General features: G+C 65.0%; 105 protein-coding genes and 4 tRNA genes (2 of these 109 only partly in view). 69 read left to right on the top strand and 40 right to left on the bottom strand.

Annotated features, from left to right (window positions below; translation table 11 throughout):
* The 4 genes from DSD28_RS23105 to DSD28_RS23090 all read right to left on the bottom strand — a co-directional run.
* Positions 1-164: the 5' portion of an AbrB/MazE/SpoVT family DNA-binding domain-containing protein gene (locus DSD28_RS23105; RefSeq protein ID WP_119258777.1), read on the bottom strand. It extends 58 nt beyond the left edge of the window; only the first 164 of its 222 coding nucleotides appear in the window; its start codon is at positions 162-164; its stop codon lies off the left edge, out of view.
* 53 nt (positions 165-217) lie between these two features.
* Positions 218-1135: a DMT family transporter gene (locus DSD28_RS23100; protein WP_119258776.1), complete on the bottom strand. Its 918-nt coding sequence runs from the start codon at positions 1133-1135 to the stop codon at positions 218-220.
* Between the two features lie 111 nt (positions 1136-1246).
* Positions 1247-2011, bottom strand: coding sequence for an arginyltransferase (locus tag DSD28_RS23095; RefSeq protein ID WP_119258775.1), 765 nt, complete (start codon positions 2009-2011; stop codon positions 1247-1249).
* Positions 2012-2171: 160 nt separating this feature from the next.
* A complete protein-coding gene (locus DSD28_RS23090; protein WP_119258774.1) occupies positions 2172-2636 on the bottom strand; it encodes an RDD family protein in 465 nt (154 codons plus the stop codon).
* 153 nt (positions 2637-2789) lie between these two features.
* On the opposite strand from DSD28_RS23090, the gene DSD28_RS23085 reads away from it, so the two are divergent.
* Positions 2790-3311: a hypothetical protein gene (locus tag DSD28_RS23085; RefSeq protein WP_119258773.1), complete on the top strand. Its 522-nt coding sequence runs from the start codon at positions 2790-2792 to the stop codon at positions 3309-3311.
* A gap of 12 nt (positions 3312-3323) precedes the next feature.
* On the opposite strand, the gene hemB is transcribed toward DSD28_RS23085, so the two are convergent.
* Positions 3324-4340, bottom strand: coding sequence for a porphobilinogen synthase (gene hemB, locus DSD28_RS23080; protein WP_119258772.1), 1017 nt, complete (start codon positions 4338-4340; stop codon positions 3324-3326).
* Positions 4341-4493: 153 nt separating this feature from the next.
* Between hemB and DSD28_RS23075 the strand changes: the two genes are divergently transcribed.
* From DSD28_RS23075 to DSD28_RS23020, 12 genes are all read left to right on the top strand, one after another.
* Positions 4494-4931 (top strand): DUF6163 family protein, encoded by a 438-nt coding sequence (locus tag DSD28_RS23075; RefSeq protein WP_119258801.1) that lies wholly within the window; start codon positions 4494-4496, stop codon positions 4929-4931.
* A gap of 131 nt (positions 4932-5062) precedes the next feature.
* A complete protein-coding gene (ldtR, locus tag DSD28_RS23070) occupies positions 5063-5575 on the top strand; it encodes a transcriptional regulator LdtR (RefSeq protein ID WP_119258771.1) in 513 nt (170 codons plus the stop codon).
* A gap of 279 nt (positions 5576-5854) precedes the next feature.
* Positions 5855-7180, top strand: a complete 1326-nt coding sequence (locus DSD28_RS23065) for a L,D-transpeptidase family protein (RefSeq protein WP_119258770.1) — start codon at positions 5855-5857, stop codon at positions 7178-7180.
* 191 nt (positions 7181-7371) lie between these two features.
* Positions 7372-8670, top strand: a complete 1299-nt coding sequence (gene glyA, locus DSD28_RS23060) for a serine hydroxymethyltransferase (RefSeq protein ID WP_119258769.1) — start codon at positions 7372-7374, stop codon at positions 8668-8670.
* A 13-nt stretch (positions 8671-8683) separates the two neighbouring features.
* Entirely contained in the window at positions 8684-9163 is a 480-nt protein-coding gene (nrdR, locus tag DSD28_RS23055; RefSeq protein WP_119258768.1) for a transcriptional regulator NrdR, read from the top strand.
* Positions 9164-10261, top strand: coding sequence for a bifunctional diaminohydroxyphosphoribosylaminopyrimidine deaminase/5-amino-6-(5-phosphoribosylamino)uracil reductase RibD (gene ribD, locus DSD28_RS23050; RefSeq protein ID WP_119258767.1), 1098 nt, complete (start codon positions 9164-9166; stop codon positions 10259-10261). It begins immediately after the preceding gene.
* Positions 10261-10878: a riboflavin synthase gene (locus DSD28_RS23045; protein ID WP_119258766.1), complete on the top strand. Its 618-nt coding sequence runs from the start codon at positions 10261-10263 to the stop codon at positions 10876-10878. Before ribD ends, DSD28_RS23045 begins: the two co-directional genes overlap by 1 nt.
* 225 nt (positions 10879-11103) lie before the next feature.
* Positions 11104-12240, top strand: a complete 1137-nt coding sequence (locus tag DSD28_RS23040; RefSeq protein ID WP_119258765.1) for a GGDEF domain-containing protein — start codon at positions 11104-11106, stop codon at positions 12238-12240.
* Between the two features lie 181 nt (positions 12241-12421).
* Positions 12422-12883 (top strand): 6,7-dimethyl-8-ribityllumazine synthase, encoded by a 462-nt coding sequence (gene ribH / locus DSD28_RS23035; protein WP_119258764.1) that lies wholly within the window; start codon positions 12422-12424, stop codon positions 12881-12883.
* A complete protein-coding gene (gene nusB / locus DSD28_RS23030) occupies positions 12880-13362 on the top strand; it encodes a transcription antitermination factor NusB (RefSeq protein ID WP_119258763.1) in 483 nt (160 codons plus the stop codon). The genes ribH and nusB overlap by 4 nt, the downstream gene beginning before the upstream one ends.
* A 12-nt stretch (positions 13363-13374) precedes the next feature.
* On the top strand, positions 13375-14601 hold the full coding sequence (locus tag DSD28_RS23025) for an MFS transporter (protein WP_119258762.1): 1227 nt from the start codon (positions 13375-13377) through the stop codon (positions 14599-14601).
* Between the two features lie 189 nt (positions 14602-14790).
* Positions 14791-16926 (top strand): sodium-translocating pyrophosphatase, encoded by a 2136-nt coding sequence (locus DSD28_RS23020; RefSeq protein ID WP_119258761.1) that lies wholly within the window; start codon positions 14791-14793, stop codon positions 16924-16926.
* Positions 16927-17001: 75 nt separating this feature from the next.
* On the opposite strand, the gene DSD28_RS23015 is transcribed toward DSD28_RS23020, so the two are convergent.
* Positions 17002-17472: an outer membrane protein assembly factor BamE gene (locus DSD28_RS23015; protein ID WP_119258760.1), complete on the bottom strand. Its 471-nt coding sequence runs from the start codon at positions 17470-17472 to the stop codon at positions 17002-17004.
* 152 nt (positions 17473-17624) lie between these two features.
* On the opposite strand from DSD28_RS23015, the gene DSD28_RS23010 reads away from it, so the two are divergent.
* The 8 genes from DSD28_RS23010 (at position 17625) to DSD28_RS22975 (ending at position 22809) form a co-directional block, all read left to right on the top strand.
* Positions 17625-18179 (top strand): ubiquinol-cytochrome C chaperone family protein, encoded by a 555-nt coding sequence (locus DSD28_RS23010; protein ID WP_119258800.1) that lies wholly within the window; start codon positions 17625-17627, stop codon positions 18177-18179.
* A gap of 18 nt (positions 18180-18197) precedes the next feature.
* Positions 18198-18752, top strand: a complete 555-nt coding sequence (locus DSD28_RS23005; protein ID WP_119258759.1) for a YceD family protein — start codon at positions 18198-18200, stop codon at positions 18750-18752.
* 125 nt (positions 18753-18877) lie between these two features.
* Entirely contained in the window at positions 18878-19933 is a 1056-nt protein-coding gene (gene plsX / locus DSD28_RS23000) for a phosphate acyltransferase PlsX (protein ID WP_119258758.1), read from the top strand.
* A gap of 1 nt (position 19934) precedes the next feature.
* Positions 19935-20906 carry a beta-ketoacyl-ACP synthase III gene (locus DSD28_RS22995; RefSeq protein WP_119258757.1) on the top strand — a complete coding sequence of 324 codons (972 nt, stop codon included), beginning with the start codon at positions 19935-19937 and terminating at the stop codon, positions 20904-20906.
* 99 nt (positions 20907-21005) lie between these two features.
* The gene (locus tag DSD28_RS22990; RefSeq protein ID WP_064329714.1) at positions 21006-21344 is read left to right on the top strand and encodes an integration host factor subunit alpha; all 339 of its coding nucleotides are present in this window, start codon (positions 21006-21008) and stop codon (positions 21342-21344) included.
* A 128-nt stretch (positions 21345-21472) separates the two neighbouring features.
* Positions 21473-22003 carry a MerR family transcriptional regulator gene (locus tag DSD28_RS22985; protein WP_119258756.1) on the top strand — a complete coding sequence of 177 codons (531 nt, stop codon included), beginning with the start codon at positions 21473-21475 and terminating at the stop codon, positions 22001-22003.
* Between the two features lie 361 nt (positions 22004-22364).
* Positions 22365-22441: transfer RNA gene (locus tag DSD28_RS22980), tRNA-Pro, on the top strand.
* Between the two features lie 116 nt (positions 22442-22557).
* Complete coding sequence (locus tag DSD28_RS22975) at positions 22558-22809, top strand: GlsB/YeaQ/YmgE family stress response membrane protein (protein ID WP_119258755.1); 252 nt, start codon at positions 22558-22560, stop codon at positions 22807-22809.
* Here the strand turns inward: DSD28_RS22975 and DSD28_RS22970 are convergent.
* From DSD28_RS22970 to DSD28_RS22955, 4 genes are read right to left on the bottom strand one after another with little or no spacing between them, the layout of a single operon-like run.
* Positions 22799-24094: an O-antigen ligase family protein gene (locus DSD28_RS22970; RefSeq protein ID WP_119258754.1), complete on the bottom strand. Its 1296-nt coding sequence runs from the start codon at positions 24092-24094 to the stop codon at positions 22799-22801. The genes DSD28_RS22975 and DSD28_RS22970 overlap by 11 nt on opposite strands.
* Positions 24091-25653 carry an undecaprenyl-phosphate glucose phosphotransferase gene (locus tag DSD28_RS22965; protein ID WP_119258753.1) on the bottom strand — a complete coding sequence of 521 codons (1563 nt, stop codon included), beginning with the start codon at positions 25651-25653 and terminating at the stop codon, positions 24091-24093. Before DSD28_RS22965 ends, DSD28_RS22970 begins: the two co-directional genes overlap by 4 nt.
* Positions 25654-25708: 55 nt before the next feature.
* On the bottom strand, positions 25709-26896 hold the full coding sequence (locus tag DSD28_RS22960; RefSeq protein WP_119258752.1) for a glycosyltransferase family 4 protein: 1188 nt from the start codon (positions 26894-26896) through the stop codon (positions 25709-25711).
* A gap of 5 nt (positions 26897-26901) precedes the next feature.
* Positions 26902-27477, bottom strand: a complete 576-nt coding sequence (locus DSD28_RS22955; protein ID WP_119258751.1) for a polysaccharide biosynthesis/export family protein — start codon at positions 27475-27477, stop codon at positions 26902-26904.
* A 207-nt stretch (positions 27478-27684) separates the two neighbouring features.
* Here DSD28_RS22955 and DSD28_RS22950 point away from each other — a divergent pair, with 207 nt between their 5' ends.
* Complete coding sequence (locus tag DSD28_RS22950) at positions 27685-29910, top strand: GumC family protein (protein ID WP_119258750.1); 2226 nt, start codon at positions 27685-27687, stop codon at positions 29908-29910.
* Here the strand turns inward: DSD28_RS22950 and DSD28_RS22945 are convergent.
* Positions 29907-31151 (bottom strand): GNAT family N-acetyltransferase, encoded by a 1245-nt coding sequence (locus DSD28_RS22945; RefSeq protein WP_119258749.1) that lies wholly within the window; start codon positions 31149-31151, stop codon positions 29907-29909. The genes DSD28_RS22950 and DSD28_RS22945 overlap by 4 nt on opposite strands.
* A 147-nt stretch (positions 31152-31298) precedes the next feature.
* Positions 31299-31517, bottom strand: a complete 219-nt coding sequence (locus DSD28_RS22940; protein ID WP_119258748.1) for a DUF2842 domain-containing protein — start codon at positions 31515-31517, stop codon at positions 31299-31301.
* A gap of 194 nt (positions 31518-31711) precedes the next feature.
* On the opposite strand from DSD28_RS22940, the gene DSD28_RS22935 reads away from it, so the two are divergent.
* A complete protein-coding gene (locus DSD28_RS22935) occupies positions 31712-32803 on the top strand; it encodes a COX15/CtaA family protein (protein ID WP_119258747.1) in 1092 nt (363 codons plus the stop codon).
* 6 nt (positions 32804-32809) lie between these two features.
* Here DSD28_RS22935 and DSD28_RS22930 read toward each other — a convergent pair whose 3' ends face one another.
* The 6 genes from DSD28_RS22930 to DSD28_RS22905 all read right to left on the bottom strand — a co-directional run bounded on the left by DSD28_RS22930 (position 32810) and on the right by DSD28_RS22905 (position 37397).
* Complete coding sequence (locus DSD28_RS22930; RefSeq protein ID WP_119258746.1) at positions 32810-33652, bottom strand: aminoglycoside phosphotransferase family protein; 843 nt, start codon at positions 33650-33652, stop codon at positions 32810-32812.
* On the bottom strand, positions 33649-34581 hold the full coding sequence (gene argC, locus DSD28_RS22925; protein WP_119258745.1) for an N-acetyl-gamma-glutamyl-phosphate reductase: 933 nt from the start codon (positions 34579-34581) through the stop codon (positions 33649-33651). Before argC ends, DSD28_RS22930 begins: the two co-directional genes overlap by 4 nt.
* Positions 34582-34699: 118 nt before the next feature.
* Positions 34700-35653 (bottom strand): agmatinase, encoded by a 954-nt coding sequence (gene speB, locus DSD28_RS22920; RefSeq protein WP_119258744.1) that lies wholly within the window; start codon positions 35651-35653, stop codon positions 34700-34702.
* A gap of 139 nt (positions 35654-35792) precedes the next feature.
* Positions 35793-36269: a 30S ribosomal protein S9 gene (gene rpsI, locus DSD28_RS22915; protein WP_119258743.1), complete on the bottom strand. Its 477-nt coding sequence runs from the start codon at positions 36267-36269 to the stop codon at positions 35793-35795.
* A 2-nt stretch (positions 36270-36271) separates the two neighbouring features.
* Positions 36272-36736 carry a 50S ribosomal protein L13 gene (gene rplM, locus DSD28_RS22910; protein ID WP_119258742.1) on the bottom strand — a complete coding sequence of 155 codons (465 nt, stop codon included), beginning with the start codon at positions 36734-36736 and terminating at the stop codon, positions 36272-36274.
* Positions 36737-36965: 229 nt separating this feature from the next.
* Positions 36966-37397: a PaaI family thioesterase gene (locus DSD28_RS22905; protein WP_119258741.1), complete on the bottom strand. Its 432-nt coding sequence runs from the start codon at positions 37395-37397 to the stop codon at positions 36966-36968.
* Positions 37398-37532: 135 nt separating this feature from the next.
* Between DSD28_RS22905 and DSD28_RS22900 the strand changes: the two genes are divergently transcribed.
* Complete coding sequence (locus DSD28_RS22900; protein ID WP_119258799.1) at positions 37533-38354, top strand: enoyl-CoA hydratase; 822 nt, start codon at positions 37533-37535, stop codon at positions 38352-38354.
* On the opposite strand, the gene DSD28_RS22895 is transcribed toward DSD28_RS22900, so the two are convergent.
* Complete coding sequence (locus DSD28_RS22895) at positions 38355-39191, bottom strand: EamA family transporter (RefSeq protein ID WP_119258740.1); 837 nt, start codon at positions 39189-39191, stop codon at positions 38355-38357. It lies immediately after the preceding gene.
* Between the two features lie 240 nt (positions 39192-39431).
* Here DSD28_RS22895 and DSD28_RS22890 point away from each other — a divergent pair, with 240 nt between their 5' ends.
* From DSD28_RS22890 to DSD28_RS22875, 4 genes are all read left to right on the top strand, one after another.
* Positions 39432-39869: a CoA-binding protein gene (locus DSD28_RS22890; protein WP_119258739.1), complete on the top strand. Its 438-nt coding sequence runs from the start codon at positions 39432-39434 to the stop codon at positions 39867-39869.
* Positions 39870-39931: 62 nt separating this feature from the next.
* A complete protein-coding gene (locus DSD28_RS22885) occupies positions 39932-40360 on the top strand; it encodes a CoA-binding protein (protein WP_119258738.1) in 429 nt (142 codons plus the stop codon).
* Between the two features lie 95 nt (positions 40361-40455).
* Positions 40456-41739, top strand: coding sequence for an O-acetylhomoserine aminocarboxypropyltransferase (locus DSD28_RS22880; RefSeq protein WP_119258737.1), 1284 nt, complete (start codon positions 40456-40458; stop codon positions 41737-41739).
* A gap of 67 nt (positions 41740-41806) precedes the next feature.
* Positions 41807-42151 (top strand): cupin domain-containing protein, encoded by a 345-nt coding sequence (locus DSD28_RS22875; protein ID WP_119258736.1) that lies wholly within the window; start codon positions 41807-41809, stop codon positions 42149-42151.
* Between the two features lie 32 nt (positions 42152-42183).
* Here DSD28_RS22875 and ggt read toward each other — a convergent pair whose 3' ends face one another.
* Positions 42184-43938: a gamma-glutamyltransferase gene (gene ggt, locus DSD28_RS22870; RefSeq protein WP_119258735.1), complete on the bottom strand. Its 1755-nt coding sequence runs from the start codon at positions 43936-43938 to the stop codon at positions 42184-42186.
* A gap of 262 nt (positions 43939-44200) precedes the next feature.
* Here ggt and clpP point away from each other — a divergent pair, with 262 nt between their 5' ends.
* The 5 genes from clpP (at position 44201) to DSD28_RS22845 (ending at position 52197) form a co-directional block, all read left to right on the top strand.
* Entirely contained in the window at positions 44201-44833 is a 633-nt protein-coding gene (gene clpP, locus DSD28_RS22865) for an ATP-dependent Clp endopeptidase proteolytic subunit ClpP (protein WP_119258734.1), read from the top strand.
* A 287-nt stretch (positions 44834-45120) separates the two neighbouring features.
* A complete protein-coding gene (gene clpX / locus DSD28_RS22860) occupies positions 45121-46398 on the top strand; it encodes an ATP-dependent Clp protease ATP-binding subunit ClpX (RefSeq protein WP_119258733.1) in 1278 nt (425 codons plus the stop codon).
* A gap of 423 nt (positions 46399-46821) precedes the next feature.
* The gene (gene lon / locus DSD28_RS22855; RefSeq protein WP_119258732.1) at positions 46822-49245 is read left to right on the top strand and encodes an endopeptidase La; all 2424 of its coding nucleotides are present in this window, start codon (positions 46822-46824) and stop codon (positions 49243-49245) included.
* A gap of 205 nt (positions 49246-49450) precedes the next feature.
* On the top strand, positions 49451-49726 hold the full coding sequence (hupB, locus tag DSD28_RS22850; protein WP_023516583.1) for a DNA-binding protein HupB: 276 nt from the start codon (positions 49451-49453) through the stop codon (positions 49724-49726).
* Positions 49727-50004: 278 nt separating this feature from the next.
* Entirely contained in the window at positions 50005-52197 is a 2193-nt protein-coding gene (locus tag DSD28_RS22845) for an esterase-like activity of phytase family protein (RefSeq protein ID WP_119258731.1), read from the top strand.
* 112 nt (positions 52198-52309) lie between these two features.
* On the opposite strand, the gene DSD28_RS22840 is transcribed toward DSD28_RS22845, so the two are convergent.
* Positions 52310-52876, bottom strand: coding sequence for a MarR family winged helix-turn-helix transcriptional regulator (locus DSD28_RS22840; RefSeq protein ID WP_245424916.1), 567 nt, complete (start codon positions 52874-52876; stop codon positions 52310-52312).
* A gap of 172 nt (positions 52877-53048) precedes the next feature.
* Between DSD28_RS22840 and DSD28_RS22835 the strand changes: the two genes are divergently transcribed.
* The 4 genes from DSD28_RS22835 to secD all read left to right on the top strand — a co-directional run bounded on the left by DSD28_RS22835 (position 53049) and on the right by secD (position 61035).
* A complete protein-coding gene (locus DSD28_RS22835; RefSeq protein WP_119258729.1) occupies positions 53049-54317 on the top strand; it encodes a metallophosphoesterase family protein in 1269 nt (422 codons plus the stop codon).
* 3 nt (positions 54318-54320) lie between these two features.
* Positions 54321-57803, top strand: coding sequence for an ATP-binding protein (locus tag DSD28_RS22830; protein WP_119258728.1), 3483 nt, complete (start codon positions 54321-54323; stop codon positions 57801-57803).
* A 165-nt stretch (positions 57804-57968) separates the two neighbouring features.
* Complete coding sequence (locus DSD28_RS22825) at positions 57969-58391, top strand: hypothetical protein (RefSeq protein WP_119258727.1); 423 nt, start codon at positions 57969-57971, stop codon at positions 58389-58391.
* Between the two features lie 106 nt (positions 58392-58497).
* Positions 58498-61035, top strand: coding sequence for a protein translocase subunit SecD (gene secD / locus DSD28_RS22820; protein WP_119258726.1), 2538 nt, complete (start codon positions 58498-58500; stop codon positions 61033-61035).
* 35 nt (positions 61036-61070) lie between these two features.
* Here the strand turns inward: secD and DSD28_RS22815 are convergent, their stop codons facing one another.
* The 9 genes from DSD28_RS22815 to hutI form a co-directional block, all read right to left on the bottom strand.
* The gene (locus DSD28_RS22815; RefSeq protein ID WP_119258725.1) at positions 61071-62195 is read right to left on the bottom strand and encodes an NAD(P)/FAD-dependent oxidoreductase; all 1125 of its coding nucleotides are present in this window, start codon (positions 62193-62195) and stop codon (positions 61071-61073) included.
* An 82-nt stretch (positions 62196-62277) separates the two neighbouring features.
* Positions 62278-63231 (bottom strand): LysR family transcriptional regulator, encoded by a 954-nt coding sequence (locus tag DSD28_RS22810; RefSeq protein WP_119258724.1) that lies wholly within the window; start codon positions 63229-63231, stop codon positions 62278-62280.
* 242 nt (positions 63232-63473) lie between these two features.
* Positions 63474-64250: an ABC transporter substrate-binding protein gene (locus DSD28_RS22805; protein WP_119258723.1), complete on the bottom strand. Its 777-nt coding sequence runs from the start codon at positions 64248-64250 to the stop codon at positions 63474-63476.
* A gap of 115 nt (positions 64251-64365) precedes the next feature.
* Positions 64366-65352: an aldo/keto reductase gene (locus tag DSD28_RS22800; RefSeq protein WP_119258722.1), complete on the bottom strand. Its 987-nt coding sequence runs from the start codon at positions 65350-65352 to the stop codon at positions 64366-64368.
* A 71-nt stretch (positions 65353-65423) separates the two neighbouring features.
* On the bottom strand, positions 65424-66002 hold the full coding sequence (locus DSD28_RS22795; protein WP_119258721.1) for a HutD/Ves family protein: 579 nt from the start codon (positions 66000-66002) through the stop codon (positions 65424-65426).
* The gene (gene hutU / locus DSD28_RS22790; protein WP_119258720.1) at positions 66002-67678 is read right to left on the bottom strand and encodes a urocanate hydratase; all 1677 of its coding nucleotides are present in this window, start codon (positions 67676-67678) and stop codon (positions 66002-66004) included. The genes DSD28_RS22795 and hutU overlap by 1 nt, the downstream gene beginning before the upstream one ends.
* Before the next feature lie 16 nt (positions 67679-67694).
* Entirely contained in the window at positions 67695-68495 is an 801-nt protein-coding gene (hutG, locus tag DSD28_RS22785) for an N-formylglutamate deformylase (protein ID WP_119258719.1), read from the bottom strand.
* Between the two features lies 1 nt (position 68496).
* Positions 68497-70032 (bottom strand): histidine ammonia-lyase, encoded by a 1536-nt coding sequence (gene hutH, locus DSD28_RS22780; RefSeq protein WP_119258718.1) that lies wholly within the window; start codon positions 70030-70032, stop codon positions 68497-68499.
* Between the two features lie 42 nt (positions 70033-70074).
* Positions 70075-71298, bottom strand: coding sequence for an imidazolonepropionase (gene hutI, locus DSD28_RS22775; protein ID WP_119258717.1), 1224 nt, complete (start codon positions 71296-71298; stop codon positions 70075-70077).
* Positions 71299-71410: 112 nt separating this feature from the next.
* On the opposite strand from hutI, the gene DSD28_RS22770 reads away from it, so the two are divergent.
* The 3 genes from DSD28_RS22770 (at position 71411) to DSD28_RS22760 (ending at position 74059) form a co-directional block, all read left to right on the top strand.
* A complete protein-coding gene (locus DSD28_RS22770) occupies positions 71411-72754 on the top strand; it encodes a formimidoylglutamate deiminase (protein ID WP_119258716.1) in 1344 nt (447 codons plus the stop codon).
* A gap of 31 nt (positions 72755-72785) precedes the next feature.
* The gene (hutC, locus tag DSD28_RS22765; protein WP_119258715.1) at positions 72786-73592 is read left to right on the top strand and encodes a histidine utilization repressor; all 807 of its coding nucleotides are present in this window, start codon (positions 72786-72788) and stop codon (positions 73590-73592) included.
* 194 nt (positions 73593-73786) lie between these two features.
* Entirely contained in the window at positions 73787-74059 is a 273-nt protein-coding gene (locus DSD28_RS22760; protein ID WP_119258714.1) for a hypothetical protein, read from the top strand.
* 114 nt (positions 74060-74173) lie between these two features.
* On the opposite strand, the gene DSD28_RS22755 is transcribed toward DSD28_RS22760, so the two are convergent.
* Positions 74174-74249: transfer RNA gene (locus DSD28_RS22755), tRNA-Val, on the bottom strand.
* A 245-nt stretch (positions 74250-74494) separates the two neighbouring features.
* Between DSD28_RS22755 and DSD28_RS22750 the strand changes: the two genes are divergently transcribed.
* From DSD28_RS22750 to DSD28_RS22625, 25 genes are all read left to right on the top strand, one after another.
* A tRNA-Asp gene (locus DSD28_RS22750) sits at positions 74495-74571 on the top strand.
* Positions 74572-74618: 47 nt separating this feature from the next.
* A tRNA-Asp gene (locus DSD28_RS22745) sits at positions 74619-74695 on the top strand.
* Between the two features lie 143 nt (positions 74696-74838).
* The gene (locus DSD28_RS22740; protein ID WP_119258713.1) at positions 74839-75726 is read left to right on the top strand and encodes a prohibitin family protein; all 888 of its coding nucleotides are present in this window, start codon (positions 74839-74841) and stop codon (positions 75724-75726) included.
* Between the two features lie 276 nt (positions 75727-76002).
* Positions 76003-76368: an NADH-quinone oxidoreductase subunit A gene (locus DSD28_RS22735; protein ID WP_119258712.1), complete on the top strand. Its 366-nt coding sequence runs from the start codon at positions 76003-76005 to the stop codon at positions 76366-76368.
* Positions 76359-76940: a NuoB/complex I 20 kDa subunit family protein gene (locus DSD28_RS22730; RefSeq protein ID WP_119258711.1), complete on the top strand. Its 582-nt coding sequence runs from the start codon at positions 76359-76361 to the stop codon at positions 76938-76940. Before DSD28_RS22735 ends, DSD28_RS22730 begins: the two co-directional genes overlap by 10 nt.
* An 18-nt stretch (positions 76941-76958) precedes the next feature.
* Entirely contained in the window at positions 76959-77564 is a 606-nt protein-coding gene (locus tag DSD28_RS22725; protein WP_119258710.1) for an NADH-quinone oxidoreductase subunit C, read from the top strand.
* Between the two features lie 48 nt (positions 77565-77612).
* Complete coding sequence (locus DSD28_RS22720) at positions 77613-78803, top strand: NADH-quinone oxidoreductase subunit D (RefSeq protein WP_064329775.1); 1191 nt, start codon at positions 77613-77615, stop codon at positions 78801-78803.
* Positions 78804-78998: 195 nt separating this feature from the next.
* On the top strand, positions 78999-80132 hold the full coding sequence (locus tag DSD28_RS22710; RefSeq protein WP_119258708.1) for an NADH-quinone oxidoreductase subunit E: 1134 nt from the start codon (positions 78999-79001) through the stop codon (positions 80130-80132).
* An 11-nt stretch (positions 80133-80143) separates the two neighbouring features.
* Positions 80144-81448 (top strand): NADH-quinone oxidoreductase subunit NuoF, encoded by a 1305-nt coding sequence (gene nuoF / locus DSD28_RS22705; protein ID WP_119258707.1) that lies wholly within the window; start codon positions 80144-80146, stop codon positions 81446-81448.
* Positions 81449-81452: 4 nt separating this feature from the next.
* Complete coding sequence (locus DSD28_RS22700; RefSeq protein ID WP_205536230.1) at positions 81453-82097, top strand: NADH:ubiquinone oxidoreductase; 645 nt, start codon at positions 81453-81455, stop codon at positions 82095-82097.
* Positions 82098-82216: 119 nt separating this feature from the next.
* On the top strand, positions 82217-84295 hold the full coding sequence (gene nuoG, locus DSD28_RS22695; RefSeq protein WP_119258706.1) for an NADH-quinone oxidoreductase subunit NuoG: 2079 nt from the start codon (positions 82217-82219) through the stop codon (positions 84293-84295).
* 20 nt (positions 84296-84315) lie between these two features.
* Entirely contained in the window at positions 84316-85362 is a 1047-nt protein-coding gene (gene nuoH / locus DSD28_RS22690; protein WP_119258705.1) for an NADH-quinone oxidoreductase subunit NuoH, read from the top strand.
* A 34-nt stretch (positions 85363-85396) separates the two neighbouring features.
* On the top strand, positions 85397-85888 hold the full coding sequence (nuoI, locus tag DSD28_RS22685) for an NADH-quinone oxidoreductase subunit NuoI (protein WP_119258704.1): 492 nt from the start codon (positions 85397-85399) through the stop codon (positions 85886-85888).
* Between the two features lie 103 nt (positions 85889-85991).
* Positions 85992-86606 (top strand): NADH-quinone oxidoreductase subunit J, encoded by a 615-nt coding sequence (locus DSD28_RS22680; RefSeq protein WP_119258703.1) that lies wholly within the window; start codon positions 85992-85994, stop codon positions 86604-86606.
* A gap of 25 nt (positions 86607-86631) precedes the next feature.
* On the top strand, positions 86632-86940 hold the full coding sequence (gene nuoK, locus DSD28_RS22675) for an NADH-quinone oxidoreductase subunit NuoK (RefSeq protein ID WP_119258702.1): 309 nt from the start codon (positions 86632-86634) through the stop codon (positions 86938-86940).
* Between the two features lie 7 nt (positions 86941-86947).
* Positions 86948-88945 carry an NADH-quinone oxidoreductase subunit L gene (nuoL, locus tag DSD28_RS22670; RefSeq protein WP_119258701.1) on the top strand — a complete coding sequence of 666 codons (1998 nt, stop codon included), beginning with the start codon at positions 86948-86950 and terminating at the stop codon, positions 88943-88945.
* Positions 88945-90459 carry an NADH-quinone oxidoreductase subunit M gene (locus DSD28_RS22665; RefSeq protein ID WP_119258700.1) on the top strand — a complete coding sequence of 505 codons (1515 nt, stop codon included), beginning with the start codon at positions 88945-88947 and terminating at the stop codon, positions 90457-90459. Before nuoL ends, DSD28_RS22665 begins: the two co-directional genes overlap by 1 nt.
* 16 nt (positions 90460-90475) lie before the next feature.
* Complete coding sequence (gene nuoN / locus DSD28_RS22660; protein ID WP_119258699.1) at positions 90476-91918, top strand: NADH-quinone oxidoreductase subunit NuoN; 1443 nt, start codon at positions 90476-90478, stop codon at positions 91916-91918.
* Positions 91915-92682 (top strand): biotin--[acetyl-CoA-carboxylase] ligase, encoded by a 768-nt coding sequence (locus tag DSD28_RS22655; protein WP_119258698.1) that lies wholly within the window; start codon positions 91915-91917, stop codon positions 92680-92682. Before nuoN ends, DSD28_RS22655 begins: the two co-directional genes overlap by 4 nt.
* A 15-nt stretch (positions 92683-92697) precedes the next feature.
* Entirely contained in the window at positions 92698-94365 is a 1668-nt protein-coding gene (locus DSD28_RS22650; RefSeq protein ID WP_119258697.1) for a ribonuclease J, read from the top strand.
* A gap of 194 nt (positions 94366-94559) precedes the next feature.
* Positions 94560-94964 (top strand): methylmalonyl-CoA epimerase, encoded by a 405-nt coding sequence (gene mce, locus DSD28_RS22645; protein ID WP_119258696.1) that lies wholly within the window; start codon positions 94560-94562, stop codon positions 94962-94964.
* A gap of 77 nt (positions 94965-95041) precedes the next feature.
* Positions 95042-95311 (top strand): DUF1467 family protein, encoded by a 270-nt coding sequence (locus DSD28_RS22640; protein ID WP_119258695.1) that lies wholly within the window; start codon positions 95042-95044, stop codon positions 95309-95311.
* A gap of 719 nt (positions 95312-96030) precedes the next feature.
* Entirely contained in the window at positions 96031-97359 is a 1329-nt protein-coding gene (gene proS, locus DSD28_RS22635) for a proline--tRNA ligase (RefSeq protein WP_119258694.1), read from the top strand.
* A gap of 27 nt (positions 97360-97386) precedes the next feature.
* Positions 97387-98694 (top strand): lipoprotein-releasing ABC transporter permease subunit, encoded by a 1308-nt coding sequence (locus DSD28_RS22630; protein WP_119258693.1) that lies wholly within the window; start codon positions 97387-97389, stop codon positions 98692-98694.
* An 11-nt stretch (positions 98695-98705) separates the two neighbouring features.
* Positions 98706-99392 carry an ABC transporter ATP-binding protein gene (locus tag DSD28_RS22625; protein WP_119258692.1) on the top strand — a complete coding sequence of 229 codons (687 nt, stop codon included), beginning with the start codon at positions 98706-98708 and terminating at the stop codon, positions 99390-99392.
* A gap of 6 nt (positions 99393-99398) precedes the next feature.
* Here the strand turns inward: DSD28_RS22625 and DSD28_RS22620 are convergent, their stop codons facing one another.
* On the bottom strand, positions 99399-99989 hold the full coding sequence (locus tag DSD28_RS22620) for a hypothetical protein (protein WP_245424915.1): 591 nt from the start codon (positions 99987-99989) through the stop codon (positions 99399-99401).
* Positions 99990-100464: 475 nt separating this feature from the next.
* On the opposite strand from DSD28_RS22620, the gene dnaE reads away from it, so the two are divergent.
* Positions 100465-103959: a DNA polymerase III subunit alpha gene (gene dnaE / locus DSD28_RS22615; RefSeq protein ID WP_119258691.1), complete on the top strand. Its 3495-nt coding sequence runs from the start codon at positions 100465-100467 to the stop codon at positions 103957-103959.
* Positions 103960-103996: 37 nt separating this feature from the next.
* On the opposite strand, the gene DSD28_RS22610 is transcribed toward dnaE, so the two are convergent.
* Positions 103997-104845 (bottom strand): LysR substrate-binding domain-containing protein, encoded by an 849-nt coding sequence (locus DSD28_RS22610; protein ID WP_119258690.1) that lies wholly within the window; start codon positions 104843-104845, stop codon positions 103997-103999.
* Between the two features lie 150 nt (positions 104846-104995).
* On the opposite strand from DSD28_RS22610, the gene DSD28_RS22605 reads away from it, so the two are divergent.
* Positions 104996-105841 (top strand): DMT family transporter, encoded by an 846-nt coding sequence (locus DSD28_RS22605; protein WP_245424914.1) that lies wholly within the window; start codon positions 104996-104998, stop codon positions 105839-105841.
* Positions 105842-105853: 12 nt separating this feature from the next.
* Here DSD28_RS22605 and DSD28_RS22600 read toward each other — a convergent pair whose 3' ends face one another.
* From DSD28_RS22600 to DSD28_RS22590, 3 genes are all read right to left on the bottom strand, one after another.
* Positions 105854-107161, bottom strand: a complete 1308-nt coding sequence (locus DSD28_RS22600; protein ID WP_119258688.1) for a L,D-transpeptidase family protein — start codon at positions 107159-107161, stop codon at positions 105854-105856.
* A gap of 132 nt (positions 107162-107293) precedes the next feature.
* Complete coding sequence (locus DSD28_RS22595; RefSeq protein ID WP_119258797.1) at positions 107294-108640, bottom strand: DNA polymerase IV; 1347 nt, start codon at positions 108638-108640, stop codon at positions 107294-107296.
* 123 nt (positions 108641-108763) lie between these two features.
* Positions 108764-109063: a DUF3572 domain-containing protein gene (locus tag DSD28_RS22590; protein ID WP_119258687.1), complete on the bottom strand. Its 300-nt coding sequence runs from the start codon at positions 109061-109063 to the stop codon at positions 108764-108766.
* A 141-nt stretch (positions 109064-109204) separates the two neighbouring features.
* On the opposite strand from DSD28_RS22590, the gene DSD28_RS22585 reads away from it, so the two are divergent.
* Positions 109205-109576 (top strand): response regulator, encoded by a 372-nt coding sequence (locus tag DSD28_RS22585; protein ID WP_119258686.1) that lies wholly within the window; start codon positions 109205-109207, stop codon positions 109574-109576.
* Positions 109577-109583: 7 nt separating this feature from the next.
* Positions 109584-110951 (top strand): PleD family two-component system response regulator, encoded by a 1368-nt coding sequence (locus DSD28_RS22580; protein ID WP_119258685.1) that lies wholly within the window; start codon positions 109584-109586, stop codon positions 110949-110951.
* 649 nt (positions 110952-111600) lie between these two features.
* On the opposite strand, the gene rpmG is transcribed toward DSD28_RS22580, so the two are convergent.
* From rpmG to DSD28_RS22560, 4 genes are all read right to left on the bottom strand, one after another.
* Positions 111601-111768 (bottom strand): 50S ribosomal protein L33, encoded by a 168-nt coding sequence (gene rpmG / locus DSD28_RS22575; RefSeq protein WP_003547442.1) that lies wholly within the window; start codon positions 111766-111768, stop codon positions 111601-111603.
* Between the two features lie 94 nt (positions 111769-111862).
* Positions 111863-113047, bottom strand: a complete 1185-nt coding sequence (locus tag DSD28_RS22570) for an MFS transporter (RefSeq protein WP_119258684.1) — start codon at positions 113045-113047, stop codon at positions 111863-111865.
* Positions 113048-113060: 13 nt separating this feature from the next.
* Complete coding sequence (locus DSD28_RS22565) at positions 113061-113723, bottom strand: hydrolase (RefSeq protein WP_119258683.1); 663 nt, start codon at positions 113721-113723, stop codon at positions 113061-113063.
* Positions 113720-113765, bottom strand: the final stretch of a protein-coding gene (locus DSD28_RS22560) for a DUF983 domain-containing protein (protein WP_119258682.1). It continues 425 nt past the right edge of the window; 46 of the gene's 471 nt are visible here — the last part of the coding sequence; its start codon lies beyond the right edge, outside the window; its stop codon occupies positions 113720-113722. The genes DSD28_RS22565 and DSD28_RS22560 overlap by 4 nt, the downstream gene beginning before the upstream one ends.

Here is a 113765-nt window from a genome sequence, read left to right as displayed (position 1 = left end):
TTGAGCTGCCGGTCGAAGTCGCCGTCGGAAGCGGTGAGAATGAGTTTGCCGCCCTCGCTGGTCAGTGTGACCTCATCGCCCGCCTTGACGCCCATGCGGTCCAGCACGTCCTTCGGAATGATGATGCCTTCGGAATTGCCGATCTTGCGGATGGTGATGTTCATGGCCTTGCTCCGTTATAACCAAGTTATAACGTGCGACTGAGCAGATCGCAATCTCATCCGGTGAACGGAAGCCCGGTAGCCGAGTCCGCTGCCTTCGCGGCCCGCACCTTCGACCGCATCTGCCAGAGCGAGTGGGCGAGGAGGGCGAGGATGAGGATGGAGCCGCCGACGAGGGTCTGGGTGGTGGGCGTTTCGGCGAAGACGATCCAGACCCAGATGGGCGCGAGCACCGTTTCCACGAGGTAGAACATGCCGACTTCCGGCGCGGAGAGGTAGCGGGGTCCCGTTGCGAGGCACCAGAAGGCGAGGGGAAGCAGGACGAGGCCGTTGAGGAGAATATAGACGGGGTCCGCGACGACGAGGCCGCCTTCGGGCAGCAGGAACAGGCCGACAATGCCCGACGTGGCGGAGGCGATCAGCGGCACGAAGCCCATGTCGGCGCCGCTGCTGCGGCTGAGCGTCAGGGCGCATGCCAGCATCAGCGCGGAACAGGCAGCCATCGCATCGCCGAAGAGATTGCCGCTGGCAAGGCCCTCGTGCACGATGAGAATGACGCCGAAGACCATGGTCGCCATGGTCAGCAGCGTCGCGTTGGCCGGCCGCTCCCCGAGGAAGATCCAGGAGAGAATGGCGGCGAACATCGACGTGAAGGCGAGGATGAATACGACATTGGCCGTCGTCGTGTTGAAGACGGCGAGCATGAAGGTCAGCGAGTTGACGCCGTAAAAGAGGGTGATCAGCAGACCCTTGCGGCCGGGCACGAGCACGGTCTTCCGGCGAAGCACGAAGTTCAGCCCCGCCCACAGGACGAGGGCCATCAGGAAGACGGAGAGGTTCCGCAGCACCAGCATCGACCAGAACTCGCCATGGGCCGAGCGGATCAGCGGGATGTCGAAGGAAAGCGCGAGACCGCCGATGGCGGTGATGAGAAGGCCCTTGCGGTGAAGGGCGGGATCGTTGGCTGAGGACACGGCGGGACCGAAAGTGAACTGGAGCGTTTCCAGCCGGAGCGGCGTCGCTTCGGCGTCGGATAATGCGGTTAAAACAAGAATCTAGAATATTTCCGGCGAGCCGGAAATGCACTAGGGAGCGGTATCGTCTCCTTCATAGCGCTCCCAGCCGCGCGGCATCAGGTGCTCCTGCGGCAAAAACTTTGTTTTATAGTCCATCTTCCGCGATCCCTTCACCCAGTAGCCGAGATAGACATGCGGCAGGCCGAGCGCCCTGGCGCGGCGGATATGGTCGAGGATCATGAAGGTGCCGAGCGAGCGGTGGGTCAGTTCCGGATTGTAGAAGGAATAGACCATGGAAAGGCCGTCGCCCATGCGGTCGGTCAGCGCCACGGCGAGGAGCTCGCCCTGCGGCCGTTCCTTGAGGCCCGCGCCTTCCTCGCGCAGGCGATATTCGATGACCTTGGTGTGGACATGCGTGTCCTCCACCATCATCGCATAGTCGAGCACGGACATGTCCGACATGCCGCCTTTCTGGTGTCGGGCGTCGAGATAGTGGCGGAAGAGCGAATATTGCTCGCTGGAGGGCTCGGCCGGATATTCGCGCGAGACGATGTCGCCATTGGCGGCCAGCACCCGCCGCATGGTGCGTCGCGGCTCGAACTCGTTGACGAGGATGCGCACGGAAATGCAGGCGCGGCAGGATTCGCAGGCCGGACGATAGGCGATGTTCTGCGAACGGCGGAAGCCGCCCTGGGTGAGGAGATCGTTCAGCTCCGGCGCGCGCTCGCCCACGAGGTGGGTGAACACCTTTCTCTCCATCTCCTGCGGCAGATAGGGGCAAGCCGCCGGCGCGGTGAGATAGAATTGCGGAGAGGATGTTGCCTGCGTGTTCATTTGCCGTGAAGCGACTCCGTCGCCATGTGACACTTCTATGCCAATACCATGGCGCAGTTCGGAAAAAGGTCAACTACCGCAAGGCCCTTCCCCCTGCAATCGCCATGGGGAGGGCCGTTGCGGAGCGATGGGGCCGGCGGCTTGAGGGCGATCCGGCCGGTCAGTAGCGGTCGCGGCGGACCATAACGGTGCCGAGCAGCAGGTCGTGCAGCAGGCGGCCGCGATCGGTGAAGAGGCCGACGAGCACGATGAACGGCGTCAGCAGCGCATTGCCGATCCAGAACAGCACGAGATGGACGATCGCCGTCAGGAAATCGACCGGGCGGCCGTCGACGCGCGCGAGCGCGAGGCCCATGACGTTCATGCCGGCGCTCGCCTGGCTCGGGCCGCCCATCGTCAGGCCGAAATAGAGCATGGCGACGATAACGAAGAGCGAAGGGTAAAGGAAGAAGCCGAGGCCGAAGGTCAGGATGCCGAGGAAGAAGACCACCACGGCGGCCGGAATCCAGAGGAGCGCGATGATCGCATAGTCGATCAGGAACGCGAACACCCGGCGCGACAGCACGCCACGATAGGCCTGCCAGTCCGTCGTCGGAACCCGCGTCTCGTTGAAATCAGCGCTCATCTGCCTGTCTCCCGAATGGAACATGCCCTCCATATGGGATGTCGGTGGCGGAAAACAACAGATCGGGACCAATAGGCGATTCCCGAGCGTGGCGGTGATAGGACGAACGGGAAAGCATTTAACGCGCCGATCCGTATTCGAAAGGAAACGATCATGAAACCGTCGGAGAATACTCCGTGGCTCCTCGTCAGTGGCGACCTGCGCAAGGATGTCCCATTCTTTTCCTCGCTGGGCTTTCTGGCGGCGATTCTTCAGTTTGTCGCCTATGACTATTTCGACAAGGCGGACTGGGGCGGTATCCTGCTGCTGGAGCATGTCGCCTTCCATTCCATCGCATTCTCGATCCTGTTTCTGTGGACTGGAAGGCTGATTTTGGAGTGGCAGGGCAACCGGCGCGCAATGGCCTATCTACGGGATATGGTGCACAATGTGGCAACGAGAGCCGTCGGCTTCGCTTCGGTGGCGGCCGCGGTTCTTTTCGGTTTTGCGATCATGCCTGCGATCACCGGCGCCTTCTGGCATGCCGGCATGTTCATGCTTTGCGGCCTTTACTTCGTCTGCCTTGCCGAGGTTGCGGCAAACCCGCTGCCCGGAAAGGGAGACTCGAGGAGCCACCCCTTTGCGATCGGCGTGGTTATCGGGATGCCATTCGCTCTGTCACGGATTGCGTTGTAGCTTGAGGGGCACTCAGCCCTTTTTAGCCAGATGCCGCGCCACGTCCATCGCGAAATAGGTGAGGATGCCGTCGCAGCCGGCGCGCTTGAAGGCGAGCAGGGTCTCGAGCATGACGCGCTCGCCGTCGATCCAGCCGTTCAGCGCCGCGGCCTTGATCTGGCTGTACTCGCCCGAGACCTGATAGGCGAAGACCGGCAGGCCGAACGCCTCCTTCATGCGCCAACAGATGTCGAGATAGGGAAGGCCCGGCTTGACCATCATCATATCCGCGCCTTCCTCGACGTCAAGCGCGGCGTCGCGCATCGCCTCGGTGCCGTTGGCGGGGTCGATGTAATAGGTCTTCTTGTCACCCTTCAGCAGGCCGCCGGTGCCGATGGCGTCGCGGTAGGGGCCGTAGAAGGCCGAGGCGAACTTCGTCGCATAGGCCATGATGCCGACATCCTGGTGGCCCGCCGCATCGAGCGCCCGGCGGATCGCGCCGACGCGCCCGTCCATCATCTCGGACGGCGCGATGATGTCGGAGCCGGCATCTGCCTGGATCACGGCGGCCCGGGCGACCAGCTCGACCGTCTCGTCGTTGACGATCACGTCGCCGCGCAGCACGCCGTCATGGCCGTGGCTGGTGAAGGGATCGAGCGCGACGTCGGTAATGACGCCGATATTCGGCACGGCCTTCTTGATGGCCCGCGTCGCCTCGTTGATGAGGTTGTCGGCCGCAAGGCTGTGCGAGCCCGTCTCGTCGCGCAGGTTCATATCGATGTTGGGGAAGGTGGCGATGGCGGGGATGCCGAGGTCGGCCGCTTCCCTGGCGGCTTCCACCAGCCTGTCGACGCTCATGCGGTTGACGCCGGGCATCGCCGCGACGGGATCGACGACATTCGTGCCCGGCACCACGAAGACCGGCCAGATGAGATCGTCCACCGTCAGGCGATTCTCCTGCACGAGCCGGCGGGTCCAGTCGGCCTTCCGGTTCCGCCGCATGCGGCGGTGGCCGGTGATTTCGTCGACGATGTTCCTGCTGCCGGTCATGATGTCATTTCCTTGCTGGTCCGTTTGGCGCGTCTTATCACGCCGTCCGCGTCAATCAAATCGCGAGCGGGGAGGGGAGTGTGCGGCATATGGCCGTGCATGACGCGTTTTGCAGGCTTTATGCCGGCGGTGCTTGCCCTTACTGTCCCCACCATGGTTGCTGATTCTGCCAAGGGCCCAAGACCGAGCCTGACCGAGACGCTGTTCGCGCTGTTCCTGCGGCTGGTGGCGGTGGCCTCGTTGTGGTTCGCGCTGCAGTACTGGGCCATGCTGACGGGCTTCTCCCTTGACGGGAGAGGGCGGTTCGATCTGCTGCCGCCGGCCTGGAAGGCCGCCTCGACGGCGCTTGCCGTGCTCTTCCCCGTTTCGGCCGTCGGCCTCTGGCTGCTCGTCTCCTGGGGGCCGGTGATCTGGCTGATCGCAGCGGCGACGGAAATCACCATGCACGAGGTCTATCCGTCCATCTTCGGCATCAACCGGCTGCTGGTCATCATGCATGTCGCGGTGGCCGTGATGTTCCTGCTTTTCCGCGTCGCGCTCTTCATCCAGCGCCGCCGTCAGGCCCGCACGGTAAGAACTGATTCACCCTGAGACAGGGTCGCTCTCCGGTAAGGCGCTGTTAAGGCTGCGGTTTAAGTAGAATTTTAGATGCATTCGCTAGGTTCTCACTCAAGGCGGGAAAACAAACCACACCGCCAAACAAAACAGTGAGGCAGAGAACCATGAACACCAAGATGAAGCCGCAGCAGGCCCCGGTCGTCGATCCGCAGGAAGATGCGATCCGCAACCTCTATCTGGAATCCCTTCACCTCGTCGAGCGTCTGCACCGTCGCCTGCTCGATGTCATCAAGGACGAATTCGACCGCGCCGGTCGCTCCGACGTCAACGCCGTCCAGGCGCTGCTCCTCTTCAACATCGGCAATTCCGAGCTGACCGCCGGCGAGCTGCGCTCGCGTGGCTACTACCTCGGCTCGAACGTCTCCTATAACGTCAAGAAGCTGGTCGACCTCGGCTTCATCAACCACCAGCGCTCGCGCATCGACCGCCGCTCGGTCCGTATCAGCCTGACGGAAACCGGCCAGGAAGTCGCCGAGACCGTCGCCAAGCTCTACGAGCGCCATATCGGCTCGATCCAGAAGGTCGGCGGCATCGGCGAAGGCGAATTCAACCAGATGAACAAGCTGCTTCAGCGCCTCGACCGCTTCTGGAACGACTCGATCCTCTATCGCCTGTAATCCCCGGGCGTTCTTTTCGACCTCCTCCGAAAGCCGGCCGCGTTCCCTGCGCGTCCGGCTTTTCACGTTTTCGTTTGCGGCCGGCCCGCAGCCTCCGAGACACGAATTGGCCATATTGCTGTGACACCCGGACGATGGGCTCAGGTATGCGCGGGCGGCAGGGCCGGTTTGCGTTTGTTAACCCTGTTCGTGATAGCTGCATCGGGTATGGACCCTTCGGTCCCCCGTGCCGCGTGCACCTCGCCGCTCGATGTGGCGTCTCAGGAGATGGTAGGATAGATGTCTCGCAAAACCGGATTTGATGTGTTCTCGCGCCGTGCATTCCTGCGTTCGGCCGCAACCTTCGGCGCCGCTGCCCTTGCAGCGCCCGCGTTTGCCCAGTCGGCGATGGACGACATTCTGGATGCATCGCGCCGCGGCAACTGGGACGACCAGTTCGACGCCAAGGCCTCGCGCAGCGCCGACGCCGTCGCCTCGAACAATCCGATCCTCGGCCCCGGCGCCGTGCCGAACATCCAGCAGGCGATCGCCGACTACCAGCAGATCGTATCCGCCGGCGGCTGGCCGGAAGTCTCCTCGGCCCAGAAGCTGCAGATCGGCGTGGTCGATCCCGGCGTCCAGACCCTGCGCCAGCGCTTGATGATCTCCGGAGACCTGTCGCGCGAAGCGGGCATCTCCAACGCCTTCGATTCTTATGTCGACGGCGCGGTGAAGCGCTTCCAGGCCCGCCACGGCCTGCCGCAGGACGGCGTGCTCGGCGAATTCTCGCTGAAGGCCATGAACGTGCCGGCGACGACGCGCCTCAACCAGCTCAACACCAATCTCGTGCGCCTGCAGACCATGTCCGGCGATCTCGGCCAGCGCTACGTGATGGTCAATATCCCGGCTGCCTCCGTCGAGGCGGTGGAGGACGGGCGCGTCGTGCTGCGCCATGTCGCCGTCGTCGGCCGCAGCAGCCGCCCGACACATATCCTCAATTCGAAGATCTACGACGTCACCCTCAATCCCTACTGGACCGCGCCGCGCTCGATCGTCGAGAAGGACATCGTGCCGCTGATGCGCAAGGACCCGACTTACCTCAAGCGCAACAACATCCGCCTGATCGACGGCAGCGGCCGTGAGGTCGCGCCGGAGACCGTGGACTGGTTCGCCGACAAGGCGCCGAACCTGATGTTCCGTCAGGACCCGGGCAAGATCAACGCCATGGCGTCGACCAAGATCAACTTCCACAACACGAACAACGAATACATGCACGACACGCCCCAGCAGGGCCTGTTCAACAAGCTGATGCGCTTCGAATCGTCCGGCTGCGTGCGCGTGCAGAACGTCCGCGACCTCATCACCTGGCTGCTGCGCGACACGCCCGGCTGGTCGCGCCAGCAGATCGAGAAGGTCATCAACGACCGCGTCAACACGCCGATCAAGCTGGCCGTCGAGGTTCCGGTCTATTTCGTCTACATCAGCGCCTGGTCGGCCCGCGACCGCGTCGTGCAGTTCCGCGACGACATCTACCAGATGGACGGCGCCACCGAACTCGCCCTCCAGACCGGCTACGGCATGGAAAAGCCGGCCGGCTCCCCGGACGACGACCTGCTGCCGCAATAAGGCTATTTGTCTGACTTTTCGAAGGCCCCGCTTCCCTCTGGAACGCGGGGCCTTTTTCCTTCCGGCTTTCTGCCGTCTGTCGTTTTTATCCCATAAGACGCGCCGAAATGGCGCAAACCGTGGAGCGGATATTGCCCTTGCCATGCGAGGACGTTAAACACCGTGCCACCCACCCTTAAGGAGCCTCGAGGATGAGCCAGTCTTCCGCCACCGACGTTTTCTTCACGCGTTCCCTTGCCGACACCGATCCGGAGATTTTCGGCTCCATCCAGAAGGAACTCGGTCGCCAGCGCCATGAGATCGAGCTGATCGCCTCGGAGAACATCGTCTCGCGCGCCGTGCTCGAAGCCCAGGGCTCGATCATGACGAACAAATATGCCGAAGGCTATCCGGGCAAGCGCTACTACGGCGGCTGCCAGTTCGTCGACATCGCGGAAGAGCTCGCCATCGAGCGCGCCAAGAAGCTGTTCGGCGTCAACTTCGCCAACGTCCAGCCGAATTCCGGCTCGCAGATGAACCAGGCCGTCTTCCTCGCGCTGCTCCAGCCGGGCGACACCTTCATGGGCCTCGACCTCAATTCGGGCGGTCACCTGACGCACGGCTCGCCGGTCAACATGTCCGGCAAGTGGTTCAACGTCGTGTCCTACGGCGTGCGTGAGGGCGACAATCTGCTCGACATGGACGACGTCGCCGAGAAGGCCCGCAAGAACAAGCCGAAGCTCATCATCGCCGGCGGCACCGCCTATTCCCGCATCTGGGACTGGAAGCGCTTCCGCGAGATCGCCGATGAAGTCGGCGCCTATCTGATGGTCGACATGGCGCATATCGCCGGCCTCGTCGCCGGTGGCCAGCATCCGTCGCCGTTCCCGCATTGCCACGTCGCGACCACCACCACGCACAAGTCGCTCCGCGGCCCGCGCGGCGGCGTCGTGCTGACGAACGACGAGGACATCGCCAAGAAGATCAACTCGGCCGTCTTCCCGGGCCTGCAGGGCGGCCCGCTCATGCACATCATCGCCGCCAAGGCCGTTGCCTTCGGCGAGGCGCTGCAGCCGGAATTCAAGGAATACGCCGCGCAGGTCGTCAAGAACGCCAAGACGCTCGCCGAGACGCTGAAGGCCGGAGGCCTCGACATCGTCTCGGGCGGCACGGACAACCACCTGATGCTCGTCGACCTTCGCAAGAAGAACGCGACCGGCAAGCGGGCGGAAGCCGCTCTCGGCCGCGCCTATGTCACCTGCAACAAGAACGGCATCCCGTTCGACCCCGAAAAGCCCTTCGTCACCTCGGGCGTCCGCCTCGGCACGCCGGCCGGCACGACCCGCGGCTTCAAGGAAGCCGAGTTCAAGGAGATCGGCAGCCTGATCGTCGAGGTTCTCGACGGTCTCAAGGTCGCCAATTCCGACGAGGGCAATGCGGCTGTCGAAGCTGCCGTCCGGGAGAAGGTCGTCGCACTGACGGGCCGATTCCCGATGTATCCCTACATGTAAGCAGGATCAGAGAATGCGCTGCCCCTATTGCGGTTCGGAAGATACGCAGGTGAAGGACTCCCGTCCCGCAGAGGACGGGGCCGCCATTCGCCGCCGGCGCATCTGCCCGGATTGCGGCGGTCGGTTCACGACCTTCGAACGGGTGCAGCTGCGGGATCTGATGGTCGTCAAGAAGACGGGCCGCAAGGCCCCCTTCGACCGCGACAAGCTGCTGAAATCCTTCGAGATCGCGCTTCGCAAGCGGCCCGTCGACCGGGATCGCATCGAACGCGCGGTCTCGGGCATCGTCCGCCGGCTCGAAAGCTCCGGCGAGACGGAAATCGCCTCCGAGGAGATCGGCCTCCAGGTGCTGGAGGCGCTGAAGGCGCTCGATGACGTGGGCTTCGTGCGCTACGCCTCGGTCTACCGCGACTTCTCTCATGTCGACGACTTCGAGAAGATCCTCGCCGAAGTCGCCGCCAAGATCGCCCGGGATCCGGGCGCCGACGGCTAGATGTCTTCCCAGGCGGAAGATAAGCGCTTCATGGCGGCGGCGATCCGCCTCAGCCGCCGCAACCTTGGCCTGACCTCTACCAATCCCTCCGTCGCCTGCCTGATCGTCAGGGATGGCGTGGTCGTCGGCTCGGCCGTCACCGCGCCGGGCGGCAGGCCGCATGCGGAAACGCAGGCGCTCGCCGAGGCGGGCGCGGCGGCGCGCGGTGCGACAGCCTATGTCACCCTTGAACCCTGCTCCCACCACGGCAAGACGCCGCCATGCTCCGAGGCGCTGATCGCCGCCGGCATCGCCCGCGTCGTCGTGTCGGTGACGGACCCGGACGAGCGCGTCGCGGGCAGGGGCCTTGCCATGCTGCGCGATGCCGGCATCGCGGTGGAGACCGGCGTTCTGGAGGAAGCGGGCCGGGAGGCCCTTGCCGCCTACCTGAATCGACAGACGAAGAAGCAGCCCTATGTGACTCTGAAACTTGCCGTTTCCGCTGACGGCATGCTCGGCCGGCTGGGGGAGGGACAGGTGGCGATCACCGGCCCCGTCTCGCGCGGCCAGGTGCATGTGCTGCGCGCCGAGACGGACGCGATCCTTATTGGCATCGGCACGGCGCTCGCCGACGATCCGGAACTCACCTGCCGCCTGCCGGGCCTCGAGGCCCGCTCGCCGGTGCGCATCGTGCTCGATCCGCGGCTGGAACTGCCGCCGGCCTCGAAGCTGGCGCAGACGGCGCAAACGGTGCCGGTCATCGCCGTGACGGAAAGAGACCGCAGGGACGATCCCGGCTTCCTCGCGCGCCAGGCGGCGCTGGAGGCGCTCGGCGTCGAGGTGCTGATCTGCGATCCGCGCAAGCTCGATGCCCTGTTGACGGCGCTGGCGACGCGCGGCATCTCCTCGCTGCTGGTGGAGGGCGGCGCGCGCACGGCCATGTCCTTCCTCGAAGCTGGCCTCGTCGGCCGCATCCTGCTCTTTACCGGCCCCGAGGCCATTGGCAAGGACGGGGTCGCATCCCCATTTGTGTCCGGGCGGACGCCGGACGGCTTCTCGCTTCGCCACACGGCGCGCTACGGCGCGGATGTCCTGCAAGAATACGAAAGAGACGATTGATGTTTACCGGCATTGTCACGGATATCGGAACGGTCGAGAAGATCGAGCCCATGAACGAGGGCGTCCGCCTGCGCGTGCGCACCAACTACGATCCCGCCACCATCGACATGGGCGCCTCCATTGCCCATTCGGGCACCTGCCTCACCGTGACCGCGCTGCCGGAGGAAGGCGCGAATGCTCGCTGGTTCGAGGTCGAGGCCTGGGAAGAGGCGCTGCGGCTGACGACAATCGGCTCCTGGACGGCTGGAACGCGCATCAATCTCGAACGGTCCCTGAAGATCGGCGACGAACTCGGCGGCCACATTGTCTCCGGCCATGTGGACGGCAAGGCCGAAATCCTCTCCGTCGAGGCGGAAGGGGACGCCACGCGCTTCCGCATCCGCGCGCCGGAAGGGCTGGAGCGCTTCGTCGCCCCGAAGGGCTCCGTCGCGCTCGACGGCACCTCGCTCACCGTCAATGCGGTGGATGGCGCGGTCTTCGACGTGCTCCTCATCCGCCACACGCTGGAGGTCACCACCTGGGGCGAGCGCAAGGCCGGCGATTTCGTCAATTTCGAGGTCGACACCATGGCGCGCTACGCCGCCCGGCTGGCGGAATTCCCTGCGCCGAAGGCGTAGGAGAGAACCTTCCGAAGCAGGCGCATTGGCTCGTCCCCGCCGGTAAAAGGCCGGCGGACGGGCAACAAGGTTGCGTCCGGTTGCATCCGGGCGTGACCGCGGCGTGACAATCTCGAGGTTCGTTGCGAAACGGCACAGGAAATCGGCGGCAAGCCATCTCCGAGGTAACGATATCGATACTTCTGCGCTCCTAGGGTGCGGCATCGGACCTGGGGACGCTCGTGCATGATGCCGGACTATAACACTCTTCTCCTGGCTATCGGGCTGGCGGGCTTTTGCCTTTCCGCCACCCTGTTCGCCACATGGATGTCCGCCCGGGTCGAGCGCTTCCTGCTCTCTTGGTCCCTCGGCATCGGCTGCATCGTTCCGGCCGTCGTGGTCTACAGCATCTATTTCGACAACCCCGACTTCCGGATCGGATGCCTTGCCTTCGCGCTGCAGTTCCTCGGCTTCGCCTTCATCTATGGCGCGGCCTATCGTTTCCGCACGGGCCGGCGCGGCCGCGGCCGCATCCTCGCCGCCTTCCTCGCGAGTTCGGCCATTGCGCTCCCCTGGCTGGTGGCCGGCTATGACGGCGCGGGCTTCGTCGCGCTCAACCTGTTGATCGCCGCTGCGCTCGTCGCCACGGCCGGCGAATACTGGCGCGGCCGGGACGAGGCGCCGCTGCCGCTCACCGGCATGGTCATCCTCTACCTGCTGACGGCGCTGTCCTTCGTCCTGTGCGCCGGCGTGCTCATTCACGATGGCCGCATGGTGCTCGGCCATGCGCCGGACAACTGGGCGGAAAACCTCAATCTCGTCGTGGCGATCATGGGCATAAGCGGCATCGGCGCCATGTCGCTGGCGCTCAACCAGTGGCGTGTCGCCCGCAACCACCAGCGCGCCGCCAATACGGATGCGCTGACGGGCCTTCTCAACCGCCGGGCGCTCTTCGACCGCTACGGCGAGGAGACGGTCGGCGCGCACCGGGCGGCCATCGCCTTCGACCTCGACAGCTTCAAGTCGGTCAACGACCGCCACGGCCATGCGGCCGGCGATGCGGTGCTGAAGGCCTTTGCCGCGGTGCTGTGCGATGCCTGCGGCGCGGCGGCCTGCGTCGCCCGCCTGGGCGGAGAGGAATTCGTCGTGGTACTGGACCGCACGCTGCCGCACCGGGCGCAGCACATTGCCGAATGCATCCGCGCCGATTTCGCCGCCAAGCTGATCCCTATCGGCGGGCGCTCGATAAGCTGCACCGTGAGCGCCGGCATCGCCTTCGGCAACGAGGCCTGCGCGAGCTTCGATTCCCTCCTCAGCAACGCCGACAAGGCGCTCTACGAGGCCAAGCGCGGCGGCCGCAACCGCGTGTCGCTCGCCGCCTGATCTCAGGCGCTGGGCTCGTCTTCCCGGTAGTCGACGGTTCCGTCCCCCGAAGGGCCGGCCATGCGGGGAGGGCGGAAAACGCCGCAGGGGGCGGAAAACGCTTGCCAAGCCCCGTCCGTCGTGGTTTGACCGCCGCTTCCGCCCGCAATTGCGTGGCCTGCTTCCAATTTTCAGGTGATTCATGGCCAACACCGATAATCCCCATCTCCTCATCGTCGAGGCCCGTTTCTACGACGACATGGCCGATGCGATGCTCGACGGCGCCAAGCACGCGCTCGACGCGGCCGGCGCGACCTACGACATCGTGACCGTCATGGGCGCGCTCGAAATCCCGGCCGCCATCTCCATGGCGCTCGACGGCATGGAAAATGCCGGCACTTGGTATGACGGCTTCGTCGCGCTCGGCATGGTCATCCGCGGCGAGACCTACCATTTCGACATCGTCGCCAACGAATCCTGCCGCGCGCTGATGGACCTCTCCGTCAGCGAGGCCCTCCCCATCGGCAACGGCATCCTGACGGTCGAGAACGACGAGCAGGGCTGGGCGCGCGCGCGCCGCTCGGAAGGCGACAAGGGCGGTTTTGCGGCCCGCGCGGCGCTGACCATGATCGAGCTGAAGAAGAAACTGGGCGGCGAACAGTGACCACCGAGAAGAACCAGCAGCCGGTGAAACCGGCCAACCAGCGCGGCGCGGCGCGCCTTGCCGCCGTGCAGGCGCTCTACCAGATGGATATCGGCGGCACCGGCGTGCTGGAGATCGTCGCCGAATACGAGGCGCACCGCCTCGGCCAGGAACTGGACGGCGACACCTATCTGAAGGCGGATCCCTCCTGGTTCCGCTCCATCGTCTCGGGCGTCGTGCGCGACCAGCGCCAGCTCGATCCGCTGATCGGCGCGGCGCTGCAGGACGACTGGGCGCTGTCCCGCCTCGATTCGACGGTCCGCGCCATCCTGCGCGCCGGCACCTTCGAGCTGCGCGAGCGCAAGGACGTGCCGGTCGCCGTGATCGTCACGGAATATGTCGAGATCGCCAAGGCGTTCTTCGAGGACGAGGAGCCGAAGCTGGTGAACGCGGTTCTCGACCGCATCGCCAGGCAGGTTCGGACGGATACACGCAAGTAAACGGTAGGCACGATGAGCGTCGGCACGGTCGAAGGTCTTGAACGGGAACTGTCGGCCGCGCGCCGCAACGTCTTCCTGCTGATGTTCGCGCAGGCGCTGCTTGCCTCGTCCGGTCCTATCGTCTTCTCCGTCGGCGGCCTTGCCGGCTACAATCTGCTCGGCGCGGACAAGTCGCTGGCGACCGCCCCGCTGACCGGCTTCAATGTCGGCGTGGCGCTCGGCGCCGTGCTCGTCGCCATCGCCGCGCGCCTGCTCGGACGCGCCTATGGCTTCGTCGTCGGCGCGCTGGTTGGGGCGAGCGGCGGGCTGATCGCGGCCATCGCGCTCTTCCGCGGCGATTTCTGGCTCTTCGCCCTCGGCTTCATGCTCGTCGGCATTTCCAGCGGTTTCGCGCAGAAGATCCGCTTCGCCGCGGCCGATGCCTCGCCCTCGTTCTACAAGCCGCGCGCCATCTCCTGGATCCTCGCCGGCGGCGTCATCTCGGCAATCCTCGGCCCGCAGGTCGTCATCCTCACCAAGGACCTCTTCGAGCCCGTGCTCTTCGCCGGCGCCTTCGTGGCGCTCGCGCCGCTCTGCGGCCTCGCCATCGTCCTGTTCTTCCTGCTGCGCCTGCCCGACCACAAGGCGGCCGGCGCCGCCAGCGGCGCGCCCGTGCGGCCGCTGCGCGAGATCGTGCTGACCCAGCGCTTCCTGACCGGCATGGTCTGCGGCATTTCCTCCTATGCGCTGATGACCTTCATGATGACCGGCGCGCCGCTCGCCATGGTCATCGGCTGCGGTTTCTCGCCGGAAATGGCGACGCTCGGCATCCAGTGGCACGTGCTTGCCATGTTCGCCCCGAGCTTCTTCACGGGCATGCTGATCCAGCGCTTCGGCACGGAGAAGGTGGTGGCCGCCGGCCTCATCATCCTCATGGGTTGCGCCGGGGTCGCGCATATGGGCATCGCGCTGTGGAATTTCTGGGGTGCGCTCATCCTGCTCGGCATCGGCTGGAACTTCGGCTTCATCGGCGCCACGGCCATCGTCGCCTCCAGCTATCGCCCGCACGAGGCCGACAAGGTGCAGGGCTTCCACGACATCATCCTCTTCGGGGCGGTGGCGCTCGCCTCCTTCTCCTCCGGCAAGGTGTTCAACACCTATGGCTGGCAGGCGATCAACCTGATGTTCTGGCCCATCACCGGCGTCAGCCTCGTTCTGGTGCTGCTCCTGCTTTTGCGTACGCGCCGCGCTGCCGTCTAATCGGTTCGCACCGAGCCGCCTCGAAAAATCCGTTTTTTAGAAGCGCTTGCCGCGGTGCAGCGGCTTGACGCAACCGATTCGCAAACGCACTCTGGCCGCGCCGGTTTCCACTTGTGAGGAGGCAAGGGGAGCAGGCGCTTTTCGGCTGCGGGGAGAGGACCCCGGAGCCTCCAAGGAGGACAGAGCGAAATGACCATATTGTTTGGCGTTATCGCATGCGGGTTGCTCTCGGTGGTCTATGCCATCTGGGCGACACAGTCGGTGCTGGCCGCCGACCAGGGGAATGCCCGCATGCAGGAAATTGCAGGTTATATCCGGGAAGGGGCGCAGGCCTATCTCACCCGGCAGTACAAGACCATTGCCATCGTCGGGGTCGTCGTCTTCATCGGCACCTGGCTACTGCTTTCCGCAACGGCCGCCATCGGTTTCCTGATCGGCGCCGTGCTTTCGGGCGTTGCCGGTTTCATCGGCATGCATGTTTCCGTCCGCGCCAATGTGCGCACGGCGCAGGCCGCGTCCGTCAGCCTGTCCTCCGGCCTGGACATCGCCTTCAAGTCGGGCGCGATCACCGGCATGCTGGTGGCGGGTCTCGCGCTTCTCGGCGTCTCCATCTACTACTGGATCCTGACCGGCGTCCTCGGCCAGGAACCGGCCTCGCGCGAGGTCATCGACGCGCTCGTCGCGCTCGGCTTCGGCGCATCGCTGATCTCGATCTTCGCCCGTCTCGGCGGCGGCATCTTCACCAAGGGTGCGGATGTCGGCGGCGACCTCGTCGGCAAGGTCGAGGCCGGCATTCCCGAGGACGACCCGCGCAACCCGGCCACCATCGCCGACAATGTGGGCGACAATGTCGGCGACTGCGCCGGCATGGCCGCCGACCTCTTCGAGACCTATGCGGTGACGGTCGTCGCCACCATGGTCCTCGCGGCGATCTTCTTCGCGGCCACGCCGATCCTCGCGAGCGCGATGATCTATCCGCTCGCCATCTGCGGCGCCTGCATCATCACCTCGATCATCGGTTCCTTCTTCGTCAAGCTCGGCTCGAACGGCTCGATCATGGGCGCCCTCTACAAGGGCCTCATCGTGACGGGCGTGCTTTCGGTCCTCGGCCTTGGGGCCGCGACGTCGCTCACGGTCGGCTGGGGCAGTCTCGGCACCGTGGCGGGCAAGGAGATCACCGGCACGAACCTCTTCATCTGCGGCCTGCTCGGGCTTCTGGTGACGGCCCTCATCGTGGTGATCACCGAATACTATACCGGCACCAACAAGCGCCCGGTGAACTCCATCGCCCAGGCGTCCGTCACCGGTCACGGCACGAACGTCATCCAGGGCCTCGCCGTCTCGCTGGAATCGACGGCGCTGCCGGCGATCGTCATCGTCGGCGGCATCATTGCCACCTACCAGCTCGCCGGCCTCTTCGGCACCGGCATCGCCGTCACCGGCATGCTCGGCATTGCCGGCATGATCGTGGCGCTCGATGCCTTCGGCCCGGTTACGGACAATGCCGGCGGCATCGCCGAAATGTCCCACCTGCCGCCGGAGGTGCGCAAGTCCACCGACGCGCTCGACGCCGTCGGCAACACGACCAAGGCCGTCACCAAGGGCTACGCGATCGGCTCGGCCGGCCTCGGCGCGCTGGTGCTTTTCGCCGCCTATTCGAACGACCTCGCCTATTTCGCGGCGAACGGCGACAAATATCCGTATTTCGCGGATATCGGCACGATCTCCTTCGACCTCTCCAATCCCTATGTGGTGGCCGGTCTCATCTTCGGTGGCCTCATCCCCTACCTCTTCGGCGGTATCGCGATGACCGCCGTCGGCCGGGCGGCGGGTTCCATCGTGGAGGAAGTGCGTCGACAGTTCCGCGAGAAGGCCGGCATCATGGCCGGCACCGAACGGCCGGATTACGGCCGCGCGGTGGATATCCTGACCAAGGCGGCGATCCGCGAGATGATCATTCCCTCGCTGCTGCCGGTGCTGGCGCCGCTCGTCGTCTATTTCGGCGTGCTGCTCATCTCCGGCTCGAAGGCCTCGGCCTTCGCGGCGCTCGGCGCCTCGCTGCTCGGCGTCATCGTCAACGGCCTCTTCGTGGCGATCTCCATGACCTCCGGCGGCGGCGCGTGGGACAATGCCAAGAAGAGCTTCGAGGACGGTTTCGTCGACAAGGACGGCAACCGCCACCTCAAGGGCTCGGAAGCCCACAAGGCCTCCGTCACCGGCGACACGGTCGGCGATCCCTACAAGGACACGGCCGGCCCGGCTGTGAACCCGGCGATCAAGATCACCAATATCGTGGCCTTGCTGCTGCTCGCCGTTCTCGCCTGATCCGGACGGCGATCAAACAAAAACCCGCGGGGAGCGATCCCCGCGGGTTTCTTGTTTCATCCTTCCGGATGGGCGTCAGTTGTTGCCGCCCAGCATGCTCTTCATGACGCTGCCGGGGTTCGCGCCGCCGCGCAGAAGCTGGCCGAGGAAGGTCGTTTCGGCGCCGCCCGTCGGTGTGACGCGGGCGATCATGTCGAAGACCTTGCCGTCCTGCAGAGTGTAGTTCGCGAGGCGCTCCACATTGCCGTCCTTGTCGAAATAGACGGCGAGCACGCTCTGCTCGATGACCTTCGGCTTCATGAAGGCGGCCGCGCGCCTGCGCTTCTGCGAGATGTAGTAGAAGACTTCGTTGTCGAAGGTCGCGGTCGAGGACGGCGTGCCGAGCGAAAGCAGAACCTGCTCGCGCGAGGAGCCGACGGGTGCGAGCGCCAGCGTTTCCTGGTCGACGACATAGCCCTGATAGAGGACTTCGCTGGGGCCTTGGCAGGCCGTCAGAACGGATGCGGAGAGGGTGACGGCAATGGCGGCGTTACGCAACAGCTTCATATTCGCAGAATCTCTCTTCACAACATCCCCGGGACGATGATGGCCGCGCAGCCATTGCAATTCATGCCTGCTTCGGTAAACCAGCTTCGACCGTCATGCAACATGACTTGCGACGGCACCATGGTTTGAATCGGGCAAAACTAGGCTTTATGATGATTTTCGGCCTGTTCGGCAAAAAAAACGGCAACCGGCGCATCGTCGAGAAGCAGTATGCGACCCTGACAAAGGCGGCGCGTCATCCCTATCTCTATGAGAGACTTGACGTTCCTGACACGGTCATGGGGCGTTTCGAGATGCTCTCGGCCATGCTGATCCTTTACTTCCGGCGCACGCGTGTAAGCGCCACGTCGGGCCAGGAGATCGCTCAGGAGATCGTCGACGCCTTCTTCGAGGACGTCGACCATTCGATTCGCGAGCTTGGCGTGGGCGATGTCGGCGTGCCGAAGCGCATGAAGAAATTCGCCGGCATGTTCTACGGCCGGCTGGAATCCTATGCCGCCGCACTCGATGCCGGCGACCGCGCCGCGCTTGCCGAGGCGCTTCGCCGGAACATCCATCCGGCGGCGGGTCTTGAGGCTCCCTCAATGGAGGGACTGGCGGAGTATCTCGTCGCCGTCGAGAGGGCGATGGGGGAGGCCGGTGAAGATGCGATCCGGGCCGGCCTGCTCGAGGTGATCGAGCCCGGCACCGAAGAAAACGCCGCCTGAAGCGGCGAGGGACATGTGATGAAGAAAGACGACGACGCGCCATTCTCCTACTCCGTGAAGGTGGGCCATATCTCGGCCAATCCGGTCGAGGTGACGATCAGCGCCGATGCCGAGGAAAGGGCCGGCCTCGCCGGGCTCTGGTCGGTGCTCGAGGTGAAGGCGCTGTCGGCGACCTTCCAGGTCATGCGCTGGAAGCGCGACGGCGTGCGCCTCAAGGGGCGCGTGACCGCCGATATCGTGCAGGCCTGCGTCGTGACGCTCGACCCGGTCGAATCCCATATCGACGAGCCGGTGGAAGTGGTCTTCGTGCCGGAGGGATCCAAGCTGGCGCGCCTGCCGGTCTCGTCCGAAACCGGCGAGATGCTGCTCGATCCCGATGGTCCCGATGCGCCGGAAGTCTTCACCGGCGACACCATCGATGCCGGCGTGGTGGCCGCCGAACATGCGGCGCTCGCCATCGATCCCTATCCCCGCAGGGCCGATGTCGCCTTCGGCGACCATATCGAAAGCACGGACAAGGACGATCGCAAACCGTCGCCCTTCGCCGTTCTGAAGGATTGGAAAAAAGACTGAACGGCCCGGCAAGCGCCCGATAATTCAGTTGTGCACCCGGCGAAAAGCGGTATTTTGGCCGAATTCCGCTGTAGTGACCCCTCTGCCGTTGGAACAAGAATCAAGGCTAGTAAGGCAAGACTCGCGTGGTCAGAATATCCGTCGATGTCATGGGTGGCGATTTCGGTCCGAAGGTCGCCATCCCGGGCGCAGCCAAGGCTCTCGAACGACATCCCGAGATCCGCTTCGTACTTTATGGCAATGCCGCCGAATGCGAGCCGCTTCTGGCGCAGCATCCCAAGCTGAAGGCTGCAAGCACTTTCCATCATTGCGACGTCTCCGTCGCCATGGACGAGAAGCCGAGCCAGGCGCTGCGCCGCGGCCGCGGCAAGTCCTCCATGTGGCAGGCGATCGATGCCGTGGCGAAAAACGAGGCCGATGTCGCCGTCTCCGCCGGCAATACCGGCGCGCTGATGGCCATGTCGAAGTTCTGCCTTCGCATGATGGCCAATATCGAGCGCCCGGCCATCGCCGGCATCTGGCCGACCCTGAAGGGCGAGAGCATCGTGCTCGACATCGGCGCGACGATCGGCGCCGATGCAAGCCAGCTCTTCGACTTCGCGCTGATGGGCGGAGCCATGGCGCGCGCGCTGTTCGAGATCGACCGGCCGACGCTCGGCCTCCTCAATGTCGGCGTCGAGGAGATCAAGGGCCAGGAAGAGGTCAAGGCCGCCGGCCAGCTCATCCGCGAGGCCAATTTCGACACGATTGAATATTACGGCTTCGTGGAAGGCGACGATATCGGTCGCGGCACGGTGGACGTGGTGGTCACGGAAGGGTTTTCAGGAAACATCGCCCTGAAGGCGGCGGAAGGCACGGCGCGGCAGATCGCCGAATACCTGCGCGCGGCCATGTCGCGCACTTGGCTTGCCAAGCTCGGCTACATTCTCGCCAAGAGCGCCTTCGACCGCGTGCGCGAGAAGATGGACCCGCGCAAGACGAACGGCGGCGTGTTCCTCGGCCTCAACGGCATCGTCATCAAGAGCCATGGCGGCACGGATGCCGAGGGCTTCGCCGCGGCGGTGGATGTCGGCTACGACATGGTCCGCAACGGCCTCAGGGACAAGATCGAACGGGATTTGCAGAAGTATCACGCGGGCCGGCCTGTCGAAGGCGCCCCGGGCGTGACCGACGAGGTATAGGATGATTCGTTCAGTGGTTCGCGGTTTCGGAACGGCGCTTCCGAAACGGGTGCTCACCAATGCCGAACTGGAAAGCATGGTCGACACGTCCGACGAATGGATCGTGCAGCGCACCGGCATCCGCCAGCGCTACATCGCCGGCGAGGGCGAGACGACAGCTTCGCTCGGCGAGGGCGCTGCCCGCGCCGCGCTGGACAATGCCGGCCTCACCGCCGCCGACATCGACCTGATCATCGTCGCCACCTCCACGCCGGACAACACCTTCCCGGCGACGGCCGTGAACATCCAGAACCGCCTCGGCATGTCCCATGGCTTCGCCTTCGACGTGCAGGCGGTCTGTTCGGGCTTCGTCTATGCCGTGACGACGGCGGACGCCTATATCCGCGGCGGGCTTGCGAAACGCGTCCTCGTCATCGGCGCGGAGACCTTCTCGCGCATCCTCGACTGGACCGACCGCACGACCTGCGTGCTCTTCGGCGACGGCGCCGGCGCCATCGTGCTGGAAGCGCAGGAAGGGGCGGGGACCAATGCGGACCGCGGCGTGCTGTCGACGCAGCTTCGCTCCGACGGCGCGCACCGCGACAAGCTCTTCGTCGACGGCGGCCCGTCCACCACCGGCACGGTCGGCCATCTGCGCATGGAGGGCCGCGAGGTCTTCAAGCATGCGGTCGGCATGATCACGGACGTCATCGTCTCGGCCTTCGACGCCACCGGCTTCACCGCCGACGACGTCGACTGGCTGGTGCCGCACCAGGCCAACAAGCGCATCATCGACGGTTCGGCCAGGAAGCTCGGCATCCCGCTGGAGAAGGTCGTCATCACCGTGGACCAGCATGGCAACACCTCGGCGGCATCGATCCCGCTGGCCCTTGCGGCGGCGGCCGCAGACGGCCGTATCAAGCAGGGCGACCTCGTCCTTCTGGAGGCGATGGGCGGCGGTTTCACCTGGGGTGCGGTGCTGCTTCGCTGGTAAGGTGAGACTGCGCAGCAGGCCCGCTTGACCCGAGGGGGCAAGGACAATACTCTTCCGCCACTTAACCATAGGCTTTCAATAGGAAATCGGTGAGGAGCGATGAGCGGTAAGACGGTGACACGCGCAGATTTGGCCGAATCGGTTTTCCGGAAGGTTGGCCTTTCCAGAACAGAATCCGCGGAGCTTGTCGAAACCGTGATCGACGAGATTTGCAACGCCATCGTTCGGGGCGAGAGCGTGAAGCTCTCCTCCTTCGCGACATTCCAGGTTCGTGACAAGAACGAGCGCATCGGGCGAAACCCGAAGACCGGCGAGGAAGTGCCGATCTCGCCGCGCCGCGTCATGACCTTCAAGGCGTCCAACGTTCTCAAGCAGCGGGTGCTGAAGGCCCATCTCGCGCGCAAGGCGAAGCAGAAGCCCGCTTCTCCCGCGTCCTGAGCGATTTTCCCGCCTGTTGCCGGGCATTAGCAATTTGAAACTTGAATATCGCCCGGCAACCCGCTGAAATGAATACGATTCGGCGGCACGCTTCCCGTGCGCCGGCGTGAGCTTTCATCGAGGGTAGAATGGACAAGAGTCCGGACGCTTTCCGCACCATCAGCGAGGTCGCCGACGATCTCGACCTGCCGCAGCATGTGCTGCGTTTCTGGGAAACGCGCTTCACGCAGATCAAGCCGATGAAGCGCGGCGGCGGGCGGCGCTACTATCGCCCGGAAGACGTCGATCTCCTCAAGGGCATCCGCCATCTGCTCTACGACCACGGCTATACGATCAAGGGCGTGCAGAAGCTGCTCAAGGTCAATGGCAACAAGTTCGTCGCGGCGATTGCCAGCGGCGACCTTGCGACCGTCGAGGCGCTGGCGGCCGCCAGCCACGAGGAGCCGCCCCCGCCGAAGGCCGGCAGCGACGAGGACCAGATCGTCGGCCGCGCCAAGGCGCCGGCCAGCCGCCGCTTCTTCTCCTTCGTCGGCGGCGGCGAGGAGACACCGGAAATCTCGCTCGGCAAGACCAGCGTCGGCAAGGAGGACCGCGCCCTCCTGCAGGAGGCGCTCTACGATCTCCTGGAATGCAAGCGCCTGCTCGATCAGGTCCGCTGAACCGCGGAAATCCCCGAAAAGAAAAAGCCCCGCACTATGGCGGGGCAAAACAAGCGTCACGCTTGGCTCTGTGACGCGGGGGAGTTGCTCGCAAAATGACAAGCGAGCAGGAACAGTCTTAGACTTTGGTCTAATGGCCGGGAAGGTCTGATTTGACGAATCCGGTACGCTTGCGAAAAGAATCCTGTCTTGGAAGCGTCATGCGCTTGCCAAGCTCCGCCGTGAGGACGAAGGCCGCGTACCCGATGCAGGGACGCCGCCGTCCTCCGCAGGAAATTCGAATTGCCGATGACGAAACATCCCGAATTGGCAATTTTGGGCTTGCATCCAAATGCCCGAGACTATAGGGGTTTGCGCGGTCCGGAATGTAGCGCAGCCCGGTAGCGCACTTGACTGGGGGTCAAGGGGTCGTGGGTTCGAATCCCGCCATTCCGACCATTCTCTCCCCTCATAGATTGCATTTGAAGTTCCGCATGGAACTTTACGCGTCTCTTCGCGTTTTCTCGCCGCCGGCTTGTCGTGCCGGGGCTATCTGACGCTTGAGGAGATTACGCATGGAAAATGCAGGCATCGGCTGGATCGCAGCCATCATCATCGGCGGCATTGCCGGCTGGCTCGCCGAAATGTTCATGAAGAGCAATATGGGCGTGCTGATGAACATCGTTCTCGGCATCGTCGGCGCGGCGGTCGCAAACATCCTGCTGGGGCTGATCGGCGTTTCGCTCGGCGGCTGGCTGGGCTATCTCGTCGCCGGCTTCATCGGCGCCTGCATCCTGATAGCGCTGGCAAGGGCCATCAGGCGATAGATTTGCCCGATGGGTTATCGAAAGCCGTCTCTCCGGGAGGAGGGGCGGCTTTTCCTTTGAGCGCCTGCCGGGTGTAACGGCGCTCCAGCGCAAGGCAGCCCCATGTGACGCCGAGCAGCAGGTAGAAATGGCGCCAGTGGTCGGTGTCGATGACGAAGCCGATCCCGCTGTGGCCGAGCAGCGTGATGAAGGCGATCATCAGGTAGGGCTGCCATGGCCTGTCGCGCAGCAGCGCCTTGAAGGCGGCCGAGAGCGTCCATCCGACCAATGTCAGGTAGGTGATGAAGCCGAGCCAGCCATAGGTGGTGAGCGATTTCAGGTAGATGTTGTGCTCGTCTTCGGAGAACATCTTGCCGAAGCGCATCGGTCCGATGCCGAGCGGCTTTTCCATCGCCATCAGGAAGCCGATGCGGTGGCGCTCGAAGCGCCCGAGATGGCCGCCGTCATATTCCTGGACGAGCTGCGTGCGGCTGGAGAAGAGGTTCGAGACCTTGTCGAACTGCAGGGCGACGACCAGCGCGAGGATCATCAGGCCGGCCGCCGAGATGCTGAGGATGAGAATCTTCAGCCGGAATGCCCCGGTGCGCTCCTTCAGCAGCATGATGAAGACGAGCGCCGCGACGGCGAAGAGGTAGAGCCCCCAGGCCGCGCGCGAGAAGGACAGGAAGATGCCGAGCGCCAGGATGAGGACGCCGATCACCTTCAGCGGCGCGCCGAGGATGCGGCCGGCGAGAAGGCCGTGCATCAGGTAGAGCGAGGGGGCGACGAGGAAGGGGCCGAAGACGTTCGGGTCCTGGAAGGCGCCCTTGGCGCGGTCGTAGAGCGTGAACGCCTCCGAGCCCGGGAAGGCATGGAAATAGCCAAGGATGCCGAGCATCGAGGTGATGAGGGCGCTTGCCACCCAGGCGCGGAAGATGAGCTGCAGCCGTGCCGGCTTCGCCTCGACGATCGCGGCGAAGAAGACACTGGAAATGGCGAGGAACAGCGAGACGGCCATGTACATCGGCCCCTCGGAAAGATCGTCCATCACCGTCAGCGAAAGCATGCCGCCGATATTGAAGACCACGAGAAGGGCGAGAAGCGATCCGACGGTGCGCGAGATGCGCAGCCCCACGAGCGCCCAGAGGCCGATGAGCGCCGCCATGAAGACCTCATAGGGCGCCGGCTCGCTGATGACGAAGCCCGACAGGAACACGCCCAGCGTCACCAGCCCCGAGCCGATAATGCCGACGGCCGCAAGCTGCGGCCGGAAGGAGGGGGCGTGGGGGAGGGTCGCGTCGCTCAATAGGCGTTTTCCGTGTTGAGCAGGCGGAAGGGCGTCAGGAACAGGATCTTCAGGTCGAGCCAGAGCGACCAGTTCTCGATGTAATAGAGGTCGAATTCGGTGCGGAAGCGGATCTTGTCGTCATGGTCGATCTCGCCGCGCCAGCCGTTGATCTGCGCCCAGCCGGTCACGCCCGGCTTCACGCGGTGGCGGGCGAAATAGCTGTCGACGACATCGACATATTTGCGGTCGTGCGTCTGCGCCTCGACGGCATGCGGACGGGGCCCGACGAGCGAGAGCTCGCCCTTCAGCACGTTGAAGAGCTGCGGCAGCTCGTCGATGGAGGACTTGCGCAGGAAGCGGCCGACGCGGGTCACGCGCGGATCGCCCTTGGTGACGGCGGCGCGGGCGGACGGGTCCGAAAGATGCGTGTACATCGAGCGGAACTTGTAGACTTCGATGACCTCGTTGTTGAAGCCGTGGCGCTTCTGCTTGAAGAGGATCGGGCCGGGCGAGGAGAGCTTCACCGCGATGGCCGCGCCGATCAGCACCGGCCAGAGCAGGACGAGCGCGACGACGGAGAAGAAGATGTCGAAGATGCGCTTGGCGACATTGTCCCAGTCGGCGATCGGCTTGTCGAAGATGTCGAGCATCGGCACGGCGCCGATCTGCGAATAGCTGCGCGGGCGGAAGCGAAGGCCCCTCGCATGGGCGGCAAGGCGAATGTCCACCGGCAGCACCCACAGCTTCTTGAGCAGCGACAGGATGCGCGTCTCGGCCGAGAGCGGCAGCGAGATGATCAGCATGTCGATGCGCGCGAGGCGGGCGAATTCGACGAGTTCGGCGACATTGCCGAGCTTGGGATAGCCGGCGATGATCGAGGGCGAGCGGCGCTCGTCGCGGTCGTCGAAGATGCCGCAGATGCGGATGTCGTTCTCCGGCTGGTATTCCAGCGAGCGGATGAGTTCCTTGGCCGGTTCGCCGCCGCCGACGATGACGGCGCGCCGCTCCATCGTGCCGTTGCGGGCCCAGCGGCGGATCGCATAGGCGATCACCTGCCGCTCGAACAGGAGATAGACGGCGCCCGTCGCGAACCAGGCGGCAAACCAGACGCGGGAATACTGGTCGCCCGTCTTGAAGAAGAAGAGGACGAGCGAAATGGAGGCGAAGGCCGCCGCCCAGGCGGCGAGGATGCGCGGCGTCATGCGCAAGGGCGAGCGGAGCGCCGGCACCTGATAGGCATCGGCGAGTTGCAGGAGGAGGACCCCGATGGCCGCGCCGCCCACGAGCACGGCGGCATAGAGCACCGTGATCTCGAAGCCGTCATAGAGCGCATGGATGAAGTAGCCGAGGGCAAGCAGTGCGCCGAATTCGCAAAGGCGCAGCAGCCCGGTGATCATGGCGGGCGAATAGCTGTCGTCGCGGAACTGTTCGGCGATCTGGCGGGCAAGCTGATTGAGCTCGACGCCCTTTTCCTCCGCGCCGCCGGCAGCCGGGCCGGACGCATTTCCCCGGCTTTCGGAGAGCCTGCGTCTCAAACCTTCCGGATCGAAGGATTCGGGCTTCTCGACATGGTTCATGGCATGCACCTTTGGGGCTTTGTGCCGGAAATAGCACGAAGCCCCTAAGAAACGTTTACGGCAGGGCTTCCGCCGAGGTTTCCGCAAGCCGCCGGCCGCCGGCCTGGCGGGCGAGAATGTCCCGGTAAAGGGCAAGGATCGAGCCGGACATGGCCGAGGCCGAGAAGGTTTCCTTGAAGGCGGCGGGCTCCGGCATGACCTTGCGCAGCCAGCCGGGATCGCCGATCGCCTGGGCCATGGCCGCCGCCAGGGACTGGGCGTCGCCCGGCTCGGTGAGCGCGATGCTGTCGCGGCCGAGCACTTCCGGTATGCCGCCGACACGGCTTGCGATGACCGGCTTCTGGGCGGCGAGCGCTTCCAGTACGATATAGGGCATCGCCTCGGCGCGCGACGGCACGACCACGTTGCGGGTGAGGGCGAAGGCCTCGCGTGCCTTCATGGCGGGCATCATGACGATGCGCCGGCCGAGGCCGAGCTGCAGCATCATCTGCTTGTATTTTTCCCTGTCCGGCCCGTCGCCGATCATCAGCGCGGAGAGCGGCCGGCCGGCGATGCGCTCGGCGCGGGCGAAAGCGTCGACGAAGACGTCCGGCCCCTTCAGGTCGCGCAGCATGCCGATATAGAGGAAATCGACCGCATCCTCGCGGGGATAGACCCGCTCGAAATCCCGGTCGTGGATGCCGTTGTAGATGCGCGCCGTCTGGATGCGCGGGCGGCCGACGCGGGCGGTATAGGCGTCCTTCTCGTAGTCGCAGACGAAGGCGATGGCATCGCCGAAGGGTTCGAGAAGCCGCTCGGCGGTGAGGACCGCGAGCCCCGTCGCCGAGCGCCGGGTGTAGTGCAGGCTGCCGCCATGCGGCGTATAGAGGCGGGCTACGCGATACCTGTTGACCCGCAGGATCGAGCCGATGAGCCGGGCGATGGCGCCACCCTTGGCGCCATGCCCATGCAGGACATCCGGCTGCAAACCTTTTATTTCACGATAACTGTCCCGAATGGCGCCGAGGTCGCGCAGATTGACCGACCGGCTGATCGGCATGCGGACGAGGCCGAGCGAGAGATGGGGGCGGATCTCGTCGAAGAGCTTGTCCTCGAAAGAGCCGCCGGTAAGGCTGTCGCAGATGATGCCGACCTCATGGCCTGCCCGCGTGTGGTATTCGGCAAGGTCGCGCACATGGCGGAAGATTCCGCCGACGGGGGACCTGAAACAATGAATGATGCGCAGGGGCCCATCGTCCGCCATGAGGATCAGAACAGTCGTTCGCGCACATAGATCGTATCGCCGGCCAGCACCGGATCGGAAATGGAGACCCTTCCGGTGACGATCTTGCCGTTGATCTTGCGGGTCACGTCGACGTCGCGCTGGTTGGCGCGCGGCGAGAAGCCGCCGGCGACCGCGATGGCGTTCTGGATCGTCATGCCGGCGACGTAGCTGTACTGCCCCGCCTGACCGACCTCGCCCATGAGATAGATGGAGCGGTAGCGGTCGACCTCGATGGAGACGTCCGGATCGCGCAGGTAGCCCTGGCGGAGCTTCGCCGCGATGATGCTTTCCAGTTCCTGGATGGTCTGGCCGCGCGCCGGCACGGCGCCGATGAGCGGGAAGGCGACATAGCCGGCCTGGTCGACCGTATAGGTATTGCTGAGGCCGGTCTGCTCGAAGACGGTGATGCGCAGCCGGTCGCCGCTGTCGAGGCGATAGGGCTGGATCGTCGCCTCGTGGAAGGCCTTGGGGGCGGGGCGATAGCTGCTGCAGCCCGAAACGGCCGGCACGATGAGCGCCAGCGCGAGCAGGATGCCCTTGTTGATCGTAGCGACACGCATTTCGCAGTTCCGTCCCAAATCAGATGTGAGGCCCCGTTATCGTTCCGTTAGGGTTAACGGCTGGTAAAGGCCGCGCGCCTGTCGGAAGCAAAGGCCGTTTTTTCCGGAGAAACGAACAACGCGGGGTAGGGGAAGCGCCGGAAGATTAACTCTTGCGTTACCATGTTTGTTTACCGTGCAGCCAAATCGTCGGGTTTGGAGTTTGTTATGTCGGGCGTTCACGAGAGCCAGCAGGATGTCGATATCGACCTTGGCGGTCTGTTCGGTGCGATCTGGCGCAACCGTATGCGCGTGCTGCTGGCGACCGTCGCCTGCGCGGGCATCGCCTTTGCCGGTGCGAGCCTGATCACGCCCAAATACAAGAGCGAGGCGCGCCTCCTCATCGAAACGCGCGAGCCCGCCTTCACGACGGGGCAGGATCGTGCGCAGGGCGGCGAGCAGCCGGCCTTCGACGAGGCGGGCATCGCCAGCCAGGTGCAGCTCCTCCAGTCGGCCGACCTCATCAAACAGGTCGCGCGTAACATGAAGCTCTATGAGCTGGAGGAGTTCGACACGACGGCGAAGCCCTCGGCCGTTTCCGACGTTCTGGTGCTTCTTGGCCTTCGCAAGAACCCGCTCGACCTGCCGCCGGAAGAGCGCGTCCTCAAGGAATTCACCGAGAAGCTGACCGTCTACCAGGTGGAGCGCTCGCGCGTCATCGCCATCGAGTTCGCCTCGAAGGACCCACGCCTTGCCGCCGAGATCCCCAACGAGATGGCCAAGGTCTATCTCTCCCTGCAGAGTGGCGCCAAGCTCGACACCAATTCCGAGGCGACGCGCTGGCTGGAGCCGGAGATCGCCAACCTGCGCGAAAAGGTGCGCGAGGCCGAGCAGAAGGTCGCCGAATACCGCTCGCAGTCCGATCTCCTGCCGACGGGCGACAATTCGACCTTCGCGGTGCGCCAGTTGAACGACATCTCCACCGAGCTTGCCCGTGTGCGCGGCGAGCGCGCCAATGCCGAGGCACGGGCCGAAAGCGTGCGTGCCGTTCTGAAGAGCGGCGGGTCGCCGGATACGCTTTCCGACGTCGTCGGCTCGCAGATGATCCAGCGGCTCAAGGAGAGCGAGGCGCAGATCCAGGGGCAGATCTCCGACCTTTCGACTTCGCTGCTGGAGGGGCATCCCCGGTTGAAGGGCCTGCGCTCGCAGCTTTCCGGTATCCGCACGCAGATCAAGGCGGAAACGCAGAAGATCCTGTCGAGCCTCGAAAACGAGGCGAAGACGGCGGAGCTGCGCGAAACCCAGCTCACGCAGCAGCTCAACAAGCTGAAGGCTGACACCGCCCGCGCCGGCGAGGACGAGGTTGGCCTCAAGGCGCTGGAGCGCGAGGCTGCCGCCCAGCGCCAGCTTCTCGAGACCTATCTTGCGCGCTACCGCGAGGCGACCTCGCGCACGAGCAACAACGCGACCCCGGCGGATGCCCGCGTCATCTCGGCGGCTGTCGAGCCGACGGAGGTTTCCTTCCCGAAGGTGGTTCCGATCACCGTCGTGGGCGGTGTGGCCGGCTTCGCGCTGAGTTCCATCATCATCCTGCTTGCCGAACTCTTCAGCGGCCGCGCCCTGAAGCCGACCGCCGCCGCTGCTGCCGCGACGTCCCGGCGCCGCGAGGAGGAAGAAGTGGTTGTGGAGACGCCGGAGCCCGTCGAAACCCTGGAAGAGCCGGTCGTCCATGCGGACCGTGAGGCCTTCCGGGAGCCCGTCGTGCCGGCCCGTTCGCTGCTCTCGGACATGGAACCGGAAGACGAGGACGAGGAGGAGCCGGAGGTTGCGGAAATCGCCGCCGTGGAAGCGGAGGATGACGAGGATTATTCCATCGCCGCCGTTGCCGACTATCTGGTCGAGAACGAAATCCCGGTCGCCATCTCCGTCTCGCCGTCCGGCGACCGCGGCTCGGCGGCCACCGTCATGCTCGCCCGCCGCATCGCGCAGGAAAACCGCAAGACGCTGATCATCGACCTGACGGGATCGGCCTGCCCGACCCGGCTGATGGCGCAGTCGCAGTTCCTGCCCGGCATCACCGATCTTCTCGTCGGCGATGCCGCCTTCGGCGACATCATCCACGGCGACCGGCTTTCCGACGCCCATATCATCCCGCGCGGCAATGCCAATATCAGGCGCGCCATGCGCGGCATCGACCGTCTCGCGATGGTGGTCGATTCGCTGTCCGACGCCTATGACACGGTGATCGTGGAATGCGGGGCGGCCGAGGTGGAGGGCGTGCGCCGCCTGACGCGTGACCAGCAGATGGATATCATCCTCTCCCTTCCCGGCGCCGACGAGGACGAGGTCGTCGACCTGCTCACCGCCTTCGGCGATGCGGGCTACAGCGAGATCGTGCTGATGACGGGCGAGGCGAAGGAGCCCCCCGGTCACCCGGGCCGCCGGGCCGCCTAATCGGCGGCGGTAGCGGATCCGGCAGGCTCCGCCTTGCCGAAGCGAAGGCGCTGCACGAAGGAATAGACCTGCGGGTTCTGCTTGATGAGCCGCTTGGTGGCGGCCTTGGCGCGGTGCAGGGTCGCCGCGGCCCTGCCGGCCAGCGTTACCGGCCAGAGAAGATCGTGCTGCGCCGTCTCGATCGGGCACCAGGAGCGTTTGTAGAGCTGGTCGCCGATGCCGAAATCGAAAAGCCGCACGCCTTCGCCGCACAGTTTCTCGATGGCGATATGGAACAGGAAGTCGCCGGGGCTGGCATCCGCCGCCACGCTGTCGTCGATCGAGCCGAACTGGCAGATCACATGATCGCCCTTGCGCGAAAGGCCCGTTATGGCCGCGACATGTCCCTCGTGCTCGCCCTTGAGGCGAAGGGCGTGGAGCTGGAGGAGATGATTGCCGCCAGCCGCGGGGGCCGAGGCGAGGGCGCGGAAGAAGCTGCGCGTACGCTCCTCGCGGAAGACATCCGGCAGGCCCATCGCCTCGAATCGCGCCGCCTTCTGGCGGAAGAACAGGTCGAGCAGCGCGAGCGCGTCCTCGCCCGGCCCGGCGATGACATGGTTGTAGCCGCCTGTCGCGGCGAGGCGCCGCTCGGAGTTGCGCGCCCGCTTGCGGCGGCGCTTGGCGTTGATCTGCTCCAGTGTCCGTTCGAAGCTGTCGAACACCGCGAGCTGGAACGCCGCGTTCTGGTTGATCACCGAGGGAAGGGCGGCGAAGGGGCTGGCGCGGCCGCGCCATTCCAGCGGCATCTTCTCGAGAAGCAGCAGGTCGCAGGTGCGGGCAAGCTGGCCGCGCATGTCCTCGAGGGCGCGCAGGAGCTGCCGGGGCGAGGAGGTCTCGCGGAATGCCTCGCCGTAAAGGCCGGTATTGATATTGCTGAAATCGGTGGCGATCATCCGGGCGGTGCGCAGCGGCCCCTGGCGCACGACCTCCAGCGGCAGGATGAATTGCGTGCTTCCGCCGCGAAGGCCCTCGATGATCATGAGATCGTGGCCGTGGGTCTCCGCCCAGGCCCGGCACCAGTCGTAGCTCTGGTGGAGGGAGAGGCCGTCTTCCGCTTCGAGCGCGCGCCACGCCGCCTCCAGCGGCTCCATGCGGTCGTGCAGGCGAAGCGTGAGCGGCAGGCCCGCATGCAGCACGTCGCCGGCTCCCTCCGTAAGGAGGGCCGCGGGTTCATGCCCGGACGCCTTGATCTGCAGTTGCATCGCCCTCGACCCTTGCCTTGGCCACGCGGCCGCATTGCCGCGCCTTGAGGCTACGCGCAAGGCGTGCGAAAAAGGTTTAAGCCCGCTCCGTGCCGGCGAAATCGGCGGGTGCGGTTATCGATTCCCTAATTCGGCGGGCCCTGCGGCCTATTCGTCGCGCGGCTTTGCCGGCTTTTCCATCCACTTGATGATGAGCATGGCGGGCAGGATCCACAAAAGCCCGGTTACGGCGAAATAGAGAAGGTGGATGTACCACGGCGACTGACCGAGCGTCGCCGAGGCGACGGTCGTCGCGACCAGGGCATAGAAGAGCACGAGGATGATGATCAGGATCGTGCCGATCAGTTTTCTGAGGCGAGGGGGCATTTTCGGTCTTTCAAAAACGGGGGCGGCGGGGCGCGACGGCATGCCGCAAAGGTTCGGGCCTTGTTTTGCACGGGCTGGTCGGGCAAATCAACGCTGGAACCAGTCCAGCCAATGCGCCCGCGCGGTTTTGCGCCGGCGCTTGCTTGAAAAATCCTAAGCGGCAGCCATGCTGCCGTTCAACAGGAGCCGACAGAATGAACGCCACGACCGTCAACGCCTATCGAAGCGGCCATGACAGCGACCGGATCGACCGCAACCGCCGCCAGGTGCGCCGCTGGCTCGCCGTCGTGCTGGTCGCGCTCGCCGTCCTCGTCCTCGTCGGTGGCGCGACGCGGCTGACCGGCTCGGGCCTTTCCATTACCGAATGGAAGCCGATCCACGGCGCCATCCCCCCACTCACCGCTGCCGAGTGGCAGGAGGAGTTCGAGCTCTACAAGCGCATCCCGCAATATGAGCAGATCAACAAGGGCATGACGGTCGACGAGTTCAAGTCGATCTTCTGGTGGGAATGGGCACACCGGCTGATCGCGCGCTCCATCGGCTTCATCTTCGCCGTGCCGCTCGTCTTCTTCTGGTTCACGGGACGCATCGAGAAGCGGCTGCGCTGGCCGCTCGCCGGCCTTCTGGCGCTCGGCGGTTTCCAGGGCTTCATCGGCTGGTGGATGGTCTCCTCCGGCCTTGCCGAGCGGGTCTCGGTCAGCCAGTACCGGCTGGCGACGCACCTCACCATCGCCTGTCTCATCTTCGCGCTGACGATGTGGATCATGCGCGCGCTCGCGCCGCATAGCGAGGATGCGCCGCCGACCGCCGGCGCGCGCCGGATGGCCGGCATCATCGCCTGCATGGCGATCTTCCAGATCTATCTCGGCGCGCTCGTCGCCGGCCTTCATGCGGGCCTCACCTACAATACATGGCCCTTGATGGACGGCGCGCTGGTGCCGGGCGGCCTCTTCGTGCAGCAGCCTTGGTGGATCAACCTCTTCGAAAACCCGAAGACCGTGCAGTTCGTCCACCGCCTCGGCGCCTATGTGCTCTTCGCGCTTACCCTGATCCATCTGGTCTCGTCGCTGCGCGCCGCACCGGAAACGACGCATGCGCGCCGCGCGCTGCTGCTGTTCGGCCTCGTCTGTCTGCAGGCGACGATCGGCATCCTCACGCTGGTCTGGCAGGTCCCGCTCGTATGGGCGCTCGCCCACCAGGGCGGCGCGCTGATCGTGCTCGGCTTCGCCATCGCGCATTGGCGCGGGTTCTATGGGGAGTTTCCCCGCGAGATCGCGGACGACTGATCCCGCTCAGGCCTGCCCGAGAACGTTGCGGACGGCGGCGGCGACGGCGAGTTCGTTGTCGCGCTCCTCTTCGCTGCCGTCCTCCTCATGCCATGCGGCCGACAGGCAGCCATAGGCGAAGGCGTAGCGCAGGATCGTGCGGCCGTCGCGGCCGAGCGTTTCGCCGAAGGTCGCGGCCATTTCGGCGATCCGTTCCTCGTTCCGGGTAAGGTCGAAGCGGTCGAGCGGATTGGAGAACATGTTGGCGACGTCGAGCGCCACATCGCCGATCAGCCCCGCCGGATCGATGATCAGCCAGCCGCGTGGGCCGTGGACGATGTTTTCGTGGTGCAGGTCGCCATGCAGCGGCTTGATATCCCGCTGGTCGGCGATCAGCGCATCGGCAATAGCCGCGGCATCCACATAGGGACTTGCCAGGCTTTCCCTGCGGTCCTGCTCGGCCTTGGTGAACAGGCTTGCAAAATAGCGCGGCAGCGGCAACAGGCTAGCGGGTGGTGGGGTCTGCGAAGGGTGGTGATATGCCCGCAGCACCTCGGCGGCGATACGGGTCGCATCGTCGTCGCCCCGGGTCTCGAGGTGATCACGCAGCGTCGTCTTGCCGGCATGCTCCATCAGCAACATGTCGTCCGAGCGGGCAAGCAGCCTCACACAGCCGATGCCATCTCTCCAGGCGAGGAAATCCGCGCCGCGCAGGCTGTCTTCCAGGACCTTCGGCTTCAGGTGCTTGATGATCGCGCTCGCGCCGTCGGAAAGCACCACTTCATAGACGCTTCCGGCAGCCGTATCGGCAATAAGCCGGGCGCTTTCGATCCGCCATTCGGCGGGGAAGGACGGGTATCCGGCCTTCATCCCCTCAGCATCAGGTCCATGTTCTGGACGGCCGCACCCGATGCGCCCTTGCCGAGATTGTCGAGCAGGGCGACGAGGTTGACATGCGGCGCGCCGGCGGTGCCGAAGACGTAGAGTTTCATGCGGTCCGTATCGGCAAGCTCGACGGCGTCGACGCGGGGGAGCGCCGCGCTCTCCTTGAGGTCCACCACCTCGACGATGTCCTGCCCGGCATAGTGGTCGGCAAGCGCCTCGTGGATCGAGCCCAGCGAGGCGTGGCCGTTGAGGTCGGCGAGGTAGAGCGGCACCTGCACGATCATGCCCTGCGCGAACTTGCCGACGGAGGGCGCGAAGAGGGGCGCGCGGGAAAGGAGGCCATGTACCTGCATCTCCGGCACGTGCTTATGCTTGAGCGGCAGGCCGTAGAGGAAGTGCGGCGAGGCGACATGCTCGGGATGGTCGGCATTCTCCATCTGTGCGATGAGCTGCTTGCCGCCGCCCGTATAGCCGGAGACCGCATTGACCGTGACCGGATAGTCCTCCGGCAGGATGCCGGCGAGGCGGAGCGGGCGGAGGAGGCCGATGGCGCCCGTCGGATAGCAGCCGGGATTGGCGACATAGCGGGCGCCGGCGATCTTCTTCGGCTGCTCGCGGTCCATCTCGGCAAAACCGTATGCCCAGTCCGGATTGACGCGGTGCGCGGTCGAGGTATCGATGATGCGCACCTCGTTGTTGCCGGACACCATGGCCACGGCTTCCTTCGCCGCGTCGTCCGGCAGGCAGAGGATCGCGACGTCGGCGCTGTTCAGGAGGTCTTCGCGCAGCTGTGCATTGCGGCGCTCGGCCTCGGGAATGGAGAGCAGCTCGACATCGCTGCGGCCGGCCATGCGCGTGCGGATCTGCAGGCCCGTCGTGCCGTGTTCGCCATCGATGAAGATCTTCGGTTTCATCTGCTGTCCATCCTGTCAGAGCCTTGCGCAATTCCAGCAAAAGCGTGTTGCGGAATTACGAACATAAGAAGTCGCGGCCGATATAACCCCTCGGCCTGTCGCATTCAATGCCGCACCGTCAGCGGCGCTCCGCCAGATTCTCGGCATGCAGGCCCAGCATGTACATGGCGATGTTGGAGCCGGCGATGGCGGTGATATCGGCATGGTCGTAGGCGGGGGCCACCTCGACCACATCGGAGCCGACAATGTTGAGGGCGCCGAGCTTGCGCAGGACCGAGAGGATGCGCGCGCTGGACGGGCCGCCGGAGACGGGCGTGCCGGTGCCGGGGGCGAAGGCCGGGTCGAGGCAGTCGATATCGAAGGTGAGATAGGTCGCCCGGTCGCCGACATGGCGGATGATCGTTTCGGCGATCTCGGCGGCGCTCATTTCCTCGACGTCGTAGCCGTAGAGGATGCGGATGCCGCAATCCTCCGGCGCATGGGTGCGGATGCCGATCTGGATCGAGCTTTCTGCATCGATCAGCCCCTCGCGCACGGCGGTGCCGACGAAGGAGCCGTGGTCGATGCGGCCCTTCTCGTCCGCCCAGGTATCCTGGTGGGCGTCGAACTGCACGAGGGAGAGGGGGCCGTATTTTTCGGCATGGGCGCGCAGCAGCGGCAGCGTGATGAAATGGTCGCCGCCCAGCGTCAGCATGTAGGCGCCGGATTTCAGGATCTTCTTCGCCTCGCGCTCGATGGTGCCGGGCGTCTTCTGGTGGTTGCCGTAGTCGAGCAGGCAGTCGCCATAGTCGATGACCGCCATGTCCTCGAAGAGGTCGCGTTCGAACGGATATTGCGGATCGTTGTCCATGATCGCCGATGCGCGGCGGATGGCCTGCGGCCCGAAGCGCGTGCCGGGACGGTTGGAGGTCGCGGCGTCGAAGGGAATGCCCCAGACGACGGCGTCCACGTCCTTCAGCACCTTCGTATAGCGGCGGCGCATGAAGGAGAGGATGCCCGCATGGGTCGGGTCCGAGGCTGCGCTCTTCAGCGTCTTGCCCGTGATGGCGTGGTCGATCGTCTTGTTGGCCATGAAAGTCCCTCCGAAGTCTGGCGGGACGTTCGCCAATCGGCGCCTTCAAGGCAAGAGGACTCTGTGGATTTTGTGTCGCCGAAAACGAAAAGGTCGGGGCGAACCCCGGCCTTTCCTGAAGAACAAGTCTTCCGAGCGATTAGCGCTTGGAGAACTGGAACGAACGACGGGCCTTGGCCTTGCCGTACTTCTTGCGTTCGACGACGCGCGAGTCGCGAGTCAGGAAGCCGCCCTTCTTGAGGACCGAGCGCAGGCCCGGCTCGAAGTAGGTCAGCGCCTTGGAGATGCCGTGACGAACGGCACCGGCCTGGCCGGAAAGGCCGCCGCCGGCGACGGTCGCGTCGATGTCGAACTGGCCGTCACGGGCCGCTGCGACGATCGGCTGCTGCAGGATCATCTGCAGGACCGGGCGGGCGAAGTAGGCTTCGAACGACTTGCCGTTGATGGTGATCTTGCCGGAGCCCGGCTTGACCCATACACGGGCAACGGCGTCCTTGCGCTTGCCGGTTGCGTAGGAACGGCCCTGGGCGTCAACCTTCTTGACGTGAACCGGGGCGGAAGCGGCCGGAGCTGCAGCGGCGACGCCGAGGTCCTTGAGCGAGGAGAGGTCGGCCATTATCAGGCGCTCCTTGTGTTCTTGCTGTTCAGCGCGGCGACGTCGAGAGCGACGGGCTGCTGTGCTTCATGCGGGTGGTTGGAGCCGGCGTAGACGCGCAGGTTCTTCATCTGGCGACGGCCGAGCGGGCCGCGCGGAACCATGCGTTCGACAGCCTTCTCGAGGACGCGCTCCGGGAAGCGGCCTTCGATGATCTGGCGAGCCGTGCGCTCCTTGATGCCGCCCGGGTAACCGGTGTGCCAGTAGTACTTCTTGTCGGAGTACTTCTTGCCGGTGAAGACGACCTTGTCGGCGTTGATGACGATGACGTTGTCGCCGTCGTCGACGTGGGGCGTGAAGGTTGCCTTGTGCTTGCCGCGCAGGCGGTTAGCGATGAGGGTAGCGAGGCGACCGACAACGAGGCCTTCGGCGTCGATGAGGATCCACTTCTTCTCTACCTCGGCGGGCTTCTGTACGAAGGTTGCCATGGGAGTAGCTCTTTCTTTAGGGTCCCGAGGCCTTGTGGGCGACGGGCGTTTCTTGTTGCTTGGTTTGGCCCCTTGCGGATGCCAAAAATCGAACGCGGCCCGTGGGGACCGCGATCTGGGCGGCTTATAAGCGAGAGCCGATGGGACGTCAAGGGACGCAATCCGGGCGACGTCAAAGATACGATAATGAAAACAATGGCTTATTTGTGAGGTATATAAATACCACAAATTATCGCGGCGGAATCGAATAGGTCGCGGTGGCGTGGGCCACCAGATCGTCGGCATTCTCGTCGAAAATCGAGGCTTCCATGACCGCCAGCCGCTTGCCGAGCTTGAGAAGCCGGCAGGTGCAGGTGAGGGGGCCGGGCTTCGGCTTGCGCAGGAAGTTGATGTTGAGGCTGGTGGTGACCGCCAGCGCCACCGGTCCGATATGGGCGAGCACGGCGCAATAGGCGCCGACATCGGCGAGCGCGAAGAGCGTGGGGCCGGAGACGGTACCGCCGGGGCGCAGATGCCGCTCGTTCGGCATGAGGCGCATGACGACCGAGCCGGGGGAGACATCCACCACCTCGAACACCTTGCCGTCCGTGTGAAGCTGCGGAAAATCGGTTTCGAGGAAGCGGTTCAGCGCCTCGGGGTTCATGACGGGCGTCAATTCCATGGCATTCTCTCCTGTCGCCTGCTTTGAAGACCGATTTTCCGGCCGCTGCAAGCCCTCTCAAAGTCTATGTACGCGCGCTTGAAACCGGCTGCCGCGCGGCGTAGGACCGGAGGCGGAAACATGAAGGAGGCGATCATGGCGGATGTGGTGTCGTTCAGGAAAGAGGAGCCGACGGGCCTGGTGCGCGTCGAACGCGCCGAGCCGATCCTTCGGATCACGCTCAACAATCCGCCCGCCAATGCCCTCTCCATCGCGGTCATGGAAGCGCTCGGCGCGGCGCTGGATGCCGTCGCCGCCGATGATGCCATCCGCGTCGTCGTGCTCGCCTCGACGGGCAAGGTCTTTTCCGCCGGCCACGACCTCAAGGAAATGACCGCGCATCGCGAGGATGCCGACGGCGGCCGCGCCTTCTTCGAGAGGACCATGCGCATGGCGGCGGAGATCATGCTGAAGATCGCCGCGCTGCCGCAGCCGGTCGTTGCCGAGATCGACGGGCTCGCCACGGCTGCCGGCTGCCAGCTCGTTGCGAGCTGCGACCTTGCCATCTGCACCGATACCTCCACCTTCTGCACGCCGGGCGTCAATATCGGCCTCTTCTGCTCGACGCCGATGGTCGCCGTCACCCGCGCGGCGCACCCCAAGCAGGCGATGGAAATGCTGCTGACCGGCGAGACCATCGACGCCTCCACCGCCAAGGACTTCGGCCTCGTCAACCGCATCGTGCCGCAGCAATATCTCCGTCAGGTCGTCGACAAATACGCTGCCGTCATCGCCGCAAAGTCGCCGCAGGCGCTGCGCATCGGCAAGGCAGCCTTCCGCGCGCAGGCCGGATTGCCGGTAGCGGAAGCCTATGACGTCGCGGTGGCAGCGATGGTCGACAACATGCTCGCGGACGACGCGAAGGAGGGCATCGGCGCCTTCCTCGGCAAGCGCATGCCGGAATGGGACCGGAAGTAGCTAGGCCAGCTTCAGCACCAGCACGCCGCAGGCGATGACCGAGCCGGCGACGTAGCGCCAGATGCCGGCCTTCTCCTTGAGGATGAAGACCGAGATGAGGAGCGCGAAGAGGATGGCGGTCTCGCGAAGCGCCGCCACGGTCGCGACCGGCGCTCTGGTCATAGCCCACAGGGCGAGGCCGTAGGAGGCGATGGAGCCGGCGCCGCCGAGGAGGCCGCGCGCCCAGTTGCGCCGCACATGGTTCCAGACCGGCCGGGTGCCCCGCCGCAGGACCGCCCAGGCGAAGAGCAGCACCGGCGTCGGAAGCGACAGCCAGAGCGTATAGGAGACGGCGTTGCCCGAGACGCGCGCGCCTGCGCCGTCGACGAAGGTATAGCCGGCGATCACCACGGCATTGGCGAACGCATAGGCGATGGCGCGGCGGCTGCCGTGGCGCGCCTCGAGGGCGAGGGTGAGCACGCCCGCCGAGATGACGAGAACGCCGACCATCGCCATGGACGTCAGATGCTCGCCGAGGATCACGCCGCTGGTCATCGCGATCAGAAGGGGCGGTGTGCCGCGCATCAACGGATAGACGAGGCCGATATCGCCGGTGCGGTAGGCGGCGGCCACGAGCTGGAAATAGGCGAATTGCAGGAATGTCGACGTCAGGATGAACGGCCAGGCCGCCGGCTGCGGCATCGGCACCAGCGGAAGGAAAGCAAGGCCGATCACCCCGCCGCCGAGCGAGACCATCGCGGCGTCGAGCGACTTGTCGGTGCCGGATTTGACGAGGGCATTCCAGGTCGCATGCAGGGCCGCGCCGAACAGCACGAGAAAGAGAACGTCTAGCGGCAATCGGGGACCTCGGAAGGGCAGGCGCGCGAAGGGGAGTGCGTCTTCATCTGCCCAAAAGAGGCGGTTTGCAACCGGCAATTTTCAGGAAACCGCACGATCTGTCCCGAATCGGCACAGGGCCCGCATGCAGGCGGGCAGGGGCACGGTCGCCTTCTTTAAGATTTCGGGCTAGAATGCGGCAGGGACGACGAATGACAGGCAGCCAGTGAGAGACGGTCGCGAACGCCGGAGGAGGCAGCGATGAACCATAATCACTATCCCGACAGCTATATTCGCCACATCCTGAAATCCGTGCACACCATCGCCGTGCTCGGCGCCTCGCCGAATGACGCGCGGCCGAGCCATGGCGTCATGGGCTTCCTGCTCGGCAAGGGATACCGCGTCATCCCGGTCAATCCCGGCCATGCCGGCAAGACCATCCTCGGCCAGGCCGTCTACGGGCACCTTGCCGACATTCCCGAGCCGATCGACATGGTGGACGTCTTCCGCGCCGCCAGCCAGTTCCAGGCGGTCGTCGACGAGGTGCTGGCCCTTCGCCCGCTGCCGTCGGTGATCTGGGGACAGTTCACCGTGCGCGACGATGCGGCGGCCGCCCGGGCGGAAGCGGCGGGCATCCGGGTCGTCATGGACCGCTGCCCGGTCACGGAATATCCGGTGCTGATGCTCAAGGCGTCCTGAGCGCTCATATTGACTTCACGTTGCGTTACCCCAATTCTCCGCGCAGAAAACGGGAAAGCGCCATGAACCACGATTCCTATCCGGACTATTACATCGCCGATATCCTGCGCTCGACGAAGGTGATCGCGCTGGTCGGCGCCTCGCCCAACCCGGAGCGCCCGAGCTACCGGGTCATGGCCTTCCTGCTGCGCAAGGGCTATCGCGTCATTCCCGTTAATCCCGGCCAGGCCGGCAAGGAGATTCTCGGCCAGACCGTCGTCGCGCGCCTTGCCGACATAGCCGAGCCCATCGACATGGTGGATGTCTTCCGCGCCGCCGATGCGCTCCCCTCCGTCGTGGACGAGGTTCTGGCGCTCTCCCCGCTGCCGAAGGTCATATGGGGACAGCTCTCGGTGCGGCACGACGAGGCCGCCGCGAAGGCCGAGGCGGCGGGCGTCAAGGTGGTCATGGACCGCTGCCCGGCGATCGAATATCCGCGCCTCGTCGCCTGAGGCCGCGCGGCCGGCAGATCGTCGGAAAATCTTTCTTTGACCGGGCTTTAAGTCTCTGAAATAGTCGCCCCGACTTTAGCCAGGGAGGCCATTTCATGAGCAAGAACAAGCCCGGATTTTCCACGCTCGCCGTCCACGCCGGCGCCCAGCCGGACCCGACGACGGGTGCCCGCGCGACGCCGATCTACCAGACCACAAGCTTCGTCTTCAACGATACGGATCACGCCGCCTCGCTCTTCGGCCTGCAGGCCTTCGGCAACATCTATACCCGCATCATGAACCCGACGCAGGCCGTGCTCGAAGAGCGTGTCGCCGCGCTTGAAGGCGGCACGGCGGCGCTCGCCGTCGCCTCGGGCCATTCGGCCCAACTCCTCGTCTTCCACACGATCATGCGCCCGGGCGAGAACTTCATCGCCGCCCGCCGGCTCTACGGCGGCTCGATCAACCAGTTCGGCCACGCCTTCAAGTCGTTCGACTGGCATGTGCGCTGGGCCGATCCGGCCGACCTGTCGAGCTTCGAGAGCCAGATCGACGACAAGACCAAGGCGATCTTCATCGAGAGCCTCGCCAATCCGGGCGGCACCTTCGTCGATATCGCCGGCATCGCCGAGATCGCCCATCGCCACGGCCTGCCGCTCATCGTCGACAACACGATGGCGACGCCCTACCTGCTGCGCCCGCTGGAGCACGGCGCCGACATCGTCGTGCATTCGCTGACCAAGTTCATGGGCGGCCACGGCAATTCCATGGGCGGCGTCATCGTCGACGGCGGCACCTTCGACTGGTCGGCCTCCGGCAAGTATCCGGCGCTCTCCGAGCCGCGCCCGGAATATGCCGGCATGGTGCTGCACGCCACCTTCGGCAATTTCGCCTTCGCCATCGCCTGCCGCGTCCTCGGCCTGCGCGACTTCGGCCCGGCCATCTCGCCCTTCAACGCCTTCCAGCTTCTCAACGGCATCGAGACGCTGCCGCTGCGCATGCAGCGTCATTGCGACAACGCGTTCGCCGTCGCCAAGTGGCTGAAGAGCCACGACAAGGTGTCCTGGGTCAACTATGCGGGCCTCGAGACCGACCCTAACTATGCGCTGCAGCAGCGCTATTCGCCGAAGGGCGCGGGCGCCGTCTTCACCTTCGGCCTGAAGGGCGGCTACGAGGCGGGCAAGCGTTTCGTCGAGGGGCTGGAAATGCTCTCGCACCTCGCCAATATCGGCGACACGCGCTCGCTCGTCATCCACCCGGCCTCCACCACCCACCGCCAGCTCAGCGAGGAGCAGCAGGTCGCCGCCGGCGCCGGCCCGGACGTCGTGCGCCTCTCCATCGGCATCGAGGACGTCGCCGACATCATCGCGGATATCGAGCAGGCGCTCGCCAAGGCTTGAGAAATCTAGGTCGCCCCTCATCCGGCAGGCCGGATGAGGGGCGATCACGCACACGAAAAGGGCCGCCATGAGCAAGGCACGCAATTTCGACATTTCCGGCATCGCGCCGGAAGAAGGCCGTCCGGCGGCCGACAGGCTGATTTCCGGCGATCCGGTCTTCACCAGCTGGAACATCGAGGAGGCCGATGGCGGCATCTATTCCGGCATCTGGCAATCGACGCCGGGCAAGTGGCGCATCCAGTACGACGAGTGGGAATATTTCCACATCCTCGAAGGCCATTCCATCGTGACCTCCGACGATGGCGAAACCTTCGAGCTCAAGGCCGGCGACCGCCTGATTCTCAGACCCGGCTTCAAGGGAACCTGGGAAGTCGTTGAAACGACTCGCAAGGACTATGTGATCCGGCTTTAGGATCGCGCCGCGCTACCGCCTCCCGGCCTTGCCTATTTCCCGACCGCCACGCCCTCGCGGCGGGGATCGGCGGCGCCCCGGATGCCGCCCTCGGTCAGCTCGATGGCGTGGAGGCCGGAATTCATCTCGCCGGGCTTGACCTCGTAGCCGAGCGCCTTCAGCGGCCCGGCCAGCTTTTCCGCATCCGTGCCCGCCTCGATCTCGTAGGGGCCGAAGCGGTTGATGAGATGGGGCATGGCGACGACGTCGCCGATATCCATGCCCCAGTCGATATAGGCGACGAGCGCCTGTGCCACATAGCCGATGATCTGGCTGCCGCCGGGCGAGCCGATGGCAAGGAGCGGCTTGCCGTCCTTGAGCACGATGGTCGGCGACATCGAGGAGCGCGGGCGCTTGCCCGGCTCGACGCGGTTGGCGACCGGCACGCCCTCGTCATGCGTCCTGAAGGAGAAGTCGGTCAGCTCGTTGTTCAGCAGGAAGCCGCCCGTCATCAGCCGCGAGCCGAAGCCGTTCTCGATGGTCGTCGTCATGGAGACGACGTTGCCCGCCTTGTCGACGATGACGAAATGGCTGGTGGAGGGCAGTTCGAGCGCTGCGTCGCGGCCGAAGTTGAAGGCGTGGTCCCATTCCGGCCTGCCGGCAGCCACGGCGTCGTCGCCGAGCGCCTTTTCGCCGTCGAGCAATTTCGCCCGCTCGCCGAGATAGGTCTTGTCGAGAAGGCCCTCGATCGGGGCGGGCACAAAGTCGGTATCGGCGAGGTAGCGCTCCCGGTCGGCGAAGGCGAGGCGCTGGGCGTCGCCGATCAGCCGCCAGCTTTCCGGATTGTCCTTGCCGAGCGCCTTGAGATCGAAGTTCTCCAGCATGCCGAGCATCTCGCCGATGGCGACCGCGCCGGAGGAGGGCGGCCCCATGCCGCAGACGTCGAGCGCCCGGTAGTGGGCGCAGACCGGCCGGCGCTCCTTCACCCGATAGTTGGCGAGATCTTCCAGCGAGAGGACGCCGGCGTTCCTGCCGGACATGCGCACCGTGTCGACGATCCCCTCGGCGATCGGACCGCTGTAGAAGGCCTGCGCGCCGCCCTTGGCAATCGTGGCGAGGGTTTCGGCATAGGCGGGGTTCTTCAGCACGGTGCCGGCCTTCAGCGGCGCGCCGTCGGCGCCGAAGAAGTAGGCGGCTGTCGCCTCGAAGGTCTTCAGCCGCTCGCCTTCCGCGGCGATGAGGCCGGAAAGGCGCGGCGAGACGGCAAATCCCTCGCGCGCCAGTGTTTCCGCCGGCGTGAAGAGGTCCTTCCACGGCTTGCGGCCCCAGCGGTTGTGCGCCTGCTGCAGCAGCATGACGGTGCCGGGCGTGCCGACCGAGCGCCCGCCGACGACGGCATCGAAGAAATCGAGCGGCTGGCCCGTCTTGTCGAGGAAGAGCTTGGGTGTCGCCTCCATCGGCGCGGTCTCGCGCCCGTCGAGCGTGACGACGCGCTTCGCCTCGGCGTCGTAATAGACGAGGAAGGCGCCGCCGCCGAGGCCGGAGGACTGCGGCTCGACGAGGCCGAGCACGGTCTGGACGGCGACCATCGCATCGATGGCGCTGCCGCCCTCGGCAAGGACCTTCTCGCCTGCCGCCGCCGCGAGCGGATGGGCGGCGGCGACCATATGGTCCTTCGCGGTCGCGACGCTCGCCGCGGCAAGGCCGGTCGCCCGCTCGGGGGCAATCGTGTCCGACGCCTGCTGGGCGAAGGCGCCCGTCGCGGTCATGAGAAGCAGCGAAAGGGCTGCGATCGATGGTCTCGTCATGGCTGCCTCCGTCCGGCGGCTGGGGCGATGGGATGGAGCGGGAGGGATGGCCGGATTCATCCTTCCTTCACCTTGCCTCCGGTTCGGTTGTGGAAATCGCGGTTCCACCTCGCGCCGGTTAACCGCATTCTGGCATAGAGCGCCGCAAAACGCTTGGCCGTCTTGAAGTCGCATACCCTGACACTCTATGTAGGGAAGACGAAACTTGCTGATTCCCAACGTTTGCGAAGGGTTTCAGAGCCACCTGAGATGAAGGATTGATATGAGAAATCCCGTAGATACCGCCATGGCTCTGGTGCCGATGGTCGTTGAGCAGACCAACCGCGGCGAGCGTTCCTACGACATCTATTCGCGCCTCCTCAAGGAGCGCATCATCTTCCTGACGGGTCCCGTCGAGGATCATATCGCCACGCTCGTCTGCGCGCAGCTTCTCTTCCTCGAGGCCGAGAACCCGAAGAAGGAGATCGCGCTCTACATCAATTCGCCGGGCGGCGTCGTGACCTCGGGCATGGCGATCTACGATACGATGCAGTTCATCAAGCCGGCCGTGTCGACGCTCTGCATCGGCCAGGCCGCGTCCATGGGCTCGCTGCTGCTGGCCGCCGGCCACAAGGACATGCGCTTCGCAACGCCCAATGCCCGCATCATGGTGCACCAGCCCTCGGGCGGCTTCCAGGGCCAGGCGTCCGACATCGAGCGCCACGCCAAGGACATCCTCAAGATGAAGCGCAAGCTGAACGAGGTCTATGTCAAGCACTGCGGCCGCACCTACGAGGAAGTGGAACAGACCCTCGATCGCGACCATTTCATGAGTGCGGACGAGGCGAAGGAGTGGGGTCTGGTGGACCAGGTCATCACCAGCCGCGCCGAGACCGAGGGCGGCGAAAACGCCTGAAGTCAAGGTTTTGTGTGCGGATGAGGCATATTGTGACGCATTTGTAATGGTCACGGGCTTTATCCGCACGGCAAACCCGTTAATATTGGCCGTTAATGCTATGTTGATTTGACAGACCTAGCATTCGGTAATTCGGTGGGGCTTCGTTGCCACCGGTTCGGGCGGTGCCCATGCCGGTCAGTACCCCTGGAGCCTTCGAAGGGCGGCGCGAGCGGCCCCCCGAGAAGGTGGTTTGAGTGGTCCGGCCATCTTCCTGAAGATGAACGGCGTGCTGGAAGGAAAGTGATATGAGCAAGGTCAGCGGCAGCAACGGCGGCGACTCCAAGAATACCCTTTACTGCTCCTTCTGCGGCAAGAGCCAGCACGAGGTCCGCAAGCTGATTGCCGGACCGACGGTGTTCATCTGCGATGAATGCGTCGAACTGTGCATGGACATCATCCGCGAGGAGAACAAGACCTCGATGGTGAAATCCCGCGACGGCGTTCCCACGCCCCAGGATATCATCAAGGTCCTCGACGAATACGTCATCGGCCAGCAGCAGGCCAAGCGCATTCTGTCGGTCGCGGTGCACAACCACTACAAGCGCCTGGCGCATGCCGCCAAGGGCTCGGACGTGGAACTGGCGAAGTCGAACATCATGCTGGTCGGCCCCACGGGCTGCGGCAAGACCTACCTCGCCCAGACGCTCGCCCGCATCATCGACGTGCCCTTCACCATGGCCGACGCCACGACGCTGACCGAAGCCGGTTACGTCGGCGAGGACGTGGAGAACATCATCCTCAAGCTCCTGCAGGCGGCCGACTACAATGTCGAGCGCGCGCAGCGCGGCATCGTCTATATCGACGAGGTCGACAAGATCTCGCGCAAGTCCGATAACCCGTCCATAACCCGTGACGTCTCGGGCGAGGGCGTGCAGCAGGCGCTTCTGAAGATCATGGAAGGCACGGTTGCCTCCGTACCGCCGCAGGGCGGCCGCAAGCATCCGCAGCAGGAATTCCTGCAGGTCGACACGACGAACATCCTGTTCATCTGCGGCGGCGCCTTCGCCGGCCTCGACAAGATCATCTCGGCCCGCGGCGAGAAGACCTCCATCGGCTTCGGCGCGACGGTTCGCTCGCCGGAAGATCGCCGCGTCGGCGAAGTCCTGCGCGACCTGGAGCCGGAAGATCTGGTAAAGTTCGGCCTCATCCCGGAATTCATCGGCCGTCTGCCAGTTCTGGCGACGCTGGAAGACCTCGATGAGGATGCGCTGATCCAGATCCTGTCCGAGCCGAAGAACGCGCTGATCAAGCAGTACCAGCGCCTGTTCGAGATGGAAGACGTGGAACTGACCTTCCACGAGGACGCTCTGCGCGAGATCGCCCGCAAGGCGATCGTCCGCAAGACCGGCGCCCGCGGCCTGCGCTCGATCATGGAGAAGATCCTGCTCGACACGATGTTCGAACTGCCGACGCTGGAAGGCGTCCGCGAGGTCGTCATCTCCGACGAGGTGGTCAAGGGCGCGGCCCGTCCGCTCTACATCTACTCGGAGCGCTCCGAGGAGAAGGCGAACGTCTCGGCCTGAACCTCCGGCTCTCCTTGCCAACGATCTGGACCCGCCCACGGCGGGTCTTTTCGTTTGAAAATCACTGGTGATATTTCGTGACTAGCCGCTTCTGCCCATCGAGGGCATGATATGCGACTGATCCGGCGCGCAGGTGAGGCGTTGCGAAACGGCACGCGCCGCGCGAATATGAAAGACTTCGATTCTGTTTCGCGTATGCTCCGGCAATGATTGCCGGGGGAAGGCCGCAAGTTCCGCGACAGCGCGGAAGACTAGACTTCCTTGATGGTTCGTCTGGTTCGGCGCGGGGGTGGGGCACCTCGGCGCCGGGCTTGAAAAAGCGTTAGCCGCACGCCACCTGTGGATGGAAAAGATAGCCGGCCCGGTGTTCCCAGGCACCGAGTGGACCGGTTCCCGGAAACGGGACGTTTGAAAGGAAATGACATGACGAAAAAGACGTCTGCGCCGCACGATTCCACGGCCTATCCGGTCCTGCCCCTGCGCGACATCGTGGTGTTCCCGCACATGATCGTGCCGCTGTTCGTCGGTCGCGAGAAGTCGATCCGCGCGCTGGAAGAGGTGATGGGCACCGACAAGCAGATCATGCTTGCCACCCAGATCAACGCTTCCGACGACGATCCGGAGACCGACGCCATCTACCGTATCGGCACCGTCGCCAACGTTCTCCAGCTCCTGAAGCTGCCCGACGGCACCGTGAAGGTTCTCGTCGAGGGCCGCGCCCGCGCGGAGATCGACGGCTACACCGAGCGCGAAGAGTTCTACGAGGCGATGGCGCATGTGCTGCCCGAGCCGGACGAGGACCCGGTCGAGATCGAGGCGCTGTCGCGCTCGGTCGTCTCCGAGTTCGAGAACTATGTGAAGCTCAACAAGAAGATTTCGCCGGAAGTCGTCGGCGCCGCGAGCCAGATCGAGGACTACTCGAAGCTCGCCGACACCGTCGCTTCGCACCTCTCCATCAAGATCGTCGAAAAGCAGGAAATGCTCGAGACGACCAGCGTCAAGCTGCGCCTCGAAAAGGCGCTCGGCTTCATGGAAGGCGAGATCTCGGTCCTGCAGGTCGAAAAGCGCATCCGCTCGCGCGTCAAGCGCCAGATGGAGAAGACCCAGCGCGAATACTACCTCAACGAACAGATGAAGGCGATCCAGAAGGAGCTCGGCGACGGCGAGGACGGCCGTGACGAGATGGCCGAGCTGGAAGAGAAGATCGCCAAGGTCAAGCTCTCCAAGGAGGCCCGCGAGAAGGCGGATGCCGAGCTGAAGAAGCTGCGCCAGATGAGCCCGATGTCGGCGGAAGCCACCGTCGTGCGCAACTATCTGGACTGGCTCACGGGCATTCCGTGGGGCAAGAAGTCGAAGATCAAGACCGACCTCAACGCCGCCGAGAAGATCCTCGACGAGGATCATTTCGGCCTCGACAAGGTCAAGGAGCGCATCGTCGAATATCTCGCCGTGCAGGCCCGCTCGACCAAGATCAAGGGCCCGATCCTGTGCCTCGTCGGTCCTCCGGGCGTCGGCAAGACCTCGCTCGCCAAGTCGATCGCCAAGGCGACCGGCCGCGAATATATCCGCATGGCGCTTGGCGGCGTGCGTGACGAGGCCGAAATCCGCGGTCACCGCCGCACCTATATCGGCTCGATGCCCGGCAAGGTCATCCAGTCGATGAAGAAGGCGAAGAAGTCCAACCCGCTCTTCCTGCTCGACGAGATCGACAAGATGGGCATGGACTTCCGCGGCGATCCGTCTTCGGCCCTGCTCGAGGTGCTGGATCCGGAACAGAACTCGACCTTCATGGATCACTACCTGGAAGTCGAATACGACCTGTCCAACGTCATGTTCGTGACGACGGCGAACACGCTGAACATTCCTGCGCCCCTGATGGACCGCATGGAAGTGATCCGCATCGCCGGCTACACGGAAGAAGAGAAGCTGGAAATCGCGAAAAGGCACCTGCTGCCCAAGGCGATCCGCGACCACGCGCTGCAGCCGAAGGAATTCTCGGTCACCGACGGCGCGCTGATGGCGGTCATCCAGCAGTACACCCGCGAGGCGGGCGTTCGTAACTTCGAGCGTGAACTGATGAAGCTCGCCCGCAAGGCGGTCACCGAGATCATCAAGGGCAAGGCGAAGAAGGTCGAGGTCACGGCTGACAACATCCATGACTTCCTCGGCGTTCCGCGCTTCCGCCACGGCGAAGCCGAGCGCGAGGACCAGGTCGGCGTCGTCACGGGCCTTGCCTGGACGGAAGTCGGCGGCGAGCTGCTCACCATCGAAGGCGTCAGCCTGCCGGGTGGCAAGGGCCGCATGACGGTCACCGGCAACCTGAAGGACGTGATGAAGGAATCGATCTCGGCGGCGGCCTCCTATGTCCGCTCGCGCGCCGTCGATTTCGGCATCGAGCCGCCGCGCTTCGACAAGACGGATATCCACGTGCACGTGCCGGAAGGCGCGACGCCGAAGGACGGTCCGTCGGCCGGTATCGCCATGGCGACCGCCATCGTCTCCATCATGACCGGCATCCCGGTCTCGAAGGATATCGCGATGACGGGCGAAGTGACGCTACGTGGCCGGGTCCTGCCGATCGGCGGCCTCAAGGAAAAGCTGCTCGCGGCGCTTCGCGGCGGCATCAAGAAGGTGCTGATCCCGGAAGAGAACGCCAAGGACCTGGCGGACATTCCGGACAATGTGAAGAACAGCATGGAGATCGTCCCGGTCTCGCGGATGGGCGAGGTGATCGCGCATGCGCTCACCCGCAAGCCCGAGCCGATCGAGTGGGACGGCACGGTCGAGGCGGCCAAGGTGCCGCCCGTCGAATCGACCGAGGACGGCGCCGGAGCGGTCGCGCACTGAGCCTTCCGCCCGGGGCAATTTGCCCGGCCATGACTGGAAAATGCCAAAAGACCGGCCCCTGGGCCGGTCTTTTTCGTCGAAAAGAGTGTGTAAACCCCGGATTCTCAGGCTTTTCGGGCGAAATATTCTTGCGGGGCGAAGGCCGATGCGTATTCTGCCCCCGACTTGTATGAGTCGTTTCAAACCGTAAGAAAGGGGTGGAAACATGAACAAGAATGAACTCGTATCCGCAGTGGCTGAGAAGTCTGGCCTCTCCAAGACGGACGCAGCATCTGCTGTCGACGCCGTTTTCGAGACGATCCAGGGCGAACTCAAGAACGGCGGCGACGTTCGTCTCGTCGGTTTCGGCAATTTCTCCGTATCGCGTCGTGAAGCTTCGAAGGGCCGCAACCTTTCGACGGGCGCCGAGATCGAGATCCCGGCTCGCAACGTGCCGAAGTTCTCGGCCGGCAAGGGCCTGAAGGACGCCGTCAACGGCTGATCTTCAGCCGCCGTGTGATCCCCGCGTGCAAGCGCGGCCGGTCCTGCGGCAGCTAAAACGCTCTCGGCCTTTCGCGCGTCGTCACCGACGCGCGGCGCTGGAGGGCAGAGCGGTTATCCACTCCGCCGCCATCCTGATTTCAGGATCTGGGGTCCGGTTCGTCCGGGCCCCTTTTTATTTGCGCGGAAGGCGCACCTCACCATCTCGATTGTCATCGCGCTGTAACAGGAAAGCCTCAGAACCGCCGGGTTCCTATTGACCGGATTCCGGAGGATTTCATGAAAACCCGTTCGCTCACCGCTGCGCTGGCAGCGCTCCTCGCCGCATCGGTGGCCTCTGCCGCCAGCGCCGAGCCCGTATTCAATCGCATTGCGTCCTTTGCCGTCGCCGACAACCTGCCGGAAGGCGCGGACAAGGCGAAGCCGACCTCGTCCGAAATCATCGCCGCCTCCGAGGACGGCAACACGCTCGTCTATTCCGACAGCCCGAACAAGGCGATCGGCTTCATCGACATCACCGACGCCAGCGCGCCGAAGGCCGGCGGCACCGTCGCCTTCGAAGGCGAACCGACCTCCGTGACCTTTGCGGCCGGCAAGGCGCTGGTCGCCGTCAACACGCGCGAGAGCTATGTGAAGCCTTCCGGCATCCTCGCCCAGGTCGACGTCGCCTCGAAGGCAGTCGATGCGACCTGCGATCTCGGCGGCCAGCCGGATTCGATCGCACTCAACAAGGACAAGACGCTCGCCGCCATCGCCATCGAAAACGAGCGCGACGAAGAGGTCAATGACGGCGCCATCCCGCAGATGCCGGCCGGCGATCTGGTACTGCTGTCGCTGAAGGACGGCGTCGTCGATTGCGGCTCGATCAAGCACGTAGCCCTGACCGGCCTTGCCGAAATCGCCGGGGAGGACCCCGAGCCTGAATTCGTCTCCTTCAACGGTCTCGACGAAGTCGCCGTGACCCTGCAGGAAAACAACCATATCGTCATCGTCGACGGCAAGACGGGCGCGGTGAAAAACCACTTCTCCGCCGGCACCGTCAGCCTCGAAGGCGTCGATACCAAGAAGGACGGTGCACTGAAGTTCACCGGCAAGGTCGAGGACGTCGCCCGCGAACCCGACGCCGTGAAGTGGCTGGACGACAACCGCCTCGTCGTCGCCAACGAGGGCGACTGGAAGGGTGGCGCCCGCGGCTTCACCATCTTCGACAAGCAGGGCAAGGTTCTCTACGAGAACGGCCCGGCCTTCGAACGCGAGATCGCCAAGATCGGCCATTATCCGGACAAGCGCAACAAGAAGGGCGTCGAGCCGGAAGGCCTGGAAGCCGCGAAATTCGGCGAGGACAACCTGTTCTTCGTGCTGGCCGAGCGCGCCTCCATCGTCGGCGTCTACAAGGACACCGGCGCAGAGCCCGAGCTTCTGCAGCTCTTGCCGTCCGGTATCGCGCCTGAAGGTGCCGTCGCCATTCCTGCCCGCAACCTCCTCGTGACGGCCAACGAGGCCGACCTCGTCGAGGACGGCGGCGCGCGCTCGCATGTCATGATCTATGAACGCGCGGAAGGGGAGGCTGCCTATCCGCAGATCGTCTCCACCGAGAAGGACGGCGAGCTGATCGGCTTCGGCGCGCTTTCCGGCCTTGCCCCGGTCAAGGACAAGCCGGGCATGCTCTATGCCGTCAATGATTCCTTCTATGCCTCGCAGCCGACGATCTTCACGATCGATGCCACCGCGAAGCCGGCGAAGATCGTCGATGCCCTGCGCATCACCCGCAATGGTGCCGCCGCGCAGAAGCTCGATAGCGAAGGCCTGACGCCGGATGGCGAAGGCGGCTTCTGGCTGGCCAACGAAGGCGATGCCGACAAGCTCTATGCCCATGCCATCATCCACGTGAACGCGAAGGGCGAGATCGACAAGGAGATCGCCATTCCCGCCGAGCTGCGCGCCGGCGAAAAGCGCTTCGGCTTCGAAGGTATCACCAGCGTCGGCGAGGGTGACGACACGGTGCTCTGGATGGCAGTGCAGCGCGAATGGGGCGATGATGAGAAGGGCTTCGTGAAGCTCGTCTCCTACAAGCCCTCCGACAAGGAATGGGGCGCCGTCCGCTATCCGCTCGACAAGACGGAAAGCGGCTGGGTCGGCCTCTCCGAAATCACGGCGAACGGTGATCACGCCTATATCATCGAGCGTGACAACCTGATCGGCCAGGCCGCCAAGCTGAAGAAGCTCTACCGTGTGGCGCTGGCCGACCTGAAGCCGGCCAAGCTCGGCGGTGAACTGCCGGTCGTGAAGAAGGAGGAGGTCCGCGACCTCATTCCTGACCTCAAGGCCACCAACGGCTATGTCGTTGACAAGGTCGAGGGCTTTACGATCGATGCGGCCGGCAACGGCTTCGTCGTGACGGACAATGACGGCGTGGACGATTCGTCCGGCGAAACGCTGTTCTTCGGTATCGGCCCGCTCAACGCCATGTAGGCGGCGGGTCCCGCGTCCTCCTCGTGCGGGGGAGGGCGCGGTTTTCCACGTCCAAACGAAAAGGCCGGGATCCTGCGATCCCGGCCTTTTCGTTTCTCGTTGTCGTTCGGTCTTAGCCGACGACGCGCAATGAAGCCGCGGGCGCTGCCTCGGGCAGCTCGCTTGCGTTCCTGTCTCTTTCCCGTTGCAGCTCTTCGGTCTTGGCGCTGAGGCAGCCGATGATGTCCTTCAGATGCTGCTTCTGATCTTCGGTCAGAGCGTTGAAGATCGCTTCGATCGTCTTGTGCTGCGGTTGCTGGGCGGCCGAAATGACGGTCCGGCCCATATCCGTGATCGAGACGATCTTGGCGCGGCGGTCCTTCGGGTCGGGCTCGCGTTTTACGAGCTTGTCGCGTTCCAGGCCATCGATCGCTTCCGTTACCGTACGGGGTGCGAAACCAAGCGCGCAGGCGATATCCGTCGACCGCTGCGGGCCCTGACATTCCAGAAGAAGCAGGAACTTGCTGCGGGCGAGCGAGACGCCTTCGTCCATCATGCACTCATTCACCAGGCGACTCACCTGATGGTAGAGTTTGAACATGCCTTGGGAGATTTCTATCGTGCTACTCATGAGGTGGAATATAGGTATTATGAGGGACCATGTCAAATGATCACGAAGTTTTTCGTTGAATTTGATCATAGATATTGAACGATCCCTGTAAATGCGAACTGTTCGGTAACAGGCGGTTTTTCTTGGCTCTTCTCGGTCTTTTTCGGGGAGGGGCGATTTCTTCCCTGCATAACCCGCCCATAAGGTCGCGGGCGCGGCCGCAAGCATTGACCGGGCGGGTGGCCGGGGCGATGGTCCGGCCATGCCATTCCGCTTCATCCACACGGCCGACCTGCATCTCGATTCGCCACTCGCCTCGCTCGCGCTGCGCAACGCCGACCTCGGCGACCTCGTGCGCGGGGCGACCCGCAAGGCGCTGGAGCGTATCGTCGACCTTGCCATCGCCGAGGCGGTGGATGCGGTGATCGTCGCCGGCGATCTCTATGACGGTTCGCAGACTTCCATGGCGACCGCGCTCTTCCTGATGGGCCAGATGCGGCGGCTGGAGGCGGCCGGCATCCGCGTCTACATCATTCGTGGCAACCACGATGCGCAGTCGCAGATTACCCGCGAGCTGACCTTCCCGCCCAACGTCCACGTCTTCGACGGGCGCGGCAAGCCGGTGCGCGCGGGGGCGCTGGAAAATGGCCGCGAGGTTCATGTCCACGGCGTCAGCTTCGCCAATCCGCACGCCCCCGCCTCGCTGCTGCCGACCTTCCGTGCGCCGGTGCCGGATGCGGTCAATATCGGCCTCATGCATACGAGCCTTGCCGGCGCGAGCCGGCACGATCCCTATGCCCCGGTGGGGCTTGCCGATCTTTCGGCGCACGGCTTCGACTACTGGGCGCTCGGCCATATCCATCAGCGGCGCGTCCATCTGGAAAAGCCCTGGATCGTCATGCCCGGCAACCCGCAGGGCCGCGACATCAACGAGGGCGGGCCGAAGGGCGTGACGCTCGCCACCGTCGCCGAAGACGGTTCGATCACCTGCGAGGAACGCCGTGTCGCCGTCGCGGTCTTCGAGCGACTTTCGCTCGACCTTGCCGGCATAGACGACTGGAACGGCATGCTCGACCGGGCCGAAAGCCTGCTCGGCGCGGCGCGGGCGGCCGCAGGCGGCGCGCATCTCGTCGCCCGCCTTGCCGTGACCGGCGCGACGCCGCTCGCCTGGCGCCTGCGCCGCGACGAGGACCTGCTGCTTGCCGAATTGCAGAACCTTGCCGCCTCGCTCGGCGAATGCTGGATCGAGGCGGTGGAGCTTGCCGTTTCCGTACCCGCTGCGGAAGCGGGCGCCGATGCCGGCCCGCTCGCCGAGCTGGCGCGCCTGATGCGCGAGGACGTCGTGGAGAACCATGCCTATCGGGAAGAGCTGCGCGAGACGCTGGGCGATCTCCTGCGCCAGCTTCCGCGGGAGGCGCGCAGCCTCCTTGCCACGGACGAGGCGGAGGAGGAGGCGCTGCTGTCGGACCTCGCCCTTCAGGGCTCGGACGCCGTGCTCGCCCGCCTCGGCGGCGAGAGCGGGGGAGCCTAGCGCATGCGCCTCGACAGACTGGACCTCGTCCGCTACGGCAAGTTCACCGACCGCAGCCTGGATTTCGGCAGCGCGCAGCCGGGCAGGGCCGATTTCCACCTCGTCCACGGCCCCAACGAGGCGGGCAAGTCGACGCTTTTCTCCGCCTATCTCGATCTCCTCTTCGGCATCGAGAAATCGAGCGCCTACGGCTTCCTCCACCCCTATGCGCTGATGCGCGTCGGCGGCGCGCTCTCCATCGGCGCGCAGCGGCACGAGGCCTATCGCCTCAAGAAGAACCAGGGCTCGCTCGTCACGGCCGACGACCGGGCGTTGCCGGACGGGCTCTTCGCCTCCGTGCTCGGCGGGATGGACCGCAACGCCTATCGCACCATGTTCTCGCTGGACGACGAGAGCATCGAGAAGGGCGGCGAGGATATCCTGAAGAGCGAGGGCGAGCTCGGCTCCATGCTGTTTTCCGCCAGCTCCGGCCTGTCCGACATGGCCTCCGGCCTCGCCGCGCTGAAGGCGGAAGCCGACGACTTCTACCGCCCCTCCGGCCGCAAGCACGGCCTGTCGGTCCTGAAGGCGGAAATCGAGGCGCTGGCCGCCGAGCGCAAGGCGCTCGACGTCGCCGCGCGTGATTACGGCCAGCTCGTCCGCGACCGCGATGCCGCGGCCCAGCGCCACGAAAAGGCGACGGCCGCGCGCGGAGAAGCGCGGGCAGCGCTTGCGCAGGCGGAGCGCAGCCTTTCCGCGTTGCCTTACCTCCATCGCCTGCGAGCGCTGCGCACGGAGCTCGGCGGCTTCGACCTCGGCGATTCGCCGCCGCCCGCCTGGCGCATGCTGCTCGGCGAGCTTGCGCGCGAAGAGGCGGAGATCGCCGCGCGGGCCACGCGCGTCGTCGACGAGCGCGAGCGCCATGTGGCGGAGCGCGCCGCGCTTGCCGAAGACCTTGCGGTGCTCGCCGCCGAGGCCGATATCGCCGCGCTTTCCGGCTCGGCGCTGGAAGCCCGCTTCCGCACCGCCGCCATGGACCTTGCCGCCCGCGAGGCGGACCGTGACCGCGCTGCCGCGACCATCGCCGCCGGCATTGCCACGCTGGGCCTGCCCGCCGAGGCCGATCCACTTGAAATCCTGCTGCCCGCCGGCCTTGCCGAACGGCTCGGCTCCCTCCTGTCGCGGCGCGTGGCGCTTGCCGAGCGGTTCGAAGCCGCCGGGCGGGAGCGCGCGGAGGCGGAAAAGACCCTTGCTGCCATTGGCGACGGGGGCGGCAGCGCCTCCGACGCGGAAAGACAGCGCGACGAGGAGGCCCAGTCGGCCCTTGGCGCCATCGTCCGCGCCGCCCGCGCCGGCGATCTGCCCGCCCGCCTGCGCGAGGCCCGGCGCCTTGCGGCGCTGGCAAAGCAGGAGGCGGATGGCGCCCTGTCCCGCCTCGCGCCATGGACGGGCTCCGCGGCTGCGCTGGAAGCCGTCGCTGCTCCGGCAACGGACGAACTGGAGCGCCTGCGCCGGCAATCCGACGCGGCGGCCGATGCTTTGAACCGGCAGCGGGAACAGGTCGCGGTGCTGGAGCGCGATGTCGCCGCCGCAAGGGCAACGCTCGATGCGCTTCGCAAGGCAACGGGCGCGGCGGGGGAGGAAGAGGTCGCTCACCTGCGCGCCGCGCGCGAAGCGGCATGGCAGGCGCATCTGGCGAAACTGGACGCACCGTCCGCCGGGACCTTCGAGGCGGCGATGCGCGAGGACGACCGCGCGACGGAAGCGCGGTTGCGCAATGCCGACCGCCTGTCGGAAATCCGCGTCCTCGAACGCACCGTCTCCGAAGGGGCGGCAAGGCTCGAAACCCTCGGCGCCGAGACGCTGCGGCTGGAACGGCAGAGGGCGGATATCGAGGCGGAATCCTCCGCCCTTGCTGTCGGCCTCGGGCTCGCGCCGCAGGCCTCCCTTGCCGATGTGGTTTCCTGGCTGGAGCGCCGCGCCGTGGCATTGGAGAAACTCGCCATGCTTGCACGGCAGGAGATGGAGGCGGGGCTTGTCGCGCGGGAAGCGGGCGATGTCTCTTCCCGCCTCTCCGCCTACCTTCCCGAAGGGGTGGTAAAGGATGCGGGCTTCGACGAGACCCTTTTCCTTGCGGAGGACAGGCTGGAGGCGCTGAAGACCGCCCGCGCCGAGCGCCTTGCCACCGCCGAGCGCCTTGCGCGCGCAAAGGCGGATGTCGAGGCGCGCGGGAAGGCCATGGACGAGGCCGCAAGCGCATTGGCGGCATGGCAGGAGGTTTGGGACACGGCGATTGCCGGCACGTGGCTTGCGAGCGGCAGCGCCCCGGCCGATCCGGATCGCCTCGCGACCCTGCTGCCCGCCTTGCAGGCGCTTGCCCAGAATGTCGAGCGGCAGCGCGAACTGGAGCATCGCATCGCGGCCATGCGCCGCGACCAGGAGGATTATGCCGGCCATGCGGGCCGACTTGCCGATCGCTTGGCCGATCGCCTGACGGAACCCTTCGATCCCGCCGATCCTCTGGCGACCGTCGCCGGGCTCGCAAGCCGCCTTGCAGCGGCGAAAATGGTCCGCGACCGCCGCGAGGCCATCGACAAGGCCCTCGCGCGGCTCGACGAGGAGGAGAGGGCGCTGGACGAGCGCCGCGCGGTGCTCGCCTCGCGCCAGTCGGATATCTTTGCCTTCCTCGGCTGCGAAAGCCTCGCGGAGGCGGAGATCCTGCTCGAAGCCTACCGCAAGCGCGACGAGGTGCGCAGCCGCGCGGAGGATGCCGCGCGCGATCTCGTGCAGCAGATGCGCGCGGAAACGGTCGACGAGGCCGAGGCGCTGCTCGCCGTCGTCGACGAGGACCAGCTTGCCGCCGAGCGCGGCGACCTTTCGGCCCGGCTGGACGAACTGGACCGGGCGGTGCAGGAACAGCACCTCGCACGGGCGAAGGCCGAGGAGGCGCTCGCCGCCATCGCCGGCAGCGACGCGGCGGCGGCGCTGGAGGAGCGGCGGCGCACCGCGCTGGTCGACCTTGCGGAAAGGTCGCGGCGTTATCTTTCGACGCGCGCCGGCATCATGGCCGCCGAACAGGCTCTTCGCCTTTACCGCGAGCGCCATCGCAGCGCGATGATGGAGCGGGCCTCGCACACCTTCCGCGACATTACCGGCGGCGAATATGCCGGCCTTTCCACGGTGCTGGAGAAGGACAGCGAATTCCTCGTCGTCAATGCCGCCGCGGGCGGCTCGAAGCTCGCGCGGGACCTTTCCAAGGGAACGCGCTTCCAGCTCTATCTCGCCCTGCGCGTTGCCGGCTATCACGAGATCGCCGCAAGCCGCGAGATCGTGCCCTTCATCGCCGACGACATCATGGAGACCTTCGACGACCGGCGGGCGCTGAACGCGCTGCGCGTCATGGGCGGGATGGCACGAAGCGGGCAGGTGATCTACCTGACCCACCACCAGCACCTGAAGGAGCTTGCGCGGGAAGCCTGCCCGGACGTCACGATCCACGAACTGTGACGGCTGAAACGGCCCGGAAGCGGCCGGAATGGGCGCCGCGAACTTGACTTGCCGGGGGTTAAATGTTTCTTGGCGCACCATCGGCAATGCCTGCGCAGACTGCTTCGCGCGGCGTTCCGCCCGGCAATTCCTCCATCGGGAATTGCGGGAAGGCTAAGGACAGGCATGACGACCGGAACAGGCAAAGAGGCGGCGATCTGGGAGCGGGGTTTTGCACCCGTCGGCTTCCTCGTGCTGCTTTTCACGCTGTTCTTCTCGCAATTTCCCCTTTCGGGCGATGCGGGAACGCCGGGCCATCCGCAGCGCGCGGCCGCTGAGGGCGGACTCGCGCCGTCGCCGCTCTCGTCTGCCGGCGAGGACCTCTGGTTCCCGGCCGGCAGCCATGCGGAACGGCGCGTCGCCAAGGCCAAGACGGGCCTTGCGGACGGCGATTCCGCCGGCAAGGCGCTCCTGCCGTCCGCGGGCGCGCTGCTCTATCCCTTTGAAACCGCGTCCGTCGTCGTCTTCCCGGCGGCGGAAGATGCGGCGCCGGTATCGGCCGGCAGTGCTGCCTTCCGCAGCCGCGCGCCTCCGGCTTTTGCCGCCTGAGGCCCTCCGGCGCTAACGCGCCGCGCCATTCGATTGAATTCCGATCCCACGGTCGGCGCCGGCCTTTTCGGTCGCGCCGTTCCGGCAGTTGAAGTGGAACAACCCCATGAAAACCTCCAAATGGGCATTGTTTGTCTCCGCCGCCATCATCCTCTTCGGGATGCTCGCGGCCGTGCCGAACGTGCTGACGCCTGAGCAGCAGGCGAAATACGGGCACTTCCTGCCCTCCAATCCCGTCACCCTCGGCCTCGACCTGAAGGGCGGTTCGCACCTTGTCCTGGAGGTGGATTCCGCCGCGCTGCGCAAGGCGCGCATGGACGTGCTGCTCAACGATACCCGCGCGATCCTGCGCACCGCCGGCGAGCGTGCCTCGGCCGCCCGCCTCAACGGCACGACGCTGACCGTCACGCTGCCCGACCAGGCGGCGCTCGACAAGGTGCTGCCGGAAGTGCGCAAGCTTGCCGCGCCCACCTCGACGCTCGGCTTCGGCGCCGGCTCGTCGGATATCGATGTCGCGACCAGCGGCCTCCAGATCAACGTGACGCTGACCGAAGCCGGCATCAACGAGCGCATGTCGGCCGCCGTCGAGCAGAGCCTCGAGATCATCCGCCGCCGCGTCGACCAGGTGGGCGTTGCCGAACCGCTGATCCAGCGCGTCGGCGGCGACCGCATCCTCGTCCAGCTTCCGGGTCTTCAGGACCCGACTCGCCTGCGCCAGCTTCTCGGCTCGACCGCGCAGATGAGCTTCCACATGGTCGACCAGACCGTGGATCCGAACGGCGTCGCCCCGCGCGGCGTGCTGATCCTGCCCGGCGCGAACGACGGCCGCAAATATGCGGTCGAGGAGCGCGTGGCGATCTCCGGCGACCGGCTGGCCGACGCCAAGGCCGGCTTCGACCAGCGCTCGAACGAGCCGATCGTCTCGTTCAGCTTCGATTCCACCGGCGCGCGTCAATTCGCGGAAATCACGCAGGCCAATGTCGGCAAGCCCTTCGCCATCGTCCTCGACGGCAAGGTGCTGACGGCGCCGGTCATCCGCGAGCCGATCATCGGCGGCCAGGGCCAGATCTCGGGCAACTTCAACCCGCAGGAAGCGACCGTCCTCTCGGCGCTGCTGCGCTCGGGCGCCCTGCCGGCACCGCTCACCATCATCGAGGAGCGCACCGTCGGCCCGAATCTCGGTTCGGACTCGATCCGCATGGGCCTTTATACGGGCTTCGCCGGCCTTCTCGCCGTCGTCATCCTCATGCAGGTGCTCTATGGCGCCTGGGGCCTCATCGCCAATCTCGGCCTCGTGCTGCACACGATCCTGACGATCGGCGTGCTGGGCCTCCTCGGCTCGACGCTGACCTTGCCCGGCATCGCCGGCATCATCCTCGGCATCGGCATGGCGGTGGACGCCAACATCCTGATCAACGCCCGTATCCGTGAAGAGACCGCGGGTGGGGCCGGGGCCATGAAGGCGCTCGACGTCGGCTTCAACAAGGCCTACGCCACCATCGTCGACGGCAACATGACGACCATGGTCGGCATGATCCTGCTCTTCATGTTCGGCTCGGGCCCGGTGCGCGGCTTCGCCATCACCATGATCATCGGCCTTGCGATCTCGATGTTCACCTCGATCACCTTCGTGCGCTTCCTGATGCGCGAGGCGGTCATCGTGCGCAAGATGAAGAAGATCGATATCCATTCGCTCTTCGGCAAGGTCTGGGAAATCCCGACCTTCTCCTTCATGCGCGGCCGCTACATCGCCATCGCCATGTCGGCCTTCATCTCGACGAGCTCGATCATCCTGTTCTTCACGCCGGGCCTCAACTACGGCATCGACTTCGTCGGCGGCATCCAGGTCGAGGCGACCTCCAAGTCGCCCATCGACCTCGCGACGCTCCGCAAGAAGATGGAGGACCTCAACCTCGGCGAAGTGGCGCTGCAGGAATTCGGCCAGGGCACGTCCGTGCTCGTGCGCGTCCAGCGCCAGCCGGGTGGTGAGGCCGAGCAGACCGCGGCGCTTCAGGAGATCCGCAACGGCGTTGCCGAGATGATCCCGGACGCCAATTTCGAGCGCACGGAAGTGGTCGGCCCGACGGTCAGCACCGAGCTGGCGCGGTCCGGCTTCCTCGCCGTCGGCCTCGGCATGGTGGCGATCCTGATCTACATCTGGTGGCGCTTCGAGTGGCACTTCGCGGTGGGCGCCATCGTGACGCTGATCCTCGACATCACCAAGATGATCGGCTTCTTCTCGCTGATGCAGATCGATTTCAACCTGACGGCCATCGCCGCAGTGCTGACGCTGATCGGTTACTCGGTCAACGACAAGGTGGTGGTGTACGACCGAATGCGCGAGAATTTGCGCAAGTACAAGTCGATGCCGTTCTCCGACCTCATCGACCTGTCGATCAACCAGGTGGTCATGCGATGCATCTTCACCTCGCTCGCCGTGGCGGTCTCGCTGCTGCCCATGGCGATCTGGGGCGGCGACACGGTCAAGCCCTTCGCCTGGCCGATGCTGTTCGGCGTCGTCGTCGCGACGACCTCGTCGATCTATATCGGCGGCCCGATCCTGCTGTTCCTCAGCCGCTGGTGGAAGGATCGCGACACCGCCCGCGCCACCGGCACAGCCGGCAAGCCGGCTGCGGAAGCGTAAAGCAGAACGGGCGCCCTCGAGGCGCCCGTTTCGTTTCAGGGGAAGCGTGCGGGACTGAAGGTCTCGGCCCCGATGCCCTCGCGGGCGAGCGGCTCCGGCACCGGGCTTTCCGTGAGGAGGGCGGCGGCAAGGCTGCCGAGGGCGGGCGAGGTGAGGATGCCGTAGCCGCCCTGGCCGGCGAGCCAGAAGAAGGACGGCTCGTCCTGAGCCGGCCCGACGATGGGCAGGCGGTCGGCGGAAAAGCTGCGCATGCCGGCCCAGCTGCGGAAGACCCGGCGCACACTGAGCGTCGTCGCCTCCTCGACATAATGGGCGGCATAGGCGATGTCGATTTCCTCCGGCTGCACGTCGGCGGGCTCGCAGGGCGTGGCGTCGGCGGGCGAGGCAAGCAGGCGGCCGCCTTCCGGCTTGAAATAGAACGTGTCCTCGATCTCGTTCATTTCCGGCAGGCTGCCCGCATCCACGCCCTCCGGCAGGTCGACCGTGACGGCGGTGCGCCGGTGCGGCAGGATGCCGAGGGGCTTGACGCCGGACAGGCTGGCGACCGTGTCCGCCCAGCCGCCCGCCGCATTGACGAGCACGCCGGCGGAAAGGGTTTCGCCATTGGTCTCGATCAGCCACCGGCCGCCGTCCCGTCGGGCGCCGGTGAAGGGACGCCTTTCGAGGACCTGCGCGCCGTTGTGCCGGGCGTGGCGAGCATAGGCCTGCAGGAGCGCGTCCACCTCGATGTCCCAATAGTCCGGGTCGAAATAGGCGGCCGCGACATAGGCCGGGTTCATGATGGGCGTGCGGGCAAGAAGCGCAGCCTCGTCCAGCCACTCGACGGCGACGCCGAGCGCCTTCGTCTGCTCGAAGCGTTCGCGCACCAGCGCAGCCTTGTCCTCGGCGCCGAACAGGATGCTGCCGCGTGCGACGAGAAGCGGCACGGCGGCAAAGCCCTCCGGCGGGCTTATCATGAAGGCATGGCTGGCGCGGGCCAGCGCGTTCACGAGGGGGGCGTTGTCGCGCAGGGTGAATTCGGCGGCCGAGCGGCCGGTGCTGTGGTAGCCGAGCGCCTCCTCCCGCTCCAGCACCACGACGGAGCGGTGCGGGCTCAGAAAATAGGCGAGCGACAGGCCGGCAATGCCGCCGCCGATGATTGCGATGTCGAAAGTCTGCATGGCCGCCTCCGTCTGTTCGTGGAGAAAGGCCTACGAAAGCTGCCGATATTCTTCAAATTTATAGCGCTGAAGGCGGGTATCATCAGGATTGATGCGGCTCGCCCCAGCGCCAGACGGGCACGTCGGCGATATGGGTGAGGAAGGCGCGCTCGGCCGGGTTGAGCGCCGAGCCGGGATTGGTGATGCGGAAGGTCTCCGTCACCGGTAGGTCGTCATAGGGCGGCAATTGCCAGAGCTCGCCGGCGGCCAGCGCCGGATCGGTGAGGTGGGCCGGCAGCATGCCGATGCCGGCATTGGCGACGACGAGGCGCAGCACCTCCTCGACGTTGAAGGCCAGCGCCCGCACCTGCTGGCCGAAGGAGCCGACGGCGCGCACCGCCGTTACCGGCCCCATATGCGGCCCGCCGAGCACGTCGGCGAGGAAGCTGACATAGGGCTCGCCGCGCAGGTCCTCGAGCCGCGCGTCGCGCCTGCCGAACAGCCGGTGTCCGCGCCCGCAATAAAGCGCATAGCGCTCGAAGCAGAAGGGCACCTTGTCCAGCCCCTCGGGAATGATGCCGTCCGAAAGGCCGAGCGTCGCGACGCCCCGCTCGACCGAGCGGATCACGTCCGTCGTCGTCTCGACCGTCACGCCGACGGTGACGCGCGGATGCAACCGGAAGAAATCGGCGATGGCCCGGTCCCATTCCGGGTTCATGGCGTGGCTGACGGCGTGGATGGTGATGTGCCCGGCAATGTCCTCGCCGGAGGGCTCCATCGCCTCCGGCAGGCGCACGATGGCGGTGAAGATGTCGCGGCAGAGCGCATGGAGGCGCTCGCCGGCTTCCGTCAGCTCGAAGCGGCCGGGGCTGCGGTCGATCAGCCGGTGGCCGACCGATTGCTCCAGCCGTTTCAGCGCCATGCTGACGGCCGGTTGTTGCAGCAGCAGCCGGTTCGCCGCCCGCGTGATCGAGCCTTCCTCCACCACGACGACGAAGGTGCGCAGGAGGTTCCAGTCGAGATTGTGGGCGAAGCGTTCGAGGCGGTTGATCGGCATGCGCCTAGCTAGGACGGCGGGGCGGGGGAAGGCAAGGGCTCTTGCCCTGTGCGGCCGGGCTGCCCCTCATCCCGCTGCTGCGACCTTCTCCCCGCAAGTGGGGAGAAGGGGATGGTGCACTGCTTTTCCTCAAGCAACTCCGGCAGAGAGGAAGGAAAGCGGTTCCGCTTGTTTCCTTCTCCCCGCTTGCGGGGAGAAGGTGGCCGGCAGGCCGGATGAGGGGCGCGCTACGCTTCCCACGCTCACTTCATCGTATAGATATCGATCGAGAAGTACTTGTCGTTGATCTTCTGATACGTCCCGTCCTCGCGGATGGCCTTCAGCGCGGCGTTCAGCTTCTCGCGCAGGTCGTTGTCGTCCTGGCGCACGGCGATGCCGACGCCTTCGCCGACGAATTTCGGATCGGTGATGGGCTTGCCGATCAATTCGCAGCAGGCCTTGCCGTCGTCGTTCTTGGTGACCCAGTCGAGCAGCGGGATCATGTCGCCGACCTGCAGGTCGAGACGGCCGTTGGCCATGTCGAGGTTCACTTCGTCCTGTGTCGGGTAGAGCTTGATGTCGGCGTCCGGATAGACGGCGGCGGCGTAGTCGGCCTGCGTGGTGCCGGACTGGGCGCCGATGGTCTTGCCCTTCATGCCTTCATTGGTGAAGTCGGTGATGCCGGAATTCTTCGGCGCGGCATGGGTCATGGCGGCAAGATAGTAGGGGTCGGTGAAGGCGACCTGCTTCTTGCGCTCCTCGGTGATGAACATCGAGGCGATGATCATGTCGTATTTCTTGGCGATGAGGCCCGGAATGATGCCGTCCCAGTCCTGGCCGACGACTTCGCATTCGACCTTCATCTTCTCGCAGAGCGCAAGGCCGATCTCCACGTCGAAGCCGCCGAGCTTGCCGGCCGAATCCTGGAAGTTGAAGGGCGGGTAGGCGCCCTCCGTGCCGATCTTCAGCGTCTCGGCGGATGCGGTGGCCGAAAGCAGGGTGGAGCTTGCGAGAGCCAGCGCAAGAAGCATTCTTTTCATGGTTGTTCCCCAGTTGTGATTGCGAGCAATGGGGAACGGTAGCGCGGGGCCGCGCATAAACGAAATAGATAGCCATAATGTTGGCTATCATTTCAGTTTATGCGCTTTGCCTGTTTTACCAGCGCTGGTGGACATGCGGTGCGACGAGGCGCTCATAGACCTCGCGCGTCGCTTCCATCACGTTTTCCGGGATGGCGGGCAGGCTTGCGGCCGCCGCATTGGCTTTCGCCTGTTCGCCGTTGCGAGCGCCCGGGATGACCACGCTGACGGCATCCGCCATCAGGATCCAGCGCAGCGCGAAGGCGGCCATGCTCTCGCCCGCCGGCACCAGTGCACGGATTTCCTCGACGGCTTGCAGGCCCGTCTCGAAAGGCACGCCGGCAAAGGTCTCGCCGACGTCGAACGCGTCACCGTTGCGGTTGAAGTTGCGGTGATCGTCGGCGGCAAACGCGGTGTCCCGCGTGATCTTGCCGGAGAGCAGGCCGCTTGCCAGCGGCACGCGGGCGATGATCGCGACCTTGCGGCGGGCGGCCTCCTCAAAGAAGAGCCGCGCCGGGCGCTGGCGGAAGATGTTGTAGATGATCTGCACGCTGACGACGCCGGGATATTCGATCGCCTTCAGCGCTTCCTCGACCTTCTCGACGCTGACGCCGTAATCGGCGATCTTGCCGGCGGCCTTGATCTCTTCCAGTGCCTGGAAGACCTCGGGGCGGTAATAGACTTCGGTCGGCGGGCAATGCAGCTGCACGAGGTCGAGGCATTCGACGCCGAGATTCTTCAGGCTGCGGTCGATGAAGCTTTCGAGATTGGCCTTGTTGTAACCGTCAGCGACATGCGGGGAGAGCCGGCGACCGGCCTTGGTCGCCACCATCGGGCGCTCACCGCCACGTTCCTTCAGCACGTCGGCGATGATCTTTTCCGAGCGGCCGTCGCCATAGACGTCGGCGGTGTCGATGAAGGTCATGCCGGCATCGAGTGCAGCGTGAAGGGCGGCGCGGCCATCCGCTTCGCTGACGTCACCCCAGGCGCCGCCGATCTGCCAGGCGCCGAAGCCGATATCCGTGGTGGTGAAGCCCGTACGGCCGAATGTGCGATGTCTCATGAAAATCTCCCGGCAAAAAATGAATTTGCCGGGAGGTAACATCCCAGGAAGGGACGGACAAGGAACGCCGGTCAGGCCGACGTGATTTCGACGAGGTAGAAGGCGGCGCTTGCGCCCGCCGGCACCACTTCCGCCTCCTCCGCGCTATCGAGCACGAGGGCGTCGAGCGGCTGGAGGCCGAGGAGGCCATCCGCCGTGGAGACGCCGAGCGGTTCGAGCGCCAGCAGCAGACGCTGGCCCGACGATGCCGGGAGCGCCTTCGCGCCCTCGGCGACGTAATGCGCGAGGCTGTGCCCGAAAACGCCGCGCCGCGTCATCACGTTGAGGTCGGTGATCGGCCCGCCGGGAAGGCGTGCCGTGGTCGGCGCATCGGCCGGGAAGGGGAGCGGTGCGGACTTTGGTGTCAGCAGCCTCTCGCCAAGCCCTTCGATGGACAGTTCCATACCGTCGCCCGTAAGCACCGCCAGCGTGCGGTCGATGCCGGGGAAGACGGAGAAGGGACCGTCGCTCGCCACGCCCGCCATGCTGACGCGCCAGCCGAAATCCGAAAGGCTCGCGCCTTCCGGATGCACGATCACCTCGACCGTCTCGCCGCCGCCGTTCTTCCACGGCATGCGGCGATGGTCGGCGTTGCGGAGCAACCGGCTCATCAGTTGCCCAGGATGCCCGGCAGGCGCAGGCCCTTTTCACGGGCGCAATCGAGCGCGATGTCGTAGCCCGCATCGGCGTGGCGCATGACGCCGGTCGCCGGGTCGTTCCACAATACGCGGCCAACGCGCTCGGCGGCTTCATCCGTGCCGTCGCAGCAGATGACGACGCCCGAATGCTGCGAGAAGCCCATGCCGACGCCGCCGCCGTGGTGGAGCGACACCCAGGTCGCGCCGGATGCGGTGTTGAGCAGGGCGTTGAGCAGCGGCCAGTCGGATACGGCGTCCGAGCCATCCTTCATCGATTCCGTCTCGCGGTTCGGCGAGGCGACGGAACCCGAATCGAGGTGGTCGCGGCCGATGACGATCGGAGCCTTCAGTTCGCCGTTCTTGACCATCTCGTTGAAGGCGAGGCCGAGGCGATGGCGGTCGCCGAGGCCAACCCAGCAAATGCGCGCCGGCAGGCCCTGGAAGGCGATGCGGTCCTTCGCCATGTCCAGCCAGTTGTGCAGGTGCTTGTTGTCGGGCAGCAGCTCCTTCACCTTGGCGTCGGTCTTGTAGATGTCTTCCGGATCGCCCGAGAGAGCGGCCCAGCGGAACGGACCGATGCCCTTGCAGAACAGCGGGCGGATATAGGCCGGCACGAAGCCCGGGAAGGCGAAGGCGTTTTCGAGGCCTTCTTCCTTGGCGACCTGGCGGATGTTGTTGCCGTAGTCGAAGGTCGGGATGCCCATGTCCTGGAAGGCGATCATGGCTTCGACGTGCTCGCGCATGGAAGCGCGGGCGGCCTTTTCGACAGCCTTCGGGTCGCTTTCGCGCTTTGCCTTCCACTCGGCCATCGTCCAGCCCTTCGGCAGGTAGCCGTTGATCGGGTCGTGGGCGGAGGTCTGGTCGGTGACCATGTCGGGGCGGATGCCGCGGCGGATCATTTCCGGCAGGATCTCGGCTGCGTTGCCGAGCAGGCTGACGGACTTGGCTTCGCCGGCCTTCGTCCAACGGTCGATCATCGCCATGGCTTCGTCGAGCGTCTCGGCCTTCTCGTCGATGTAGCGGGTGCGCAGGCGGAAATCGATCGAGTCCGGGTTGCACTCGACGGCAAGGCACGAAGCGCCGGCCATGACCGCGGCGAGCGGCTGGGCACCGCCCATGCCGCCGAGGCCGCCGGTGAGGACCCACTTGCCCTTGAGGTTGCCGTTATAGTGCTGGCGGCCGGCTTCCACGAAGGTCTCGTAGGTGCCCTGAACGATGCCCTGCGAGCCGATATAGATCCACGAGCCGGCCGTCATCTGGCCGTACATGGCAAGGCCCTTCTTATCCAGCTCGTTGAAGTGATCCCAGGTGGCCCAGTGCGGCACGAGGTTGGAGTTGGCGATGAGAACGCGCGGCGCATCCTTGTGCGTGCGGAAGATGCCGACCGGCTTGCCGGACTGCACGATCAGCGTCTCGTTTTCTTCAAGGTCGCGCAGCGAGGCGACGATCTTGTCGAAATCGGCCCAGGTACGGGCGGCGCGGCCGATGCCGCCATAGACGACCAGTTCGTGCGGGTTTTCCGCGACGTCGGGGTCGAGGTTGTTCATCAGCATGCGCAGCGGCGCTTCGGTCAGCCAGCTCTTGGCGGTGCGTTCGGTGCCGGTGGCGGCGCGGACTTCGCGGATATTGTGGCGGGGATTGTCGGTCATGGCTGGTTCTCCCGGATCAGCGTTTGAGGGTGGAGGCGAGCGCCTCGATGCGTTGCAGAATGTCTTTCAGGTGAACGCGGAGCCGTGCGGCCTTTTCCGCGTCCAGATCGAAGGGCGGGACTTCCGTGGACAGATGGCTCACCTGGGCGAGCTCCATCTGGATGGCGTGCACGCCGGTTTCCGGCTTGCCGTAGTGGCGCGTCGTCCAGCCGCCCTTGAAGCGGCCGTTGAGGATGCTGGTATAGCCTTCGGCCTTCGCGCAGGCCTCGAACGTCGCCGTTTCGATTTCCTTCGCGCAGGTGCGCCCCATGTCGGTGCCGACGTTGAAGTCCGGCAGCCGGCCCTCGAACAGGAAGGGAATCAGCGAGCGGATCGAGTGGCAGTCGTAGAGGATTGCCACGCCATGGATCGCCTTCACACGCTCGATCTCGGCGGCGAGGGCCGCGTGGTAGGGCGCATGGAAATTGGCGAGCCGGTAGGCGATGTCGGCCTCGGTCGGCGCTTCGCCATCCTTCCAGATCGGCTTGCCGTCGAAATCCGTCTCCGGAACGAGGCCCGTCGTGTTCTGGCCGGGATAGAGGCTGACGCCAGCCGGATCCCGGTTGGCATCGATGACATAGCGGTGGAACGTGGCGCGCACGGTCGTCACGTTCGGCAGCAGGCCGTCATAGAGGCGTTCGATGTGCCAGTCCGTATCCGCGAGGATGCGGCCATTGTCGTTCAGGCGCTCCCAAATATCGGCAGGAACATCCGTGCCGGTATGCGGGAAGGCGAGAATGACGGGCGAGGTGCCCTGGTGGGTTTCGAAGAGTGCCATGTCAGGCCTCCAGAACCGGCAGGATACCCTTGGTGACGGAAGCGGCGAGCGCGCCCGAGGAGACGAACGTGCCGGCGGCGGCGAGGTCCGGGGCCATGTAGCGGTCTTCCTCCAGCGTCGGCACGACGGTGCGCAGTGCGGCGACGACCTTCTGCAGCTCCGGGCTTGTGGTGAGCGGTGCGCGGAACTCGATGCCCTGGGCAGCCGTCAGCGCCTCGATGCCGATGATGGCGGAGAGGTTTTCCGTCATGCGCAGCAGGCGGCGGGCACCGTGGCAGGCCATGGAGACATGGTCTTCCTGGTTGGCGGAGGTCGGGGTGGAGTCGACCGAGGCCGGATGCGACATCTGCTTGTTCTCGCTCATCAGCGCGGCCGAGGTGACTTCCGCGATCATGAGGCCCGAATTGAGGCCCGGCTTCTTGGCGAGGAAGGCCGGCAGGCCGAAGGAGAGGGCCGGATCGACCAGCAGCGCGATGCGGCGCTGGGCGATAGCGCCGATCTCGCAGGTCGCGATCGCGATCTGGTCGGCGGCGAAGGCCACGGGCTCCGCATGGAAGTTGCCGCCGGAAACGACGCTGTTATCCGACAGGACGAGCGGGTTGTCGGTCACGGCATTGGCTTCGATTTCGAGCGTATGGGCGGCCGAGCGCAGGAGATCGAGGCATGCGCCATCGACCTGCGGCTGGCAGCGGATGCAATAGGGATCCTGCACGCGCTCGTCGCCGGTGATGTGGCTGTCGCGGATGACGGAGCCGGCCAGCAGTGCACGAAGCGAGGCGGCCGCATCGATCTGGCCCTTGTGGCCGCGCAGCGTGTGGATGTCGGGATGGAACGGCGCGGAGGAACCCATCGCAGCGTCGGTGGAGAGCGCGCCGGTGACGAGCGCGGCCTGCGCTGCGCGGTGGGCGCGGAAGAGGCCGGCAAGCGCAAGGCCGGTGGAGACCTGTGTGCCGTTGATCAGTGCGAGACCTTCCTTGGCGGCCAGAACGACCGGCTTCAGGCCGGCCTTTTCGAGGGCCTTGCCACCCGGCATACGGTCGCCGGCATAGATGGCTTCGCCTTCGCCGATCATGACGGCGGTCATGTGGGCGAGGGGAGCGAGGTCGCCCGAAGCGCCGACGGAGCCCTGTTCCGGAATGACCGGGATGACGCCCTTGGCCTGCATGGCTTCGAGCAGGCGGACGATCTCGATACGCACGCCGGACGCACCGCGGCCGAGCGAGATCAGCTTCAGCGCCATGATGAGGCGCACGATGTTTTCCGCAAGCGGTTTGCCCACGCCGCAGCAGTGCGACAGGATCAGGTTGCGCTGGAGCGTCGCGACATCGGCCGGTGCGATCTTGATGGAGGCGAGTTTGCCGAAGCCGGTATTGATGCCGTAGACCGGCTCGTCGCCGGCGGCGATTTCCGCGATGCGCGCGGCGGCCTTCTGGATGCCGGCATCGAAGGACGCGTCAAGCTTGGCGGCTTCGCCGGTCCAGTAGATGGTTTCGAGGGTTTTCAGGGGCACGGAGCCCGGATGAAGCGTGATCGTCATGTTTCATTTCCCGATGCAGCGCACAGGCTGCGTATGATGTGATCAGTGTCCGCTGCGGATACGGGCATGCATGGGGTTGAAGCCCATGCGGTAGACCAGTTCCGCCGGCCGGCCGATGTTCCAGAGAACGAAATCGGCCCATTTTCCGGCCTCCAGCGTCCCCACCTCGTCGACCAGCCCAAGCGCGCGAGCGGCTTCGCGTGTCGTGCCGGCGATGCATTCCTCGACGGTCATGCCGAAGAGGGTTGCGGCCATGTTCATGGTGAGGAGGAGGGAGGTGAGCGGCGACGTGCCGGGATTGGCGTCGGTTGCGACCGCCATTTTCACGCCGTGCTTGCGGAAGAGATCAACCGGCGGCTTCTTGGTTTCACGAATGAAGTAGAAGGCGCCGGGCAGGATGACGGCGACGGTGCCGGCTTTCGCCATCGCGGCTGCGCCCGCATCGTCGGTATATTCGAGGTGATCGGCCGAAAGCGCGCCGTAGCGGGCGGCAAGTTCGGCGCCGTGCAGATTGGAAAGCTGGTCGGCATGGAGCTTGACCGGCAGGCCATGCGCCTTCGCGGCCTCGAAGACCTCGGTCATCTCGGCGGTCGAAAAAGCGATGCCCTCGCAGAAGCCGTCCACCGCATCGGCAAGCCCCTCGGCCGCGACGGCCGGCAGCATCTCGGTGACGACCTTCTTTATATAGGCCGTCTTGTCGCCGTTCATTTCCGGCGGCAACGCATGGGCGCCGAGGAAGGTGGTGCGCACGGTGACGTCGCGCTCGTCGGCGATGCGGCGGGCCGCACGCAGCGACTTCAGTTCGTTTTCCGTGTCGAGGCCATAGCCGGACTTCATTTCGACCGTCGTCACGCCTTCGGCGATCAGCGCATCGAGGCGGGGCAGGGTTTCCCGCACCAGATCGTCCTCGCTTGCCGCGCGCAGCGCCTTCACCGAGGAGACGATGCCGCCGCCGGCCCGCGCGATCTCCTCATAGGAGGCGCCGGCAAGGCGAAGCTCGAATTCATGGGCGCGGTCGCCGGCATGCACGAGATGGGTATGGCAGTCGATGAGGCCGGGCGTGATCCAGCGGCCTTCACAATCGATGCTCTCCGCCTTGGCGAACATGGCGGGAAGCTCTGCTTCCGGACCCGCAAAGGCGATGCGCCCGTCGACGACGGCGATCGCGCCGTTTTCCACGATGCCGAGGCCGGGCAGGCTTTCGTTGAGCGTCGCAAGCCGGGCATTGCGCCAGACGCGGGCGATGTCGTTTTCCGTTGCCGTCATCGTGATTGCCTCTTCCCTGTGATGGAGATAATGTATATACATAATCACATCGGACGCAAGAGCCATTTTTCGGATCGGCGTCAGGGGTGCACATCGGGAGAGGAGACCGGCCATGGCCGTCATTCATGCAAGGCAGGCGCTGCTCGCAAGCGGCTGGGCGAACAATGTCCGCATCAGCGTCGAGGGCGGGCGGATCACGGGAATCGAGAGCAGGGCGGCCGCGCCGGGCGACGAACGCCACGACACCCTCGTCGCCGGCATGCCGAACCTGCACAGCCACGCCTTCCAGCGCGGCATGGCGGGCCTTGCCGAAACGCGCGGCCCCGGCAGCGACAGCTTCTGGAGCTGGCGCAATGTCATGTACCGCTTTGCGCTCTCCATGACGCCTGACGATGTCGAGGCGGTTGCCGCGCAGCTCTATGTGGAAATGCTGGAAGCCGGCTTCACCCGCGTCGGCGAGTTCCATTACCTGCACCACGACAAGGACGGCGGGCATTATGGCGACATCGCCGAAATGGCCACGCGGATCGCCTCGGCCGCGTCCGAGACCGGCATCGCCCTCACGCTGCTTCCCGTCTTCTATGCCCATGCCGGTTTCGGCGGCACCGCGCCGGGCGAGGGGCAGCGCCGTTTCATCAACGACCGCGATTCCTATGCGGCCCTTCTGGAGCGCTGCCGCGCCCTCACGGGTTCGTTGCCGGATGGTGTCACGGGTGTCGCCCCGCACAGTCTGCGCGCCGTCACGCCTGATGAGCTGAGCGCCGTCGTCACCATGGCCGGCGACAAGCCGATCCATATCCACATCGCCGAACAGGTGAAGGAAGTGGAGGACAGCATCGCCTGGTCCGGCCGCCGCCCGGTGGAATGGCTGCTGGAGAACCAGAAGGTCGACGGCCGCTGGTGCTTCATCCACGCCACCCACATGACGGATGCCGAAACGCTGGGCATGGCGAAAGCCGGCGCCATTGCCGGCCTCTGCCCGGTAACGGAAGCCAATCTCGGCGACGGCACCTTCCCGGCGCCCGATTTCCTCGCCGCTGGCGGCCGCTACGGCGTCGGTTCCGATTCGAACGTGCTGATCGGCCTGCCGGACGAACTGCGCCAGCTCGAATATTCCCAGCGCCTCTATCATCGCGCCCGCAATGTCCTGGCGGAGCCGGGCGGCTCGACGGGCCGTGCGCTGTTCGACGGCGCGCTCGTCGGCGGCGCGGCAGCGCTGGGTGCGGAAGCCGGTCTTGCCGCAGGCAGGGCAGCCGATTTCGTCAGTATCAAGGCCCGCCACGGCCTCGAACTTGCCGGCGACGGCCTGCTCGACGGCTGGATCTTCGCGAACGGTGCCGAAGTCGATTGCGTCTGGGTGAATGGCCGCAAACAGGTCGAGGGTGGCCGGCACGTCGCCCGCGAAGCGGTCGGCCGGCGCTTCACCGCGACCATGCGGGCGCTCGCCACGGCCTGAGGCCGTATTGAAAGCCGACCGGGCCTTTCCTATGACTTTCCTGAGACCGGGCGAATCCACGCCCGGAGCGGAGGCGACCATTTCCATCGACGGGGACAGAACAGAGGTCGAGGCCAGGGAGCCTTCGCTGCACCGGCGCATCCTCGATGATGTCGAGGGCAAGATCCTGTCGGGCGAATGGCCGCCGGGCCACCGAATCCCCTTCGAGCACGAGCTGACCGAACAGTATCAATGCTCGCGCATGACGGTGAACAAGGCAATCACCGAGCTGGTCAAGCGCGGCCTCATCGAGCGCCGCCGCAAATCGGGCAGCTACGTCACCCATCCGCACGCCCAGTCCGCGGTTCTCGAAATCCACGATATCCGGCTTGAAGTCGAATCGCTCGGGCTTCCCTATCGCTACGAGCGCCGCACGCGCCTCGACCGCGCGGCCAAGGCCGTCGACCGCCGGCTGATGGAGCTTTCCGATTCTGCCCGGCTGACGGATATCTCGGCGCTTCACTTTGCCGGCGCGCAGCCCTTCTGCCTGGAAGATCGCCTCATCAACCTCGAAGCCGTGCCCGAGGCCTCCGGAGAGACGTTCGAGGATGTCGCCCCCGGCGCCTGGCTGATCAGCCGCGTCCCCTGGAGCGCCGCCGAGCACCGCATCCGCGCCGTCGGCGCCGATGTCCGCGCCGCCGAACTTCTGGCCATCGCGCCCGGCACGCCCTGCCTCGTCGTGGAACGCCGCACCTGGAGCGGTGGCCTTTACATTACCCATGTGCGTCTGACCTATCCCGGCGAAAAGCACGAACTCGTCGCCGAATTCGCCCCGACGCATCCCAAGCAGGTCGTCTGAACTCCGAGGGTGGACGGATACCCTCCGCTCTGTCACAAGGGATTCCAGAACGCGACTGCCGATAGTTTTAGATCGGGGTCGGGCGACCGATTGACGTCACGTCGCTGCCGCGAGATCACGCTGGCCGTTCTGATTTCACCATTTCGACCCTGCCGGATCCCGAATCCGGCTAGACGCCCGCAGGATCGCCCGCCATGACCAAGAAGCCCAAACTGGAGCATTCCGAGCTTTCGGGAGAATTCACGGAAGACGGCGTCACCGTGCTCGTCGACATCTCCCGCCCCGCCGGCACCCAGAACGACTGGAAGCTGGAGGTCGTCACCCAGAACGAAGACCTCTTCGAATGGGACGAGCCCTTCGCCACCGACCGCGAAGCCTTCGACGAATTCCTGGCCACGATCGCAAGGGACGGCATCCATTCGTTCCTGGAGGACGACGAGGAAGAAGAACCGCCGACAACGCATTGACGCGGCGCCCCGGACCGGCCCGCATAGCCGGGCCGGTTATGGCAGGGAAGGGCAACGCCAGAACGAAAAAAGCCCCGTTTTTACGGGGCCTGCGTGCGAATTCCGGAGGAAGAATGGTGGGCGATGAGAGACTCGAACTCCCGACATCCTCGGTGTAAACGAGGCGCTCTACCAACTGAGCTAATCGCCCGCCGCGTTGGTGGCTGTGATCTATGCGGAACCGGATCGAACCGCAAGAGGCAATCGCAAAGTTTTTTGCATTTTTTTGAACGGCCCCATGAAGATGTGCAAGGGTGTGGAAACATTTCGCGACGCGTCATTCTTTTGTCTTGAAACCTGCTTGACACCCAAACCCGAACCCCGTAGTTAGCCGCTCATCGAACGGCTCAGGCCGCTCGGGACGGATGCTTCGTCATCCGGTCGCTTTCGAGGAATGCGGGTGTAGCTCAGTCGGTTAGAGTGCCGGCCTGTCACGCCGGAGGTCGCGGGTTCGAGCCCCGTCACTCGCGCCACTCGAAGGACCGGACGATCGTTCGGGGCCGCAAGGCCACAAAGATGCGCGGGTGTAGCTCAGTCGGTTAGAGTGCCGGCCTGTCACGCCGGAGGTCGCGGGTTCGAGCCCCGTCACTCGCGCCATTTCTTTCCTTTCAGGCCATTGTCGTCGTTTCCTCATGCATCGCATGAGGCACATTTTCGTGGAAATTCTTCCCGTCGCGCCGAATGTTTCTGGCCGCCTTCCCGTCTTCGTATAGCTTGCCGAGCGAAGAGAGGGGATTTGCATGCGTAATGTCACCATGGCCTTGACGGGCCTTGCCGCGCTCGTGGCGCTCAGCATCCTGTTCGGTTCGTGGTACACCATCGACCAGGGCGAGCGCGGGGTCATCCTGCGCTACGGCGCCGTCGCCGGCACCGCGGAGCCGGGCCTCGGCTTCAAGCTGCCGCTGATCGATTCGGTCGTGCGAATCTCCGTTCAGTCCAAGGCCGTCGTCTACGAGAAGATGGAAGCCTATAGCCGCGACCAGCAGCCGGCCGATATTCGGCTTTCCGTGAACTACCGCATCCCGGCCGATCGCGTGCAGGACGTCTACGCGACCTATGGCGGCGAGGACGGGCTGATGTCGCGCCTCATCGAGCGCAAGGTCTTCGAGGAGACGAAGACGGTCTTCGGCCGCTTCAATGCGGTGACGGCCATCCAGGAGCGCGGGCGCCTCAATGCCGAGGTCGCGACGGCGATCCAGGAAGGCGTTTCCGGCCCCGTCATCATAGATAGCGTGCAGATCGAGAACATCGACTTCTCCGATGCCTACGAGGCGAGCATCGAGCAGCGCATGCTGGCGGAGGTCGAGGTGCAGCGCCTGCGCCAGAACGCCGAGCGCGAGAAGGTGCAGGCGGAGATCACCGTGACGCAGGCGCGGGCCCAGGCCGACGCCCGCCGCGCCGAAGCGCAGGCCCAGGCCGACGCCGTGCGGCTGGCCGCGCAGGCCGAAGCGGAAGCGATCAAGCTGCGCGGGGAGGCGGAAGCCGGCGCCATCAAGCTGCGCGGCGATGCGCTGCGCGACAATCCCGGCCTCGTCTCGCTGACGCAGGCGGAAAAATGGGACGGACAACTGCCGCGCACCATGCTGCCGGGCGGCTCGATCCCCATGCTCAATCTCAATGCGAACTAAGGGAAGGGCGGGGCCGCGGCGGGCTTTTCCGCCGCGCCTGCGGCGAAACGTCCCGCGCTCCGCCTTTCATCGAATCGTAACGATTTAAAAAGGCCCGTCCCCGGCCTTCGGAGCGACAGGGAAAAGAACACAATGATTGCGGCGAAAGCCGGACAAAGCCTTGCGCGGGGACGCTCACTGCGCTAACGACGTGGCGTTGCAACATACTTTATCGGCTTGCAGGTCTTCGACCATCAGGCGTCTCTCCGGCGCCACGAGCAGGCAGGATGGACGCCAATGACTGAACTTCTCGGTTCCTATATCCCGATCGCCATCTTCATCGGTATCGCACTCGTGATCGGCATTGCCTTGCTGGTCGCGCCGTTCGCCGTCGCATACAAGGCCCCCGATTCGGAAAAGCTCTCCGCTTACGAGTGCGGCTTCAATGCGTTCGATGATGCGCGCATGAAATTCGATATCCGCTTCTATCTGGTGTCGATCCTCTTCATCATCTTCGACCTGGAAGTCGCCTTCCTCTTCCCCTGGGCCGTTTCGTTCGGCGACATGGGCTGGTTCGGCTTCTGGTCCATGATGGTCTTCCTCGGTGTCCTGACCATCGGCTTCATCTATGAATGGAAGAAGGGAGCACTCGAATGGGAGTAGCTCATACGAACAACACGCTCGTCGCGCCGCAGCCCAAGGGGATCATCGATCCCAACACGGGAAAGCCCGTCGGCAGCAACGATGCCTTCTTCGGCGAGATCAACAACGAGCTCGCCGACAAGGGCTTTCTTGTCACCTCCACGGATGAACTCATCACCTGGGCCCGTACCGGCTCGCTGATGTGGATGACCTTTGGCCTGGCGTGCTGCGCCGTCGAGATGATGCAGCTCTCGATGCCGCGCTACGACGTCGAGCGCTTCGGCTTCGCGCCGCGCGCCTCGCCGCGCCAGTCGGACGTCATGATCGTCGCCGGCACGCTGACCAACAAGATGGCCCCCGCGCTCCGCAAGGTCTACGACCAGATGCCCGAGCCGCGCTACGTCATCTCGATGGGCTCCTGCGCGAACGGCGGCGGCTACTATCACTATTCCTATTCGGTGGTGCGCGGCTGTGACCGCGTGGTGCCGGTCGACATCTATGTACCAGGCTGTCCTCCCACGGCGGAAGCGCTCCTCTACGGCGTGCTCCTGCTGCAGAAGAAGATCCGCCGGACCGGTACGATCGAACGTTAAGGGCAGGGGACTGACACGATGAGCGAAGCCCTCCAGGAGCTTTCCTCCCATATCGGCGAAGCGGCCGGCGGTCTCGTCGCCTCCGCCGATATCGCCTTTGGCGAACTCACCCTGAAGACGGACGGCGCCCGCGTCGTCGAGCTTCTGACCTTCCTGCGCGACGACGTGCAGTGCGGCTTCGTCAACCTCGTCGACATCTGCGGCGTGGACTGGCCGGCCCGCGCCGAGCGCTTCGACGTGGTCTATCACCTTCTGTCGCCGCGCCAGAACCTGCGCATCCGCGTCAAGGTCGCGACGGGCGAGGACCAGCCGGTTCCGTCGGCCTGCCCGGTCTATCCGGGCGCCGACTGGTTCGAGCGCGAAGCCTACGACATGTACGGCATCCTCTTCACCGGCCATCCGGACCTGCGCCGCATCCTCACCGACTACGGTTTCGAGGGGCACCCGCTGCGCAAGGACTTCCCGACGACCGGCTTCGTGGAAGTGCGTTATGACGACGAGGTCAAGCGTGTCGTGTACGAGCCTGTCGAACTGAAGCAGGAATTCCGCAACTTCGACTTCCTCTCTCCCTGGGAAGGCACGGATTACGTGCTGCCGGGCGACGAGAAGGCGAAGACGAACTGATTTTGGGTCGGGCGACCCGCTAGGGCGCCGGCCTCTGGAGCAAGCGGCATGAACGAGCACAACGTTCGCAACTTCAACATCAACTTCGGCCCGCAGCACCCTGCGGCGCATGGGGTTCTGCGTCTTGTCCTCGAGCTCGACGGCGAAATCGTCGAGCGCGTCGACCCGCATATCGGCCTGCTGCATCGCGGCACCGAGAAGCTGATCGAGACGAAGACCTACCTTCAGGCCGTGCCCTATTTCGACCGCCTCGACTACGTGGCGCCGATGAACCAGGAGCATGCCTTCGCGCTCGCCGTCGAGAAGCTGACCGGCACCGAGGTTCCGATCCGCGGCCAGCTCATCCGCGTGCTCTATTCCGAGATCGGCCGTATCCTTTCGCACCTCCTCAACGTGACGACCCAGGCCATGGACGTCGGCGCGCTGACGCCGCCGCTCTGGGGCTTCGAGGAGCGCGAGAAGCTGATGGTGTTCTACGAGCGTGCCTGCGGCGCGCGCATGCACTCGGCCTATATCCGCCCGGGCGGCGTCCACCAGGACCTGCCGCACGAACTGGTGGAAGACATCGGCAAGTGGATCGATCCGTTCCTGAAGACCGTCGACGACATCGACGAGCTGCTGACCGGCAACCGCATCTTCAAGCAGCGTAACGTCGATATCGGCGTCGTAAAGCTGGAAGATTGCTGGGCCTGGGGCTTCTCGGGCGTGATGGTGCGCGGTTCGGGCGCGGCGTGGGACCTGCGTCGCTCGCAGCCCTACGAATGCTATTCCGACCTCGACTTCGACATCCCGATCGGCAAGAACGGCGACTGCTACGACCGTTACGTCATCCGCATGATCGAAATGCGCGAAGCTGCCAAGATCATGCGCCAGTGCGTCGACCGTCTGCTCGGCGACGCCAAGGTCGGCCCGGTCTCCTCCATCGACGGCAAGATGGTTCCGCCGAAGCGCGGCCAGATGAAGCGTTCGATGGAAGCGCTGATCCACCACTTCAAGCTCTACACGGAAGGCTACCATGTGCCGGCCGGTGAAGTGTATGCGGCCGTGGAAGCGCCGAAGGGCGAGTTCGGCGTCTATGTCGTCGCCGACGGCACCAACAAGCCCTACCGCTGCAAGATCCGCGCCCCGGGTTATGCCCACCTGCAGGCCATGGACTTCATCTGTCGCGGCCACCAGCTCGCCGACGTCTCGGCGATCCTGGGTTCCCTCGACATCGTGTTCGGCGAGGTTGACCGCTGATGCCGAACGCAGCCCTTGCCGTGACCGCCGCGATCCCGACCGCCGCCGCCTTCGCGAAGGCCGGTGTTCGGGCGCATGCGTCCGCAGGCTGTGCTTTCGTATTCCTTCAGAACGACACGCCGGCCCACGGCCGCGCTTCCGCCGACAAGGCGGGAACGCGGCGCCGGCAGATTAACTGAGACAAGGCGTTACAGAATGTCCGTTCGTCGACTAGCCGATGACAATGTCCAGCCCGCCAGCTTCGCCTTCTCCAAGGAGAATGCGGCCTGGGCCAAGGCCACGATCAACAAGTATCCGAAGGGCCGCCAGCAATCGGCGGTCATTCCGCTGCTGATGCGGGCGCAGGAACAGGACGGCTGGGTCACCAAGGCGGCCATCGAATATGTCGCCGACATGCTCGACATGGCCTATATCCGCGTGCTCGAGGTCGCGACCTTCTACACGCAGTTCCAGCTGCTGCCGGTCGGCACGCGCGCCCATGTCCAGGTTTGCGGCACGACGCCCTGCATGCTGCGCGGCGCGGAAGACCTGATCAATGTCTGCAAGAAGCGCATCCACGCAGAGCCCTTCCATCTCAACGAGAGCGGCACGCTTTCCTGGGAAGAGGTCGAGTGTCAGGGCGCCTGCGTCAACGCGCCGATGATCATGATCTTCAAGGACAGCTATGAAGACCTGACGCCGACGCAGCTTGAGCACATCATCGACCGCTTCGACGCCGGCAAGGGCGCCGACGTCAAGCCGGGCACGCAGATCGACCGCATCTATTCGGCTCCTGCCGGTGGCCTCACCAGCCTGAACGAGCCGGAAGCGGCTGCGAAGAAGACCACGACGCGCGCCAAGAAGGTCGACGAGGACAGCGTCAGCGTTCCCCCGTCGAACGCCGCCCGCGCCAAGACGGACGCCGACGAGACCGACCCGAAGCTGAAGACGCCCGCGACCGCCAGGAAGGAAGCCGCCGCCAATGCCGAGGCAAAAGGCGAGACGCGCGCCGAAGGCGGCGACGCAGCGGCCAGGCAGCCGCTCGCGGCCGCCGTCAAGCCGTCGCTGGAGGACAAGAACCGTCCGGCCGGCATGGAACGCCCGGCGACGCCCGACGACCTCAAGCTCATCTCCGGCGTCGGCCCGAAGATCGAGGGCATCCTGCACGAGCTCGGCATCTTCACCTTCGCGCAAGTCGCGTCCTGGAAGAAGGCGGAGCGCGAGTGGGTCGATCTCTATCTGAATTTCAAGGGCCGCATCGAGCGCGACGACTGGGTCAAGCAGGCCAAGGCGCTCGCCAAGGGCGGTGAAGCGGAATACATCCGCGTCTTCGGCAAGAAGCCGCGGTAAAGGGGTGAATCATGCTTAAAGACCAGGATCGCATCTTCACCAATATCTACGGCACCAAAGACAAGTCGCTGAAGGGCGCCATGGCTCGCGGCCATTGGGACGGCACCAAGCAGCTGCTCGAAAAGGGCCGTGACTGGATCATCAACGAGGTCAAGGCCTCGGGCCTGCGCGGTCGTGGCGGCGCCGGCTTCCCGACCGGCCTCAAGTGGTCCTTCATGCCGAAGGAGAGCGACGGCCGTCCGCATTACCTCGTCGTCAATGCCGACGAATCCGAGCCCGGCACCTGCAAGGATCGCGATATCCTGCGCCACGATCCGCACACGCTGATCGAAGGGTGCGTCGTCGCCTCCTTCGCCATGGGTGCGCATGCGGCCTATATCTACGTGCGTGGCGAGTTCATCCGCGAGCGTGAAGCGCTCCAGGCTGCCATCGACGAGTGCTACGATGCGGGCCTGCTCGGCAAGAACAACAAGCTCGGCTACGATATCGACATCTACGTTCACCACGGCGCCGGCGCCTACATCTGCGGTGAAGAGACCGCGCTGCTCGAAAGCCTCGAAGGCAAGAAGGGCCAGCCGCGCCTCAAGCCGCCGTTCCCGGCGAATATGGGCCTCTACGGCTGCCCGACGACCGTCAACAACGTCGAGTCCATCGCCGTTACGCCGACGATCCTGCGCCGCGGCGCAAGCTGGTTCTCCAGCTTCGGCCGCCCGAACAATGTCGGCACCAAGCTTTTCATGATGTCCGGCCACGTCAACAAGCCGTGCACGGTCGAGGAGAGCATGGGCATCTCCTTCCGCGAAATGGTCGAGAAGCACGGCGGCGGCATCCGCGGCGGCTGGGACAACCTGCTCGCCGTCATCCCGGGCGGTGCGTCGTGCCCGGTCGTCAAGGCCGAGGACATGATGAATGTCACGCTCGACTTCGACGGCCTGCGCGAGGTGAAGTCCTCCTTCGGCACCGGCGGCATGATCATCATGGATCGCTCGACCGACATCATCAAGGCGATCTGGCGCATCTCGGCCTTCTTCAAGCACGAGAGCTGCGGCCAGTGCACGCCCTGCCGCGAAGGCACCGGCTGGATGATGCGCGTCATGGAGCGCATGGTGCGCGGCAACGCGCAGAAGCGCGAGATCGACATGCTCTTCGACGTGACGAAGCAGATCGAAGGCCACACGATCTGCGCGCTCGGCGACGCCGCGGCCTGGCCGATCCAGGGCCTCATCCGCAACTTCCGCCCCGAGATCGAGGCGCGCATCGACCAGTACACCGCCAATGCCATGGCGCATGGCGCGGTGCTGGAAGCCGCGGAGTAGGACGATGACGAAGCCGGTTGGACAGGATGCGAATGCGACCCACGTCCCGCCGGCTGAAGCTGCCGGCGACGATCCGTTCGGGCTGTCGCCGTGGCTGAAGCAGATGCCGGACATGCCGCTGCATCCGCTGATGGCGCATCCGATGGCGGCGATGGCCGCCACGACCGCGATCGGCTTCGGCATTGCGGGCCAGATGGCCGGGGCGATGCTGGGCGTGATGCAGAGCGCGGCGGAGCGGACGAAGGCGATGCTGGACGAGGCGGCGGAACTTACCGCCAAGGCCGAAGCCGCGAAAGAGACGGCGGCGCCCGTGAAGGCGAAGCCGGAACTGCGGATGGTTCCGAAGGCGGAACCGGAGATGAAGGTGGCGCGCGAGAAGAGCGCGACGCCGAAGACGGCGGAAGCCAAACCGGCGCGCAGGGCGCCGGCGGGGAAAGCCGGGAAGGCCGATGACCTGAAGGCGATTTCGGGCATCGGGCCGAAGCTGGAGCAGGTGCTGAACGGCATGGGGCTCAAGCGTTACGCCGACATCGCGGCCCTGACGGACGCGGATGTCGCAAGGATCGAAGCCGAACTCGGTCTCGGCGGGCGCATCGCCCGCGACGGCTGGGTGGAGCAGGCAAGGACGCTGGCGAAGGGCAGGGGCTAGGCCCGCCGGAACCGGCAGATGGAACAAAGGCCGAAGGGAAGGGCGAAGGCCCGGAACGGAAGCCGGAGAATGGCGCTGGCAGGACGCGGGATTCCCCGCGTCAGAAGCGGGATTGAGATATGGCAAAGCTGATAGTCGACGGAAAAGAAATTGAAGTCCCGGATCACTTCACGCTGCTTCAGGCGTGCGAGGAGGCGGGTGCCGAAGTTCCGCGCTTCTGTTTCCACGAGCGGCTGTCGGTTGCCGGCAACTGCCGCATGTGCCTCGTCGAGGTGAAGGGCGGCCCGCCGAAGCCGGCTGCTTCCTGCGCCATGGGCGTGCGCGACCTGCGTCCCGGCCCGAACGGCGAGCCGCCGGAAGTCTTCACGACCACGCCGATGGTCAAGAAGGCGCGCGAAGGCGTGATGGAATTCCTGCTCATCAACCACCCGCTGGATTGCCCGATCTGCGACCAGGGCGGCGAATGCGACCTGCAGGACCAGGCGATGGCTTTCGGCATCGACAGTTCGCGCTATGCCGAGAACAAGCGCGCGGTCGAGGACAAGTATATCGGCCCGCTCGTCAAGACGGTCATGAACCGCTGCATCCACTGCACGCGCTGCGTCCGCTTCACGACGGAAGTCGCCGGCATCACCGAGCTTGGCCTGATCGGCCGTGGCGAGGATGCCGAGATCACCACCTATCTCGAGCAGGCGATGACGTCGGAGCTTCAGGGCAACGTGGTCGACCTCTGCCCGGTCGGCGCGCTGACCTCCAAGCCCTTCGCTTTCACGGCCCGCCCGTGGGAACTGAACAAGACGGAATCCATCGACGTCATGGACGCGGTCGGCTCGGCCATCCGCGTCGATACGCGCGGCCGCGAAGTCATGCGCATCCTGCCGCGCGTCAATGAAGAGATCAACGAAGAGTGGATCTCCGACAAGACCCGCTACATCTGGGATGGCCTGAAGACCCAGCGTCTCGACCGGCCCTATGTCCGCAAGGATGGCCGTCTCCAGCCGGCAAGCTGGGCGGAAGCCTTCGGCGCCGTCAAGGCCGCCGTTGCCGGCAAGGCGGGCGACCGCATCGGCGCCATCGCTGGCGACCTCGCCTCCGTCGAGGAAATCTATGCGCTGCGCGAATTGATGACCGCGCTCGGCTCGAAGAACGTCGACTGCCGCCAGGACGGTTCGGTGCTCGACCCGTCGCTCGGCCGGGCCAGCTACCTCTTCAACCCGACCATCGAAGGCATCGAGCAGGCTGACGCGCTGCTGATCGTCGGCTCCAATCCGCGCCTGGAAGCGGCCGTGCTCAACGCCCGCATCCGCAAGCGCTGGCGCATGGACAACTTCCCGATCGGCGTGATCGGCGAAGAGGGCGAACTGCGTTACGGCTACGAATATCTCGGCGCCGGCACGGACACGCTCTCCGGCCTCATCGACGGTTCGGTCAAGTTCGCCGCCAAGCTCAAGAAGGCCGAGCGTCCGATGATCATCGTCGGCCAGGGCGCGCTGTCGCGCGCCGATGGCCTTGCCGTTCTCTCGGCCGTCTCTGCGCTCGCGGAAAAGGTCGGTGCGGTGAAAGCGGACTGGAACGGCCTCGCCGTCCTCCATACGGCGGCCTCGCGCGTCGGCGGCCTCGACCTGGGCTTCGTGCCGGGCGAGGGCGGCAAGACGGCAGCCGACATGCTGACGGGCACGGACGTGCTCTTCCTGCTCGGCGCGGACGAGATGGACTTCTCCAGGAAGACCGCCTTCACGGTCTATATCGGCTCGCACGGCGACAACGCGGCGCATGTCGCCGACGTCATCCTGCCGGGCGCGACCTACACCGAGAAGTCGGGCACCTGGGTCAACACCGAAGGCCGCGTCCAGATGGGCAATCGCGCCGGCTTCGCGCCGGGCGACGCCCGCGAGGACTGGGCGATCCTGCGCGCGCTTTCCGACGTGCTCGGCAAGAAGCTGCCCTTCGATTCGCTCGCCGAGCTGCGCGCGAAGCTCTATGCGGCGCATCCGCATTTCGCCGCGATCGACGAGATTGCAGCCGGCGATATCGCCGATCTCTCCGCCCTTGCGAAAAAAGGCGGGACGATGGCGAATTCCGGGTTTGCGTCTCCGGTCAAAGACTTCTATTTGACGAACCCGATAGCGCGCGCCTCCGCGGTCATGGCCGAATGCTCGGCTCTGGCCCGCAACAATTTCAAAGTCGCGGCGGAATGAGCGCGAAGGGATAAAGCATTATGGACGCTTTCATTTCGACCTATGTCTGGCCTGGCGTGATCATCGTGGCCCAGTCGCTGCTGCTTCTGGTGCTGCTCCTGGTCTCCATCGCCTTCATCCTGCTGGCCGACCGCAAGATCTGGGCTGCCGTGCAGCTTCGCCGCGGCCCGAACGTCGTCGGTCCCTTCGGCCTGCTGCAGTCCTTCGCCGACCTTCTGAAGTTCGTCTTCAAGGAGCCGGTGATCCCGGCCAGCGCCAACAAGGCGATCTTCCTGCTCGCCCCGCTCGTCTCCGTGACGCTGGCGCTCGCCACCTGGGCGGTCGTGCCGGTCAACGACGGCTGGATGATCGCCAACATCAATGTCGGCATCCTTTACATCTTCGCGATCTCCTCGCTCGAAGTGTACGGCATCATCATGGGCGGCTGGGCTTCGAACTCGAAGTACCCGTTCCTCGGCGCGCTGCGCTCGGCCGCGCAGATGGTGTCCTACGAAGTCTCCATCGGCTTCGTCATCGTCACCGTCCTGCTCTGCGTCGGCTCGCTGAACCTGTCCGACATCGTCAATGCCCAGCATGACGGCCTCGGCACGCGCCTCGGCCTGCCGCCGTCCTTCCTCGACTGGCACTGGCTGGCGCTGTTCCCGATGTTCGTGGTGTTCTTCATCTCGGCGCTCGCCGAGACGAACCGCCCGCCCTTCGACCTTCCCGAAGCCGAATCCGAACTCGTCGCCGGCTTCATGGTCGAATATGGCTCGACCCCGTACATGATGTTCATGCTCGGCGAATATGCCGCCATCTGCCTGATGTGCGCCCTGACGACGATCCTCTTCCTCGGCGGCTGGCTGCCCCCGGTGGACGTCTGGTTCCTCAACTGGGTCCCGGGCATCGTCTGGTTCGTTCTGAAGGCGCTCTTCGTCTTTTTCATGTTCGCGATGGTGAAGGCCTTCGTGCCGCGCTACCGCTACGACCAGCTCATGCGTCTCGGCTGGAAGGTCTTCCTCCCGATCTCGCTCGCCATGGTCGTCATCGTTGCATTCGTGCTGAAGCTCACGGGCTGGTCCGCATGACCGCCCGGGATTTCAGCAGCATTGGAGCTTAAGCATGGCTAGTCTTTCGCAAGCCGTAAATTCGCTGTTCCTCAAGGAATTCGTCGGCGCGTTCTTCCTGTCGATGCGCTACTTCTTCCGCGCCAAGGCGACGGTGAACTATCCCTTCGAGAAGGGCCCGGTCTCCCCGCGCTTCCGCGGCGAGCATGCGCTGCGCCGCTATCCGAACGGCGAGGAACGCTGCATCGCCTGCAAGCTGTGCGAGGCCATCTGTCCTGCCCAGGCCATCACCATCGAGGCGGGTCCCCGCCGCAACGACGGCACGCGCCGCACGGTGCGCTACGACATCGACATGGTGAAGTGCATCTATTGCGGTTTCTGCCAGGAAGCCTGCCCGGTCGACGCCATCGTCGAAGGTCCGAACTTCGAGTTCTCGACCGAGACGCGCGAAGAGCTCTACTACGACAAGCAGAAGCTCCTCGATAATGGCGACCGCTGGGAGCGGGAGATCGCCCGCAACATCGCTATGGACTCGCCTTACCGCTGATACGCAGCGGAAAGGCAAAACGAAAGCACGTGCCTGACGAAGGGTCGTCAGGCTTCGACGGGGGAGGGGGAACCTTCTCCGGGGAAGACGAAAAGGCACCAAAATGGGTCTTCAGGCTCTATTCTTCTATCTGTTCGCCTTCGTGGCGGTGGCGTCCGCCTTCATGGTGATCGCGTCCAGGAACCCGGTCTATTCCGTGCTGTTCCTGATCCTCACCTTCTTCAATTCGGCGGGCCTGTTCCTTTTGACGGGTGCCGAGTTCCTGGCGATGATCCTCCTTGTCGTCTATGTCGGCGCCGTCGCGGTCCTCTTCCTCTTCGTCGTGATGATGCTCGACATCGACTTTGCCGAGCTGCGCGCGGGCGCGCTTGAATATGCTCCCGTCGGCGCGCTGATCGGCATCGTCCTGGCGATCGAGCTGCTGGTGGTCGCCGGCGGCTGGGTCCTGTCGCCGGAGCTTGCCAAGACCGTCTCGATGCCGATCCCGCCGATCGCCGAGCGTACCAACACCGCCGCCCTCGGCGACGTGCTCTATACGCATTACGTCTACTACTTCCAGATCGCCGGCCTCGTGCTGCTGGTCGCGATGATCGGCGCGATCGTGCTGACGCTGCGCCACAAGCCGCACATCAAGCGCCAGAACATCTCGCAGCAGGTCGCCCGCTCGCCGGAAACCGCCGTCGAGGTGGTCAAGGTGAAGCCGGGGCAGGGTATCTGAGGCCGCGCGGACAAGGAAAAGCATCATGGAAATCGGTATTTCCCACTATCTCACCGTCAGCGCCATCCTCTTCATCCTCGGCGTTTTCGGCATCTTCCTGAACCGGAAGAACGTCATCGTCATCCTGATGTCGATCGAACTCATCCTGCTTTCGGTCAACATCAACATGGTGGCGTTCTCGCACTTCCTGAACGACATCGTCGGCCAGGTCTTCGCGTTGTTCATTCTGACCGTCGCGGCTGCGGAAGCGGCCATCGGTCTTGCAATTCTCGTCGTCTTCTACCGTAACCGCGGTTCGATCGCCGTCGAAGACGTCAATATGATGAAGGGCTGATCGGGTCATGGATACCATCATCAAGGCAATCGTCTTCCTTCCGCTGATCGGCTTCCTGATCGCCGGCCTCGGCGGCAACGCCATCGGCGCCAAGGCGTCCGAATACGTTACGTCCGGCTTCATGATCATTGCGGCCGTCCTGTCCTGGATCGTCTTCTTCGACGTCGCCATGGGCGAGACGGAAATGATCAAGGTGAGCGTGCTGACCTGGATCCAGTCCGGCAGCTTCGATGTCGAATGGGCCTTCCGCGTCGATACGCTGACGGCCGTCATGCTCGTGGTCGTGAACACGGTCTCGACGCTCGTGCATGTCTATTCCATCGGCTACATGCACCACGACCCGCACCGGCCGCGTTTCTTCGCCTATCTCTCGCTCTTCACCTTCGCCATGCTCATGCTGGTGACGTCGGACAACCTGCTGCAGATGTTCTTCGGCTGGGAAGGCGTGGGCCTGGCGTCCTACCTCTTGATCGGCTTCTGGTACAAGAAGCCCTCGGCAAGCGCCGCCGCCATGAAGGCCTTCATCGTCAACCGCGTCGGCGACTTCGGCTTCGCGCTCGGCATCTTCTCGGTCTTCGTGCTCTTCGGCTCGATCAACTTCGAGACGATCTTCGCGACCGCCGCGACCTACCTTCCGGCCGAAGGCGCCGCGGATGCCGCCGAGCCGGTCATCAACCTCTTCGGCATGAGCCTCGACAAGTCGCAGGCGCTGACCGCCACCTGCCTGCTGCTCTTCATGGGCGCGATGGGCAAGTCGGCGCAGTTCCTGCTGCACACCTGGCTGCCGGACGCCATGGAAGGCCCGACCCCGGTCTCGGCCCTCATCCATGCCGCCACCATGGTCACCGCCGGCGTCTTCCTCGTCGCCCGCATGTCGCCGATCTTCGAACTCTCGCACAACGCCCTGATGGTCGTGACGCTCATTGGCGCCATCACCGCCTTCTTCGCGGCGACCGTCGGCCTCGTGCAGAACGACATCAAGCGCGTCATCGCCTATTCGACCTGCTCGCAGCTCGGCTACATGTTCGTGGCGCTCGGCATCGGCGCCTATGGCGCGGCCGTCTTCCACCTCTTCACGCACGCCTTCTTCAAGGCTCTCCTGTTCCTCGGCGCCGGCTCGGTCATCCATGCCGTCGACGGCGAGCAGGACATGCGCTACATGGGCGGCCTGAGGAAGCACATCCCGATCACCTTCTGGATGATGACGATCGGCACGCTGGCGCTGACGGGCGTCGGCATTCCCGGCACCGTTATCGGCTTCGCGGGCTTCTTCTCGAAGGATGCGATCATCGAGAGCACCTTCGCCTCGCACAGCCCGATCGCCGGCTTCGCCTTCGTGCTGCTGGTTATCGCCGCGCTCTTCACGAGCTTCTACTCCTGGCGCCTGGCCTTCATGACCTTCTTCGGCAAGCCGCGCGCTTCCGCCGACGTCATGCACCACGTCCACGAGTCGCCGGCCGTCATGCTGGTTCCGCTCTTCATCCTCGGCGCGGGCGCGATCTTCGCCGGCTGGCTCTTCGTGGAATATTTCTACGGCCACCACTACGACGAGTTCTGGCAGGGCGCGCTCTTCACGGGTGCCGAAAACCACCTCGTGCACGAGTTCCACAACGTCCCGCTCTGGGTGAAGTGGAGCCCGTTCGCCGCCATGGCCATCGGCTTCGTCACCGCCTGGTACATGTACATCCGTTCGCCGGAAACCCCGAAATACCTCGCCGAGCAGCACCGCGGTCTCTACCAGTTCCTGCTCAACAAGTGGTACTTCGATGAGCTCTACGACGCCATCTTCGTCCGTCCGGCGAAGGCGCTCGGCAAGTTCCTCTGGAAGAAGGGTGACGGCACCGTCATCGACGGCTTCGGCCCGAACGGCATCGCCGCCCGCGTCGTCGACGTCACCAACCGCGTCGTCCGCCTCCAGACCGGTTACCTCTATCACTACGCATTCGCGATGCTGCTCGGTATTGCGGCACTCGTCACATGGATGATGCTCGGGAGTTCCCTCTGATGACCGATTGGCCCATTCTTTCAGCGGTCACCTTCCTCCCGCTCGTCGGCGTGGCGCTCCTGCTGCTGACCCGCGAGGACAGCCCGTACGGCCGCCGCAACATTCTCAACGTGGCGCTGCTGACGACGGTCTTCACCTTCGTCCTCTCGCTCTTCATCTGGGTCGGCTTCGATTATTCGAACCCCGGCTTCCAGATGGTCGAGAAGCATGAATGGCTCGGCACCGGCATTTCCTACCATCTCGGCATCGACGGCATCTCCATGCTGTTCGTCATCCTGTCGACCTTCCTGATGCCGTTCTGCGTGCTTGCAAGCTGGAACACCATCGAGAAGCGCCTGAAGGAATACATGATCGCCTTCCTGCTTCTGGAAGTGTTCATGGTCGGTGTCTTCGTCTCGCTCGACATCGTTCTCTTCTACGTCTTCTTCGAAGCGGGCCTCATCCCGATGTTCATCATCATCGGCGTGTGGGGCGGCAAGGATCGCGTCTACGCATCCTACAAGTTCTTCCTCTATACGCTGCTCGGCTCGGTGCTGATGCTGCTCGCCATCATGGCGATGTACTGGCAGGCCGGCACGACCGACATCACGGAACTGCTCGCCTATAACTTCCCGGCCCATATGCAGACTTGGCTATGGCTCGCCTTCTTCGCCTCCTTCGCGGTGAAGATGCCGATGTGGCCGGTCCATACCTGGCTTCCCGACGCGCACGTTCAGGCGCCGACGGCGGGCTCGGTCATCCTGGCCGGCGTCCTCCTGAAGCTCGGCGGCTACGGCTTCATCCGCTTCTCGCTGGCCATGTTCCCGCTTGCCTCCGACTATTTCGCGCCCTTCGTCTTCGCACTGTCGGTCATCGCCATCATCTACACCTCGCTGGTCGCGATGATGCAGGACGACATCAAGAAGCTGATTGCCTATTCGTCGGTCGCCCACATGGGCTACGTCACCATGGGCATCTTCGCGGCGAACGCACAGGGTCTCCAGGGCGCCATCTTCCAGATGCTCTCGCACGGCATCGTCTCCGGCGCGCTCTTCCTCTGCGTCGGCGTCGTCTACGACCGGCTGCATACCCGCGAGATCTCCGCCTATGGCGGCCTCGTCAACAACATGCCGAAATACGCCGTCGCCTTCATGGTCTTCACCATGGCCAATGTCGGCCTGCCGGGCACCTCGGGCTTCGTCGGCGAAATCATGACCCTGCTCGGCGCCTTCCGCGCCAATACCTGGGTCGCGTTCTTCGCCACGACGGGCGTCATCCTCTCGGCCTCCTACGCGCTGTGGCTCTACCGCCGCGTGATCTTCGGTGCGCTCGAGAAGGAAAGCCTGAAGTCGCTGCTCGACCTGTCGGGCCGCGAGAAGCTGCTGCTCTATCCGCTCGTGATCCTGACGATCTTCTTCGGCGTCTATCCGGCTCCGGTGTTCAATGTGACGGCGGCCTCGGTCGACGCGCTTCTCAACCAATATTCCGCGGCTCTGCAGGCGGCGCAGCAATCCGTTGCGCTCCTGGCGAACTGACGACGGGACCCAAGACATGACTGCTGATACAATCCTTGCCAGCCTTCAGCTCTCGACGCCGGAGATCATCCTCGCCGTCGGCGGCCTGGTCCTGCTGATGATCGGTGTCTTCTCGGGCGAACGGTCGGGAACGACCGTGACCGGGCTCGCCGTCGCGGTTCTTATCATCGCCGGCCTCTGGCTGGTGCTGGCGACGGGCGAGGGGCAGGCCTATGGCGGTGCCTTCGTCTCCGACGCCTTCGCCAAGTTCATGAAGGTGCTGGCGCTGATCGGCTCCATCACCGCCATGGTGATGACTGTCGGCCATGCCCGCTCCGAGCAGCTCGACCGCTTCGAGTTTCCGGTGCTGATCGTGCTCTCGACGCTCGGCATGCTGCTGATGCTCTCGGCCAACAGCCTGCTGTCGCTCTACCTCGCGCTCGAACTCCAGTCGCTCGCCCTCTACGTGGTCGCCGCGATCAACCGCGAGAGCCTGCGCTCGACGGAAGCCGGCCTGAAGTATTTCGTGCTCGGCGCGCTTTCCTCGGGCATGCTGCTCTACGGCATGTCGCTGGTCTACGGCTTCACCGGCCATATCGGCTTCCAGGAGATCGCCGCGGCCCTGACAGCGGAAGGCCGTTCGATCGGCCTCGTCTTCGGCCTCGTGTTCATCCTTGCCGGCCTTGCCTTCAAGATCTCGGCCGTGCCGTTCCACATGTGGACGCCGGACGTCTATGAAGGTGCGCCGACTCCGGTCACGGCCTTCTTCGCGGCCGCCCCGAAGGTCGCCGCCATGGGCATGCTGGTTCGCATCGTCATCGACGCTTTCGAGCCGGTCGTTGCCGACTGGCAGCAGGTCGTGGTCTTCATCTCGATCGCCTCGATGCTTCTCGGCTCGTTCGCGGCCATCGGCCAGCGCAACATCAAGCGCCTGATGGCCTATTCCTCGATCGGCCACATGGGCTACGCGCTCGTCGGCCTTGCCTCCGGCTCCATGGCCGGCGTGCGCGGCGTGGCGCTCTACATGCTCATCTACATGGTCATGACGCTCGGCACTTTCGCCTGCATCCTCGCCATGCGCCGCAAGGAAGGCGGCAATGTCGAGGAGATCAACGATCTGGCGGGCCTGTCCTCGACCAATCCGTTCATGGCGACGGCGATGACGATCATGATGTTCTCGCTGGCCGGCATTCCGCCGCTGGCGGGCTTCTTCGCCAAGTACTTCGTCTTCATGGCGGCCATCGAGGCGCAGCTCTATGCGCTCGCCATCATCGGCGTGCTCTCCTCGGTCGTCGGCGCCTACTATTACCTGCGCGTCATCAAGGTGATGTGGTTCGACGATCCGACCGGCGAATTCGCCCGCACCTCGGGCGAACTGAAGCTGGTCTTCGGCCTCGCCGGCCTCTTCGTGCTCGGTTATGTGCTGATCGGCGGGCCGATCGGCAATGCGGCCGAAGCTGCGGCGCGGACCTTCTTTTGAGCGGGTCCGATAGTCCTCGCCGGTTGTCGCTCGACGACTTCCGGCACGAGGCGCTCGCAGAAGTGGGCTCCACCAATACGGAATGCCTGGAGCGCGCCCGAAAGGGCGCGCTTTCCGGTCTCTGGATCACCGCCGGCCGGCAGACCGTCGGGCGTGGCAGGCGCGGGCGCGCCTGGTTTTCCGAGCCCGGCAATCTCTATGCCTCGCTGCTCTTGATCGATCCCGCGCCGATGGACCGCCTCGGCTCCCTGCCGCTCGCCGTTGCCGTCGCCGTGCAGGATGCCGTCCGCCGCATTATGCCGCCCGACGCGCCCGATGTGCTGGTCAAATGGCCGAATGACATCCTGATCGACCGGCGCAAGGTCTGCGGCATCCTCGTCGAGGGCGAGCCGCTGCCCGATGGCCGCCATGCCCTGGTGATCGGCATTGGCATCAATGTCGCTATCGCGCCGGATGCCGGGCTCTATCCGGTCGCGACGCTGCGCGATTTTGGTGCCTCCGCCGCGCCCGAGGAACTCTTCGCCTGGCTCTTCCAGTCCATGGCGGAAACGCTCTCGCTCTGGAACCGCGGGCGCGGCATTGCGGGCATCATGGAGCGCTGGAAACAGGTCGCCGGCGGCATCGGGGAAAACATAACCGTGAATCTCCCCGACCATTCTATTTCCGGGCGCTTTGCCGGAATTGATGATACAGGTCTCCTGAAACTGGAGACGGATGACGACGGCACGCGCCTGATCGCGGCCGGCGACGTATTTTTTGGATAGGATTTTTTGAACCCGATGGCAAAAGAAGACGAACTGGTGTTCCTGCCGCTTGGCGGCGTCGGCGAAATCGGCATGAACCTCGCGCTCTACGGCTACGGCCCGAAGACGAACCGCCAGTGGATCATGGTCGATTGCGGCGTCACCTTCCCGGGGCCGGACCTGCCGGGCGTCGACCTCGTTCTGCCCGATATCCGCTTCCTCGCCGAGGAGCGCAAGAACCTCAAGGGCATTATCATCACCCACGCCCACGAGGACCATTACGGCGCGCTGAACGAGCTGTGGCCGGGCCTCAACGTGCCGGTCTATGCCTCGCCCTTCACGGCCGGCATGCTGGAAGCCAAGCGCGACTTCGAGCGCAGCCGCGTCGAGATCCCGGTGACGATCTTCAAGCAGGGCGACAGGATCAATCTCGGCCCGTTCGAGATCGAGGCCATCGGCGTCAACCACTCGATCCCCGAGCCCATGTCGCTGGCGATCAAGACGCCGCTCGGCACCGTCGTCCACACGGGCGACTGGAAGATCGACCTCGAACCCTCGCTCGGGCCGCTGACGGACGAGGCGCGCTTCCGCAAGCTCGGTGACGAGGGCGTTCTGGCGCTGATCTGCGACAGCACCAACGCGGTGCGCGACGGCATCTCGCCCTCCGAGCGCGAGGTTTCCGAGAGCCTGACGAAGATCATCGAAAGCGCCGAGGGCAGGGTGGGTATCACCACCTTCTCCTCGAATGTCGGCCGCATCCGCTCCATCGCGCAGGCCGCGGAAGCCGCCGGCCGCGAGGTGCTGCTGCTCGGCAGTTCCATGAAACGCGTGACGGAGGTGGCGCGCGACATCGGCCTCATGGAGGGCCTGAAGCCCTTCATCGCCGAGGACGAGTTCGGTTATATTCCGCGCGACAAGGTCGTCGTGATCCTGACGGGCAGCCAGGGCGAGCCGCGCGCCGCGCTGGCCAAGATCGCCCGCGACGAGATGCGCAACGTCGCCTTCACCGCAGGCGACACGATCATCTTCTCCTCGCGCGCCATTCCGGGCAACGAGAAGGCGATCAACGACATCAAGAACGGCCTGATCGAGCAGGGCATCCACATCGTCACCGATTCCGAGGCGCTGGTGCATGTCTCCGGCCATCCGCGTCGCCATGAGCTGCAGCAGATGTACGGCTGGGTGCGCCCGAAGATGGTCGTGCCGGTGCATGGCGAGGCCGCGCATCTGACGGCCCATGCCGAGCTTGCCGAGCAGTCCGGTATCGCCGAGGTGCCGCGGGTGCGCAACGGCGACGTGCTGAAGCTCGCCCCCGGCGCGCCCGAGGTCGTCGACCACGCGCCCTTCGGCCGCATCTTCAAGGACGGCAACCTCATCGGCGATTACGAGGAAATGGGCATCGGCGACCGCCGCAAGCTCGCCTTCGTCGGCCACGTCGCCGTCAGCGTCCTGCTCGACAGCCGCTACGACTTCATGGGCGACCCGGAAGTCGAGCCCTTCGGCCTGCCGCAGTTCGACGACGAGGGCGAGGATATGGGCGACACGCTCTACGACGCTGTGCTCGGCGCCGTCGAAAGCATCCCGCGCGCTCGTCGCAAGGATCTGGAAATGGTGCGCGAGGCCGTGCGCCGCGCTGTCCGTTCGACGGCCAACGAGATCTGGGGCAAGAAGCCCGTCGTGACGGTGTTCCTGACGAAGGTCTGATTGCCGCGCAGCCCGTCATCCCGCTGCCGCGACCTTCTCCCGGTAAACGGGGAGAGGAGGGTGGGGTGAGGCGTTGCCTCGAACGACGTTGGGTGGACCTGCACGACATCCCCTTCTCCCCACTTGCGGGAGAAGGTGGCGGCAGCCGGATGAGGGGCTTGCTGTAGACCAATTGCCCCATGGGAGAGACGCGCATGCTCGGAAGGGTCAACCACATCGCCATCGCCGTGCCGGATCTCGCCGCCGCGACCGCGACCTATCGCGACACGCTCGGCGCCACCGTTTCCGCCCCTCAGGTCCTGCCGGAGCACGGCGTGACCGTGGTTTTCGTCGAGCTGCCGAACACCAAGGTGGAGCTGCTGGAGCCGCTGGGCGAGGGCTCTCCCATCGCCGCCTTCCTGGAAAAGGCGCCCGCCGGCGGCATGCATCACATCTGCTACGAGGTGGGCGACATTCTCGCCGCCCGCGACCGGTTGGTGGCGAGCGGCGCGCGCGTGCTCGGCGACGGCACGCCGAAGACCGGCGCGCATGGCAAGCCGGTGCTGTTCCTCCATCCCAAGGATTTCCTCGGCACGCTGGTCGAGCTGGAAGAGGTGTGACAGCACGTCGCGCCGACCGCCCGTTTGAACTTCTTCGCCGAGAGGCGTAAAAGGGCCGCTGTCACAAGGGACCGACCATGCAGCTGTTTTCCTTCTTCGCCGTCTATTTCGTCGTCTGGTGGATGACGCTCTTCGCCGTCCTGCCCTTCGGTCTGAAGACCCAGGCCGAGGCGAACGAGGTGGTGCCCGGTACGGTGGAAAGCGCTCCCGCGCGCTTTCGCGGCGGCCGTGTCATGCTGCTGAACACCATCGTCTCCGCCATCGTCTACGGCGCCTGGTATATCCTCTCGGTGCGCTTCGGCTACGGCATCGACGCGATCCCGCAATTCTATCCGAGCTACGACTGAGCGGCCGCCACAGGCGTTAACGCGTCGTTAGCAGGCCGGAAGCAAGACATTCCGCCACTGCCGGGATGGGAAGAAAAAGTCTTCCGATTGCCCTTCTTCGTATATTGCCGGGAACTAACCGTCTTACGGGAATGCCCGACCCAGCGTGAAGCGCCTGCGCGCGGTCTTGCCTTACGGTATGTGGGGGAGGTCTCCTCAGCGGCCGCCGGTGTGCGGCTTTGACGCATGGACCCGGACGGGAAAGCTGTTAGAGGAGAGGCGCCTTCGGGCGAAAAGCAAAAAAAAACAAGGCTGAAAGCCTTGTTTTACAGGTATCGCGTGATCTTTATCCGTTGTGCGGTGGCAGCGTCTACGCGCGCCAAAGATCTGATCCTCCCAAGACTTGACCGCGAAATTGGCGAGAATTTGTACTTCTTGCCTGTTTTGTGGCCTGAAACTAGCCCAAAGCTTGGGCGTTGTCATCCGCTTTTTTGCATTTTTGCTACAGTGGAATAAAATTTTTCCGTTGACAAGGCACGCGCAATTTCCGTTATTTGCGGCCCCATTTTTTCGCCACATTTCTTTGGGCCGTCCACGACGGTGGACAGTGCTTCGCGCCGATGCCGCCACCCGCCCTGCCGGGTTCCCTTCCTGTGGCGAAGCGTTTATGAACGCATGAAAATCAACGTCATTTTGCCCGATTCCCCGAATAGGGCGGATCAGTCACTCCGGAACCCGATATGCGCCTTTCCCGCTTCTTCCTGCCCATCCTCAAGGAAAACCCCAAGGAAGCCGAGATCGTCTCCCACCGGCTTATGCTGCGTGCGGGCATGATCAAGCAGCAGTCCCAGGGCATCTATACCTGGCTGCCGCTCGGCAAGCGCGTGCTCGACAAGGTCAACGCCATCATCCGCGAGGAGCAGAACCGCTCCGGCGCCGTGGAACTCCTGATGCCGACGCTGCAGTCGGCCGAGCTCTGGCAGGAAAGCGGCCGCTACGACGCCTATGGCAAGGAGATGCTGCGCATCAAGGACCGTCAGGAGCGTCCGATGCTCTACGGCCCGACCAACGAGGAGATGATCACGGACGTCTTCCGCTCGTTCGTGAAGTCCTACAAGGATCTGCCGCTCAACCTCTACCACATCCAGCTCAAGTTCCGCGACGAGATCCGTCCGCGCTTCGGCACCATGCGCTCGCGCGAGTTCCTGATGAAGGACGCCTATTCCTTCGACCTCAACCGCGAAGGCGCCGTGCATGCCTACAACCGCATGTTCGCGGCCTATCTGCGCACCTTCTCGCGCATGGGCCTGCGCGCCATTCCGATGCGCGCCGACACCGGCCCCATCGGCGGCGATCTCAGCCATGAATTCATCATCCTCGCCGATACGGGCGAATCCGAAGTCTTCTGCCACAAGGACTTCCTGAATTTCGACATTCCGGGCGTGGACACCAATTTCGACGACGTCGCGGGCCTGCGCGCCATCTTCGACAAGTGGACCTCGCGCTACGCCGCGACGTCCGAGATGCACGACGCACCCGCCTTCGAGGCGATCCCGGAAGGTGAGCGCCTGTCCGCCCGCGGCATCGAGGTCGGCCACATCTTCTATTTCGGCACGAAATACTCCGAAACCATGGGCGCCAAGGTGCAGGGTCCCGACGGCAAGGAGCATACCGTGCACATGGGCTCCTACGGCATCGGCCCGACGCGCCTCGTGCCGGCGATCATCGAAGCCTCGCATGACGAGAACGGCATCATCTGGCCGAAGGCCGTCGCGCCCTTCGAGGCAATCGTCATCAACATGAAGTCGGGCGACGAAGCCTGCGACGTGGCCTGCGAAAAGATCTACGGCGCGCTGCTGAACGCCGGTGTCGACGTGCTCTACGACGACAAGGACGAGCGCGCGGGCGCCAAGTTCGCCACCGCAGACCTCATCGGCGCGCCGGTGCAGGTCATTGCCGGCCCGCGGGGCGTGGCGAACGGCGAGGTCGAGATCAAGGATCGCAAGACCGGCGAACGCGAGACGCTGACCATCGAGGCAGCCATCAATCGCCTGACGTCCGGCAATTGATGCGGACCGGCGGCAACGGGAGGTAACATGGCTGACGCAGCGAGCGGCGCGCCCGCAACCGAGGCTCAGGTCTTCAGGAAAAACCGCCCGTTCTCCGCTTTCGAGCGGATGGTCGCCTGGCGCTACCTGCGCTCGCGGCGCAAGGAAGCCTTCATCTCGGTGATCGCCGGCTTCTCGTTCATCGGCATCATGCTCGGTGTCGCCACCCTCATCATCGTCATGGCGGTGATGAACGGTTTCCGCACCGAGCTGATTTCGCGCATTCTCGGCATCAACGGCCACATGATCGTCCAGCCGATCGACAGCCCGCTGAACGACTATGCCGCACTGGCCGACCGCTTTTCCGCCGTACCGGGCGTGACGATGGCGATCCCGCTCGTCGAAGGCCAGACGCTGGCCTCCGGCACGGCGGGGGCGGGCACCGGCGCGCTGGTGCGCGGCGTGCGCGCCGACGACCTTGCGAAGATGAAGGCCGTCTCCGACCATATCAAGGAAGGCGACCTCGTCGGCTTTGCCGCCGGCAGCGGCGTTGCCATCGGCGCGCGCATGGCCGAGCAGCTCGGCCTCAGCGCCGGCGGCCAGATCACGCTCGTCGCGCCCGAGGGCGACGTCACGCCGCTCGGCGTGAACCCGCGCGTGAAGACCTATACCGTCTCCGCCATCTTCGAGATCGGCATGTCGGAATACGACGCCTCGATCATCTACATGCCGCTGGAGGAAGCGCAGCTCTACTTCAATTCCGAAGGCATCGTGCAGTCGATCGAGCTCTTCGTCTCCAACCCGGATGCCGTCGACCAGCTCCGCCAGCCGCTGGAGGCCGCCGCCGGGCGGCAAATCTTCATCACCGACTGGCGCCAGCGCAATCGCACCTTCTTCTCGGCGCTGGAGGTCGAGCGCAACGTCATGTTCATGATCCTGACGCTGATCGTGCTCGTCGCCGCGCTCAACATCATCTCCGGCCTCATCATGCTGGTGAAGGACAAGGGCAGCGACATCGCGATCCTGCGCACCATGGGCGCGACATCCGGCGCCATCATGCGCATCTTCTTCATGACGGGGGCGGCCATCGGCACGGTCGGCACGTTTGCCGGCGTCCTGCTCGGCGTCATCGTCTGCCTCAATGTCGAATCCATCCGCCAGTTCTTCTCGTGGATTTCGGGCACGACGCTGTTCAACCCGGAACTCTATTTCCTCAGCCAGCTTCCGGCCGACATGAATGCCGGCGAGACCGTTTCGGTCGTCGTCATGGCGCTGGCGCTCTCGTTCCTCGCGACGATCTTCCCCGCCTGGCGCGCCTCCAAGCTCGATCCGGTCCAGGCCCTTCGGTACGAATAGGAACAGAACGCATGAATGCGCGCGTGGCTTTGGAACTCAAGGGCATCGAACGGCACTACGGCCAGGGCGAGACCGTGCTGACCATCCTCAAGGGGGCGGACTTCACGCTGCGGAGCGGCGAGACGGTCGCGCTCGTCGCCCCGTCGGGCACCGGCAAATCGACCCTGCTCCACATCGCCGGCCTTCTCGAAAGGCCCGATGTGGGCGAGGTCCTCGTCAACGGCCATTCCTGCGCCGAGCTTTCCGACGACCAGCGCACGGCGATCCGCCGCGGCGAGATCGGCTTCGTCTACCAGTTCCACCATCTGCTGCCGGAATTCACGGCTCTCGAGAACATCATGATGCCGCAGTTGATAGGCGGCCTCTCCAAGGGGGAGGCGCGCGAGCGCGCCGCCCAGCTTCTCGACTATATGCGCATCGGTCATCGCGCCGACCATCGCCCGTCCGAGCTTTCCGGCGGCGAGCAGCAGCGCGTGGCCATCGCAAGGGCTGTCGCCAATGCTCCGCTCGTCCTTCTCGCCGACGAGCCGACCGGCAACCTCGACCCCGAGACCGCCGGCTATGTCTTCGAGGCGCTGGAAGCGCTCGCCCGCCAGTCGGGCCTCGCTGCGCTGATCGCCACCCACAATCACGAGCTGGCCGGCCTCATGGACCGCCGCGTGACGATCGAGGACGGCCTCGTGCGCGAGCTGGCCTGACGGCTGTCAGTCCAGCCCGCAGATCGAGCGGCCGATCTCGTCCTTCCAGTCCTTCAAAAGCACGAACTGCGCCTTGCCGGCCACCGGCTGGCCATTGCTCTTGCCCTTGCCGGTCAGGACGTTGAGGTCGCATTCGTTCGTGCTGTTCTCCGCGCCTTCCTCCGCGATCGTGTCGTAGGAGGAGAAGGTGTAGCCGGCGACGATGAAGTCGAAATTGCGATAGGCGATGGTGAGCGACTGGCGCCAGCGGTCGCGGCCGACCGCGTCGTTCTTCGTCGTCAGCGTGAAGGAGCCGTTGGCAAGCGCCGTCAGCTCCGGCTCCTGCCCGTAAAGGGTCAAGTTGCCCCAGACGGAATTGGGCAGCGACAGGACCGGCGTCAGGCGCCCCTCCGTCTTCTTTGCGAGCCAGACATAAAGCCCGTTGTCGTCGCCGCCGTCGTCTCCGGGCGTCGCCACCACGGCAAGATCCTGCGCGCCGTCCTTGTCCCAGTCGCCGCTCGCCATGGCGATGATACGACCGGCCGGAAAGTCCGCGGCCGCAGCGGCGGCGGGCAGTGTGACCGAGAGAAGTAGGGCGGCAATCCAGGGCTTCATCATGTTTCCTCCATTCGTGGAGGCGACCATAAAGCACGCCGCGAAAGCATGCAGCCGGTTTGCACCCGTCCCATGGGGGAAATCAACAGGAAGTAGCAGCCTGCCGGCCGGCGAACCGTCGGCAAAGTCCCGAAGGCCTCTGCGCGTCATGCTTGGTTTGGACCCGACCATAAATCTTCGGCCGGAAGGTTTTTCCGGGTGCCTGTGGAAAACCGGTTGACGCATGAACAAAAATAGAACAAACTAAAAACATAAAGGGAAAGGAAGCCAAAATGACCGATTTTCTTCGTGATCTTGCTGCATTCGCCTCCATGGCAATGTTCGTCGCCAGCTTCTCCGTCATTCTTTTCGGCATCTGACGGCGGGGCCTTCCGCCATGTGCGCCCGGCGTGGAAACCGGGTGCAAAGCCAAGAACCGTCTGGACGAGACGGGGTCGAATCCGCTTAAGCTTCCCGTCTGACTGAAAGGACGATTGCGATGGCGGACGAGGCACCCAGAACGGACGACGGGAAGATCGCGGAGACGCCGCAATTCGTGCATCTGCGCGTGCATTCGGCCTTCTCGCTGCTGGAAGGCGCCCTGCCGATCAAGAAGATCATCGGCAAGGCGACTTCAGATCAGCAACCGGCGATCGCCATCACCGACACGAACAATCTTTTCGCCGCACTCGAATTCTCGCAGAAGGCGGTCGGCGAGGGCATCCAGCCGCTGATCGGCTGCCAGCTCTCCATCGACATGGAAGACGAAGGCGAGGGGGAACGGCGCGGCCCGCAGGCACATCTCCAGAAGCTGCCGTCCATCGTGGTGCTGGCGGCGAGCGATGCCGGTTATGCGCGGCTCGTCGACCTCGTCAGCCGCGCCTATCTTGGCGGTGAGGGCAACCAGGCGATCCACATCGCCTATCGCTGGCTGGAAGAGGGGACGGAGGGGCTGATCGCCCTTACCGGGGCGCGGGGCGGCCCGGTCGACATGGCTTACCTCGCCGGCCAGCCGGCTGTCGCAGAAGCCCGTCTCGATTCGCTGAAGCGCGTCTTCGGCGACCGGCTCTATATCGAGTTGCAGCGTCACGGGCGCTACGACAGGCAGCACGAGCGGCGCATGGTCGAGCTTGCCTATGCGCGGGACGTGCCGCTGGTGGCGACCAACGAGCCCTTCTTCCCGGCGCCTGACGATTACGATGCCCACGATGCGCTCATGGCCGTGGCGCACAACGCCATGGTGTCGGACGACAACCGCTTCCGCCTGTCGCCGGACCATTACCTCAAGAGTCGCAAGGACATGGCGGCGCTCTTCGCCGACCTGCCGGAGGCGCTGGAGAACACGGTGGAGATCGCCCGGCGCTGCTCCTTCGTGCTGAAGACGCGCGGGCCGATCCTGCCGCGCTTCACCGGCGCGACGGCGGACCCGGAGGAGGCCGAACGCGCCGAGGCGGCGGAACTGCGCCGGCAGGCCGTGGAGGGTCTGGAGAGCCGCATGGCGCTGCTCGGCCTGACGCCCGGCTATAGCGAGGAGGATTATCGCGAGCGGCTGGATTTCGAGCTCGGTGTCATCGAGCGCATGAAGTTCCCCGGCTACTTCCTCATCGTTGCCGACTTCATCAAATGGGCCAAGCAGCACAATATCCCTGTCGGGCCGGGCCGCGGCTCCGGCGCGGGCTCGCTCGTCGCCTATGCGCTGACCATCACCGACGTCGATCCCCTGCGCTTTTCGCTGCTCTTCGAGCGCTTCCTCAATCCGGAACGCGTCTCGATGCCCGACTTCGACATCGACTTCTGCCAGGACCGCCGCGAAGAGGTGATCCGCTACGTGCAGCAGAAATACGGGCGCGAGCAGGTGGCGCAGATCATCACCTTCGGTTCGCTCCAGGCCCGCGCGGCGCTGCGCGACGTCGGCCGCGTGCTCGAAATGCCCTATGGTCAGGTCGACAAGATCTGCAAGCTCGTGCCGAACAATCCGGCCAATCCGACGCCGCTCTACAAGGCGATCGAGGAGGAGCCGAAACTGCAGGAGGAGGCCGAGAAGGAGCCCGTCGTCGCGCGCCTGCTCGACATCGCCCAGAAGATCGAGGGCCTCTACCGCCACGCCTCGACCCACGCCGCCGGCATCGTGATCGGCGACCGGCCGCTGTCGCAGCTGGTGCCGATGTACCGTGATCCGCGCTCCGACATGCCGGTCACCCAGTTCAACATGAAATGGGTGGAGCAGGCCGGCCTCGTGAAGTTCGACTTCCTCGGCCTCAAGACGCTGACCGTCCTCAAGACCGCCGTCGATTTCATCCGCAAGCGTAACATCGAGGTGAAGCTGGAAAGCCTGCCGCTCGACGATCCGCCGACCTACGAGATGCTCTCGCGCGGCGAGACGGTCGGCGTGTTCCAGGTGGAAAGCGCGGGCATGCGCAAGGCGCTGATCGGCATGCGGCCGGACTGCATCGAGGACATCATCGCTCTGGTGGCCCTCTACCGCCCCGGCCCGATGGAGAACATCCCGGTCTACAACGCCCGCAAGCACGGCGAGGAGGAGATCGAATCGATCCATCCGATGATCGACCACCTGCTGAAGGAAACGCAGGGCGTCATCGTCTACCAGGAACAGGTGATGCAGATCGCCCAGGTCCTTTCCGGCTACTCGCTCGGCGAGGCCGACCTCCTGCGCCGCGCCATGGGCAAGAAGATCAAGGAGGAGATGGACAAGCAGCGCGCCCGCTTCGTCGACGGTGCGGTGAAGAACGGCGTTTCCAAGCCGCAATCCGACCTGATCTTCGACCTGCTCGCCAAGTTCGCCAACTACGGCTTCAACAAGTCGCACGCCGCCGCCTATGCCATCGTCTCCTACCAGACGGCCTATCTGAAGGCGCATTACCCGGTCGAGTTCCTCGCCGCGTCGATGACCTACGATATGTCCAACACGGACAAGCTGAACGACTTCCGGCAGGATGCCGGGCGGCTCGGCATCGAGGTGGTCCCGCCCTCCGTCCAGACGTCCTTCGCCCATTTCGAGACCGGCGAGAGCCGCATCTATTATGCGCTCGCGGCCATCAAGGGCGTGGGCGAGGCGGCCGTGCAGCACATCGTCGAGGTGCGGGGCGACGCGCCCTTCAGGAGCCTTGAGGATTTCTGCGAGCGCATCGATCCGAAATTCGTCAATCGCCGCGTCTTCGAAAGCCTGATCGTCGCCGGCGCCTTCGACTGCTTCGGCCATGACCGCGCCGCCATGATCGCCGGCCTCGACCGCCTGCTCGGCGCCGCCCAGCGCGCGCAGGAGAACAAGACGAGCGGGCAGGGCGACATTTTCGGCATGGGGGCGGCGACCGGGCCGGAGGTCATCACGCTGCCCTCCTATACGCCCTGGCTCGCCTCGGAGAAGCTGCACCGCGAATTCCAGGTGCTCGGCTTCTACCTCTCCGCCCATCCGCTCGACACCTATGCGCCGATCCTTGCCAAGATGCGCGTGCAGACCTTCGGCGATTTCTCCGCCGCGGTGAAGCGCGGCGCCACCGCCGGCCGGCTCGCGGGAACGGTGACGTCGAAGCAGGAGCGCAAGACCCGCACCGGCAACAAGATGGGCATCGTCGCCTTCTCCGATTCCTCCGGCCAGTTCGAGGCGGTGCTGTTCTCCGAAATGCTGAACCAGTATCGCGACCTGCTGGAGGCCGGCAAGTCGCTGGTCATGACGGTGCAGGCGGAAGAGCGGCCGGAAGGCATCGGCCTGCGCATCCAGACCCTGCGCTCGCTGGAGGAGGAATCGCTCCAGACCCAGAAGGCGCTGCGCGTCTATGTGCGCGACAGCGGCCCGCTGCGCTCCATCGCCGCCCACCTCAACACCAAGGGCGACGGCCTCGTCTCCTTCATCGTCATCAAGGAAAGCGGCCAGCGCGAGATCGAGGTGGAGCTAAACGAACGCTTCCGCATCTCTCCCGAAATCGCCGCAGCCATGCGCTCGACGCCGGGCGTGCTGGACGTGGAACTCGTTTAAGGAGCGCCTCGGCGGAGCTGGCGGCGTTTCGCCTGCCTTATGACAGGGCGCGGCGAAGAAAGTCGTTCAGGCGTTCCACCGCCGGGCTGCGTGATCGCGGGTTTCGCAGGATGCTGATTTCCAGCTCGTCGAGACGCGGTAGGCCCTCGTTGGCTCCGATAATGCGCAGGGAAGGCGGCACGCTGCACAGGGCCAGACCGGCGATGGCAAGGCCGGCCTGCACGACCGCGACAAGGCCCATCAGGCTGGCGCTCGAATAGGTGCACCGGTAGGCGCGGTCTCCTTCAGCGAGGGCTTTGAGGACGTTGATCCGCGCGGTGCAGCCGGGTTCGAACAGCGCGACAGGGAGCGGATCGTCGTCCCAGGCGATGTGGGATGGAGAGGCGACCCAGACGAAGGGCTCCCGCCTCAGGACCTCGACGGGCTGCTCGGCCAGGCGGGTGACGATGGCCAAGTCTATGCGTGCGTCCTCTATCGCCTTCGTCAATGCGGTCGTGGGCTCGCACACGAGTTCGACCGTGACGCGCGGATGCTCCGCCGCAAACTGGGCCAGCACCGGCGGCAGCAGGAAAGCCGCGTAGTCGTCCGGAACACCCAGCCGGACGCGGCCGCTCTCTTCCGGCCGCGTGACGCTCGCCCACGCCTCATCCGACAGCTTCAGGAGCCGCCGGGCATGGACCAGGAAATCCGAGCCGGCCGCGTTGGGAGTGACGGCCTTCGGACCGCGAACCAGAAGCTGCTTGCCGACGGCCTGTTCCAGCCGCTGCATCTGCATGCTCACGGCCGACTGGCTGCGCCCGATCCGCGGAGCGGCATTGGAGAAGCTGCCCGTTTCGACAACGGCAACGAAGGTTCGCAGCAGATCGATATCCAGAGGGTTTGTCATGGCGCTATCAGCATAACGAATAGGGTTCTCCAAATCTATTCGTTTGATTGAATTGTGCCAAGCCGCAATATGACCTCTCAACCTGTTTGAGAGGCCAGCATGGAAAGAACATCCGACACACGTTTGCCCGCCGCAAAGCTCGTGGCCGCGATGGTGATCGTCGGCACGGTCGGGGCATTTGCGGTCGAGGCCGGACTGGACCCGGTAACGACGGTTTTCTGGCGGTGCGCCTTCGGTACCGTCTTTCTCGGTGCATGGTGCCTGATACGCGGCTATCTGCCGGCCCGCGACCTTTCGTCGGCCCGGCTGGCGCTGGCTGCGCTCGGCGGTGTTTGCATGGTCCTGAGCTGGATCGCGTTCTTTGCCGGATTCGCGATGACATCGATCGCCACGACGACGATCGTCTACCATATCCAGCCCTTCTTCGTGGTCCTGATCGGCGTGCTGTTCCTCAAGGAGCGGATCACGCTCGACCAGGTCGTCTGGATGGTCGGTGCGTTTATCGGCGTCGTTCTCGCCAGTGGTCTTGTCGTCTCCTCCGGCGCGGTCGACACGACATGGGTGGTCGGGATCGCGCTGACGCTTGGCGCCGCGCTACTTTATGCGATCGCGACCATTCTCGCGAAAGGCCTCGGGCAGCAACGCCCGGAGGTGACGGCCTTGTGCCAGACCGTTGTCGGCACCATCTTGCTTGCCCCGTTTGCCGATATCTTCCGTTCCATTCCGACAGCGTCCTGGGGATGGCTTCTCGGCATCGGCATCCTGCACACGGGCATTGCCTATGTGCTGATGTATTCGGCCTATCCGAAGCTGTCGACGCCGGTCATCGGCGTGCTGACCTTCATCTATCCGCTGGTCGCGATTCTCATCGACTGGATCGTCTATGGTCACCCGCTCGGGATCGCGCAGGCGCTCGGCATGGTTCTGATTGCCCTCGGAACGCTCGGTGTACGGCTTGGCTGGCGCTTTCCAACCGGCAGAACCTTGCCGGCTTGAGGTCCGGCCCGTTCAGTTGACGACCGTGATCGAGGACTTCTTCTTTTTCTTCTTCTTGCCCTGCACGACCGCGGCATCCGCCTTCTGCACCTTGCGGGTCACGGTGATGAAGTCCGTGCCGTTGCCGGTTTCCGGGCCGAGGCCGGTGTCGGAGATGGAGAGCGACGCGCCTTCGCTGACGAGGCGGGAGATGTGATTGCGCGTCTCTTCCGGAATATCGAGCCGGTCGAGCGTCCTCGCGATGGCGTCCGGAGCTTCGGCGTCGGCCTCGGTGGTGATGCGGAGGCGCTTCATGGTGGCCTTCGGGAGCTGGTTGTCCATGCTCACGCCGTACCATTCGGCCGTGCCCTTGTCGGCATCGACGTCGCGGGCGAGCAGGAAATGCGTGCCGAGCGCGATCTCCGGTTCGCGGATGGTGATCGGCTCTTCGATGAGCGGCGTGAATTTCTGGCGCACGAGGATCTGGCCGTTCGGCGGCGTGCCCTTGCCGGCCTTCTGATAGACCGCGGCGAGGAGCTCCGCCGTCACCATGCCGTCCTCCTTGAGCCCTTCGGCGAGCTGGAAGGCGCGGATGGCGACGACCGTCTGCTTGCCGTGGCGTCCGTCGGGCACGCCGGCATCGTAGCCGAGGTCCGTCAGCATTCGCTGAAGATCGAGCAGCATCTCACGCTCCCCGCGGCGGGTGACGAGGATGCGGATCGGGTCCTGTTCGGTGCGTTCCACGGCCGGGGTGAGGATTTCCGGCTTCGGATCGGTCATCGCCACCTCGACGCTCTTGTCGCCAGCCTCGATGAGCGCGGGGCGCAGGCCCGCATCGGAAAGCAGCGGCGTGTCGGGCACGACGACGGAGGGCCGGAAGAGCGCGTCGTGCACGATGCGCTGCGGCGCGACCTCGCCGTCGGTGATCAGCACATGACCGCCGCGCCGCGTGACGGAAAACAGCGTCTTGGCGAAATCGTTCGGCAGGCGCACGCAGCCATGCGAGGCGGGGTAGGACGGCACGCTGTTGGAGGCATGCAGCGCGATGCCCGACCAGGTGAGTCGCTGCATGAAGGGCATCGGCGCGCTGTCGTAGATGTTCGAGAAGTGCGAGCGCTTCTTTTCGAGGATCGAGAAGATGCCGGTCGGCGTCCCGTGGCCGGCCTTGCCGGTGGAGACGCGCGAGGTGGCCACCACCACGCCGCCGTCATAGATCTTCAGCTCCTGGCGGTCCTTTGACACCATGATCTGGAGCGGCCCTTCCAGCGTTCCGCCGAGCACGGTGGTGCAGCTCAGCATCAGGCCCAGAATGCTCATGCCAGTGGCGAGGCGAAACTTCATGTAACCCATCCGTACGCAATACAAACCGGTGGCAAGCCTAGGACATCGGGCTTAAGGAAGGCTTGATGCACCCGCGCGGTCGGCACGATCCGTGCCATCCCGATGCAGGGAAGGACGCGGGCCGGCGGGGTTTTATTCGCTGGGATCGCCGGTTTTCCCCGAGGTCTTGACGGTCAACTTTCCGTGAAAGCGCTCCGGGCCGTTCTTGCCGAACGTATAGCCGGTCTCCACGCTCGCCTTGCCGAACTTGTCGCGCAGCGTGTTCATCGCGGCTTCCGCCGCCGCGCGGCGCGTTGCGGCGGGATCGACGAGATCGGGCGGATCGGCGCGGCCGGGATCGGCAAGATCGCTCACGCCGATGCCGATCAGGCGGTATTTCGTGCCGTCCGCCTCCTTGCGCAGGAGCTCCATGCCGGTGCGGAAGATCCGGTCGGCGAGCATGGTCGGGTCTTCGAGCTTGCGGTTGCGCGTGCGGCTCTTGAAGTCCGCTGTCTTCAGCTTGAGCACGACGGTGTGGCCGGCAATGCCGGATTTACGCAGCCGCGTGGCGACCTTCTCGCTCAGCCGGCGCAGATGCGCGGTGAGTTCGTCATAGCGCGAGATGTCGTCGAAGAAGGTGGTCTCGGCCGAAACGCTTTTTGCCGGGTCGTTGGGATGCACCTCGCGGTCGTCCTGCCCGCGCGACAGGTGGAAGAGCCGCTTGCCCATGACGCCGTAGCGGCGCATCAGGTCGGTCTCCTCCATAGCCTGGAGCTGGCCGACGCTGCGGATGCCATCGCGCTCCAGCGTCTCGGCAAAGGCCTTGCCGACGCCCCAGATCAGCCGCACCGGCTTGTCGCGCAGGAAATCCAGCGCCTCCGCTGCGCCGATGATGGAAAAGCCGCGCGGCTTGTTGAGGTCCGAGGCGACCTTGGCGAGGAACTTGCAGTAGGAGAGCCCGACGGAAATGGTGATGCCGATCTCCTTCTCCACGCGCTGGGTGAAACGTGCCAGCACGCGGGCAGGGGGATCGTGGTGCAGCCGCTCGGTGCCCTTCAGCTCCAGGAACGCCTCATCGATGGAGATCGGCTGCACGAGCGGCGTCAGCTCCTGCATCATCGCGCGCACTTCGCGGCCGACCTTGACGTATTTTTCCATGTCCGGCTTGATGACGACGGCGTTCGGGCAGGCTTCCAGTGCCTTGAACATCGGCATGGCCGAGCGCACGCCATGGATGCGCGCGATGTAGCAGGCCGTGGAGACGACGCCGCGCTTGCCGCCGCCGATGATCACCGGCTTGTCGGCGAGTTCCGGATTATCGCGCTTCTCGATTGCCGCATAGAAGGCGTCGCAGTCGATATGGGCGAGCGTCAGGTCGTAGAGCTCGCCGTGATAGAGGAGGCGGGGGCTGCCGCAGGCCCGGCAGCGGCGCAGGCCCGCGGGCTGCCCGGCAAGGCAGTCGCGGCAGAAGCCCGGAAAACGCATGTCGGCGGTGCTCATGATCTGGAACAAATATTGAACATCGCGACATTACCGCCTAAATTCGCGAGTCTCAACGGGAAGAAGGGCTGAACGCATGACGATGCACAGGCATGCGCAGGATGGCCCGCAGGGGCCGGCTTGTCAGAAGTCGCCGCCGCCATGGGGGCCGGACAGGACCGCATGGGCGTGGACGACGGCCTCCGGCTGGATGCCCGTCGCGGCGCTGAAAGCCAGAAGCGTCGGCTCGTGCTCCATGAGGAAATCGACGAGGCCGGCAAGGAAGCCGTGGTCGTTTACCGCGTTGCGGACCTCGCCGGGGGCGACACCCGTCAGCGCCAGGAAACGCGACAGGAGCTCCGGCTCTCCGGCCAGCCAGCCGAGGATGGAAAGGGCGGTCGCATCCGCGTCTTCGCGCGCGGGTGTTTCTTTTTGGCGTTTCATCCTTTTCCTTCGGGAAATTTACCTTTTCATCAACCAAGTGACGCTAACGTGGCTGCGGTCGGGCTGGGGGATTTCGGCTTCGCCGCAACTTATCTATCTCCCGGACGGTTGCAAGGCCGGCGAGAGGAACAGGGACGCACGATGCCCAAGCAGGTCATGATTGTCGAGGACAACGAGCTGAACATGAAGCTCTTCCGGGACCTCATCGAGGCATCCGGCTATGCGACCATCCAGACCCGGAACGGGATGGAGGCCCTCGATCTCGCGCGTAAGCACCGTCCCGACCTGATCCTGATGGACATCCAGCTCCCGGAAGTCTCCGGCCTCGAGGTCACCAAGTGGCTGAAGGAGGACGACGAGCTGCACGTCATCCCCGTGATCGCCGTCACGGCCTTCGCGATGAAGGGCGACGAGGAGCGGATCCGGCAGGGCGGCTGCGAGGCCTATGTCTCCAAGCCGATCTCCGTGCCGAAGTTCATCGAGACCATCAAGACCTATCTCGGGGACGCGTGAGGCCGACATGACAGCGCGCATCCTCGTCGTCGACGATATCCCGGCCAATGTGAAGCTGCTCGAAGCGCGGCTCCTGGCGGAATATTTCGACGTGCTGACGGCCGAGAACGGCTACGAGGCCCTGTCCATCTGCGAAAGCACCCAGGTCGACCTCATTCTCCTCGACATCATGATGCCGGGCATCGACGGCTTCGAGGTCTGCGAGCGGCTGAAGGCCAATCCGCGCACCGCCCATATTCCCGTCGTCATGGTCACGGCGCTCGACCAGCCCTCCGACCGCGTGCGCGGCCTCAAGGCCGGCGCCGACGACTTCCTGACCAAGCCGGTCAACGACCTGCAGCTCATGTCGCGCGTCAAGAGCCTCGTGCGCCTCAAGACGCTGACGGACGAGCTGCGCCTGCGCGCCGCGACGGCCCGCGCGATATCCCTCGAGGACGGGCTGGACAGCAATCTCGGCGACGAGCCGGGCGACGTCCTGCTCGTCGATGGCCGCGCCACCTCGCAGGAGCGCATCGCCCGCGCGCTGAAGCCCATCGCCGACGTCACCTGCATGTCCGACCCGCAGGCCGCGCTCTTCCAGGCGGCCGAGAGCAATTACGAGCTGGTGATCGTCAACGCCAATTTCGAGGACTACGATCCGCTGCGCCTCTGCTCGCAGCTTCGCTCGCTGGAGCGCACGCGCTTCCTGCCGATCCTGCTGATCGCCGAGCAGGGCGACGACGACATGGTCGTGCGGGCGCTGGATCTCGGCGTCACCGACTATCTGGTGCGCCCGATCGATCCCAACGAGCTGATCGCCCGCAGCCTCACCCAGATCCGCCGCAAGCGCTGCAACGACCGCCTGCGCGCCAGCGTGCGCCAGACCATCGAGCTCGCCGTCACCGACGGTCTGACGGGCCTGCACAACCGCCGCTATCTCGACAACCACATGAAGCTGCTGATCGACCGCGCGACCGCGCGCGGCCGCGCGCTCTCCGTCTGCATGACGGATATCGACCGCTTCAAGCTGGTCAACGACACCTATGGCCACGATGCCGGCGATGCCGTGCTGCGCGAATTCGCCAGCCGCGTGCGCTCGGCCGTGCGCGGCGCGGACCTTGCCTGCCGCTATGGCGGGGAGGAGTTCGTGCTGGTCATGCCCGATACCTCCGCCGAGATGGCGGCGGGCGTCGCCGAGCGCCTGCGGGCGATCGTCGAGCGGGAGCCCTTCCGCATTCCCGGCACGGATGTCTTCCTGCCGATCACCGCCTCCATGGGCATCGCCTCGATCCTGCCGGAAGGGGACAGCCCCGAGGCGCTGGTGAAGCGTGCCGACGCCGCGCTCTACGAGGCCAAGCGCTCGGGCCGCAACCGGGTTGTGGCCGCGGCCGCCTGAGCGGCTTTTCCACAGGGGTATTCACATTTCCGGCATTTACCTTTGATTCCGGGCAGTTGCCGGGCATTCCTGGACGCATGTTAACTTGACGTCTCTCGGCAGGTTTTTGGCCGTATGCCGTATGATTCATTTTTGATGAAGCTAATCAACGGCTTGCAGATTCCGCAATCTGGCCGTGTGAGGGCGGCAGGTTTCCTCGGTTGTGGATTTGCCCGTGCCACGATCGAATCGGCCGCCCGTCGCTGTGTCGCCTTCCATGACGAAACTGCCGCTCGATGGAACAAAACAGGGCCCGGCGATTAACTATGAGACAAGGACGCGGTCCGCGAGCGTTAAGAATTCGTTGATTTTTTTTCTCTTTCGCGCGATGCTCAACTCATAGGCGGGAAACAAGCCCGCACAACCGGTTACCCCATGATGCTAGGTCCGCCGCATCTCCTGGGTCGTGGGGTCGGTCGGTCAGCTACGACATAAACGGAATCCTCGTGCCGTCGTCGTGCCTGACCGACCCCCGTTTCGACGCCGCTCCCGGAAACGGGGGCGGCGTTTCGATTCGGGCGGTTGCAGGAGGTTGCAGGCGAGGGGGCAAAAGAAAAGGCGCCGGACGTTTCCGTCCAGCGCCTTTGCGAACCTCAAAGGGCTCCCAGGATCACTTGATCTTGGTTTCCTTGAATTCGACGTGCTTCTTGGCGACCGGATCGTACTTGGTCTTGGTCATCTTGTCCGTCATCGTACGGCTGTTCTTCGTGGTCACGTAGAAGAAACCGGTGTCGGCCGTCGACAGCAGCTTGATCTTGATGGTGGTAGCCTTGGCCATGGTCGTCCTGCCTTTATGAAAAACGAAGCCGCGGACAGCCATTCTGTTCCACGGCTTTAAATCTGGCCGGAAACTACAAATCGCGCCCGAAAAGTCAAGCCCGTTTCGGTCGGAAAACCATCCGCACCAGAGAAAGTACCAGGTAAAGGCCGAAGAAACCGACGATCGCCCAGGCAAAGCCGTCATTGCCGCCGACATCCATCGCCGCGCCGATCGCCTGCGGCCCGACCACCGTGCCGACCGCATAGCAGAAGATGAAGGCGGCGTTGGCGGCGGCGAGATCCGCGCCGGTGAGGCGGGAGCCGAGATGGCTGAGGCCGATCGTGTAGAGGCCCGCCACGCAGCCGCCCCACACGAGCAGCACCGCCGCCATCAGCAGCCAGTTGTGCGAGATGACGGGCAGCGAGAGCGCGCCGACGAGGCCGATGGCGGCCATGATCGTCAGGAGGCTCCGGCGGTCCCGCATGCGGTCGGAAAGCATGCCGAGCGGGATCTGGAAGGCCATGTTGCCGATGCCCATGACGGTGAGCAGCAGGGCGGCCTGCGATTCGGTGAAGCCGGCGCGCGTGCCGTAGATCGGCAGCAGCGAGAGCCCGCCCACCTGCACCGCGCCGAAGATGAAGACCGCCGCCGTCGCCGTCGGCACGAGAAGGATGTAGCGCATGAAATGCAGCTCCGGCTTCTCGTCGATGATCGGGCTCTCGCCGCGCGCGATGAAGATGGGAACGGCGGCGAGCAGGATGATCGCGGCCCCGAGCGCGAAGGGCAGCACCCCGTCGCTGCCGATCAAAGAGAAGATGAGGGGGCCCGTCGCAAAGCCGAGCGACAGCACGGTCGCATAGATGCCGAGCACCAGCCCGCGCCGGCGCGGCGGCGCCGCCGCGTTGATCCAGAACTCGGAGAGGATGAAGAGCATGGTCGTCGCGCCGTGGAAGACGAGGCGCAGCGGGAACCAGAGCCAGAAATTCTCGATGTAATAGAAGCCGAGGCCGCTGACGGCGGCGAGCAGGATCGCGCCGAGCATGGTCGTGGAGGTGCCCCAGTCATGCGCAAGGCGCGTCGTGAAGGGCGCGGCGGCCATGGCGGCGATGCCGGCCATGGCGGAATTGATGCCGATCATCGTGGAAGAGATGCCGCGCTTTTCCATGATGATGGAGAGCAGCGGGAGACCGAGGCCCATGGCGATGCCGACTGCGGAAATGGCCGCGATGGCTGCAATGAGAGACCGCCGGTGAATGTGCTCCACCGGGCCGGTTGTGCCGGATTGCGGCTGCGTCATATGCAATCGATCCTCAAAGCAGGTCCCGCAGGAAGCGCCCGCGCTGGGTGTAGTACAGCGGTGCGGCTCTCCCGAAGGGTAAAGACTTGTCTTCCTGAATGCTTTTTCGAAGCTCTTCAAGGATCAATACGGTTATGTCGGGCATATCGATGCCCCCGTGATCAAAAATATCGATCCATTGCACGTCTTCCAGCTCGTGGCTTGCGGTCGCGCCGGCCGGATCGATGCCGGCTTCGTCGGTGAAGAACGTGAAAAAGCGGGTATCGAAACGCCGCACCATGCCGGCGGGCGTGATGGCGCGGGCGAGGAAGCGCAGGTTGGAAAGGTCCGGCCGGAAGGGGAGGTCGCCCCCGGCCACGGCGTCCAGCGGGCGGCCGACGGCGATGCCGGCCTCCTCGTAGAGTTCGCGCAGCGCCGCCACGCCGAGGGCGCGCAGGCGCGAATCGGAACATCGCGTGCCGGTCCGCAGCGAAAGCCGCTCGTAGGCGAGCGGGTTCAGCGGACCGGAGACGGGAACCAGGCGGTCCGTCGCATCGCGCCGACCGCCGGGAAAGACATAGACGTCCGGCATGAAGACATGCCGGCTGCTGCGCCGGCCGACCAGCACGCGTATTCCGCCGCCCGACCGATCGAGAAGCAGGATGGAGGCTGCATCGACGGGCCGGACCGCAGTCATGCGGTTCTGTCGCCGTAGGCGGGCGATTCTTCCGCTTCCTCC

The organism is Shinella zoogloeoides (assembly GCF_003574625.1).
Taxonomy (GTDB): Bacteria; Pseudomonadota; Alphaproteobacteria; order Rhizobiales; family Rhizobiaceae; genus Shinella; species Shinella zoogloeoides_A.
This window is presented reverse-complemented; position numbering and strand designations above follow the sequence as displayed.

Coding starts and splice junctions, on each gene's coding strand:
- DSD28_RS23025 (WP_119258762.1), top strand. CDS start 13,375: ATGAGCGTCGGCACGGTCGAAGGTCTTGAACGGGAACTGTCGGCCGCG.
- DSD28_RS22825 (WP_119258727.1), top strand. CDS start 57,969: ATGACGACCGGAACAGGCAAAGAGGCGGCGATCTGGGAGCGGGGTTTT.
- DSD28_RS22945 (WP_119258749.1), bottom strand. CDS start 31,151: ATGCAACTGCAGATCAAGGCGTCCGGGCATGAACCCGCGGCCCTCCTT.
- speB (WP_119258744.1), bottom strand. CDS start 35,653: ATGGCCAACAAGACGATCGACCACGCCATCACGGGCAAGACGCTGAAG.
- lon (WP_119258732.1), top strand. CDS start 46,822: ATGACGAAAAAGACGTCTGCGCCGCACGATTCCACGGCCTATCCGGTC.
- DSD28_RS23005 (WP_119258759.1), top strand. CDS start 18,198: ATGAAGAAAGACGACGACGCGCCATTCTCCTACTCCGTGAAGGTGGGC.
- DSD28_RS22630 (WP_119258693.1), top strand. CDS start 97,387: ATGGCTGACGCAGCGAGCGGCGCGCCCGCAACCGAGGCTCAGGTCTTC.
- proS (WP_119258694.1), top strand. CDS start 96,031: ATGCGCCTTTCCCGCTTCTTCCTGCCCATCCTCAAGGAAAACCCCAAG.
- DSD28_RS22845 (WP_119258731.1), top strand. CDS start 50,005: ATGAAAACCCGTTCGCTCACCGCTGCGCTGGCAGCGCTCCTCGCCGCA.
- clpP (WP_119258734.1), top strand. CDS start 44,201: ATGAGAAATCCCGTAGATACCGCCATGGCTCTGGTGCCGATGGTCGTT.
- DSD28_RS22740 (WP_119258713.1), top strand. CDS start 74,839: ATGCGTAATGTCACCATGGCCTTGACGGGCCTTGCCGCGCTCGTGGCG.
- DSD28_RS23045 (WP_119258766.1), top strand. CDS start 10,261: ATGTTTACCGGCATTGTCACGGATATCGGAACGGTCGAGAAGATCGAG.
- DSD28_RS22900 (WP_119258799.1), top strand. CDS start 37,533: ATGGCGGATGTGGTGTCGTTCAGGAAAGAGGAGCCGACGGGCCTGGTG.
- DSD28_RS22735 (WP_119258712.1), top strand. CDS start 76,003: ATGACTGAACTTCTCGGTTCCTATATCCCGATCGCCATCTTCATCGGT.
- DSD28_RS22595 (WP_119258797.1), bottom strand. CDS start 108,640: ATGAGCACCGCCGACATGCGTTTTCCGGGCTTCTGCCGCGACTGCCTT.
- DSD28_RS23010 (WP_119258800.1), top strand. CDS start 17,625: ATGATTTTCGGCCTGTTCGGCAAAAAAAACGGCAACCGGCGCATCGTC.
- DSD28_RS22565 (WP_119258683.1), bottom strand. CDS start 113,723: ATGACTGCGGTCCGGCCCGTCGATGCAGCCTCCATCCTGCTTCTCGAT.
- DSD28_RS22590 (WP_119258687.1), bottom strand. CDS start 109,063: ATGAAACGCCAAAAAGAAACACCCGCGCGCGAAGACGCGGATGCGACC.
- DSD28_RS22700 (WP_205536230.1), top strand. CDS start 81,453: ATGACGAAGCCGGTTGGACAGGATGCGAATGCGACCCACGTCCCGCCG.
- DSD28_RS22795 (WP_119258721.1), bottom strand. CDS start 66,002: ATGAGCCGGTTGCTCCGCAACGCCGACCATCGCCGCATGCCGTGGAAG.
- ribH (WP_119258764.1), top strand. CDS start 12,422: ATGGCCAACACCGATAATCCCCATCTCCTCATCGTCGAGGCCCGTTTC.
- rpsI (WP_119258743.1), bottom strand. CDS start 36,269: ATGGCCGACCTCTCCTCGCTCAAGGACCTCGGCGTCGCCGCTGCAGCT.
- DSD28_RS22610 (WP_119258690.1), bottom strand. CDS start 104,845: ATGACAAACCCTCTGGATATCGATCTGCTGCGAACCTTCGTTGCCGTT.
- DSD28_RS23065 (WP_119258770.1), top strand. CDS start 5,855: ATGTCTCGCAAAACCGGATTTGATGTGTTCTCGCGCCGTGCATTCCTG.
- DSD28_RS23020 (WP_119258761.1), top strand. CDS start 14,791: ATGACCATATTGTTTGGCGTTATCGCATGCGGGTTGCTCTCGGTGGTC.
- hutU (WP_119258720.1), bottom strand. CDS start 67,678: ATGACCGACAATCCCCGCCACAATATCCGCGAAGTCCGCGCCGCCACC.
- DSD28_RS22830 (WP_119258728.1), top strand. CDS start 54,321: ATGCGCCTCGACAGACTGGACCTCGTCCGCTACGGCAAGTTCACCGAC.
- DSD28_RS22965 (WP_119258753.1), bottom strand. CDS start 25,653: ATGAACCATGTCGAGAAGCCCGAATCCTTCGATCCGGAAGGTTTGAGA.
- DSD28_RS22990 (WP_064329714.1), top strand. CDS start 21,006: ATGAGCGGTAAGACGGTGACACGCGCAGATTTGGCCGAATCGGTTTTC.
- DSD28_RS22710 (WP_119258708.1), top strand. CDS start 78,999: ATGTCCGTTCGTCGACTAGCCGATGACAATGTCCAGCCCGCCAGCTTC.
- DSD28_RS23085 (WP_119258773.1), top strand. CDS start 2,790: ATGAAACCGTCGGAGAATACTCCGTGGCTCCTCGTCAGTGGCGACCTG.
- DSD28_RS22840 (WP_245424916.1), bottom strand. CDS start 52,876: ATGATCAAATTCAACGAAAAACTTCGTGATCATTTGACATGGTCCCTC.
- DSD28_RS22680 (WP_119258703.1), top strand. CDS start 85,992: ATGGGTCTTCAGGCTCTATTCTTCTATCTGTTCGCCTTCGTGGCGGTG.
- hutI (WP_119258717.1), bottom strand. CDS start 71,298: ATGACGGCAACGGAAAACGACATCGCCCGCGTCTGGCGCAATGCCCGG.
- DSD28_RS22585 (WP_119258686.1), top strand. CDS start 109,205: ATGCCCAAGCAGGTCATGATTGTCGAGGACAACGAGCTGAACATGAAG.
- DSD28_RS22940 (WP_119258748.1), bottom strand. CDS start 31,517: ATGCCCCCTCGCCTCAGAAAACTGATCGGCACGATCCTGATCATCATC.
- DSD28_RS22930 (WP_119258746.1), bottom strand. CDS start 33,652: ATGAAGGCCGGATACCCGTCCTTCCCCGCCGAATGGCGGATCGAAAGC.
- argC (WP_119258745.1), bottom strand. CDS start 34,581: ATGAAACCGAAGATCTTCATCGATGGCGAACACGGCACGACGGGCCTG.
- nuoF (WP_119258707.1), top strand. CDS start 80,144: ATGCTTAAAGACCAGGATCGCATCTTCACCAATATCTACGGCACCAAA.
- DSD28_RS22580 (WP_119258685.1), top strand. CDS start 109,584: ATGACAGCGCGCATCCTCGTCGTCGACGATATCCCGGCCAATGTGAAG.
- DSD28_RS22955 (WP_119258751.1), bottom strand. CDS start 27,477: ATGCGTGTCGCTACGATCAACAAGGGCATCCTGCTCGCGCTGGCGCTC.
- dnaE (WP_119258691.1), top strand. CDS start 100,465: ATGGCGGACGAGGCACCCAGAACGGACGACGGGAAGATCGCGGAGACG.
- hutC (WP_119258715.1), top strand. CDS start 72,786: ATGACTTTCCTGAGACCGGGCGAATCCACGCCCGGAGCGGAGGCGACC.
- DSD28_RS22770 (WP_119258716.1), top strand. CDS start 71,411: ATGGCCGTCATTCATGCAAGGCAGGCGCTGCTCGCAAGCGGCTGGGCG.
- rpmG (WP_003547442.1), bottom strand. CDS start 111,768: ATGGCCAAGGCTACCACCATCAAGATCAAGCTGCTGTCGACGGCCGAC.
- mce (WP_119258696.1), top strand. CDS start 94,560: ATGCTCGGAAGGGTCAACCACATCGCCATCGCCGTGCCGGATCTCGCC.
- DSD28_RS22760 (WP_119258714.1), top strand. CDS start 73,787: ATGACCAAGAAGCCCAAACTGGAGCATTCCGAGCTTTCGGGAGAATTC.
- DSD28_RS22600 (WP_119258688.1), bottom strand. CDS start 107,161: ATGAAGTTTCGCCTCGCCACTGGCATGAGCATTCTGGGCCTGATGCTG.
- nuoK (WP_119258702.1), top strand. CDS start 86,632: ATGGAAATCGGTATTTCCCACTATCTCACCGTCAGCGCCATCCTCTTC.
- hupB (WP_023516583.1), top strand. CDS start 49,451: ATGAACAAGAATGAACTCGTATCCGCAGTGGCTGAGAAGTCTGGCCTC.
- rplM (WP_119258742.1), bottom strand. CDS start 36,736: ATGGCAACCTTCGTACAGAAGCCCGCCGAGGTAGAGAAGAAGTGGATC.
- nuoG (WP_119258706.1), top strand. CDS start 82,217: ATGGCAAAGCTGATAGTCGACGGAAAAGAAATTGAAGTCCCGGATCAC.
- DSD28_RS22890 (WP_119258739.1), top strand. CDS start 39,432: ATGAACCATAATCACTATCCCGACAGCTATATTCGCCACATCCTGAAA.
- DSD28_RS22815 (WP_119258725.1), bottom strand. CDS start 62,195: ATGCAGACTTTCGACATCGCAATCATCGGCGGCGGCATTGCCGGCCTG.
- DSD28_RS22800 (WP_119258722.1), bottom strand. CDS start 65,352: ATGAGACATCGCACATTCGGCCGTACGGGCTTCACCACCACGGATATC.
- DSD28_RS22960 (WP_119258752.1), bottom strand. CDS start 26,896: ATGGCGGACGATGGGCCCCTGCGCATCATTCATTGTTTCAGGTCCCCC.
- DSD28_RS22975 (WP_119258755.1), top strand. CDS start 22,558: ATGGAAAATGCAGGCATCGGCTGGATCGCAGCCATCATCATCGGCGGC.
- ggt (WP_119258735.1), bottom strand. CDS start 43,938: ATGACGAGACCATCGATCGCAGCCCTTTCGCTGCTTCTCATGACCGCG.
- glyA (WP_119258769.1), top strand. CDS start 7,372: ATGAGCCAGTCTTCCGCCACCGACGTTTTCTTCACGCGTTCCCTTGCC.
- DSD28_RS22985 (WP_119258756.1), top strand. CDS start 21,473: ATGGACAAGAGTCCGGACGCTTTCCGCACCATCAGCGAGGTCGCCGAC.
- DSD28_RS22665 (WP_119258700.1), top strand. CDS start 88,945: ATGACCGATTGGCCCATTCTTTCAGCGGTCACCTTCCTCCCGCTCGTC.
- DSD28_RS22805 (WP_119258723.1), bottom strand. CDS start 64,250: ATGAAAAGAATGCTTCTTGCGCTGGCTCTCGCAAGCTCCACCCTGCTT.
- DSD28_RS22875 (WP_119258736.1), top strand. CDS start 41,807: ATGAGCAAGGCACGCAATTTCGACATTTCCGGCATCGCGCCGGAAGAA.
- secD (WP_119258726.1), top strand. CDS start 58,498: ATGAAAACCTCCAAATGGGCATTGTTTGTCTCCGCCGCCATCATCCTC.
- DSD28_RS22880 (WP_119258737.1), top strand. CDS start 40,456: ATGAGCAAGAACAAGCCCGGATTTTCCACGCTCGCCGTCCACGCCGGC.
- nuoL (WP_119258701.1), top strand. CDS start 86,948: ATGGATACCATCATCAAGGCAATCGTCTTCCTTCCGCTGATCGGCTTC.
- nuoH (WP_119258705.1), top strand. CDS start 84,316: ATGGACGCTTTCATTTCGACCTATGTCTGGCCTGGCGTGATCATCGTG.
- hutH (WP_119258718.1), bottom strand. CDS start 70,032: ATGACGATCACGCTTCATCCGGGCTCCGTGCCCCTGAAAACCCTCGAA.
- ribD (WP_119258767.1), top strand. CDS start 9,164: ATGTCTTCCCAGGCGGAAGATAAGCGCTTCATGGCGGCGGCGATCCGC.
- hemB (WP_119258772.1), bottom strand. CDS start 4,340: ATGACCGGCAGCAGGAACATCGTCGACGAAATCACCGGCCACCGCCGC.
- DSD28_RS22605 (WP_245424914.1), top strand. CDS start 104,996: ATGGTGATCGTCGGCACGGTCGGGGCATTTGCGGTCGAGGCCGGACTG.
- DSD28_RS22730 (WP_119258711.1), top strand. CDS start 76,359: ATGGGAGTAGCTCATACGAACAACACGCTCGTCGCGCCGCAGCCCAAG.
- DSD28_RS22570 (WP_119258684.1), bottom strand. CDS start 113,047: ATGACGCAGCCGCAATCCGGCACAACCGGCCCGGTGGAGCACATTCAC.
- DSD28_RS22640 (WP_119258695.1), top strand. CDS start 95,042: ATGCAGCTGTTTTCCTTCTTCGCCGTCTATTTCGTCGTCTGGTGGATG.
- DSD28_RS23090 (WP_119258774.1), bottom strand. CDS start 2,636: ATGAGCGCTGATTTCAACGAGACGCGGGTTCCGACGACGGACTGGCAG.
- nrdR (WP_119258768.1), top strand. CDS start 8,684: ATGCGCTGCCCCTATTGCGGTTCGGAAGATACGCAGGTGAAGGACTCC.
- DSD28_RS23095 (WP_119258775.1), bottom strand. CDS start 2,011: ATGAACACGCAGGCAACATCCTCTCCGCAATTCTATCTCACCGCGCCG.
- DSD28_RS22905 (WP_119258741.1), bottom strand. CDS start 37,397: ATGGAATTGACGCCCGTCATGAACCCCGAGGCGCTGAACCGCTTCCTC.
- nuoI (WP_119258704.1), top strand. CDS start 85,397: ATGGCTAGTCTTTCGCAAGCCGTAAATTCGCTGTTCCTCAAGGAATTC.
- DSD28_RS22720 (WP_064329775.1), top strand. CDS start 77,613: ATGAACGAGCACAACGTTCGCAACTTCAACATCAACTTCGGCCCGCAG.
- DSD28_RS22625 (WP_119258692.1), top strand. CDS start 98,706: ATGAATGCGCGCGTGGCTTTGGAACTCAAGGGCATCGAACGGCACTAC.
- hutG (WP_119258719.1), bottom strand. CDS start 68,495: ATGGCACTCTTCGAAACCCACCAGGGCACCTCGCCCGTCATTCTCGCC.
- clpX (WP_119258733.1), top strand. CDS start 45,121: ATGAGCAAGGTCAGCGGCAGCAACGGCGGCGACTCCAAGAATACCCTT.
- DSD28_RS22650 (WP_119258697.1), top strand. CDS start 92,698: ATGGCAAAAGAAGACGAACTGGTGTTCCTGCCGCTTGGCGGCGTCGGC.
- DSD28_RS22950 (WP_119258750.1), top strand. CDS start 27,685: ATGTCGGGCGTTCACGAGAGCCAGCAGGATGTCGATATCGACCTTGGC.
- DSD28_RS22885 (WP_119258738.1), top strand. CDS start 39,932: ATGAACCACGATTCCTATCCGGACTATTACATCGCCGATATCCTGCGC.
- DSD28_RS23040 (WP_119258765.1), top strand. CDS start 11,104: ATGATGCCGGACTATAACACTCTTCTCCTGGCTATCGGGCTGGCGGGC.
- DSD28_RS22835 (WP_119258729.1), top strand. CDS start 53,049: ATGCCATTCCGCTTCATCCACACGGCCGACCTGCATCTCGATTCGCCA.
- ldtR (WP_119258771.1), top strand. CDS start 5,063: ATGAACACCAAGATGAAGCCGCAGCAGGCCCCGGTCGTCGATCCGCAG.
- DSD28_RS22995 (WP_119258757.1), top strand. CDS start 19,935: ATGATTCGTTCAGTGGTTCGCGGTTTCGGAACGGCGCTTCCGAAACGG.
- DSD28_RS22810 (WP_119258724.1), bottom strand. CDS start 63,231: ATGCCGATCAACCGCCTCGAACGCTTCGCCCACAATCTCGACTGGAAC.
- nuoN (WP_119258699.1), top strand. CDS start 90,476: ATGACTGCTGATACAATCCTTGCCAGCCTTCAGCTCTCGACGCCGGAG.
- DSD28_RS23075 (WP_119258801.1), top strand. CDS start 4,494: ATGGTTGCTGATTCTGCCAAGGGCCCAAGACCGAGCCTGACCGAGACG.
- DSD28_RS23015 (WP_119258760.1), bottom strand. CDS start 17,472: ATGAAGCTGTTGCGTAACGCCGCCATTGCCGTCACCCTCTCCGCATCC.
- DSD28_RS22620 (WP_245424915.1), bottom strand. CDS start 99,989: ATGATGAAGCCCTGGATTGCCGCCCTACTTCTCTCGGTCACACTGCCC.
- DSD28_RS22935 (WP_119258747.1), top strand. CDS start 31,712: ATGAACGCCACGACCGTCAACGCCTATCGAAGCGGCCATGACAGCGAC.
- DSD28_RS22725 (WP_119258710.1), top strand. CDS start 76,959: ATGAGCGAAGCCCTCCAGGAGCTTTCCTCCCATATCGGCGAAGCGGCC.